The organism is Winogradskyella damuponensis, from assembly GCF_039538385.1.
GTDB classification, from domain to species: domain Bacteria; phylum Bacteroidota; class Bacteroidia; order Flavobacteriales; family Flavobacteriaceae; genus Winogradskyella; species Winogradskyella damuponensis.
Window position 1 is genome coordinate 403,700 of the sequence record NZ_BAABCB010000002.1, and the last position, 115,343, is coordinate 519,042.

The following is a 115,343-nucleotide window of genomic DNA, read 5'->3' on the forward strand; positions in this document are numbered from 1 at the left end:
ATCTTTGTCTTCTCTTTCTGGTTCGTATTCACGAGTTGCTTTCTTTCCAAAGGCTTCTGCTAATCTTACTTGAGCAGCACATTGTACTTTAATTGCTTCGTGAGCAAACTTAATAGCATCTGCCATTTCTTCTTCAGAAATTTCATCCATTTCACCTTCTACCATCATTACAGAATCTGCAGAAGCTCCAATCATCATATCGATGTCAGACTCTTCTAATTGAGCAAATGTTGGGTTAATGATGAATTCTCCATTAACACGACCAACTCTAGCTTCAGAAATTGGGCATTCAAATGGGAAATCTGATAATTGAATAGCTGCCGAAGCTGCTAAACCTGCCATTGCATCTGGCATTACTTCTGGGTCATGAGACATTAATTGAATCATTACCTGAGTTTCAGAATGGTAATCTTTTGGGAATAACGGACGTAAAACACGATCCACTAAACGCATGGTTAATACTTCTCCATCACTAGGTCTTGCTTCTCTTTTAAAGAAACCACCTGGATAACGGCCTGCAGCAGCAAATTTTTCTCTGTAATCTACTGTTAATGGCAAAAAGTTAACATCTTTTTGCTCGTAGTTGGAAACAACTGTACATAATAACATACATTTTCCTGATTGAACAACAACAGAACCATGTGCCTGTTTTGCTAATTTTCCAGTTTCGATAGAAATTTCTCTACCATCACCAAGGTCAATGACCTCTTTAAATACCTTTGGAATCATAAATTTTTTAATTCTAATTCTAACGCATTATTGCTCGTTAGAATAATGTTAAACAATGGTCGTTGTGTTGTTGTGTAGTAGTTGTTGTATGACCAATGAAAAACTGTTAGTCCTGAAGTCGATTCAAGATCTAGCTTCTTCAATTTTGGTTTTTATACTCGTCCAAAACCGAGTTGTTATATAACAAAAAACCACGCTGTTAGGCGTGGTCTTTTTATTGAGATTATTTTCTTAATCCTAATTCTTTTACTATCGCACGATATCTTAAAATATCTTTCTTAGTTAAGTAATCTAATAAAGCACGACGCTTACCTACTAACTTTACTAATGAACGCTCAGTATTAAAATCTTTACGATTGTTTTTTAAGTGCTCAGTTAAGTAATTGATTCTGTAAGTGAATAAAGCAATTTGCCCTTCTGCAGAACCTGTGTCTTTTTCGTTTTTGCCATGTTTTTTAAAAATGGCTTCTTTTTCTTTTGGGTCTAAATACATTCTAATATTATTGTAAATGATTGTTATGTACACGAAAGCTTCTCTTTCGAGCGGCAAATATACTATTTTTTTGTGATTTGGTATTTTTTTCGTAACTTTTTGATGTTGAAATTACGATTAGAAATAATTTAAAGCAACAAACCCTTATTAACTGATAGCTTTCATATGGTTTAATCCTTATTAAATATAATGTATGAAAGTTTCAAATCATCTACAGGATTCTTCTAATGCGCACGATGTTTTAGAGCGTATATTTAATAATACTTATAATGGTATTGCTATCGTAAGCTTAGATGGAAATTGGTTAAAGGTTAACGAGAGTATCTGCGATATTTTTGGATATACAAGATGGGAGCTTTTTAATATGGACATTAGTAATATTGTCTATGCTCAAGATCTTGGTGTACACGAGCATAAATACGAAAAACTTATAAATGGTAAAATTGATAAGTATCGTGTAAAACAACGCTATTTCCATAAAGACGGTTCCATTATTTGGTTGTTAATCTATGTGTCCTTGGTTTATTTTAAGGAAGGACGTGCACACATGATTTGGCAATTTACAGATATTACTAAGAGGCAAAAAAATCAAGATAAGTTAAAATTGATGCTTAGTGTTGCCGAAGAACAAAATGATAGGTTGCGATCTTTTGCTAATATTGTGACTCATAATCTAAGATCGCACTCTGGTAATTTATCTGTTCTTACCGATTTTTTAGAGGAAGATTTTTCTGTTTTAAACCAAAATGAGAATTTTCAATTATTAAAACAAGCTGTTGAGAATTTACAGGAAACCGTTGCTCATTTAACTCAAGTAGCAAAAATTAAAGAAATTGATGCTTCTAAAATGCAGGTTCTTAATTTATATGATTATGCCGAAAAAGCGACTTATAATATTATTGCTTTAGCTCAAAATGCAGAAGCCATAATTTATAACGAAATTGATGAAGATGTTTGTGTAAAAGGCATTCCAGCCTATCTTGATAGTATAATTCTAAACTTTCTTACAAATGCTATTAAGTACAAATCTGAAAAAAGACATCCAATTATAGAATTAAGCTCTCGAATTGAAGCCGATGTTGTGGTATTGGTAATTAAGGATAATGGACTTGGGATAGATTTAAATAAGTTTGGAGATCGGCTTTTTGAGATGTATAAAACGTTTCACAATAATGAAGACGCCATTGGCATTGGTCTTTTTCTTACTAAAAATCATATTGAATCTTTAGGCGGCAAAGTAGAAGTGCAGAGTGAAGTAGATGTGGGAACTGAGTTTTCTATATTTTTTAAGAAAGCTTAATACGGTAACACGTTAGTTATTAAAACAAAAAAAAGAGGTTGATTAAACCTCTTTTTTTTTTTTTATGATCGTATCGGTTGATTTTTTATTAAATCGATATACAAATTCACTTTTGATTTTAAATCTTTACGATGGGTTATAAAATCTAAAAAGCCATGTTCTAATAAAAATTCTGAAGTTTGAAATCCTTCAGGTAATTCTTTACCCGTTGTATCTCTTACAATTCTAGGGCCTGCAAAACCAATTAATGCTCCCGGTTCTGAGATATTAATATCTCCTAACATTGCAAACGAAGCTGTTGTACCTCCAGTTGTAGGATCTGTACATAATGAAATATAAGGGATACCAGCATCTGCGAGCTGAGCAAGTTTAACAGATGTTTTTGCTAACTGCATCAGAGATAAAGCAGCTTCCATCATACGTGCTCCACCAGATTTACTAATAATCATTAAAGGAGTTTTCTTTTTTAAGGCATAATCTGCAGCTCTGGCAATTTTTTCACCTACCACAGACCCCATAGAACCACCAATAAAGCTAAAGTCCATACAAGCAATAACTAAATCATTGCCTTTAGATTTACCAACTGCAGTACGTACAGCGTCCTTTAGGTTTGTTTTAGCTTGAGCCGCTTTTAAACGGTCTGGATATTTCTTAGTGTCTTCAAATTTTAAAGGATCTTTAGAGGTTAAGTTCGCGTCTAATTCCTTGAATTTATTATCATCAAACAAAATTTGAAAATACTCATTACTTCCAATTCTTACGTGGTAGCCATCTTCTGGACTTACATAAAAATTTTGTTCTAGTTCTTTGGTGTCTATTATTTTTCCAGTAGGAGATTTATACCAAAGTCCTTTGGGAGTATCTTTTTTTTCCTCTGTTGAGGTTTGAATGCCTTTATCTTTTCTTTTAAACCAAGCCATATTAAGGTTACAATTTTAATCCTTAGATTATACTAAGGATAGGTTTACGATTTTGATTTTAATAATCAGTAATCGCTACTTTTAATTCGTTATAATTTGCAAATGCAAAGTGTACAAAATTACTATTTTATTAAATATAACTCAAAAATAGGAATAGCTATCTCAAAAAATGAAATTATATATAAATAAAAAACCCGCTAAAACTCTGATTTTAAGTTCTGACGGGTTTTAAAAGTTGTTGAAAAAAAATTATAATGTGTCTACATTATTTAAATCTTCGAATGCTTTTTTAAGTCTTGCAACAAAAGCTTCTTCACCTTTACGAAGCCAAACACGAGGGTCGTAATACTTTTTGTTAGGAAGATCGTCTCCGTCTGGATTACCAATTTGTGTTTGCAAGTAGTCTTTTTTATCTTGAATATAATCTCTTACACCACTCATAAAGGCATATTGCATATCTGTATCGATATTCATTTTTATAACGCCATAGCTAATACCTTCTCTGATTTCTTCAACTGTAGAACCAGATCCGCCATGAAAGACAAAATCGATATGGTTATGACCAACACCGTATTTTTTTGAAATATAATCTTGAGAATTCTTTAAGATTTTTGGAGTTAATTTTACGTTACCAGGTTTGTAAACACCGTGAACATTACCAAAAGCAGCAGCAATAGTAAATTGATCGCTTATTTTACTTAGCTCTTCATATGCGTAAGCTACTTCTTCAGGTTGTGTGTATAGTTTAGAATCATCAACATCTGTATTATCAACACCATCTTCTTCACCGCCTGTAATACCCAATTCAATTTCTAAAGTCATACCCATTTTGCTCATACGCGATAGGTATTGTTTACAAATTTCGATATTTTCTTCAATTGGTTCTTCAGACAAATCAATCATGTGAGAACTGTAAAGTGGTTTTCCTGTTTCTTTAAAATGTTGCTCACTAGCATCTAATAAACCATCAATCCAAGGTAATAATTTTTTAGCGCAATGGTCTGTATGTAAAATTACAGGTACACCATAAGCTTCGGCCATTTGGTGCACATGTTTTGCCCCAGCAATAGAACCTGCAATGGCAGCTTTTTGGTTGTCGTTGCTTAAACCTTTACCAGCATTAAAAACGCCTCCACCATTAGAAAATTGAATAATGACTGGTGCATTTAATGCTTTTGCAGTTTCTAAAACACCATTTATAGAACTAGACCCAATAACATTTACTGCAGGTAAGGCAAAGCCTTTTTCCTTAGCTAGTTTAAAAATATTTTGAACGTCTCTTCCGGTTGCAACTCCAGGTTTAATATTATGACTCATAATTTTATAATTGAAAAAGTTTAGATATCAAAAATACATAATTTTGAGTATTTATTAGACGAGAATTGCCATAAATAACCGAAAACGTTATCGTTTTTAATGCGGTTTAAGTTTTTCTAAAAAAGAATGATTAAATCTTATAATGAAAAACTTCAAAAGGTTTTTTATTAAAATTTAGAAAGGATAGTTAATACCAATGTTGTAAACTGCATTTCTAAAGTTATAGGTTTTAAACCAGCGATTGCCTTCATCATTAGAAGGGTCGTAAGTTTTAAAGCCAATATCAAAACGCAGCACAAAGAAGTCAAAATCGTAACGCAAACCAAAGCCTGAGCCTATTGCAATATTTTTTAAAGAATCGAAACTGGTTAAGGTGGCTGCGTCTTCTTCTACGTTATCTAAAACATTCCAAATATTACCAGCATCTATAAACACAGCACCTCTAAATGCACCAAATAAACTAAAGCGCTGTTCTGCGCTTAAATGAAGTTTAAAGTTGGCTTCGTTAAATTCGTTTGTAGATTTAGATCCTCCAGGTCCTAAATTATAAGCTGTCCATGCTCTATTGTCGTTAGGACCTCCTGCAAAAAAACTTTTTGAAAAAGGAATACTATTAGAATTGCCATAAGGAATAGCAATACCTGCATAACCACGAAAGGCTAATACATTTTTTCTGCCTAAATCTACATATTTTACATAGTCTATATCTGTTTTTATGTATTGCGAAAATGCCACTCCAAAAATTTCGTAATTATCGGCATCGTTTTTAGGTGATCCTAAAATACTAGAAATATTAGATAGTAAATTGCCAGCTAATTCAATTCGCCATTTAAAAACAGAGAAATCGTTATCAAAGATGTTTTTACGCTTGTCTTTTTTATAATTAAAACTTGTAGAAAAAATAAGGTTGTTTTCTGTGAGTCGCTCTTTGCGTTCTTCGATGTTGTTTACGGTTAAATAGTCATCATCATTTGATGTTAAGCTTGTATTGCCAGCTAAAACCTCATTGATGAAGACATCTGCAGGTTCGTACCTGTTTGTTGTTGATGTTTCATCATACAAACTGCTGTCATTACCTATATATCCTATATCTTGAGCAATAGAATTTAAGCGTCCAAAAGAATTTTGGTAGACTCCAAAGTAGTTACTTGTATTTAAGTTTTTTACAAAATTTACATTAAACAATTCTAAGGTATTAGTGACAGTATTAGATGGAGACCAATTGTAACTAAACATACCAGAAAGCGTTTGTTTATCTAAACCTATATTTTGTTGGCTCGTAGCTGAAACATTTATAATGGTACTTGGAGACATATACTTAGGGATGATTTTGTCTGTATTAAAAGGACTAAATAATCGTGGGATTGTTAGACGAATATTACCACCAAATTCATTAATGTCAAAAAAAGCAGCTTCAGGATCATTTCTGTTTTTTGAAGCTCCAATAGCTGCAATTCCAGAGATTTCCAAAGTTTCTGCACCTTTAAAAATATTCCTAATTTTTAAACCTGTGCTAAAAGAGAAGCCTATGGTTTGTATGTTACTTTGATTAATTTCAGGATCAAAACTTAAAGCGTATTTTTTCTTAGGTTCTAAAAAAATATTGGCGGTTAATGTCGTGTCTTCTTCGTTTTCAATATACTCTATGTTTGGGTATCTAAACATTTGTAAATCGTTGAGGTAACGCGACGTTCTACTTCGTGCTAAATCACTATAAATGTCGCCTTTATTAATAAAAACAGCATCAGTTAGTGCCTTGGGTCTAAACCTTAATTTTTCTTTACTGTAGAGGTTAAAGTCTTTGTATGTTGTTGTGTCTACTATAGGTTTAAAGCGGTTATTAAAATTATCATCTGTAAAAATATTAACCTCTTTTATTTTGTAAATTTTAAAAGGTGTTGTGGTTGTAGAATCATCACCTCTAATGGTTCTGTTGGCTATAATTAAATCGGTATGGACTTTATGATTTGTCTTAATTGTATCCATTTCAAAACGGATATAATCTTGTCCAAAATAATAAAAACCAGCATTTCTCAAATAACTGTTAATACGTTCGCGTTCATTCTCATAATTTTGTTCGTCGTATTGTTCTCCTTTTTTTAGTAATGTTGTTTTACTAAATTTATTGTAGAGCGAATCAATGGCAGGACTACTTATAAAAGGTTTCAGCGAATCTAAAATATAAGGCTTATGTTTTGTGACTTTGTAAGTTACTTGGGCAAGTTTATTACTGTCTTTTTCTACCTCGTAAGTTATTTCGTTGTTAAACCATCCTTTACTATAGTAATACTTTCTAAGATTGCTAACAGTTTTAATGGTTTTGTTTTCATCATAAATTACAGGAGCTTCACCCGTGCGTTTTAACCAAGCATTAAAACTGCGTTTAGATTCAATAAGATTATCAAATTGCTTTTTGGAGAGAAGTGCGGTTTTTCGTTTTACTTTAGACGAGTCACTTAAAATATTAGCATTGATTATAGAATCTATGTTAGGTCTGGCGAGATTGTAGATATAGAGTTTTAAAGGAAACCCAAAAAACTTTCGCATACCAGAATTGGTGCGTTGTGTAATGATATTGTTAATGCGTTCACTATTTATTTTATCTCCATCCTCTAAGATGGTATTACTTGTTATAAGATGTTCGTCTGCTTTAACACGTTTTACAACGTTACAAGAGCTTAGTAATATAATACATAGCCAAAGCAACACATTGCGGTGTCGCACATTGTAATTGGTAAATGGTATTAAAGTGAAATCTTGTAAACTCAATTGAGATATCTTAATTTTAAATGACGTATTAATGAAACAAAAATAATACCATTTCTTGTTATGAAATAGCAATCACTTTAATTTAGAAATCAAACAACACTAAAAAAGATTTATTAATTAGTATTATGGGTTTCGTCTAACAAATGTAAAGACATTTTAAAGAACTCATGTTCACTTTTTTTATTTAAACTAAAAATGATGCTTTTGTTTTTAGAAGAATTCTTTTTTATACTTCGTACTAGTGTTACAAAGTCATAAAAAGATGAAATATGAGAGCAAAATGATTATTTTGCAACAAATCAGAAAAAATTACGATGAGTTCAGCGTTATCAAAGAATCAAATAAAGTTAATAAAGGGGTTAAGTCAAAAAAAGAACAGGCAACTAGAACGGTTGTTTATAGTTGAAGGTATAAAAGGGATTTCAGAATTTCTAAAATCTGATTTTAAGTTGAAAAGTTTATTTACGACAAAATCCATTTTTGAGGCTCCGAAAGATTTAGTTTTTGAAATTTCAGAAGTTGAATTAAAAAAAATTTCAGCATTAAAAAATCCTAATACAGCCTTAGCTGTTTTCGAAATTCCAAACCAAGAATCAACACAAGAAAAGGGGTTAATTGTCGCTTTAGATGATGTAAGAGATCCAGGTAATTTAGGAACAATAATTAGGCTTTGCGATTGGTATGGTGTTAAAGACTTGGTCTGTAGTTATAATACTGTAGATTGCTACAATCCTAAAGTTGTACAAGCTACAATGGGCTCTTTAACGCGGGTAAATGTGCAATATGTGAACTTAAACGACTATTTAACATCTTGTAAGACTACTGTTTTTGGTACTTTTTTAGAAGGAGAAAATATCTACACTGCAGATTTACCTACTGAAGGTATAATTGTATTAGGGAATGAGGCCAACGGCATTTCAGAATCCATTGAAGCCGAGGTGTCAAGGAAAGTAACAATTCCTCAATTTGGTCATATTAAAGCAACAGAAAGTTTAAATGTGGCCAATGCCACAGCAATACTGTTAAGCGAATTTAGGAGACGTACTATTGAAACGTAAAATTAATAAAAATGCCTCTAGTTTGCATTTTAGAAATATTACCTGTCCACGGACTGTTGGGATCTACATCTTTAACGATTTCATCATTCATAGCAAAAACACCACGAATTGAAGGGGTGAATTTAAAATAGAGTAGGTAAAGGTCTATACCAAAACCAAGTTCATAGAAAAACGTGTTTTTTGTCATTCTAAATTCTCCAGAACTATTGTCGTTTGGGTTGTCTTGATTACTAGACAGGTTTAAAGCGGTAGAAATCCCTCCAATAATAAAGGGTTTAAAATTGTTAATACGTTTGGTAGATACTTTTAATAATAGTGGAATGTGAACGTAAGTAGATTTGACTTCTCTTAGCAAATCAGAATCATTAAACTCCATGCCTTCAAAATAACTTTCGTCATAACGCAAATTCCTAGTGGTAAAGAAAACACCAGGTTCTAATCTTAAATTTAAATAATCATTAATTCTCATGTCTCCAATAAGTCCTAAATGAAAACCAAAAGACTTATCAACCAGAATATCTTCTAAGTTTTCATTATAATCAAAATTAAAGTCATACTGATTAAAACCAATGAAATATCCCCAAGACAAAAACTTTTGATCAATATTGTCTGGGTTATTAGCCACCTTTTCTTTGGTAAAAAGTTGAGCAGTAACGTTTTGACACGTTAATAAAAATAGTACTAGATATATTATTTTCCTCATATTATGCTTTAGATGCTGAGTAGATTGTCGCTACTCCCATAGTTTGTGGTTTGTGTTCCACATTAATAAACCCAATTTTTGATAAAATATTGTTTAAAGCTTCTCCATAAGGGAAAACAGAGGCCGATTCACTGAGGTAACTATAGGCCACTTTATCTTTAGAAAATAATTTTCCTATAGTTGGCATAATTAGTTTACAATGGAAGTTGTAGCCTGCTTTATAAATAGGGTTAGTAGGTACTGAAGTTTCCAAAATAACGAAAATACCATTGGGTTTTAAGACTCTTAAAATTTCTGCTAGTCCTTTTTCTAAGTGTTCAAAATTACGAACTCCAAATGCTACAGTAATAGCATCAAAAGTGTTGTCTTCAAATGGCAAATCTTCAGAATCTCCAATAACCATCGAGATTACGTTATCTAATTGCTTTGCTTTAATTTTTTTGCGTCCAACTTCTAACATGCCATCGCTAATATCTAATCCAATGATCTCTTTAGCATTTGTTGTTGTTAAACTAATCGCTAAATCGCCTGTTCCTGTAGCAATATCAAGAATGTTTTCAGGATTATTTTTAGCCACTAATTCTACAACTTTGTTTCTCCATTTGACATCAACACCAAAAGAGATGACACGGTTTAAGCCATCGTATTCTTTAGATATTGTATCGAACATTTTAGTAACCTGAACCTTTTTGGTTTGGTCACTGTCCTTATATGGATTTATTTTTTTGGTCATTAAAAATTTTTTGCAAATATACTAAGAAGTTATAACTACTTATAACTTTAAATGCTTTAGCCACTTATTAACCTGCAACTTTTGGTTGCACTTATAACTTCTTAGTATATTTGTACGCTTATTTCAATGAAGTAAAATGAAACGAGCATGTTCAAAAAGAGATCAGCCTAAGGGTATGATTAATTGCGAGCCGCATGTGACTTTTTAAAAACAATAAATGTAAACACATGAAAATAATTATTGCAGGTGCAGGAGAAGTAGGATTTCATTTGGCAAAATTGTTGTCTTACGAGTCGCAAGAAATCACTTTAATTGATACAAAAAAAGAGAGTTTAGGATATGCTGGTGAGCATTTAGATATCAAAACTATTAAAGGCGATGCTACATCTATTGCTATTTTAAGAGATGCGCGAATAGATACTGCAGCTCTTTTTATTGCGGTTACATCTTCTGAAACCACAAATATTACAGCTTGTGTGTTAGCAAAACAACTTGGAGCAAAACGAACGATAGCTCGTATTTCTAATACCGAATTTATAGATAATAAAGAAACGGTTGGGTTTTCAAAATTTGGGATTGATGAATTAATTTCACCAGAATCTTTGGCTGCTTCTGAAATAGGATTACTTTTAAATCAGTATGGTTTTAATGATACCTATGAGTTTGAAAACGGAGCATTAACCATGTTGGGTTTACGTTTGTCTCGAACAGCAACCTTTGTTGATAAAACAGTAAAAGAAGCTGCCGAAATTTATCCGGAATTAAATTTTATCCCTATTGCAATTCAACGATTGGGAACGCAATATACTATAATACCTCGTGGTGATACTATTTTTAAAGAAGGCGATAAAGTTGTTTTTATGACTTCTAAAAGTGGTGATGAGGAATTATTTAAATTATCAGGAAAAGTTAAAGTTACGATTAAAAATGTTATGGTTCTTGGAGGAAGTCAAATAGGCTTTCAAACGGCTAAAGATTTATGTTCGAGTAAGTTTAATGTGAAACTGGTAGAAAGTAGAAGAGGTAAAGCTGAAGAATTAGCAGAAGATATACCAAGTGCTTTAGTTATTTGCGGTGATGGCAGAAATGTGGACATTTTAGATGAAGAAAATATTTCAGATATGGATGCCTTTATTGCTGTTACGGGTAATTCTGAAACCAATATTATGTCGTGCCTTTTAGCAAAGTCTAAAGGTGTAAAGAAAACTATAGCCTTGGTTGAAAATATGGATTACTATCAATTATCGCAATCAATTGGGATTGATACTTTAATTAATAAAAAATTATTAGCTGCAAATAATATCTTTAGATACATTAGAAAAGGAGAGGTTGTAGCCATGACTAAATTAACCAATATGAATGCAGAACTTTTAGAGTTTGTGGTTAAGGAAAAATCTAAAATTACGAATAAGGTTATTAAAGATGTAAAATTTCCAAAATCCGCGATCATTGGTGGTGTAATTAGAGATGGAAAAGGATCAATTCCATTAGGAAGTTTCAAAATTCAACCTGGTGACCGTGTTGTAGTTTGTTGTTTGCCTCGGTCTATTTCTGAAGTAGAACGTTTTTTTTCTTAATAAGAGCATGTCTAGAATAAAACTTAATTATAAGATTATTTTCCATTTCCTAGGGTTGCTATTACTGTTTAATGGTGGTTTTATGCTTATCGCAACGTTGATAAGTTTTATTTATAAAGATGGTGTTACGTTTCAATTGTTTTTAGCAGGTGTTACAACATTTTTAATTGGTGTTTTGGCAATGTTTAGAACAAAAAACCATCGTAAGGAAATGAATAAGCGCGAAGGTTATATCGTCGTTGCCTTCGGTTGGATTGTGATGTCAATAACCGGCGCCTTACCTTATATTGCGACAGAAGCTATTCCTTCGTTCACAGATGCTTTTTTTGAAACCATGTCTGGCTATACAACTACCGGTGCTAGTATTTTAAATGATATTGAAATAGTACCAAAAGGTGTTTTGTTTTGGAGAAGTATGACACATTGGATAGGTGGTATGGGGATTATTGTTTTAGCGATTGCGATATTGCCTTTGCTTGGTGTTGGGGGCATGCAATTATTTACAGCTGAAGCTCCTGGGCCGAGTGCAGATAAATTGCACCCAAGAATAACAGATACGGCTAAACGATTATGGCTTATTTACGTTGGTTATACCGTGGCAGAAACATTACTATTGCAACTTGCAGGTATGTCTTTTTTTGACGCTGTAAATCATGCGTTGAGTACATTATCTACAGGTGGTTTTTCTACTAAAAATGCTAGTGTTGCTTATTGGAATGATAATCCGTTAATACAGTATATTATTATATTCTTTATGTTTTTGGCTGGTACTAATTTTGTATTAAGTTACTATCTTTTTAAAGGTAAAGTTTCTAAAATTTTAAAAGATGAAGAATTTAAACTCTATTTTAAATTTATTATCATTTTTACTCTAATCGCGGCCGTTTTAATCTATTTTAAAGCAGATGTGTCTCAGTCCACCATAACACACCCAATGGTTTTAGGAGAAGCCGAAAGTGCATTAAGACATGCTCTATTTCAGGTGTTGACTGTAATTACAACAACAGGTTTTGTAAGTGCAGATTATACTATGTGGACTCCATTTTTGACAGTATTCTTTTTTGGAATGATGTTTTTAGGTGGTTCTGCGGGAAGTACTTCTGGTGGTGTAAAAGTAATGCGTCAATTAATTTTAATTAAAAATAGTTTTTTAGAATTTAAGCGTGCTTTACATCCCAATGCTATTATTCCTGTACGTTATAATGGTAAATCGGTTTCTAAAGATATTGTATTCAATGTTCTTGGATTCTTTATTCTTTACATGTTGTCATTTATTGTAGGGGCTTTAGTGTTTTCAATGTTTGATATGGATTTTACTTCAGCCATAGGACTTTCGGCCTCTAGTTTAGGAAACGTAGGGCCAGCATTAGGTGAATTTGGACCTGTAAATAATTATGCTGCTTTACCGCCTTTAGGAAAATGGTGGGCTTCTTTTTTAATGCTTATTGGTAGATTAGAATTATTTACAGTTTTGATATTGTTAACTCCTTTTTTCTGGCGTAATCGATAAATTAAATAGGATGGTTGTAAATAAAATTAAATTATTAGCGGCAGTATTTATAATCCTAGGATCGGTTTTGCTTTTTCTAAATGATTTAGAATTTAATCCATTCATCCTACTTCTTAAAATGATAGGTTTAGGACTTTTTATTTATACGTTGGTTAAAGAAAATCAATAATTCTATTCTTTTTTTTTACTATTTTAAAATTGAGCTAGCCTATATTCTCATTAATAATTCTGTGATATTAGAGGGTTTGGTGTTGTAATGCTGTGACCTCTAGACTGTAACATTTTAAATGTTAATACGTCATATTTGTATAACCAAACAAACATCAATCATGGAATTATCATTAAACTCATCATTAGAATTTGTACCAGAACCCATTGCGGTATCTCATTTTACAACACGTGGCTTATTAAATTCAAATTACAAATCTGTAGTGAAACAAAACTTTAAAACTTTAGAGTCAAAATCAGTATTTGCAATTAGACAACGTACAAAGCGTATTCAAAGTCACATGGTAAATTATACAGCTGTTATTTTAAAACTATCTGTCTTTGCCATTGCGCTCATCGCTTTGTTTTAATAAAATAAAGCCTTTGTACAGCTCTTTCTAACTGACCTAATACACTTGTATTTGTGTCTTTTATCTCTACAATCGCATATTACATTAGGTATTGATGCAATTTGTTCTCGCTTATTTTTTAAATTTAAAACCTTACTGCTATGCCATCCAATTCAATGAATGTTATTAATTACAATAGGAATCAGTTGCCTAAGCGAGAGAAGTTCAAAAACTTGCTTGGTGGTTATAAGCGTAGCCGTAAAACGGAATATAATTTACCTAAAGCGTCAACAAAACAATTAAATGAAATTGGCAAGCGCTTAAAAGAAGAACGTAAAGTTAGAATGCTAAAAGTAATATTGTTTACTATTATTTTGTCTGTTTTTCTTTTAATAGGCTTTACATATTTAACAGATGTATTAGTCAATTAAAAAAGTAACATAATTTGTGTTTCTAATTCTTTTAATAAATTTTAAATTGCATTGCCTACTTTGAATTGTTAGATTTTATAGTTGTTTATTGTGATAATGACAGAATTTAGGCTCATTTTTTGAGATTTAATTAATAATTTGTATTTTATCTGAAATATTTAAAACAACAATTATGAGATTAAATAAAACCGAAGATGCAGAAACGAATACGAAGCGTTCTAATAAGTCTCATTTAGCAACAAAAGGCTTATTGAATTCCAGATACAAACGCGTTGTAAAATATAATTTAAAAAAGGCGTGTAATAAATCGATATTTGGTGTTAGGAGGCGTTCTAAATTTCCAAAACTGTGTAAGACAAGCCATACAACTTCAATGGCCTTAAAAATAGCTGTGTTTGCATGTGTAGCTCTTGTGGCTTGTGTATAAAGTGTAGTTTAATACTATAGTTCTTTAAAGCTAAGGTTCTGTATAAAAAAATAAGTTGCAACAGTAACGTTACAACTTATTTATATCTATTATAATATGTTTTATTTAGCTTAAAGCAGACTTAATACGCTTAATAGCTTCTTTGATATTGTCTTGAGAAGCGGCATAAGAAATTCTTATACAATCAGGGTTTCCAAAAGCTTCACCTGTAACAGTTGCCACCAAAGCTTCTTCTAATAAAAATAGAGAGAAGTCAGAAGCGTTGTTTATTGTTTTTCCTTTAATGGTTTTTCCAAAGTATGATGATACATTTGGAAAGACATAAAAGGCGCCTTCTGGTTCATTTGTTTTAAATCCTTCGATTTCACTTAATAAATCAAGTATAAGTTTACGTCTTTCCTTGAATTCATCAACCATATACTTTATACGAGATGGATCTGCTTCTAAAGCTGTAATTACAGCGCGTTGAGCAATACAATTAGCTCCACTAGTAATTTGGCCTTGCATTTTGTTACAAGCTCTAGCAATCCAATCTGGAGCTCCAATATAACCAATTCTCCAGCCTGTCATAGCAAAGGCTTTAGAAACCCCATTTACAGTCACAGTTCTGTCGTACATATCTTCAAATTCAGCCATACTAAAATGACCTCCTTTAAAATTAATATGTTCGTAGATTTCGTCTGAAACGACATAGATATGAGGGTGTTTTTTTAGAACATCTGCTAACGCTCTCAATTCTTCTTTACTATACACAGAACCACTTGGGTTACAAGGTGAGCTGTACCAAATCATTTTGGTTTTCGGAGTAATGGCAGCTTCTAACTGTTCAGCTGTCATTTTAAAATCATTATCAATTGAGGTTTGAACTTCCACAGGAACTCCATCACTCAATTTTACAATATCACTGTAGCTTACCCAATAAGGACAAGGTAAAATAACTTCATCACCAGGATTAATCATTACTGCAGCGACATTTGCAAGTGCTTGTTTTGCTCCAGTAGACACTACAATTTGCGGTAATGAATAGTTGAGGTTATTATCGCGTTTAAATTTGGTAATAATAGCTTCTTTCAATTCTACATAACCATCAACAGGTGTGTAGCTATTATAATTTTGGTTAATAGCTTCAATCGCAGCCTCTTTAATAAAATCGGGTGTGTTAAAGTCGGGTTCTCCCAAACTTAGTCCAATAATGTCTTTTCCTTCTGCACGTAATTCTCTGGCTTTTGCAGCCATAGCTAACGTAGCTGATGTCGCTAGGTTGTTAATTCTATCTGATAGTTGGTTCATCATTGTAATTATTCGTTGTTTTTAATCTGCGAAGTGACTTAAGCCATGCTTGGCTTTTTACCTAATTCTTTTAATTGCTGATAATGCTCCGAAATAGCTGTCCAAATAGAATTGTACTCGTTATAAGGTAAACTAAATTCATGAGCCGTTTCTCTTACTATTTTTGCAATATTTTTGTAATGCACATGGCTAATATTTGAGAATAAATGATGTTCTACTTGTCTGTTTAAGCCACCAGTGTAAAACTCTACAATCCAACTTTTAGGTGAGAAATTAGAGGTAGTGAATAATTGATGAATAGCCCAAGTATTTTTCATATTTCCATCTTGGTCTGGTAAAGGCATTTCTGTATTTGGCATTACATGTGCTAATTGAAAAATAACACTTAGAATAATTCCAGCTGTATAATGCATAATTAGAAATCCAATTAAAACTTGCCACCATGCGTAACCTAAAACTAAAGGTAATACCACCCAAATAGAGTAGTATAATATTTTACCAATAATTAACTTTGTCCATTGTGTTGCAGGATTAGGAAATTCGCCATAAGATAATTTTCTTTTAAGGTATTGGTAGGTTTGTTTAAAATCGGTAGTAATAGCCCAGTTAACTGTTAATAAACCATATAATAAAAAGGCATAATATTTTTGATATTGATGAATTTTTAACCATTTAGAATGTTTAGAAAAACGAATAATTCGTCCTGCATCAATGTCTTCATCGTGCCCTTGAATATTTGTGTAAGTGTGGTGTAAAACGTTGTGTTGTACTTTCCAGTTATAGTCGTTACCAGCTAGTATATGTATGCTGCTTCCCATAAGTTTGTTTACCCATTTTTTACTAGAAAATGAGCCGTGGTTTGCGTCGTGCATAACATTCATGCCTACACCTGCCATTCCAATACCAATAACCATCATGCATATAACCTGTAGCCATGCTGGTAGATCAACTGTCAACAATACGACTAAAGGGCCAAGTAATAAAGCAAACATTATTATTGCTTTTATGTAGAGTTTCCAGTTGCCTGTTTTTTTAATATTATTTTCTTTGAAGTAGTTGTTAACGCGTTTGTTTAGGGTTTTAAAGAACTTAGCAGAGTCTGTTCTAGAGAATTTTACTGTTTGTTGTGCCATTAGAATATAAATTATTTATTGTTATAACGTAAGGGATTTTAATTCATTATAACAATACAAAGATAGTTAATAAATAAAAAGCAACCATTATTGAAGAATGTTAAATTGTAAATCTTAAAAAGAATTACTTTTGCAGAAAGACAACTTATGGAATTGATTCTAAAATATTTCCCCAATTTAACGGAAAACCAAATTCAACAATTTGAAGCTTTAGAGCACTTGTACAAAGAATGGAACAGTAAGATAAACGTAATTTCACGCAAGGATATAGATGAATTGTATCTGAGACATGTGTTACATTCTTTAGGGATTGCAAAGGTCATAAATTTTGCTCCAGGTTCTTCTATTTTAGATGTTGGTACAGGTGGCGGGTTTCCTGGTGTGCCTTTGGCTATTTTATTTCCAGAAAGCCAATTTCATTTGGTAGATAGTATTAATAAAAAATTAAAAGTAATTAATGCTGTTTGCGAAGCAATAGAACTTACCAATGTAAAAACAACGCATAGTAGAGTAGAAGCTATTGATGAACACTTCGATTTTATTGTAAGTAGAGCTGTAACTACAATGCCAGAGTTTACCACTTGGGTTAAGGGTAAAATTGCAAAAAACCAAAAAAATGAATTAAAAAATGGGATCCTATATCTTAAGGGTGGTGATTTAGCGGAAGAATTAAAACAGTACAAAACGGTTAAGGCCTTCTTGTTATCGGACTATTTTAAAGAACCATTTTTTGAAACTAAAAAAGTAATTCATTTACCTTTAAAGTATAAAGTCTAACCAGATTAGTTGTTTTCAGTAATATTAAAACCCCTGAAAACAGTAGGGGTTTAAATCTGTATGTTTCGGAAATTTACAACCTGAAAATAAAAGCGTGTTTACGTTTTTAGAATTTCAGGCTTACCTAATTATTCATTTTAAATTTATACTACAATGATTTTTATAAAAAAGCGCATTAAGACCTACCTAGTGCTGGTTTTTGTCGGAATGTTTTTTCTGCCTTCAAAAATAAATGCACAGCAAGACACTATTTATTACAATATAGCTTGGAAAGAAACGGTAAAAGATAGTGCAGCTTTTTTTCGTCCACCAGTTAAAAAGGAAGGCGGTTTATTTCGGATTAAAGATTACTATGCTTCTGGACAGCTTCAAATGAGTGGCTTGTCTAAAGACTCAGAAAAGTCTATTTGGCATGGAGAAGTCAGTTGGTATAAAGAAAATGGTGAAATTTATCAAATTGCTAATTATGAAAACAATAGATTAGAAGGCGAGTTTGTAACATTTCTAAACCAACAGAAACTAGTGGCAATATACAAGAATGGTTATGTTGTAGAAGGTGCTTTAAATAGAGATCAAGGGAGTTACGGTTATTACATGGAAATTGCGAATGATACCATTAAGGATGTCATTTATGATGGAGATATTAAAGGTGTTCGTTATGAAAATTATAGTGTAGCTAAAGGAGCTCGATTTTTATCTAAATACTATGGTGAAAATGGTAAACTTATAGGTGAGCTTGAAACTCTAGACAATGGTTATACTAAAGGTGTTGAGGTGTTTTATTATTACGAGCCAATGCGAGTGAAACAAATAAGGTACTATCCCTATGAACATTTATTAGGGGAAACCTTTTTTTACGAAAATGGTCAAGTAAGAACACTGTTTGAATTGTCTCCAACATATAAAAGTACATTTTATGCCAAGGATGGAACACAATTAGGAAGCGTAACCTATACTATTAATAACGGTTATCTTAAACCTGAGAATGGTACAGTATATAATTTTTCGTATGGTTATAAGGATACAAAAGCTAATGAGGTAATTTCAGTAAAAACGTATAAGGACGGAAAATTACAGAAAGACGAACAGCGTTATAATGATGGTACAGTTAGAGCCTTAACCACTTATAAAGATGCGGTTAGAGAATTGCAAATCAGTTACAATAAAAAGGGAGAGGAAATTGCTCGTATGGTATATGATAACTATTACCCATTAACAGGTACTGAAATTTCACTAAATAAAGAGGTTACATATCTTGATGGAGAACTTGTTAAAGAGATTCATTTTTATAATGGAACTGATATCGTGTTTAGTGAAAAGACGCAAGACAAAGAAACTTATTACGATAAGCAGGGCAAAATTATGGGTGTTTTAGAAATTGAGTATCAAAATAAATACGCAAAACCTATAAATGGAAAAAGGTATTATGTGGGCTATGATACAGATATTTCTAGTATTGAAACATATGTAAATGGCTTTGTTAAGGAGCGAACAGTGTTTATCTCAAAATTCATGGGAGAAAATGAAAAAGTAGATTTTAAACGAACAGAGTATTTAGAAGATAATGGATATAATAAAATAAGGGAAGTTGTGTATTACAGTAATGGTTCTAGGCAGAGCGATACTGAATTTAAGGGCTATGACAAAGTTCATGGTAAATTTTATAATGATAACAATGAACAGATTGGTACTTATGATTATGTGACTAAAAATGGGACGTTATATGAATTCTTTCCAGAGTCTAATGTTATTCGTCTCATACAAGAAGAAGTTGATGGAAGTATAACAAAGTTAACACGATACGATTATGGACCATATCGAAAATACGGACATATAAACAGAGTTTTAATAGAAGAAATCGATGTTGCGTGTTGTTCAAAATCATATAAAAAAAATGGAGATGTTTTTGCTGAGGCAGTTTATAAAGATGGAAAACCTTGGGAAGGTACTGTGTATGATGCAACACAACGAACCAAAGTCACAATTAAAGCCGGCAAAACAAATGGAGTATATAAGGTATTTGATTATAATCAAGAAGCTGTTTTAGAAGTAGGGCAGGTTGTAAATGATAAAAGAGAGGGTGTTGTTAAAACATATAATTATAGCGGACAATTACAATCTAAAGAGACCTATTTAAATAATAAGTTGCATGGCGAAACTATCTATTATGATAGCGAAGGAAATCAAACTTCAAGTTTAATTTATAAAGATGGTAAGCCTTTCGAGGGAGTCAAAGTAATTGCCTCAGGTTATAACAAAAAACCAACTGAGGAAAGTTATTATAATGGTTTGGTGACTCAGCGTGTTATATATGATGAAAAAGGAAAGCGTGTGTCTCAATACAAAGATGGTAAAGAAGTGCAAACTATAGCTTATCATAAAGATTCAGACAAAAAGCGATTAAGCTATACTGTAGATGGATATTATATCAATGGTGAAGTCATTCGTTATGATATAAATGGAAAAGTAGAACACAAAGCTGTATTTAAAAATAATGAGTTAGAGTCTGGTGTCGTTTATCTCACGTCTCGAGATTTATACGATAAACGTATTGCTTATATTATTTTTAATAAACAACAAGACAAACTAACGGTTACAATGAAGACTAGTGAAGATGAAGTCGTGTTCTTTGCAGAAGAAAGGTTAGAACAGGGGTATACAAGTAAGTATATTAATAAGTTAAATTTATACATTTATAATTTAACACCTGAATCTTTGTATTAGTGGTGTTACCAAAGTGAAAATCATAAAAAAAACCGTCTGAAATATATCTCAAACGGTTTTTTTTATGATTGTAATAGTACGTTATTGCTTAACTATTTTTTTAATGATACTATTGCCTTCTTCGTTAGTAAAACGAATAATGTAAGGCTGTGCAGATAAATCTGAAATATCAATAGTGTTGTCACCAGAAACGATGTTAACTTGTTTAATGTTTTTTCCTAATAAGTCATAAAAATCAGCAGTTAAATTTTCATTAGAGTTTACATTAAGTTCATTCTTCGTATTTGTAGGATAAACATCTAGAGTCGCTAATGAAGATTCGTTAATACTTAAACTTGGGTCAAAATTGTATGTTACGTTTAAAGGTGTTCCAATTGCTGTACCACTAGCATTAAATGCTTGAAATCTAAGCGACCAACTCATAGGCGTTGTTGTTGTAGGTGCATTTTGATTCCAAAAATTATTACCAGCACTATTGGTTGCTCCAGGAGCAATCATAGCTGCTGTATTTGGGTAACCACTATTTAAGGTCACATTATTTAAGCATACACCAGCAAAGCATAACTGAAACAATGAGCCATCGGTTCCTACAAGATTGTCAACAAAAATTCTCATATATATGTTTTCGGTAGAAGTGTTTGTGACTTTAAATTTCCAGTTACAAGGGTCAGAATAACCACAGCCTGCTTCAGAAAAACTGATAGTTTGTCCATCAGTGACAATACTGTCGTCACTTTTGTCTCTAACTTCAAATTGTGCGTTTGCAGAGAATGCGGCTAAAACTAAGCCTAAAAAAAGTAATGTTTTTTTCATAATATTTTGATTTTTAGTATTGAAAATATCTTTTCAAAGATAGGTTTTTTTGTATGTAATAAAAAAGGGAAGTCTTTTTTGAAGAACTTCCCTTAATGTTATAGTAGCATACTGTATTATTTACTTACTACAAATTTTGTACTGTACGAAGCCTTTCCATCATTAATATTCATGATGTAATGTCCAGCGTTTAACTGAGATACTGGTAACTCTATGTTTTGAGTTCCAAATAAACCTTCGTAGTTATTGTTGATAACGGTTCTTCCTAACATATCAGTTACAGTAATGTTGTAATTGCCATTTCCATTTTGGAAAGCAATATTAAGTGTATCTGTTGCAGGATTAGGATACAATTTAATTGAATCTATTCCTGATACTTTTTCAATACTTAATGCTTGCGCTACAGTACTTTGTTTTGCGCTTACAATAGTGCCATCGGTTCCATCAATTAATACTACAACAATATTCATATTGTTAACGTCACTTGTGGCAGGAACAGTATAGTTAAAATCATAGGATACATTTTCACCAGCATTAATAACTGCAGGTACAGAGTTTTCTTGTCCATTAAATCCTCCTAATAATGCTCTACCAACATGGTTGTAAACCATTTGAGTATCAGGAACAGGATCTGCTAAATTTTCATAGCCACCCATTGGTCCTTCTGATCCTCCAGAGTAGTAATTTACTTGGTTGTATCCCCAACCAGTACCACCTGTACCTGTAACACCATCTTCGGTAATGATAACACCTAATCTATAATTAGCAGCACTAAAAGAAGTATAAAATACAGCTTGAGCAGAAATGGTTAAAGTATTCCCAGATTGAATAGCGCTAGATGTTAAATCTACAGGAACAATTTCATTAATCTGAATATCATAACCTTCTTGTAAAGAAGCTTGTCCTGGATCTACACCTACTAATTTTCTATCAAGACCAGAGTTAGGCCATCCAGAACCAATAGTGTTAACTAAGTTAGTGTCATATTCTGCTACCGTCATTGGATCTGCATTATGAACAGCTATTGCAACAACTGTATTTGGATAAGTTGTAGCCATATAATCTAATCCTACAGTACCTCTAGGACACCATCCACACCAAGTACCAGTAGATTCCTCTATAAGTACAGTCTTTGTACCAGATTGAGTCATGGTATTAAATTTAGTGTTTTTTGAATTGACTAAAGGACTAGGGTTGGTAGAATTATTAATTTCTGTTATTGTAACATTAATATCTTTTTCTTCAGCAGTAGGATAGTTAACCATTATTGGGTGGTTTAATGTTGCTGTAGCATTTGCTGCAATGTTTGTATTGATAGTAGAGATATGATCTGTAGTACCATCATTCCAGTTAATTTCTAAAGAAGTAATAGGATTTGTACCTATATTTTTAACATTAACTGATAATTGATTGTCAACAGAAACTAAAGAGTATCTGTTTAAACTTAGAGATTGTAAGAGCACGTCCGTTGGAGTAGGAATGGTTCTAACAGAAACGTCATCAATATTTAATCGGAATTGGTCAGTAGTATTGTGATGTCTAAAAGCTACATATATAGTTTGACCAGCAAAAGAAGATACATCTAAATCTCTCTCAACATACGCTCCTGTAGCTCCAATAATCTCGTTGAAAGTTGTTGTAGATGCGCCTAACGTTGCAATATCTGAAGCTGTTGCTACATAAACTGTATAATTTTCGTTAGCCCAAGCTTGATCTTGTCCATAAGCTTTCCATTGTAATAAAACAGAACCACTTGCTCCTGTTAAATCGATAGCTTTTGAAACCATCCAGTTATCAGGAAATAATGCTTCTCCTAATGGCGGTGTAGGAATCCAAGATGCTGATGTGGCGTGTTCTTCTTGTACTCCGTCATCTAAATCAGCTGAATACCAACCATTGTTGTCTCCATCAGCGTCGGTTAATGTCCAGTTGTCCATATTTCCTGATGAAAAATCATCATAGAAGTAAGTTTGTGCTGTAGTAAATTGCAAGAAAGCAAAACTAAGCAAAGTTAAGAGCGTAATTTTTTTAATCATGTTTTTAAGTATTAGTTAATATTTGAGAATAAAAGAGCTTGAAGATACTTAAATAGCTAATTTTTGCAAAAAATTAACATAAAAAAAACGGTATTTATAAATAAATACCGTCTAAGTACTATTATCTCGGATAAAATTAAAAAGCAACGGTTAAGTTAGCGCTAAGTCCTGTGTTTGAAGGTACAAATCTACATACACCACCAATACATATTAGACCACCACGTTGTCTTCCATAGTTAATGCCTAATCTAGTATTGCCTTTACTGTAACTTCCTCCAACACTATAATAATGTATTTTGTCTACTCCACCGTAATTATAGTTGTCTGCTACATAAAGTGCTAAACGTGTAGAAAAATTATATTCAACAACTCCGGCTGCCCAGTTTTTACGATCGTCTTCGCTCCATAGGTGTTGTACTACAAAACGTGCTGCTTTTCCGTTGTCAAATCGTCTTGTAGCTTCAATAACACCAATATTTGCAAGGATAGATTTTTTTCCAAGTGGACCTCCTTCAACAATAGCTTTGTCTACTATTACATTTTGATAGGTTAAAACAGAACTCCAGTTTTTAGACCATTTCTTTTTAATTTCAAGATTAAAATCTCTGAACAATTGGTGACCTTTGCCAATAAATTTGGCTTTGTACCATCGGTTTTCAATATTATATTCAGCATCTAATCCTCCCCAATAAGAGAAGTTCATCGCTAGCTTTGTTCCGTATTTTCCGCCTAAAGATGTGCCTTTTTTAAAAGAGTAAAATAAATCGAATTGTGTGCCAACTTCTCCAGAGCGTTGGTCAAAAGACTCAATAATTAGTCTTGGCTGCGGATTGTAAACGTATAGATTTGTTAATAAATAATCTTGCTGTTTGGTAAGTCCAGGTACATAGTTTACAACTTGTTGGTTGTAAATATTACCTTCGGCAAAGCGGTCTGAATAAAAGCTAAAGTTTTCTAAACGTCTAAACGTAGCATTTATTCCTAATCCTTTTTTTGCATAGCCTGCGTTAACTTGTAAAGCTGTTCCATCATAAAGTTTGTTGGATGAAATCTGTTCTTCATTTACAATAACATCTGGATCTTTTACAATGGCTTCAACACCAGCATAAAAGTTGTCGATAATAAAATCTAAACGTCCACCATAAGCTCCAACTGTAGTGGGAAGTGCTTCGTTTCCATTAGTATCTTGATACCTGCCAACATAACTAGCGCCTAGTTGTATATCTACAGATTCTATATTTAAAGCTCCGCTTAGACTTAAATCGGCATCTATACCTTGAATAGTACCTGCAGATTCTTCAAAACCATAACGTTGTTTTCCAAAAACAGCTTTAAGGCTTAAATCTTTAGTTGCATTAAATTTTATGTTCAATCCTTTTATAGCATTATTTAGTCCTAATTGTCTGTCTTCCCATGAACGTAATATTAATCCACTACCAAATTGCTCGTAAAAATAGCCTGCGGTAACATCTAAATTTTCGTCTTTATAATTAAAATAATAAGTTGCTATATCGTTTTGATTATCATAGATAGGGCTATAACCAAGTAATCCTGATGGTAAGTACGATTCGTATTGAGCACCAGCAGTAAATTTACCAAGATTGTAATTCATTAAAACGTAATTGTTAGCTCTAAATTGGTCTTCTGGTGCTACAAAATTTAAGCCTTTATCTGTTTGAAGCCATTGTGAATTAGATTCTAATCCACCGTAAAATGAACCATTTTCTTGAGCATTTATAAGGTAGAGATTTGACAATAGTGTAACTAGAATAACTATTTTTTTCATTATAATATGGTTGTTAGCGGTAAGTTAGTCTTGGGTTTTATTATTTAGAAAATTCTTTAATTTTTTCGTACAGTTCTAGTTCTGCACCAGGACTGTAGCCAGAATGTTTATAAACAATCTTATTGTCTTTAACTAAAATTGTAAGCGGAATACTTGAAGCATTTAGTGCACGCTTTAAATCATTATTCGTATCTAGTAAAACGGTGTAATCCCAACCTTTACCATTTACCATTGATTTTACACGCTTTACAGTTCTACTATCATCTACTGATACAGCTAGAAGTTCTACATTGGTTTCTTCTTGCCATTCGTCGTAGATATCATTAATGGCATCCAATTCTTTTAAGCAAGGTACACACCAGGTTGCCCAAAGGGAAATAATGGTAATGCCATCTTTATTAGTGGCATCTTTTAACACTATGGTTTTACCGTCAATAGAGGTTAAGTCTACACTAGGAAGGTCGTTTTGAGCCATAGCGTTTAGACTAAATAGGCTTAAGCAAAAAATAAAAATTAGTTTTTTCATGTATTTATAATTTGTCGTTTTTAACTAGTACATGCTGTTTGTTATAATATATCCCAGAAGGAGGTAATATATTTAACAAGCTTGTATAGTAATAATTTTGAAATTGTGTTTCACAATATTAGTTAAATTATTTTCAAATGTAGTGATGTACTAAAAATTAATTATTTTAGCAAAAAACAATATAATTGCTATGATTTCAAAAAAAATGCCAAAGTTCTTTTTATTACTAATTGTTTTAGTAAGTGTCGCATGTAGTAAAACGGAAGATAATGTACCTTTAAACACTCCAACCACTCAAATTGTTGTAGATAAGTTGGTGCGTAAAGCGTCATTAATTAATCAAGAGATTCCTTTTACAATTACAAGTGATTCTGAGGCGGGAGAAATTACCGACTTGGTGTTTTATGTAAATGGGGAGCCTATTGAAGGGACGTCATTCTCTTCTGATACCATAGGAGATTTTGAAGTGTATGCTGTTTATATGCAGGATGGAGTAGAAGTTACTACTAATACAGAAACATTTAGTGTTATCATACCCAAAAGAAAAGTTGTTGTAGAAGATTACACTGGTACATGGTGTGGCTTTTGTCCGAGAGTTGCGGGTGCAATTTATTCATTAAGTGAAGAAACAAATGATATTACGGTTGTTGCTATACATGAAACAAATAACAATTTTCCTGAACCAATGCATTTTGGACAAATACAACTGTTAAAAGATGCTTTTGGTGTCGATGGTTTACCTGCAGCGAGATTAAATAGAACTGAAGATTGGGCAACACCACACCCAAATAGTGCTGTTACTAGTATGGCTGGTTTAGATACTAATTTAGCAATAGCAATAAACTCTGAGGTTGAAGAAGGCGAGTTACAAGTTCAAGTCAATGTGGTTTATGAGGAAGGCTCAGTTCAAGGAGATAAATTAGTAGTTTATTTGCTAGAAGATGGTATTATAAGTGATCAATTTAATTATTATAATGATGATGCTACAAGTCCTTTTTATAATATGGGAGATATAATCCCAGATTTTGAACATAACGAGGTCTTAAGAAACTCTTTATCCAGTCTTTTGGGAGATGCAATTCCTGTAACAGCTGAATTAACTGAGCATATTTGGTCAAATACAATGACGCTTCCTTCAAATTATGTTGTGGAAAATTTGAGTATTGTTGCTATGGTTGTTGGTGCTGATAACACGGCTAAAAATTCACAGCATGCACATGTTGGAGAAGATAAGTCTTATGAATAATTTCTTTTGCTGAATTTCTATAAGAAAAAACCTGAACACTAATTTTAGCGTTCAGGTTTTTTTTTATTTATACCTAGTATTTAGGGTACTATTTATTTACTATAAATTTTGTAGTAAATATTGAATTGTTTTCGCCAATTATATTGAGAATATAAAATCCAGAAGCTATATCTAAAGGTATTATTGTGCTGTTATCTAATTTTAAATTGGAGTTGTATACAGTCTTTCCTGTTAAATCTGTTATACTAATATTTGCATTAGTACTGCTGTTGGACTTTAATATTAATTCATTTTTTACTGGATTTTTCTCTAATTGAAAAGCAAACAATTCATGGTTAGAAATGTGTAATGGCGGATTTAATATTTCTTCTAAAGCAAAATTTACATTTTCTTGTGTTAGTAAAACATGAGGTTCGCTTTCTTCTGGTAAATATATGTTTGCAAATGGCGACGTTGTTAAGTCTATTGTGGCATGCCAATCAATTTCGTTATTAGGAAATTCTAAAGCTAATGCACTAACTGAAGGAACAAAATTAAACTTATCAATATTAAGTGCGTTTATAAAGTCGCCTCCAATTCCTCCATCAGATCCTAAGGTTCCTGTTATTCCGCCTAAATCAAATAAGCCTCCTGGTGCAGCATCAATACCATCCGAATATGAAAACGCTTCGCTTTCTGCAACAGAATCATCAATTTCAATACTAAATAATTGGATGGAAATACTACTTGCCGTATTTGTAATTCCCGCAGCAGGAGTGAAGTTTATACCTATAATAATATCTGCTGTAAATGTGCCAATAGGCATAGCTATACTTGTGTTTATTACGGAGTAATCATTTGTAACAGTTGGCCCAGAATTCCCTATTGCAAAGTAAGGGGTATTATTACCACTACCATTAATTATAGAAACATTACGAACATCTTCAGGAAATCCAGAAGGAGTTAATGCATTAATTGAAGTTTCAAATATGTCTCTAAACGGGTGAGCCGTTGGTAATTTTAATGCAGGATCAAAGGTTACTAAATCTGTTCCTAATAAATGGGCATCTAAGTGGTCTGTTAGTAATTGTTTGGCTGCAGCCGATTTTAATAAGCCGTTAATTAGCGGTTGTACTTCTGTAGCCGCATTAGTGTTGTTAAAGGCTAAAAAGTTTAATTGGTGCTGTAAGCCAATTGGTACATTTGCTCCATGGTGAGGAGAATCAAAAGAAATGTAAAGTCTTGTATCTGCATTTAGTGAATTTGCCTCCATGTAGTTTAAGGCATAACGTGAAATTATACCTCCCATACTTGGTCCAATAATGACATTTTGATCAGGATTGTTGGCTGCTTTGTCGGTATTAATCATATCTATTAATTCAACCAAAACCATGGCATTACGTTCCATAAAATCAGCTCCTCCATCAATAATTTCGTTATCAGCAGTTCTTGTGTAAGTTGGGAAATTTAGAACTATGACATCAAAACCTTCAGCTCTAACTAAATCTGCTAAATTTTGGGTTCCGGATGTTCCAATAAAGTCTAATGAATTATATAAATCAGTAATGCCTCTTGTGTCTCCTGGGTCAAAACCATCAACAAGAAAAATGGGTTTGTCTAAAATATTATCTGCACTTAAGAATATTTCATATTCACCTTCGCCAGGATAGTTTGTGGTTTCTCCATAAGCAGATAAATTTGGAGTTATACTAGATGTAATTGTGTTTTGTGCTGTTAGAAAAAAAGGTAAAAAGAGCAAGATAAAAAGGTGATTTTTTTTCATGGCTTTAGAGTTATTGTTCCTCAATGTTTAAAAGCTAATCTTACATTTAGTGTTTTTGTGCTCATAAAGTTTTGAGGGTGCTTATGGTATGTTCTAATTAATTGTGTTTGTACAAGATACAAAGTTTAGCTAGGATTCAAGGTTTTTTTTAATCAACTTTCTATAAGACATAAAAAAATCCCTAAAAGCAAAAGCGCTTTTAAGGATTTAGTATTTAAAAGATTGTAAAGCCTTAGCCTAAGAAAGGATATTTGTAATCTACAGGAGTTACAAAAGTTTCTTTTATTAATCTTGGAGACACCCAACGCATTAAGTTTTGTGCGCTACCAGCTTTATCGTTTGTTCCAGATGCTCTTGCGCCACCAAATGGTTGTTGACCAACAACTGCTCCAGTTGGCTTGTCATTAATATAGAAGTTACCAGCTGCATTTTGTAAGGCTTTTGTAGCTTCTTCTATAGCATAACGACAGGTTGCTAAAATAGCCCCAGTTAAGGCGTATTCGCTAGTTTCATCAACTAATTTTAAGGTTTCAGTAAATTGATCTTCTTCATATACGTAAATGGTTATTATTGGGCCAAATAACTCAGTACACATCGTGTCGTATTTTGGGTTAGTGGTAACAATAACCGTAGGTTCTATAAAATAACCTTTAGATTTGTCATATCCTCCACCTACTATTATTTCTGCATCACTAGCAGATTTTGCTTCGTCAATGTATCTTGCTAATTTATCAAAAGAACCTTCGTTAATTACAGCAGTTACAAAATTACTCATGTCTTCAGGAGAACCTTGTTTAAAAGATTTAACGTCTTCTATTACAAACTTCTTAACATCGTCCCATAAATTATTAGGAATGTATGCTCTAGATGCTGCACTACATTTTTGACCTTGAAATTCAAAAGCACCACGAGAAATTGCAGTAGCTACTTGCTTTGCAACAGCAGTTTTGTGAGCTACAATAAAATCTTTACCACCAGTTTCTCCAACAATTCTTGGGTACGTTTTATAGTTTGCAATATTGTTACCGATTTGTTTCCAAAGGTTTTGAAATACTGGAGTAGAGCCTGTGTAATGTAAACCAGAGAAATCTGGACTAGCCATAACGGTATCTGTAATCATTCCTGGATTACCAAAAACGACATTGATAACACCAGCAGGAACACCAGCTTCCTTAAAGACGTCCATAATTACTTTTGCAGAATATATTTGGTTGTTACTTGGTTTCCAAACGACAACATTGCCCATTAAAGCCATACATGCTGGTAAATTACCTGCAATAGCTGTAAAGTTAAATGGAGTTACAGCATAGGTAAAACCTTCAAGAGGTCTGTATTCTACTCTGTTCCAAGCATCGCTTGTGCTTTCTGGTTGTTCCATATAAATGTCAGTCATAAACTGAACATTAAAACGTAAGAAGTCAATCAGCTCACATGCAGCATCAATTTCTGCTTGATGAATGGTTTTAGATTGTGCAATCATAGTTGCAGCATTAATTTTAGCTCTATAAGGACCAGCGATTAATTCTGCAGCTTTTAAGAAAATACCAGCACGTTGTTCCCATGGTAATTGAGACCATGATTTACGTGCTTCTAAGGCTGTTGAAATAGCTTCTTCAACATGTTGTTTTTCTGCTAAATGATATTCGCCTACGATATGTTGATGATCGTGTGGAGGAGACATTGTTCTGGTATTCCCAGTTTTAACGTCTTTTCCATTTATGTACATAGGAACTTCAACCTTTGAGTTATACATAGATTTGTAAGCTTCAGCAACAGCTTTGCGTTCTGCTGAACCAGGTGCGTAAGCCATAACAGGTTCGTTAACTGCTACAGGTACATTAAAGAATCCTTTTCCCATAATATATTTTGTTTTTTTAGTTTGAATTTTTAAAGTGCAAAGGTACAATTTTTATAAGAAATTATTTCGTTGAAACGTTATAGTTGTGTGAAGCTTAGAATTATACTTTCAAAGGGTTAGCTTAAAAAAAATAGCAATATTGTCTTGTGTAAAAACGTAGCGCAAATTGTATTGCGCAATGTGAGACGTGCTGATTCTTAGGTAGCTATAGTTAATAAGCTTTAATCTGAAGCTAAATTAAGGCACTATAAATGTTTAGTAGTGCTTTTGTTTTAAGAGAGGAGTCTAGTTAAGGGCAAATGGAGCACTTAATTTAAAAGAAGGAATATAAACTTTAAACTTATTTGCTTTTGTAAAATTGACCATATTATAATGACCTTGCATGGCGCCAAAGGGTGAGGTTAAAAGGCATCCAGAGTTATATGTGTGGGATTCACCAGGTTTTAGAACGGGTTTTTTTCCAATGACTCCTTCGCCTTCTATAATCTCTTCATTATTTAAAGCATCTAAGATTGACCAATGTCTAGAGTTTAATTGAACAGAATCTTTGCTTTGATTTTCAATAGTTACTTTATAGCCAAATGCAAAGTGCACTTTATAGTTTTTATAAAAAGTGCCTTCAAAATTGGTTTCTACAGAAATTTTAATCCCGCTTGTAACTTGTTGTACCATGTGTATTTAATAATTATTCTATGCTAAAATAACATAATTTTTGAATGAAGCATTATAATTCGGTTGAGTGGTTGTAATTTTTAACAGTTCTATAATATTAACTTGATTCAAATTAGGAAACATCAAATATGACTTAGTATTTTTTGTTTTATGCTATTTTTAATTTGTAATATCTACTGAGCTAGCTTCGCCAAAGCCTATTAGTCTATCGTAACGGGCTCCAAGATCTTTATAGTAAACAAGGACTTTATAATTGTTTTCGGTTTCCCAAAAATTTCCACTAATAGCACCTTCGTCTAATTCTCCAGTTTCTTTATCTACAGCTACAAATTTGTAATTATAAAAACCTTGTTTTAGCAATAATGTAGCTTCGTAGCGTTTGCTTTCAGAATTGTATAGCATTTGAGTTAATGGTTCTATGGTGAAATAATTGAAATTCCCATAAATATGTATGTTTTTATCTTTTAATTCTTCGTGTAATAATGAAAAATGAATCATAACATAATCTGCTTCAACATCAGGGTTATCTCTATCTATAACTGTGACTTGAAAGTTTCCATTAATATCAGGATTGTAGGTGTATGGTCTGTTTTTTCTAGAGATATTAGTATATAAATAGTTGTGATAAATATCTTCTAAGTCTATATATTGAATGCCAACGTTTGCAGCTCTAACATCTTTATTTTCAAAAAATAAATATTCATTTCCACCAAAGAATGCAGATTCGGTGTCGTAGCGATAAATAAGTTCGTTACCTAGTGTGTATTGTGGCTTTAAATCTGAAATGGCTGTATTAAGGTTGTTATTCTGAATGACTAATGTTTTAACGGTTTCTAAAGGGTTATTTAAATTTAGACCATTAGTGGTGATAACCATGTCTACAGATTGTTTTTCGGCAATAACTTTTACGTCTCTAGAACGTTTGACTTTTACGCCAACATTGGCTATACTTTCATAAACCATAAATTTTCTGCTGAACATTAATTCATCGTAATCATCATAGATTGAAATCATATAATTACCACTTTTTAATAACGCACGTGTCTGTGAGTTTGGTATTGCTAAGTTGTAATGAGAGTATATCTGATAGGTGTTAAATGAGTTTTCGTAACTTAAAATCCTTTGGTTGTCTAATCCTCTTAGATATTCTGACTTTACTAATCCAGAAGGAGTCCAGTCAAAATTAAAATGCTCTATAACGTAGTAAAAGTCTTCTTCGTCTCCGGTTAAAGCATCAAATTCTAGTAATAGAGATTCACCGAGTTTTAAAACGGGCAATTGGCCTTGTGTGGTGTTACTTTTAAAAGTAATGGTCTTTATAAAATCAGGTGGATTGAGTTCTTTAGCTACTTGAGAGAGTAGGATTGTAGGAAATAGTATAAGTACAAAAAGGTTAAGAATGTGTTTTTTCATTTTATTTGAAATCTGAGCGTATAAAGATAATCAAAATCTATACCTTAAATCGTATATGTTATTTATAATGATTACAAATAAAAAAGTTGCTTCAAATTGCTCCATAATTAAGCATTAATTCGTAAATTTGCACGGATTTTTAGATAACTAATCTTTAAGAGATATGTCAAAAGACATCAAAATAAAAAAAGGCTTGGACATAAAGCTTATCGGTGAAGCCGAGAAAGCAACAGAAAATGCTATTATTAGTAATTTCTACTCCATTAGACCTGAAGACTTCCATAGTATTATTCCAAAATTAATAGCAAAAGAAGGCACACGTGTAAAAGCTGGTGAGACTTTGTTTTATAATAAGGATGAAGAAGCTATGAAATTCGTTTCACCTGTGTCTGGTGAGATTACAGAGGTACAACGTGGACCAAGACGTCGTATAGACGCTATTAAAATTACAGCAGACAAAGAGCAAACTTATGTTGATCATGGTAAATTTGATCTAGCTTCTGATGCTGAAAAAACTAAAGCTCATTTGTTAGCTTCAGGTTGCTGGGCTTTTATAAAACAACGTCCTTATGATGTTGTTGCAAAAGCAGATAGCACACCAAAAGCTATTTTTATTTCTGGCTATGCAAGTGCACCTTTGGCAGCAGATTTAGATTATACTTTAACAGGGAAAGAGGCTGAATTACAAGCTGCTGTTACTGCATTATCTAAGCTAACAGAGGGGAGTGTTCATATTTCAGTAGGTAAAAATTCAAATTCACCTTTAGCAAATTTACAAAACGTTGTAGTTCATAAAGTTTCTGGGCCGCATCCATCAGGTAATGTAGGTACTTTAATTAATAAGGTAGATCCTATTAATAAAGGAGAAACGGTTTGGACAGTTAATGCGCAAGACTTAGTAATAATAGGAGAACTATTATTAACAGGTAAGTTTAATGCAGAGCGTATTGTTGCTTTAGCAGGTTCTTCAGTTAAAAAACCAAGATATTTTAGAACTAAAATAGGTTCTGAAATTGCGACTATGGTTTATGATAATGGTGTTGAAAGAGATAGTAACGACCGTATAATTTCTGGAAATGTATTAACTGGTAAACAAGTAATGCCAGATGGTAATTTAGATTATTATAGTAATGTAATTACTGTGATACCTGAAGGGAATGATTACGAGTTATTTGGATGGAATAAGCCCGTTTTTAATAAAATTTCTACATCAAGAGCGTTAACTTTTTCGTGGTTAAACCCTAAGAAAAAATACGATTTAAATACCAATACAAACGGTGAGCATAGAGCATTTGTTGTAACAGGATCATACGAAGAAGTATTTCCTTTAGACATTTACCCAATGCAGATTTTAAAGGCTTGTATGTATCAAGATTTAGATGAAATGGAAGCTTTAGGAATGTACGAAGTTGCCCCTGAAGATTTTGCCTTAACAGAATTTGTGTGTGTGTCAAAACAACCACACCAAAAAATTATAAGAGAAGGATTAGACTTAATGCTAAAAGAGATAGGATAATGGGTTTAAAACAAAATTTACATAATTTTAGAGAGAAGAATAAAGATAAAAAATGGTTGCCAGCATTTTCGGCAATACATACATTCTTATTCTTGCCTAATGAGACCACTCATAACGGAACTCATATTAAAGCAGCCGATGATTTAAAAAGAACAATGAACACTGTTATTATGGCAATGGTTCCTTGTTTAATATTTGGTATGTTTAATGCTGGATACCAGCATTACTTAGCTTTTGGGGAAATTCAACAAGCAACAGGTGGTTTTTTAAGTTCAGAGTTTTGGACTTTAGATAACTTCTTAGTTGGTTTTTGGAAAGTAATTCCATTAGTAATTGTTTCTTACGTGGTAGGTTTAGCAATAGAGATTTTATTCGCTATTAAAAATAATCACGAAGTTGAAGAAGGGTATTTGGTTACGGGTATGTTAGTCCCATTAATTGTACCAATTGATACTCCTCTTTGGATGTTAGCTGTAGCAGTTGCCTTTGGTGTTGTTATAGGTAAAGAAGTTTTTGGTGGAACAGGAATGAATATTCTGAATCCTGCATTAACCATTCGTGCATTCTTATTCTTCGCATATCCAACATGGATGTCAGGAGATAAAGTATGGGTACACGGAGCTGTAGAACAAGATCAATTAATTGCAGCTGGACAAAATGTAGATGCTATTTCTGGTGAAACAATCTTAGGTAGTTTAGCACAAGGAAAATCTGTCGCTTATGATGTCATGGACATGTTTTACGGATTAATACCTGGTTCAGTAGGTGAAACATCGACACTATTAATATTATTAGGTGCATTATTCTTAATCTTTACTAAAATTGGAAGTTGGAGAATTATGTTATCATCTGTAATAGGTGCATTAGTAATGGGTTTAATCTTCAACGGAGTTGTAAGCTCAGGTTGGATTACAGAGTCTAGTAAATTCTACGGCTTAATGAGTACAGAATTTTGGCATCACTTACTTATTGGTGGTTTTGCTTTTGGTACTGTATTTATGGCAACCGATCCTGTTACGGCATCACAAACAACAAAAGGAAAATGGATATATGGTTTCTTAGTAGGATTTATTTCTATTATGATACGTGTATTCAACCCAGCATATCCAGAAGGTGTTATGTTAGCAATTCTATTAATGAATGTGTTTGCACCAACAATTGACCACTATGTGGTTCAAGGAAATGTAAAGAAAAGAATGAAACGTTTAAAAGCTAAAGTTGCATAACGATGGAAAATAGAACAGATAAAAATTCATATACTATAATTTTTGCCATAGCAATGGTATTAGTGGTAGGTTCTTTATTAGCATTTACAGCAGCTTCTTTAAAACCTACAATCGCAGAAAATGAACGTATGGAAAAGCAGCAGAATATTCTGTATGCTATGGGAGTTAATGATAATGATGAAGGTAGTGCTAATTTTATTTCAACAGATAAAGTTGCTGGTGAGTTTTCAAAATACATTAAAAAACAATTAGTAATTGAAAATGGAATTGCATCAGAAAATGACCAAGCGTATTTAATTGATGTAAAAAAGGAACAAACCAAAGCAAAATCTGGTGAGGCAAGAAGGTTACCTTTATTTATAGGCGAAAAGGATGGTAAAACATTTTATATCGCACCAATAAGAGGTAAAGGACTTTGGGATGCTATTTGGGCTTATGTCGCAATGGATGAAAACATGGTTGTTCAAGGAGCTTATTTTGATCATAAAGGTGAAACACCTGGTTTAGGAGCAAATATTAAGCAACGTTTCTTTATGGATGACTTTATTGGAGAACATTTATTAGATGCTTCAGGTAATTTTAAAGGAATTACAGTCGCAAAAGGTAATGCCGATCCTAAAAATTTAGATAAAACAGATAACGAGGTTGATGCTATTGCAGGTGCTACAATTACTGGTGATGGTGTTACAGCAATGATCAAAAAAGATTTGAAGCTTTACTGGCCTTATTTTAAAACTTTAAAAAAATAATTTATGGGACTTTTATCAAAAAAAGACGCCAATTTAATATTAGATCCATTAGCAGATAATAACCCAATTACAATCCAAGTACTTGGTATCTGTTCTGCTTTAGCAATTACAGCCGAGCTTAAAGCTTCTATTGTAATGGCCGTTTCTGTATTATTTGTTTTAGGAATAGGAAACGTAGTCATTTCTTTAATGAGAAATATTATTCCTTCAAAAATTAGAATTATTGTACAACTTGTTGTTGTTGCAGCTTTAGTAATTATAGTGGATCAAGTTTTAAAGGCTTATGCTTATGAACTAAGTAAAACACTTTCAGTTTTTGTTGGATTAATTATTACAAACTGTATTATCATGGGACGTTTTGAAGCGTTTGCTTTAGGAAATGGTCCATGGAGGTCATTTTTAGACGGTATAGGTAATGCTGCTGGTTATGGTTTAATACTTATAATCGTAGGATTCTTTAGAGAACTTTTAGGGTCTGGAACCTTATTAGGATTTAAAGTTTTAGGTGATCCAATCGAAAAAACAGGATTGTATGCAATTGGTTATGAAAATAACGGTTTTATGTTATTATCTCCAATGGCATTAATAGTTGTAGGGATTATTATTTGGATACAACGTAGTAGAAACAAAGCATTAATAGAAGACTAAAAATAGTCTGCAGTAAATGTCTAGACTAAGGATTTAAAACTGCAAACTGAAGACTTAAAAATATGGAACATATAGAATTATTTTTCAAATCGATATTTATAGATAACATGGTATTTGCAACATTCTTAGGAATGTGTTCTTACTTAGCTGTATCTAAAAAGGTGTCAACAGCTGTTGGTCTTGGTGCTGCTGTAATATTTGTATTAGCTATTACAGTACCATTAAACTGGTTGTTAGATCAGTATTTATTACAACCTGGTGCATTATCTTGGTTAGGTGAAGAATATGCGAGCTACGATTTAAGCTTCTTATCTTTTATTATGTTTATTGCAACAATTGCTACTATGGTACAATTAGTTGAAATCATAGTAGAAAAATTTTCGCCATCATTATATAACTCGTTAGGTATATTTTTACCTTTAATTGCTGTAAACTGTGCCATTTTAGGTGGTTCATTATTTATGCAATCTAGAGAAATAGCAACCTTAGGCTTAGCCTTAAATTATGGTATTGGTTCTGGTATTGGATGGTTCTTAGCAATTTTAGCAATTGCAGCTATTAGAGAAAAAATTAGATATAGTAATGTACCACCAGCTTTAAGAGGTTTAGGTATTACATTTATTATAACAGGTTTAATGGCCATTGGATTTATGAGTTTTGGTGGTATGTTAACAGGAGGCGATGAAGAAGCACCTGCAGAAGATAAGTCTGCTGCAATTGAAGTAATAAAAGAAGATATTAATAAAGAAGCTCAACTTAAGTCTGACTTAAATGTAGCTGAAAATACAAACGAGTAATTGATTAGTATGATGATATTAGCCGCAAGTACAATCGGAACTATAGTCGCAACAGTAGCTGCCTTTTTATTGGTAACTCTATTGTTAGTAGCACTATTATTATTTGTAAAACAAAAGTTATCACCTTCAGGACCTGTAAAGATTTTGATTAATGGTGAACGTGAAATAGAAGTGAGTTCGGGAGGTACTTTATTAAGTACTTTAGGTGCTGAAAAAATATTTTTACCATCTGCTTGTGGTGGAGGTGGAACTTGTATTCAGTGTGAGTGTCATGTTTTATCTGGTGGTGGTGAAGCATTACCAACAGAAACTCCTCACTTTTCTAGAAAAGAATTAGCTCATGGAGCGCGTTTATCTTGCCAAGTAAAAGTAAAGCAGGATATGGAAATTACGATTCCTGAAGAAGTATTTGGTATCAAGAAATGGGAAGCAACAGTAGTTTCAAACTATAATGTTGCAACATTCATTAAGGAGTTTGTAGTTGAGATTCCTGAGGATATGAATTACAAAGCTGGTGGATATATTCAAATTGAAATCCCTGAATGTGAAGTTAAGTATGCAGATATGGATATTACTGCACACCCAGAAGATCATCCAGGTGAACCAGATAAGTTTAAAGCAGATTGGGAAAAGTTTGGTTTATGGCCTTTAGTAATGAAAAACGAAGAGCTAGTTGAACGTGCTTATTCTATGGCTTCTTACCCTGCAGAAGGAAGAAGAATTATGCTTAACGTTCGTGTTGCAACTCCTCCTTTCGATCGTGCAAAAGGCGGCTGGATGGATGTAAATCCTGGTGTTGCTTCATCTTATATCTTTAATCAAAAAGTTGGTGATAAAGTAACAATCTCTGGACCTTATGGTGAGTTCTTTATCAACGAGTCAGATTCAGAAATGTTATACGTTGGTGGTGGTGCAGGTATGGCACCAATGCGATCACACTTATACCAATTATTTAGAACATTAAAAACAGGTCGTAAAGTAACATATTGGTACGGAGGACGTTCTAAAGCAGAACTATTCTATATCCATTATTTTAGAGCATTAGAAAAAGATTTTCCAAACTTTAAGTTCTATTTAGCATTATCAGAGCCATTAGAAAGTGATAATTGGAAAGTTAAAAAAGATATTAATGACGAAGAAGGTGACGGATTTGTAGGTTTCATTCATAATTGTGTAATAGAAAACTACTTAAATCATCATGAAGCACCAGAAGATATTGAATTATATTTCTGTGGACCACCATTAATGAACCAAGCGGTTCAGAAAATGGGAGAGGATTTTGGAATCCCTGATGAGCATATTAGATTTGATGACTTTGGAGGTTAATCTAAAGTTATTATCATATAAAAAAAGCCAACTCATTTTGAGTTGGCTTTCTTTATTTTTATAATGTTATGTTTATACCAATTCCGTATTGAGCTTATCACTGTTATAATTAAATAACACTGAACAATCCATAACATCATTTATCTTATCTAATCTACATAGTTCGGTAACAACATTGCATAAACCATTAAATAAAATAGTTTCGTTGATGTGACGAGGTCTGTATAAACGCTTTTGCTCAGATAAATTATATCCACATCCCATAAGGAAAGCATTTTCAATTTGTAATAATTCAATAGCTAAATAGCCATTAAATCGTCGACCTAAATTTTGATGCACTAAGCCTACGTAATTCAATTTGGTTGAACCATGGATGTCTGTTAAATGTTTCCAGCTATCTTTTTTATCTAGAATATTACCAACTGCACATTGCTTAAAATCGTCAGGATTTAAAGTCTTATTATGAAATGCTAGATATAATTTATTAATTGCATTGTCAAAACGAACTGAGGTTTTCATAGCGCAATGATTTTTTGTTTTAAAATAAAAAGATACAAAAAAATGAAATGACTTTGAAAACGTAATGATTTCTATTCGTTAGAAGCTTTTATTTATACTCCATTATCAAATAAACAGAGGTTGTTTCTCCAATGTTTAAAACCTCATGTGAGGTTATAGAATCTTTACTGAATGTATAACCAGTTGGAACATTTACTTCTCGAGTCCCTGTATGATCTGTAATTCTAAATTTACCTCCTATTAAGGTATAACCAACATGTGGATTGTGATAGTGTTTTTCATGTCCTACACCGGGTTCAAACGTGCATTTAAGGACTCTAAGTTCTTTATTATCTTCTAACACCTCGCAGACAGCATTGCCTTTCCAACCCGCTTCTAAAGGGTCTGGTAATGGATTTTTGTTTTTACAGCTCGAAAGACCGATTGCAATAAGGAAAGCGAGTTTAAAAACATTTTTGTTTTTCATTTAGTTGATTTGCAAGCAAGATAGGAATTTCATTAGGATTAGCTATTGCTGTTTTCAGCTTATGAGATAGCATATTTGTTATAATATATTCTTTTTAATGTGATTTCAAGTCATCTGAAATTTTTGTTATTTTTTAATGTCATAATCAGTTTGTAATACGTTTATGAGGTCTTGCGATTTTTGTTGTCCTTCTTCTAAAGTTCTGCATTGGATTCTTTCCAATTGTTGAGTTGTAATTCAAAGTTCAACACACCAAAAGTCATAACTTTTGCGTTAGGTTAGGTATGAAGAAAGTTATACTTATCCTTTTTGTATTGGCATCGCTTGCTGTTTTAGCCTTTCAGTTTCAACCTGTAAAAAAAGCGGTTACTATAGTTACATCTAGTATCGAAACTCCAAGCCTTGTTAATAGAGATAGTTTAACCATTGCTTCTCGAGTAAATTTACCCGAAGGCTATAAACGTGTAGCTTATAAAAAAGGAAGTTTTCAAGACTATCTTAGAAACTACAAACTAAAACCGTTTGGAAGTGAAATTATCAACTACGATGATACCCATTATTTTTGGCAAGGAGGTCATATCGGAATTTTAGAAGTTCCCGTACCAAAAAACGGATTGCAACAATGTGCCGATGCTTTAATTAGAATTAGAAGCGAATACCTTTGGGATAACAACAGAAAAGATGAAATAGGTTTCAATTTTACCTCAGGCCATTATTGTTCTTGGACCAAATATGCAGAAGGGTATAGGCCTAAAATTAATGGTAATAAAGTCTCATTTCATAAAACGGCAAGGGTTAATACATCAAAAGACAACTTCTATAAATACTTGAATTTAATTTATATGTATTCAGGAACCTTATCACTTTATAATGAGTTGGAAGCTGTTGCAGCCAAAGATTTAAAAATTGGTGATATGCTTATTAAAGGAGGTTCACCTGGTCATATTGTTATGATTGCAGATGAGGTTATAAATGAAAGTGGTGAAAAGTTATTCTTATTGTTTCAAGGTAATACACCAGCGCAAAGTGTACATTTGGTTAAAAATTTAGAAGATTCAACGCTATCTCCATGGTATCAATTAGAAGATGATACTGTGATTTCGGTTTCAAATTATACATTTGGGAATTCTAAATTTGTACGATTTAAATAGAATTAAGTTTTCCTTTATTTGAAGACTAACACAATATAGGAAAACTTAATTTTTAGACTCAGTTATATTGTAACTGAGAAAGGTCCTGGCTCAATGTTATTTGGGGTATTACTGTCTTCTTCAGAGGATCAGCTGATTAAAAGAAAGGCAAGTAAAAATAAATAGACATAATTTTTCATATACTTTATTTTTATTGATTATTTACTTGTACATCGTTTATTACACAAAATGTCATCATAAAAAAACACTAAAAACAAAATTTGTGTTCCTATCACTATTTAAGGTTGATTCAATTTAATCAGTTGTAAAATATTTGAAAATATGAGCTAAAGTGATATGCCCTTTTCTATTTATTTACGTCTTCTTTTTTTTAAAATTACAGCTATTAGAATGGCTAATGTTAGGGTAATTAGTAACCAAAATATTAAATTAGAACTAGATTTTAAGTCAATAGGACTTGTATCACCAATAAGCACTAGGCCTGCCCAATATTGTGGAGAAATTGTTCTGCCTTTTGCCATTCCTATATAATCTAATTTCGCTTTTTGTAAAGCTTCATCTTTTGGTAGGCCTTTTTTTAGATAACCGTAAAAATTTTCAATAATTATAGCACTAGATTGTTCGTCAATTTTCCAAAGGCTGGTTAAAATGCTTTCGCTACCAGCATAATTAAAGGCATGTGCTAGAGAAATCATACCTTCTCCTGCTTGATAGGTTGGTTTTCCTGTTTCGCAAGCTGTTAGTATCGCTAAATTAGAAGCTAGATTTTGATTGTAAATTTCATAAGTATATAGCGAATTATCTTCATCTGTAACGTTTTTAGCAAAGATAAGTCGCGATAGTTCTGGTGATACATTATTAGACTCGGCATGAGTTCCAATATGAATTATTTTATGCTCTTTTGCCTGTTTAGTGAATATTTGCTTTGAGGCATTTTCATTTAAAAAAGAAGTGCCATTAAATAATTTTGAATGTTTTTTTGCTATTTCAGCAGTAAAAGGTTGTGATAAAAGTGTTAGATAAGTCTTGTCAAAAGCTATTGAATCTGTTATTTTAATTCTATAGGCTTCTTTCATTTCATCATTAAACTCTGGAGCAAAGGCTATGAAATCATTAGTGTAATCTATTGTGTTTCTCTGTTTGTCTAATAGTAAGAGGCTATAATTGTACGATATGCTGTGTTTTGCTAGTAAGCAATTTGTAGCTAAGTCTTTAAAAGAATTAATCTTGTTTGGAGTTAGCATTTCAAAGCTAAGGTTGAAAAGTTCTCCATCGGGAATGATAATCACATTTTTACTTTTTATGAGATCTTCTAAAGGCTTCCATAGTGCATTGTATAATTGGTAAAGGGTAGTGTCTATTTCTGAGAGTTGTTGCGTTGTTTTGCTATTTAAAGACGTAATCTGTGTTGATATATTTTTACTCTCTAATTTTGTTAAGTGGATTTCCGTTTCAGAGGCAACAAATGCATGTAGCATATTATTAATCTTTAAATAGCGGACGACTGTAGTTTGCTTTGGTATTTTAGATTGTAGATTATCAAGATCTGCTTCAATTTTAGCATAACGCATTTGATAATATTCTGGATAGGTTGTTTTGAGTGTGTCCAAAAATATTTCCCAAGATTTTTCAGCTTTAAAAAAGGAATCAATTTTTGCATTGTTTTCTGATAGACTTTCAGATAATGATGTTTTTAATTTCTTCTCACGTTTAAAAATAGATTGAGGGATATTGGCAAAATTAACGTCGTGTTTTAAATTTAAACGTGTTCTAATATTGTTATAAATATTAGCTTCATGTAATTCTATAATATTGTTGAGGTATTTAGGTTTTTTGGTTAATTCGTAAAGCTCTAAATAAAGTTTTTTGGAGAAATTTGAAATGATTTTACTTTCAGATAGTAATGCGTAAATATCTTCGGAACTAAAAATAGTAGCTTTTCGTTTTTCTAAAATAGTAATAGCCTGGTTAAGCGTATTGGTTAATTGAAGAAGGAATTTTTCATTCTTTTCTTCTGATAAATGATAAATAGATTTGGCTTCTAGTAGTAATATTGAAGGTTTTTTGAATTCGATTTGAAGCGAATCCATAGCAGATGATGCTGTTTTGATTTTATTTTTAAGATAAGTGTTTCCTTTTTCTGCCCATTCGTATGCCATTTTATAATCGCCGACATCAAAATATACGTTTGATAGTGTAACAATTTCCTTTAGTAATGGAAAGTTGTTATCGCCACCATTTTTAAAAGTATAATTGTATGATTTAAGCGCCATTGCAATAGCTTTTTCTTTTTGATTATTTGCCGCTAGAAATAAGGCATAATCTCGTAATAGTATAAGGTATGCTCTACTGTATTCAGTAGGATAAGCTTTATTGTAAAGCGCTTCACTTTCTTCGTATATTTTAGTTGCGGTTATAGCATCTCCTTTTTCGGCATAAGCTCTCGCTTTTAATTGTAAGAGTTCTGCTTCTACAGCATGATAGTCGCTAGAAAAGCTTTTGAGTTTTTTTAATCCTTTGTTAACGGTTTCTATGCCTTTGTCTAAATCTCTGAGTTCAATTTCGGCAGTAGCTATTTGACTTATATTGGTAACCAATCTAGGATTAGTAGGTTCATATACCAATTGCTTTTTTTCATAAGCATATTTAAGCATGTCGTAAGCTTTAGTAATAAAACCTATATCATTATAAAAAGCGGCCAAATTTGAAAAAGCAGAGGCCAGTAGTTGTTCTGCTTTTGTAACTAATTCTTCATCCTTAGAATTAGTAATGATCATTTGAAAGTCTTTAATAATCGCTTTTTTTGTTTTAATAGCATCACTAACATTTCCTGAATCATCTTGTACTAGTGCAAGGTTAAATTTAAAAGCACTTACGTAATACAATTTATCATAGTCTTTAAGGTCGCTTTCTTCGGCTGTTTTTATAGCTTTATTAAAATATATTTCGGCACTATCTAATTTATTCAAGGTCCACATGGAAACTGCAATGCCATTATAAGAATCTGATAGTTTATATTTTTTAACGTCTTTAGATTTTTCGTAAGCCAAAGCCGATTCTTTAAAATACACTGAAGCATTACTCAAATCGTACAAAGCATAATAATTACTACCAATGATATAGTTTATTTCACCTAATTCTTTTTGTTTGATGTCTGTAACGGATTTTGCGTATTCCAAAGCTTTTTTAGACGCTTCTAAACATTTAGCATCATTAGCTAAATGCAGGTAAAGTTGATCCATGCTTAAGTAAGCTTTGAATAATGTTCTTTTATTTGAGGTTAGTGTAGCTAAATGATCAACAAATTTTTGAGCTTTTTTTGCTGCTTCTATAGCGTCTTGTTTTGCAAAAGCTAACTGTCCTATGTAAAGAGGGTAGTGGTAAAGTGAATCGTATTGTTTTGTGTTTTTTAAATAGTTTATTTGAGCATTTAAAGTAACATGGGCCTTTTTATAGTCTTTTATTGATAGTAGCGAATCAATTAGTTTTGTATTTATTGAAGTGTTTTTTTGCGCAAAACCAATTTGCATTACACCTAATAGGGAACTAAAGAGCATAACTTGTCTAGCACAATTGTAAAATCGTTTCATAATCAATAAGTTAAAAAAAAATAGGTTAATCGTTTAGCTCAGATAAAAGGGCTTTACTATTATCAATAGTTGAGTTTTGTAAACTAGCTTTTGCTTTTTTTATGTTTTCGGCTTTTAAATAAGCCAATCCCAAATAATAATAAGCATCATTTACTAGTGCAAATTCAGGGTTTTTTGAAACCTTTTCTAATAAAGGAATTGCAATTTTCTCATTCTTATTTGCCAAATATGCCACTCCAATAAAGTAACTTAGAGTATCATTGTTTGGCTTTGTTTTTTGCAATGTTTCCCATTTAGTAATGGCAGTTTTATAATCACCTTGTTTGTAATTTACCATAGCATCATAAAATGCGTAGTTATCAGTGCTACTCATCATTGTTGGTAATCCTGGGTCTGGTGAAAAATACTTGGCATACAAATGCTCATTAGAATTGTCTTTTAAAATCCAAATGCTACCAGCAGCAATAATAAGAGCAGCTGCCACTAAAAGGCGTTTCCAATTTATAGTATGTACTTTGGTGTTTTTGGCTTGAGTATTGCTTGGAGTTTTTGCAATCTCATCATGAAAAACATTTAATTGTTCTTTTAAGGCTTGTGTTTCAATACCCTGTAAAACGGTTTTTATATCGTCTACTTTAGTTTTAAAATCGGTATCTGTTTTTAAAGATTTTTCAAATGCAACCAATTCGGCACTCGAGAGTTGATTGTTAAGATAGGCTTCAATCTTTTCAAATTCTTCTTGTGTTATATGACTTAGGTCCATTGCTATTAATTATTTTTTTTTAGGGCTATTTCTTTTAGTTTTTGCATGCATCTATATTTTTTATTTCGAGTTGAAGCTGAGTCTAATGCTAACTCTTCAGCGATTAATTTCATTGATTTTTTTTCGAAATAAAACTTACGAAGTAAGCTTTTGCATGCTTCACCTAAATTCTTAAATGCTAGCATTACATCTTCTAATCGTTTCTCTTTTAAAATGTCATCATCATTTTTAGAACAATTTGTATCTGCAGCTTCAAAATGATTCATTTTTGAAGCGACTATGGTTTTCTTATGATGTTTAGAACGTAAATAGTCTAACCATTTGTTTTTAGAAATAGTATACAAATAGCCATGTATGGAGCTGTCGTTTTGCGCTTTAAATTTATCATCCTTTAAATTCTTCCAAACAGTTATAAAAGCATCTTGAAAAATATCTTTAGCCTGATCTTTGGTCCCACTATTTTTTAAAATATAAGCCTCAATTTTTGGGTAATTTAAGGTGTACAAGGATTTTAAAGCCAATTGGTCGTTCGCTTTTAAAGCTTCAACAAGTGGCAGTTTGAGTGATTTTTGGTTGGTTGTTAAATCGACTTTTTGCATATACAATATAAATATATATGAAAGATGTGATGATTACAACCATTTTGGTTAAAGTTCTCATTTATAGTGGTTAGTCGTCGCTTTTGTTTAAGTTTTGTAATCGTTCCCAGTTTTGGCTATTGGTATCGGTATTAATGTTTGGATTGTGATTAGGATTGTCATCTCCAATATATTCGTTGTTGCCATTTATCCAAACATTGTTGTTGTAACCATCAATTTTATAAATGTTTCCTGACTCATCAGTCATATTTCTACGTTCCCAAATGCCATCTATAGTAGCTGCGTGTCCTCGATCGGACATTGCACTTCTTCTTTTCCAACTTTCATGACTACTGTCTGCCATATCGCTATATGCTTTTGCATTTTGTCTAATTGCTCTACCAGTAGCTTCAATAGCAGCCATCCTTGCTCGGTGTCCAGCATTACTTCGCTCTGACATTTTAGAATAGTATTCATTGTTTGTTTTTACCCACTGCGGATTAATTTGTAAGTTAACCAGAGCATATATAACATCTTGCTTTGCTTTATGATAAACGTTTTGAGGTGCTTCCATTGTATTAATTGTATAACCCCAATCTATACCTCCAATACTTGTATACTGTGTTACAAAATAACGTATAATACCAATAGATAAATTCCCTTTATCATCTTTCCATTCTGTGACCATACATTGGTATTGTTTGTTTTCGGGTGTTGCTTTAAACATATAGCTATCAATACGCTTATCAGATTGTGCTAATTGTGGTAAAGGATATTGTTTAACCAAAGTAATGCCTTTCTTTTTTAAATTTGGTATAAAGTCTTCGTTTATAAGACGCTCTAAAGGTTTTAAAGGCTGAACCTTAGATCCATTTTGCTGAGCGAATTGATTTTTCTGTGGATCATTATAATATCTAAATGATATATATTGTTCATTATATACTTTTACACCATTGGCACTTTCAAAAAGTATGTTTTCTGGGTTTTGATCTTTTTTATTCCAAGACTGAGGAATAGGTATAATACCAAATGGCATTCCAAATTGCGGACTCATAATTTTATGAGGTTTTAGTCTGTTGCTAATAGATTTTTGTTGTTGATTGTTGTTCTCAGAATAATTTTCAGATTTAAAATTAAATTCTGCATTTTCATTTGTTTGTTTTCTATCACAAGAGAAGAAAAGTACAGCAGTTACTAAGATGTAAAAAAGGTATGACGCTTTCATAATATGTGTGTTTAAATAGATTAGTTTTTTGTGGTATACTTCTATATCGATATTATTGAAAAATGTCATCATGAATTTTTTCTTTAGTGAAAGATATTATGGTTTTATAAGCAACTTTGTATCTTTGTTGTTATGAGTAAACCTTTAACACCTCAAGAAGTTCATAATCTTGCCATGAATCATGTAGGCAAAGATTTAGAAGCGCGTGGTTTTGAATTTATTGCGATTAATAGCAAGTTAAAACGCCATCCGCAATTTGTTTGTATGGATAAAAACAAACAATATTATTTTGTGGTTGTACGTGCTGTGATTTTACCAGAAAACCCCAACAATTATGATGTCGTTTGGATGGAGACTTTTAAAAAGCATGCCTACGAGAAAGATGCTAAAGTCTTGTATGCAGGAGTTGGTTTGGGGAATCCTGATGGAGAAGATTTGCCTATTTATTTAAATCAAGAATACCTTATTGAGTATAATGGGATTCAAGTTATTGAAATGAATTTGAATTAATACAGTCTCAATTTTATCAGGCATTGCTGTCTAAGTCAATTTACATGTTTATGAAAAAAATAGTTTACCTATTTCTAATTGTCATTCTTTCTTCTTGTAATCAAGAGCCTAAAAGCACTAAAATTAGCGGACCTGTGTTTGGTACAGCCTATAATATTCAATATTATACAACAGATAATTCAAATTATAAAACGCAGTTTGATAGCCTTTTTGCTGTAATTAATGAGTCGATGTCTACCTATATTCCAGATTCAAAAATATCTCGAATTAATAAAGGAGAAATCATTGAAGTAGATGAACATTTTACGCGTGTTTTTAACAATGCAAAGAAAATTTACAGAGCAACCGAAGGTGCTTTTGATCCTACAATTGGAGCTGTGGTTAATGCTTGGGATTTTGGACCAGAAGGTAAAATAATTAATATAGATAGCACGACTATAGATAGTTTAATGAAGTCTGTTGGTTATAATAGAGTGGGATTAAAAAACAATAAACTAATAAAAAACTCTAATTCATTTATAGATTTTAATGCTATTGCAAAAGGGTATGGAGTCGATGTTATTGGAGAATTTTTAGAAAGTAAGAATGTTACCGACTATCTGGTTGAAATTGGAGGAGAAATACGCGTAAGAGGTCTTAACCTTGATAAAAAATCACCTTGGAGAGTAGGTGTTGATGATCCTAATTTTAATGAAGAACAAACCTATTCAAAAATCATTGCTTTAGAAGAAGAAGCCATGGCAACTTCGGGAACGTATCGTAAGTTTAAAATAGATGAAAACGGTAATCGCTATGCACATATCATAGATACAAAAACAGGATATCCTTCTAAAACTAATATTTTAAGCGTCTCTGTATTAGCCGAAGATTGTATGACTGCCGATGCTTATGCTACCGCATTTCAGGCCATGGGAATTGATAAAGTAAAGGCATTTACAGAGCGACACCCAGAATTAAAAGTGTTTATTATTTTTGAGAATGAAGCTAAAGAGTTTGAGACTTTATCGTTAAATGACTTTCCACAATAGAAGCTTGATTTTACGTATAACAATTATGCTTAAGTTCAACATTCTGTTCTGAAAATCTCAAAGAAAAAGAATGCTATAATAGTACTGAAGATTATAAATGATGTATTGGGCTGTTAACAGATAGAAGTATAGTATATAGCAGAAATTATTTTAATACAATTGTTCTGTAGTTATAAGGTATTTACCAATACCAACAACCAGCCCGCAACTAAAAGTAAACCACCTATTGGAGTCATAGGTCCTAAAAATCGAAGTTTTTTGCCTTTAGCATCAGATAAAACCAAACCGTAAATACTAAAAGAGAATAATATAATACCGATTGTAAAACACCAATATGTTGCTGAGGTTAAGTTGGTAGCGCTAAGTCCTAAAGCTAATAATACGATGGCGTGATACATTTGATATTTAACACCAACTTCAAAGCTATGCAATTGCTCTGTAGATAAAATTTTCTTTAAAGCATGTGCTCCAAAAGCACCAAAGATTACGGCGAGCATGCCAAATAAAGCTCCAGTTGCAATTATAATGTATTGTGTCATTTTAGTACGTTGTTTTATTTGTAAACTACAGGGATAATTTCACCTTTCGCTAGGCAGTATTTTTCAATATCCTCATCAGAAAGTGAAGCTGTATAATCGACTTCTTCAACTTTAAAACCTATAGAACGTAGCTTATCAAAATAATCACGACCATAAACACGTACATGATCGTATTGTCCAAATATTTTAGCGCGTTCAGCCTTATCTGTTATCGTATCATCTTCAAAAGTTTTAGCCCGATTTAAATCTTGAGGAATTTGAAAAATACCATAACCACCAGGTTTCATCACTCTATATAATTCTTGCATCGCCTTTGTGTCGTCAGGAATATGTTCTAATACATGATTACATAAAATCACATCATAACTGTTATCTTCAAAAGGAAGGTCGCAAATATCGGCTTTGACATCTGCGATAGGTGATAGTAAATCTGTTGTGGTATATTTTAAGTTTTTAAGACTTCTAAAACGTTTTAAAAAACATTGTTCTGGTGCAAAGTGGAGAACGCTTAATGCAGAATTTGATTCAGTATCTCGTGAAAAGAAATCCGTTTCATTATTAAGATACAACCATAATAAGCGGTGACGTTCTAAGCTTAAAGTTGAAGGCGAAAGTACATTGTTGCGTTGGTTTCCGTAGCCATAAGGTAAAAAGGTTTTGAAACTTTTACCATCAATAGGATCTGTATAGGTGTTGCCTTTTAAAAAGAAAGCTAAAATAGGCCGTGCTACATAGCTTAACCTTATGAGTAAAGGTCTTGGGATGGTGTTTAATATTATTTTGAAGAGTTTTTTCATTGTTACGCAGAGATTCACGGAGAGACACAGAGGTTCACGGAGTGCTTACTCAGATGTGTTTATGAATCGTTTTATACCGTTTTTTAAAAGTTTAGTATTGAAATTGAATAATAGTCCAATAGGATAATCTCCTAATTTCATGTAAGTCAGTATTTGAGCTGTATGAACATCTGTGAATTTTTCAACTGTTTTGAGCTCAATAACTATTTTGTTTTCTAATAATATATCAATTCTATAACCGTGGTCTAAAATGATATCTTTATAAATGATAGGTCTTGAAACTTCTTTTTGAACAGAATATCCTAAGGCTTTTAATTCATAAAATAAGCATTCTTGATACGCGGATTCTAGTAATCCAGGACCAAGTGTTTTGTGCACCTCAATAGCTGCTCCAATAATATTTTCCGTAATTTTATCGTATACCATAATATCAAAATTATACTCAAAACGCTCCGTGAATCTCTGTGAAAACTCTAAGTATCTCTGAGAAATAACTATTTGGTGATAATAAGAAACAATACCGTTACTTAATTCAGAAAATAAAAATAATATTTACGCTTCTATCTGACTAGAAATTAAATTATAAATACCATCCCAAAGTGCAATTCTATGTTGTAAAGCTTCTTTTGCAACTTCTAAAACATCATTCCATTTTTGTTGATCATTACCACATAACTCTTCAATCATTTTTAATGACAAAGGACCATGCTCATCACCATCTAATTCAATATGACGTTTTAAATAGTAAGTTAATTTACTATAGGTATTGTCACTGGTTTTAGACTGATTTATAATTTGAAAAAACATATCAGGAATAACATCTTCACGCCCAAAAGTAAATGCCGAAGCTATTTTATGAGGTTCGTCTGTTGCAATCACTTGGAACGTATAGTCAATGAAATTTAAAGTTTCTGTATTTAATTCAACTTTATTAACGGTGTTTTTTATAGAAAAACCATTTTGAATATGACATACAAAATTCTCGATTTGTGTGGTGCTTGCATTAATTTGGTGCATCGCATCCAAATACATTTCATAATGACTTTTAGGTTCACCTAATTCGTTGATATCACTTTCTTCTCCAAGTACTATTTCATTTATAAAACGCGCTGTCGATGGATTTTGAATAGGACTCCAAGGAACTGATGTGTTTGTTAGATGATTTTGAAGCGCTTTTAGTAAAGACATAAAATCCCAAACGGCAAACACGTGTTGCCCCATAAAAATTTTTACATCTTCGATAGAAGTTAAAGCACTATATAGTTTATGATTATTGAGTTCTGCTCTTAAACCGATTAATTCTTTTTCTATGTGTTCAATACTCATAATAATTATTATTTAAAGCTCTAAAGCCTTCTGTCTAAAAGCATCCTCTTCATCAGAAGTAATTCCTAAAGCTTCATGGACATATCCAAAAGTTGAAAGTATTTCTGGTTTCCCATCTACAATAGCAACATCGTGTTCAAAATGCACACTTGGTTTTCCATCTTGAGTCACAATCGTCCAACCATCACTCAATTGTTTGACTTTATGCGTACCTAAATTTATCATTGGTTCAATGGCAACAACCATACCTTCAATAAACTTTTTACCACGACCACGTTTTCCGTAGTTTGGCATTTCAGGATCTTCATGCATTTTTCTGCCTAAACCATGTCCAACTAATTCTCTAACCACACCATAACCTTCTGCTTCCGTAAATTGTTGAATTGCAAAACCTACATCACCAACGCGATTGCCAATTTTTAATTGTTCGATACCTTTATAAAGTGATTCTTTGGTAATTTGAATGAGTTTTTTAGTCTCTTCAGCAACATCGCCAACTTCAAAAGTATAAGCATGGTCTCCATAAAAACCATTCATAAAAGAGCCACAATCTATAGATACAATATCTCCATCTTTTAGTGGTATATCTGTTGGTAAACCATGAACTACAGCTTCGTTAACACTACATAATAATGTAGAAGGGCAGTCGTAAAGGCCTTTAAAGCCAGGCAAAGCACCATGGTCTCTAATAAACTCTTCTGCAATTGCATCTAAGTGGTTGGTGGTAACCCCTTCTTTAACTTCTTTAGCCAACATACCTAAAGTTTTAGATACGATGAGCGCACTTTGACGCATTAATTCAATTTCTTCTGCCGTTTTTACTATAATCATGATTCAAAATATTGAGCGGCAAAGATAGGTAATTATAACAATTTTAAAATATTTTTAAAACATGATAAATGACAGTTTCTAAATAAACTTTCTATTATATGTTTGCAATATAAAATTGAACAGCCATGTATAAAACCGTTACCGCAGAAGAAGCTTTAAAAGTTGTAAAATCTAATGATCGTGTATATATTCAGGCAGCTGCAGCAGCTCCTCAGGCACTTGTGAAAGCATTGTCTGCAAGGCATGAAGAGTTACGAAATGTAGAAGTATGTCATTTGCATACCGAAGGAGAGGCACCTTATGCAGATCCTAAGTTAAAAGACAGCTTTCACGTTAACTCTTTTTTTATTGGAAAAAATGTAAGACATACTTTAAAAGCTGGTAATGGTTCTTACACTCCTGTTTTTTTAAGTGAACTGCCAAGACTTTTTCAACAACACATTTTAGATTTAGATGTCGTTTTAATTCAAGTTTCTGTTCCAGATCGTCATGGATATTGCTCATTGGGTGTTTCTGTTGAAGCCTCTTTAGCAGCAATAGATAATGCAAAATGTGTTATTGCACAAGTAAATCCACAAATGCCTAGAACACATGGAGCAGGAATTATTCATATGACTGAAATTGATTATTTTGTTGAGTCAGATGAAGCACTTCCTGTGCATCATATGGCAGAACCTAACGCTATTGAAAGTAAGATTGGAGATTATGTGGCTGGCTTAGTTGAAGATAGAAGTACATTACAAATGGGTATTGGTTCTATTCCAAACGCCGTATTAACACGTTTAACAAATCATAAAGATTTAGGCTTACATACCGAAATGTTTTCAGATGGAGTCATTGATTTAATCTTAAATGATGTTATAAACGGGAATTATAAAAAGATTAATCGTGGACGTTCATTAGCAACGTTTTTAATAGGCTCTAAACGCTTATATGATTATGTAGATGATAATCCGTTTGTAGAAATGCGTGCATCAAATTATACTAACAATGCAGCATATATTAAACAAAATCCAAAAATGGTTGCTATAAATTCTGCTATAGAAGTAGATGTTACAGGTCAAGTTTGTGCAGATTCTATAGGCGCGAGTATGTATTCTGGTGTTGGAGGACAAATGGATTTTATACGAGGTGCTTCGTTAAGTCAAGGAGGTAAGGCTATTATTGCGCTGCCATCAGTGACTAAAAACGGAATAAGCAGAATTGTACCAGTATTAAAACCAGGAGCAGGAGTGGTAACAACAAGAGCACATGTACATTATGTAGTAACAGAATATGGTATTGCCAATTTATTTGGTAAAACGATTAAAAATAGAGTAAAAGCTTTAGTAGATATTGCTCACCCTGATCATAGAGAAGCAATAGATAGAGCTTATTTTGAGATAATAAAATAAGAAGTAAGCTTTAAAATTTCCACCATTTTTTTGAGGGTGCAGGAATTTTTGGTTCTTCGTTGGTAATAAGTTGATACACTTCTCCCCAACCAAGAATACCACCAATGTTTCTATCGTCAATAAATAGGTCTGCGTGAATTTTACGGCTTCTGCTGTAATCGTATTTTTCTTCAGGAAAGCTAGCGTTTACAGCATAGAACTCAATGCCATTTTCTTTGCAGAACTCAACAGCTTCATCAAGTTTAGCACCACATCTGTAAGTCCAAAGAATTAATCGATGCCCATCTTCTTGGAGTCGTTTTAAGGTTTCAAAAGCAAAAATGCGCGTTTTTCCTATTTTAGGATAAGCATCTTCCACTATGGTACCATCAAAATCAACGGCTATAATTAATCTATTTTGAAAATTCATGCTACTTAATCAAATGAAAGGCAAAGTTACAATAATAAGCGTTTTAAACAAGACTTTCTTGTGTCATCGCTGTGGGTTGAGGTAAGCCTATAAGCTTTAAAATAGTGGGTGCCACGTCTCCTAAAATACCGTCTTTTATGGTTTTTAAATCTTTGTCTATTAAAATAATAGGGACAGGGTTTGTGGTGTGAGCTGTATTTGGTGTGCCGTCAGGATTTATCATTGTCTCGCAATTGCCATGATCTGCAATTAATATAGTGGTATAATCGTTTTCTAACGCTGTGTTTACCACATTTTTAACGCATTCGTCAACCGCTTCACATGCTTTTATGGCTGCTTCCATAACTCCTGTATGACCAACCATATCTCCATTGGCAAAGTTTAAACACACAAAGTCAACATCTCCTTTTTTGAGTTCAGGAATTAACGCATCGGTTAGTTCATAAGCACTCATTTCTGGTTTTAAATCGTAAGTAGCTACTTTAGGTGAGTTTCTTAAAATTCTAGTTTCTCCTTCAAATGGTTGTTCTTGTCCTCCTGAAAAGAAAAATGTAACATGAGGGTATTTTTCAGTTTCAGCAATTCTGATTTGTTTTTTATTGTGCTTTTCTAATACTTCACCTAATGTTTCAGAGAGGTTATCTTTATTAAAAACTACTTTTATGCCTTCAAAACTATCGTCGTAGTTTGTCATGGTAACATAATATAGATTCAATTTGTGCATGTTATACTCATGAAAATCCTTTTGAGATAAGGCTTCTGTTAATTGACGTCCACGATCTGTTCTAAAATTAAAAAAGATAACGACATCATCGTCTTTAATAGTTGTTACAGGTTGGTTGTTTTTATCTGTTACAATTAAAGGTTTTATAAATTCGTCTGTAATATCGTTTTCATAATTACTTTGAATAGATTTTAAAACATTTTGAGTTTTTGTGCCTTCTCCATTAACTAAGCCATCATAAGCCAGTTTTACACGTTCCCATCGTTTGTCTCTATCCATGGCGTAATAGCGGCCTGTAACGGTTGCTAATTTTCCTGAGGTTTTATGGAGGTGCTCTTCTAATTCTGTAATAAAGCCATAACCCGATTTTGGGTCCACATCTCTACCATCAGTAAAAGCATGAACAAAGACATTTTCTAGGCCATAATCGTTAGTGGCATCAAGTAGTCCAAATAGGTGATTGATGTGAGAATGCACTCCTCCGTCACTTACTAAACCTAATAAATGAACATTTTTATTATTAGTTTTCGCATATTCGAAAGCCGATTTTAAAACAGGTTCTTCACGAAGTGTTTTATTTTTAACCGCTAAATTAATTTTTACTAAGTCCTGATATACAATTCGTCCTGCACCTAAATTCATGTGCCCAACTTCACTATTTCCCATTTGCCCTTCAGGTAAACCAACATGAAGTCCATCAGTTCTTAAACTTGCACTAGGATACTTGGTATAAAGTGAATCTATAAATGGTGTTTGTGCATTGTCTATAGCTGAAACTTTAGGATCGGGTGATTTTCCCCAACCATCTAAAATCATTAAAATAACTTTTTTGTTCATGTGTAACTGTTTTGAGTATCAAAGATAATACATACAGCACTACAACATATCCGTAGTTTAAAAAAAATTAAGATGTTAACCTTATTTTAAGTTTTTATAATGAGTAGGTAAGGGAGTGTTTGTGTTTTGTGATGATGTTAACATATTTATTTCCAAAGCGTTAAAAATATGTTATAAAATGTTTTTTAGTGTAACAGTTTGGGTAATCTGTCGTCTCTTTAGTATAATCAAAAACAAATCAATTAAATTTAAAATCTTTCATCATGAAAAAATCAGTAGTAGTTTTGGCCTTAGCATTAGGCTTTTCAGTTAGTAATTTAAATGCAACAAACAATGTTTTAGCTTCAGACACAAATGAAGTTATTGTAAAACCCGTTGAAGTTAGTCCGTTATGTAAGGCTGTTGTCACAGGCAATATCGAAGAAGTAAAACGATTATTAAATAATGGAGTTGATGTTAATGCCAAATCTAATGGGATGATGCCAATTCATTATGCGGCAAAATACAATCGAGTAGAAATTATAAAGACTTTAATTACTGCAGGTTCTGAAATTCACAAACCGTGCGATAAAGGTTATACTGCCTTAAGACATGCACAAAAAACAAAGGCCGTTGATGCAGAACTATTTTTAAAGCGTTTTAAAAACAAAAATGTCTAGGAGTAGACAATTATTTGAGTTAGTTAGTTGAAAATAGCGTCTTTAAGACGCTATTTTGTATTTATAACAATAGCTACTGGTTTTATAATTAAGTATTTCTAAAAGTCAGCCAAAGTTGTTAGCGCGACCAAAGTTTGATGCAAAAATTATTTAAAAATCATAGGTTTTATTTAAATAGATATAATTTTGAGTGCCAGATTAAGGATTAATAACCGTTTAAAAAAGATATACTTTTAGGTATACAATAAGAAGGTATGAAATATGAGTTTAAAATAATTTCAAATAAAAAGATAGACCAAATAATTCCTTTAGTTTATGAGCTTAACAATGCTAAAATAAGTATGGATGTGCTTAAATCTCGATTTAATGAAATAAAACAACAAAATTACCAATGTGCAGGCGTATTTGTTGAAAACGAATTAATTGCTATCACAGGTTTGTGGTTTAGTACGCGTCATTATATTGGAAAATCTGTAGAGTTAGATCATGTTTATATAAAACCGGAGTACAGAAATAATGGTTTAGGGAAACAATTTATGGGGTGGATTAATAACTATGTTAGAGAACAAGGGTGTAATTCTATGGAGTTAAACACTTATGTTCAAAATTATGCATCGCATAAGTTTTATTACAACGAAGGCTATGAAATTTTAGGTTATCATTTTTTGAAAAAAATCTAACTTATTTTAAAAAATCTAAGTTTGAATTTGTTTCTATTTCATACGGAGCTTTTCCATATTCAAAAATTCTAGCATTTAAGGGGCCTTTTAAAGTGAGTTTGTTTGCTTCTACAGAAATCCAACTGCCTTCTCGTAAGCCAATAACAGGTTGTGTGTTAAAAGCATGAAATTCTTTAATTCGAGTTTCCCTAGTTTCTCCCATATGAGTACTACCTTCAATAGGGTCTAAATAATGCGGATTAATATTAAAAGGAACTAAGCCTAGAGTTTTAAAACTTGGTGGATACATAATAGGCATATCATTAGTGGTATGCATTGTTAAACCACAAATATTACTTCCGGCACTGGTGCCCAAATAAGGGGTGCCTTTATTAATGGCATTCTGTATCGCTAATAAAATGTTGTTTTTATAAAGTTGCGATACCAAAACAAAGGTATTACCACCTCCAACAAAAATACCTTGAGCATTTTGTATGGCTTCTTGTGTGTTTTCAAATTCATGCAATCCTTTTATGGTTTTACCTATCGTTTTAAAAGCTTTAGAAGCTATTTCGGTATAGTCATCATGAGAAATACCTCCTGGTCGTGCATAAGGAATGAATAGGATTTCATTTGCAGATTTGAAATGAATTTTTAGTTCGTCTAATAAATATTCTAAATAACCACTACCATGAATGGTAGATGTGCTAGCAATTATAATTGATTTCAAAATTTAATTCTTTTTGTGTTAAAATATGGATTCTTTACGTGAATGAAAAATTATAATATTAAATTAATAGGTATAAAATCATTTAACAAAAGTTTGACCTCCTTTTTTATGCTATTACAATTATTAAACCGAACTTTATTAATCTTAAATTAAAGGATATGAAAAAAATTGTACTTATAATATTTAGCTTCTTTACTATAACGGTATTTAGTCAAGATGTAAAAAGAATACCTATAAATGGTAAGATCATTGTCGCTTCTGAAGATAAGGAAGGAGTAACAGTTTTTAATTCCTCCTCTAATAAAGGTACTGTTACAGATAAAGACGGTTATTTTCAAATTAATGTAGCTTTAAATGACGTTATTCAATTTGGGGCATTGCAGTTTAAGGATTTTACGGTTTCAATTACAGATAAAGTTATTAGCTCTAAACGTTTAACAGTTATCCTTGTAGAAGAGGTTAATAAATTAGATGAAGTGGTAATTCTACCTTTTGATCTTACTGGAAATTTAAATGCCGATTTAGAAAATGTAAGAACATATAATGTAAGCTTAGACGATGTGTATTTTGGTTTAGATAATATTGAAGATTTTGAATTTTCAGCCGATTATAAAACTAAAGCTGATAACCTAGCCTTTAACGAGTACAATCCGCAAATGGTGAATATGGTGAATTTAGTTAATGTCGCAGGGTTTTTAATTAAACAAGTGGTTAATTTTGATACCGTTAAATTTAAATCAGAAAAAGAAAAGCAATTAGTTAAAAAAACGCCTTTTAAACAAGCATTAGATACATATAGTATTAATTATATACATACCAATTTTAATATCCCATTAGATCAAATTGAAGCATTTACAGATTATGTAGAAAAAGAAGGTGTTGACGAAAATTTATTTGAAAAAGATAAGGAGTTACAATTGTTAGAGCGTATTTCTCAACTGAGTAAGTCGTTCCTAAAAGATATCAGTGAAAAGGAGTAAAACATTTTTTTTTATTGCTGTATTTTTTATCCTAAGCGTTGTAAATGCTCAGCGAAAAGATATAAAAGGACAACTCATAGCAGCAGATGAAGTTGAAGGTCTTCATATACTCAATAAAACAGCAGCAAAATATACCATATCTAATGACGATGGAAGCTTTCTAATACCAGCAAAAGTTTTAGATACATTAATAGTTTCAGGAGTAAAGTATCAAAATCAAGAGGTTGTTATTAGCACTTCGATTATGGAATTAGGGCAGTTAAATGTAAGACTTATTGAAAAAATAAACGAACTAAATGAAGTTGTTGTAGGTAAGATTTTAACAGGCAGCTTAGAATCTGATATAGAAAACTCAGATGCAGAACCTGATATTAATTTTTACGATTTGGGTATTCCAGGGTTTGTAGGTAAGCCACTCACGCAAAATGAACGAAAATTGTTTGATGCAGATGGAGGTGATATGGTAGGATTAGTAGGTGGTATTTATGGAGGAGGTCCAAGTGTAAATCTCAATAAATTATTAAACACCATTAGTGGCAGAACTAAAAAACTAAAAGCTATTGTAGAATTAGATACTAGAGATGCTTGTTTACAGCGTTTAAAAAGTAGTTATGAATCTTTTCTTTTTAAAAACGATAGTTTAGCCAAAAATTTAAGAGTAGAGTATTTTCAGTTTTGTCAAGAAGACGATGAGTTTTTATTATTATGCAATAAAAACGATGATTTAAAACTGCTTGATTTTTTACAAGAAAAACTAAAAGCTTACAAGAAAAATAGAGAATCCGTTACTAAAGATTAACTTTGGAATACGTTTTGGGTTCATCAAAAAAAAAACAGCATCCATATAAACATGAAATTAATCCCTTTTATACGCGCTTTAGTACTATTCTCATTATTTATTTCTAGTAGTAAAAATCACGACTATTACGTTAGTGTTACAGAAATTAAATATGTTAAAGAGCAAAAATCGCTTCAAATTATAAGTCAGATTTTTATTGATGATTTTGAAACATTGCTACGAAAACGATACGATGAAAACATTGTCTTAGCACCAGATAACGATATTAAAAATATCGAAAAATACATGCAACGGTATATTGAGGATAAATTAAAAATTAAGATTAATGGTAATGCTGTAAATTTCAATTTTATTGGAAAAGAATATAAAGAAGATATTACGTATTGTTATCTCGAAATAGAAAATATTTCAGATATAAAATCAATAGAAGTTACTAATTCTCTTTTGTTTGATGTATTACCAGATCAACAAAATATTGTTAGGCTTAAACTTTTTAATGAAAATAAAAGCTTTCTCTTGCTTCCAGATAATGATAAATGCGTGTTAAACTTTAATTAAAAATCTGTTAAAATCATCTTAAAATAGGTATTTTGGGCATTACTAATTAACAACATTAACAATTTAATATGAAACGAGCATGCTAGTAAGTTTTGTCATTTATTAGAATGATTATAAGCGAACGGCATGTGACATAAAAACAACAACAAAAAAAACATATGAAAATTTTCAAGTATTTCTTATGCGCAATGCTTTTTACATCTTTTAGTATCTATGCTCAAGATGAAATTAAATCAGAGCGTCAACAAGGTCACACCAATCAAAATAAATTCAAACAATTGTATGATGAATTTGCTACGCCCAATATGTTTAGGACAGGTTCTGGTGCTCCAGGTCCAGCATATTACCAGCAACAAGCAGATTATAAAATGGACATTGAAATAGATGATGTAAATGCTAAATTGTATGGTGACGAGATTATTACATACACTAATAATTCGCCAGATGAGTTATCATACCTTTGGGTGCAATTGGACCAAAATATGCGAGCAAAAGATTCTAAAACTCCACTAATTAATAGTTCTGGAATTGGCCCAGCAACCACATCGTCTAGAGCTGTTAAATCGTACTTAAAAGATAGTTTTGATGGAGGTTTCAATATAGAACATGTAAAAGATACTAAAGGAAAAGATTTACCATACATGATTAATCGTACAATGATGCGTGTAGAACTTCCAAAAGCAATGAAAACGGGAGAGCAATTTTCATTTAATATAAAATGGTGGTACAATATTAACGATCATGTTAAAGATGGCGGACGTTCTGGTTACGAGTATTTCGAAGAAAACGACAACCGTATTTATGTTATGGCTCAGTTTTATCCACGTATGGCTGTTTATAATGATGTAGAAGGATGGCAAAATTCACAATTTTGGGGACGTGATGAGTTTGCATTACCATTTGGAAATTTTGATGTAAATATTACAGTGCCAGCAGATCATATTTTAGATGGTACAGGGTATTTAGTAAATAGAGAAGAGGTATTTACTAAAGCTATGATGAAGCGCTATAAAAAAGCAAAAAAATCTTATGATAAACCTGTAATGATTGTAACACAAGCTGAAGCGGAAGTAACAGAAAAATCTAAAAGTAAAGATAAAAAGACTTGGAAATTGTCTGCTCAGATGGTTCGTGATTTTGGTTTTGCAACATCAAGAAAATTTTTATGGGATATGATGGCTGTTAAATTAGATACTAAAGATGTTATGGCTGTATCTCTATATTCTAAAGAAGGTAATCCTTTGTGGGAACAGTGGTCTACAAAATCTGTAGCAAGTACATTAAAAACATATTCTCGTATGACTTTTGATTATCCATATCATAAAGCTATTTCTGTACATGCACCAATGGGAATGGAATATCCAATGATATGTTACAACTTTGGTCGTCCAGATAAAGATGGTAATTATTCTGATAGAACCAAATACGGAATGATTAGCGTTATTATACATGAAGTAGGACATAACTTTTTTCCAATGATTGTAAACAGTGATGAGCGTCAATGGACATGGATGGATGAAGGTTTAAATACATTTAGTCAGTATGTAGCAGAACAAGATTTTGCAGAATGGTATCCTGATGCATTATCTCCAAACGATAAAACCTACCCTTCTAGACGTGGACCTGCTAAAAATATCGTAAGATATATGGGAGGTAATCAAGATTATATTGCACCAATTATGACTAAAGGTTTAAATACCTATCAATTTGGAAATAACGCTTATGGAAAACCAGCAACAGCATTAAATATATTACGTGAAACTGTTATGGGACGTGAATTATTTGATTATTCTTTTAAAGAATATGCAAACCGTTGGAAATTTAAGCACCCAACTCCAGAAGATTTTTTCCGTACCATGGAAGATGCTTCGGCAGTAGATTTAGATTGGTTTTGGAGAGGTTGGTTTTATACAACAGATTACACAGACATTGGAATTAAAGAGGTTAAGAAGTTCGCCGTTACTAATAATCCAAATGAGAATGGTAAAAAGCTAGCAGAACGTTATAATATGAATCCAAACAGTTTAGTATATTTTATAGAAGAAGGTGCTGAAGGTTATGATGATGCAATGAAAGCTAAAACATCTATCGAAGATTTACCTACGGTAAAAGAGTATATCATGGATAATTTTACACCTGAAGAGCAAAAGGCATTAAAAAAGGCACCTAAATATTTCTACCAAGTTACTTTTGATAAGCCAGGCGGATTGGTAATGCCACTTATTGTAGAGTACACATATGGTGATGGTACTAAAGAAAGAATAACCTATCCTGCACAAGTATGGAGACTCAATGATAAAGAAGTGAGTAAAGCCATTGCTAGTGAAAAGGAAATAGTTTCTATAGTTGTAGATCCCGACTTAGAAACAGCAGATGTAGATACCTCTAATAATTCTTGGCCAAAAGAAGTTAAGGCAAGTGATTTTGATAAATTTAAGAATAAATCAAAGGATTAAATCCAATATTTTAAAAACGAAAAGCCGACTTTTTATTAAGTCGGCTTTTTTATTTTCAATTTGAAGTATAATATTTGATAAACTCAGTTTATATTTGCAGTGTGATACAACAATTAACATTATTATTCATAGGAGGTACCGAAATAGTCTTTGTACTATTTATTGTGGTATTAGTATTTGGTGCAGATAAATTACCAGAAATTGCTAGAGGCCTAGGTAAAGGTATGCGCCAACTTAAAGATGCTACTAATGATATTAAGCAAGAGGTAGCTAAAAGTGCTAAAGAGAATAATATTATTGATTCTGATACTACAAAAGAGATTCAAGAAGAAATAAATAAAGTAAAAGATGATCTGAAAGACTTCACTGGATCATTAAAACGCGATCGTTAATTTTTGAGACCATCGTTTACTTTGTAATTATTTAAATGCCATTAAAAAAGTTTATAACCTAAAATAACACTTAAGGCACTATGATCTGCAGTTGTGTGTAATTTCTTAGAAATAATTTCTCTAGGAAAAGCAAATCGTCCTTCAATACTATATTTATCATTAGAGATAAAACCTATACCTAGAGCTAAAGAAGCCCCTGAATTTATATCAAAATTAGGGTGGTCCTCATAGGTAATAGTGCCTGAAAATGGGATGTCAACTAATGCAGATAGGTTAAAAAATAAAGCCGAGTTATCGTTAATAAAGCTATAATGCCTTATTCCAAAAGGAATTTCTAAAGAAGAGTAATCTATACTTACTTTATCTTCTCGTAATATAGAAGATGTCGTATTTAATTGAATAGTTTTTGAGCTGCTAAAACTTCTGTACGAAGGTTCTACAATCAAAGACCATTTGTCGTTATTAAAAGGTAAAACATATTCAAAGGCGATACCAAATCTAAATTCTAGTTTTCTGTCAAACTCAACGTTAAGATTATTATTTATACTCGTGTCACTATGATCTATTTTTGCAGTGGCAAAATCTAAACCTGGACGTAAGCTCATGTGGAAAACCTTGGTTCTTTTTGGCTTCTTAAAAGTGTATGAGAGATCATTTACACAAGTGTTATAAGTTGTGAAGAATTTTATCAAATCAGATTCTTCATAATCGATGTTTTTAAAACTATTCAATTCAATAGAGTCACACTTTAGGTTACTCCATAATTGACTTTTATAATTCTGATTTTTATCAACTTTACCCTCTTTGTTTATATATTCTTTGTATTCTAGAATATTAATATCCCCATTCTCATTAGAGTAATAATAACGCTTTAAGTTTCCATCTTTGTATGCATAAAGGTTAGATTTACCTTCAACTAATAACTTTAAAAAAAGAGTACTAGTTGTAAGACTAAGTTCTTTAGTGTCATCTAATTTATTTATTCTACTAGTATTGACATCTACTGCTACCTTGGCCCTAATATAGGTTAGGTGATCGTAGATTTCAAATTTACTTACATTATCAATTGTTACTGTTATGGGGTCACTATCGTTTGAGGTTTTATAGGTGAATTGTGTAGGATTGTTTTTCCAATCTACATTTTTAATTAAACACTCTGTTTTTGTTTGGTTATTATCTATAAAATAACCTTTGTCATAAGATGTTTGTGCTTCAGTTATGAAAGTAAAAAGTAAGAATAATGTGATTAAGATTAATTTGTGGTTTTTTGTAACTGACATAGATTTTAATTTTAATAGAAGTCGCAATTATTATAAATTGTACTTACTTGTTTTACGAGTTAAATTTGTGTTAAACATATGTATATTTTAACACAAAATCAAATAGTTACAATTTTTTTCTTCTACTAATAGTTAAACCATCTCTAATGGGAAGTAAAACTGTTTCTATGCGATTATCATTTTTAAGAAGGGTATTATAATCTAAAACAGCTTTAGTGGATTTATCCTTTTCATTTAACGGTTCTACAACTTTTCCATGCCATAATACATTGTCTGAGAGAATAATACCTCCTGGATTCAATTTGTCTATAATTAAATGGAAATAATTTGAATAGTTTGGCTTATCAGCATCAATAAAAATAAGGTCAAACGTTTGATCTAAACTTGGAATAATGTCCAAAGCATTTCCAGTGTGTTGAATAATTTGTTTTCCAAAATCAGATTGGTCAAAATATTTTCGCTGAAAATCAACTAATTCTTCGTTAACATCTATAGTGTGAAGCTCCCCATTTTTATCCAAACCTTCAGCTAAGCACAATGTAGAATACCCTGTAAACGTACCTAATTCTAAAATAGATTTAGGCCCAATGAGCTTAGAGATCATACTTAGTACTCTGCCTTGGTAAGGTCCGCTAAGCATAATGGGTTGTAATACTTTTTGATACGTTTCTCTAGTCAGTTGTTGTAGTAGTTTAGGTTCTTGTTCAGAATGATCAACTACATATTTGTCTAAGTTTTCAGGCAAGAAATGCATACATGATAATTTTAATTATAGGAATAAGGTCTAGGAAACTGCTAGGATAAAATTCTATTAACTAATTTCTGTTTTGCGGCTTCATCATCTCCACATAACCACTGAATCACATTGTCTTCCCAAATGGCATCACCTTCGGTCTCTGTAATTATCTCACGCTCTATAGCTAAATCTATGATTTTTCCAGGGTAAGAAGACTGCTTTTCACTTTCCATTTCTCCAAGTGGATAAGGATCATCTAATCCCATTAAGACTTGTTTAGAGCCTTGATTTCTAATTAATAGTTCTAGGCCACCAGTATCGTGTACCAATGTATCAAAGAATATGTTTTTATGACCAACGGCTTTTCTAGGGTGGCTTTTACCTTCAAATAAATCTGGACGACCATCAAAACCTTGAATTCGTCTTCCTAAGTTAATTTGTGCCAATTGTCCTCCATGTGCAAAGCAAGTTCGCATATTAGGATATTTGTCTTGGTACCCATTTAAAGTTAAGAAATGATACGCATCAGCACATTGTGCTAACATCCAAATTAAGTGAAATCTCCAAGAGGTATTTTCTAGTTTAATAAATTTTTCACCATCGTAAGGATGAATTTCTACGGCAAGATTATATTTATTTGCTAACTCAAAAATAGGCTCGTTCTCCTCATCAAAAATACAACGCCAGGTTCCAATCGTATCCATATAATGGGTTGGTAAACATAAAAGCTGAAGGCCTAAAACTTCAACACAACGTTCAATTTCCCAACAGGCACCACGTACAAACCCAGGATGAACAACAAATCCACAGGTGAACTTACTTGGATGATTATGTTGGATTTTAGCATTAAAATCATTCTGAAAACGTAAGGCTTGTTTCATCTCCTCAACACGAAGCCCATTTCCATAAAGTTGCGATAGGTTTAATACAACAGCATGGTCAATATTAAAACGTTCCATCCATGCTAATTTTTCATTTAAGAAAAAACTAGAATCTGTAATTGGACGGTTCCAATCTTTTTGAAGCATGAATTTTCGGTCTTTATCTACCCAAAAAATACCTTTGTCTTGCATAAATTGAGGTATTTCCTCTGGGTAAGGAAGTAAATGTGAGTGGCCGTTTATTCTAAGTTTTCGTTTAGTCATATTTAGTTGTCATGCTGAGCGCAGTCGAAGCAACTCGTTTAGTCATTCCTGCGAAAGCAGGAATCTTATTAATTGGAATTCAACTTATTATTGAATCCTTTAGTTAGTTATATTTTATGAATTTAGAGTTTTTTCTTTTCGGAAAATCAACCGAACTTTAATTATCGATCTTCACCTTTTCTGGTGGTTCCATAATCTCACCGCAGTTTGGACAACAGCGTTTGTCTTTGTCACTATAATAGTTATCAAAAATTTTAGGCATATCTGTCTCAATATTTTCTACCGTAAAATCTTCTTCATATAGTTTTGTGGTACAATTTTCACAGAACCAAAGTAAAGCATCTTGAACACCTTTTTCTCTTGGGTATTCTATAACCAAACCAACTGTATTCGCTCCACGTTGCGGAGAATGAGGAACTTTTGGTGGTAAAAGAAAAATTTCACCTTCTCTAATATGAATGTCTTTAGGTTCACCATTTTCAATGATTTTAAGCACCATGTCTCCTTCAATTTGATGGAAAAACTCTGGTGTTTCATTATAATGGTAGTCCTTTCTGCTGTTAGGTCCACCAACAACCATCACAATAAAATCACCATCTTTCCATACCACTTTGTTACCAACAGGTGGTTTTAGTAAATGACGATTTTCATCTATCCATGCTTTGAAATTAATGGGAGGATATATTTTACTCATGATTTTTGTTTTTTTTTATTCTCTATAAAGTTACAAAGATTTTGTTCTTCCGCCATCAACTGGAAGATTAATTCCGTTAATATAAGCAGCGCGTTCACTTGCTAAAAAGGTAATAGCATCAGCCAATTCTTCGGGTTTTGCGAAACGTTTGGCTGGTACAGCACTTTTCATAGCATTGGCCGCTTCTTCTTCTGTATTTCCCGTTTTTGCTGATTTGTTTTTTATGATTTCAGCTAAACGTTCTGTTCCTGTAGCTCCAGGTAAAACGTTATTCACAGTAATCCCAAATTGCCCTAATTCATTGGCTAAGGTTTTACTCCAGTTAGCCACTGCACCACGAATGGTGTTACTAACACCTAAACCATCTAAAGGTTGTTTTACAGAGGTTGAAATCACATTGATGATACGACCATAACCTTCACTTTTCATAAACGGAACAACCGTTTGAACTAAGACATGATTACATTTTAAATGTTGTGTAAAAGCAGATTCAAATTCGTCTACCTCTGCTGAAAAAACAGGACCACCTTTTGGTCCACCTGTATTATTGACTAAAACATGAAAACCATGATGTTTAGAAATATAGTCTGATACCTTGGCTTTCAATTCCGTAGGATTTGAAAAATCAGCTACTATATAATCGTGTGGTCTTTGTTGCGGTAACTCAGCTAGTGTAGCTTTTAACTTGTCTTCGTTTCTGGCAATTAGGGTTACTTGAACACCTTCTGCCGCTAAAGCTAGTGCTGTTGCTTTTCCTATTCCTGCTGTGCTACCGCAAACTAGTGCGTATTTGTTGTTTAATTGTAAATCCATAATATTTCCTGCAAAGGCAGGAATCTTTTTATTGTAATACTAAAATATGATCAGTACTATCTATAATTAATAATTTCGTTTCAATTTATGAGATTCCCACTTTCGTGGGAACTAGTATTTTATACAAACATTCTTAGCTTCCGTAAAAAATCGTAAGGCTTCAAATCCACCTTCGCGTCCAACTCCAGAAGCTTTTACTCCTCCAAAAGGGGTTCTTAAATCGCGCATCATCCAAGTGTTTACCCAAACAATTCCTGCTTGCAGTTGATTACTTAATTTCATGGTGCGTTTTAAATCATTGGTCCATAATGTCGCTGAAAGTCCGTATTTAACTTTGTTGGCCATTTCTAAAACCTCGTCTTCAGTATTAAATGGCATAATGGTGACGACAGGTCCAAAAATTTCTTCTTGGTTCACTCTGCAGTCGTCATTAGGAACTTCAATAACTGTTGGTTCTAAATAATAACCGTTTTCATAACCTTTAACAGTAACTTCATTACCACCACATAACAATTTTCCATTTTCTTCTTTAGCGATTTCAATATAGTCTTTTACTTTCTCTAAATGAGGTTTAGATACTAATGCTCCAATATTGGTGTCTTCATTCGAAGGATGTCCAACTTTTAATGCTTTTACTTTAGCTACAAAATCAGTTTTAAATTTTTCATAAATAGAAGCTTCTACAAAAATGCGACTGCCACATAAACAAATTTGCCCTTGATTAGCAAATGATGAGCGAACCGTTGTATTCAGCATGTCTTCATAATCACAATCTGCAAAAATGATATTTGGATTTTTCCCTCCTAATTCTAAAGATAATTTTTTGAACATTGGTGCAGCTATTTTGGCAATGTGCGCTCCAGTTGCTGTGCCTCCTGTAAATGAAATGGCTTTAATATCTTGATGTTCAATTATGGCTTGTCCTGTTGAGGTTCCTAGTCCGTGAACAATATTTAACACGCCTTTTGGCAAGCCAGCTTCATTACAAATTTCGCCTAATAAATAAGCGGTCATTGGTGTGACTTCACTTGGTTTGGCAACCACACAATTTCCTGCGGCAAGCGCTGGTGCAATTTTCCAAGTAAACAAGTAGAGTGGAAGGTTCCAAGGTGAAATACAGCCTACAACACCAATGGGTTGGCGTAAGGTGTAATTTATGGCTTGTTGCCCTACGGATTCATGACTTTCACTTGCAAATTGTGTAATCGCATTTCCAAAGAATCTAAAGTTACTTGCAGCTCTTGGAATATCAACCGCTTTTGCTAAACTGACAGGTTTTCCGTTGTCTTTACTTTCTGCTTCTGCAAAACGCTGTAAGTTAGCTTCTAGTAATTCTGAAATTTTAATTAAGATTCTGCTTCGTTCTTCTAGCGTCGTTTTACTCCAAGTTGGAAAAGCAGATTTTGCTGAGATATAGGCATTTTCAACATCTTCTTTTGATGAGTTAGGTATTTGGCCGTAAACTTCCCCATTAGATGGATTGTAGTTGTCTATCCAATTGTCTTGAACTGGATTTTGGAAATTGCCGTTTATGTAGTTTTGAATGTTCACTCTAAATAGTTTTCTATGTCTTCTTTTAGTTTTTCTGCTTCAAGGTTGACTTCAGTTAAGATTTCCAAATAAGAAATATTTACACCTAAAAAAACTTTTAATGATTGTATATATTCTTTGTCTTTTTTTAGCGTTTCAAAATCATTAGGGATTAATCTCTCGAGAGAATTTTCATCAAAAACAGATGTATATTTTTTTCTGTAATTATCTATCATGTAACTATAAAAATCTAAATGTACTTCTTCAAAACGACCTTTGGTTTCTTTAATTGACGAGGTGTGAAATTCTCCTATTGAAGATCGTAATTTAGGATCTTCAACAAGGTCTGTTCCTATGGATACTAAAGATTGATAACCACTAGTTTTAAAATGAATATCATCGTAAGCGTTTATAGATCTAAAAGTATAAGCTAATGAATCGTGATAGGGTTTATTAGTTTCTAGGATATCAATTACTGTATGAATTGAATTAATAGTTCTTTTTAAATTATTGGTTCTTGTATTGATAACTCTATCTAAATCTTGAAGTGTAAATTCTAAATCTGATATAATTTCTGTTAAGACTTGTTGTTCTTTTTCTCTTGTTTTTTTAGCCTCATTCCAATTGTTAAATTGTAATGCCATAGCAATACCAATAAATACTAAAATAATTTCTCCAACGGCATAGATTAAGTACTTCTTGAATTTGTTTTCAGAAAGTAATGACTGTCTAATATGTCTGAAGAATTTAATCATTTATTGAGGCTTATAAGCCATAACCTTAATTTCAACCACCAAATCAGGATGTGGTAACTGATGCACAGCAACGGTTGTTCTCGTTGGTCCTGTTTCTTTTTCAAAGAATTCTGCGTAAGCTTTGTTGTAATCTGCAAAGTCATTCATATTGACTAAAAACGAGGTGACATCAACTACATCTTTTAAGCTTGCTCCAACTTTAGCTAAGTTCTTGTTTATGTTTTTTAAGACTTCTTGAGTCTGTGTATAGGCATTTAAGCGTTTTGTTCCCATCTCGTCAATGATATCTACGCCTGCGATGCTGTTGTCTGGTCGACGAGAACTTGTGCCTGAAACGAAAATAAAATCGCCAACTTGTTTTACGTGTGGATAGGCTCCTCTTGGTGTTACTCCTGTCCCTGCAGAAGCAGGACTCTTATCATTTGTTTTACTCATGTTTTCTTTTTTACTTGTTCATTTTGTCTTGATACAACTGCGAAGCACATCATGAGCTCCATAAAATAAGCATCTGCGAATAAACGAACCAAAAATTCAAAACGATTTATTATGAAATTGCTAAAGCACCACTCGCTTTCGAAGCTACATGCTTGAAGCTTCGCTCTTTATTTCTGAAAATCGTTGCTTCCGATAATATCGGAATATGGGACATTAACTTTTGTTGATTTTTGTTTTCTTCCCGAGTTATATTTTAATCTTTGCTAACTGCTAACTGCTAACTGCTAACTGCTAACTGCTAACTGCTAACTGCTAACTGCTAACTGCTAACTGCTAACTGCTAATGCAATTCCGCAATCCGATCGTCTTCTAAAATCGCTTCAGTTTCTGCTTTTACTTTATCTAAAATGTCTTTTAAATCATCTTCAGTTGATATAATTTTATCAGTTAACATATTCAAAATAGCCTTGTCTTGTGCTCGTCCTTTTAACATGGCTTCTCTATAACCAATGTCTTCGTTAAAGGTAACCAAACTATATTTTGATGAATAGGCACTAGGGAATTCTTTTTCTAAAGCCATTTCAATTTTTCGTTTTTCTTGAAATATTGGATTCGCAACATGACCTTTCATTTCATGGAAATTGTCAATGGCTAAATCGGCAATGGCATCCGTGTCTTTCTTTCTGTTTTTCTCGTAAGCTTCAAACGTAGCTTCCCAATTATCTAGATTTTGATCTAGTACTTTATCAAATTCAACCACATCTTCAAATGAGGCATTCATACCTTGACCATAAAAAGGCACAATGGCATGTGCAGAATCTCCCATTAATAAGGTGTTGCCTTTATAATGCCAAGGGGAACATTTTACGGTTCCTAAAGCTGCTGTTGGGTTTTCGAAAAAGTCATCTACCAAATTCGGCATGATTTCTAAAGCATCTGGGAATTCTTTTTGGAAGAATTCTGTGACGATTTCTGGTGTCGTTAAATTATTAAAATTGTATTCTCCCTCGTTGTAACTTAAAAATAAAGTGACTGTAAAACTACCGTCTAAATTTGGTAAAGCGATAAGCATAAAACTACTTCTTGGCCAAATGTGTAACGCATTTTTATAGGTTTTGTAACCACCATCTTCTTTTGGTAAAAAGGTTAATTCCTTATAACCGTGACTTAAATACTCTTGTGAAAAACTGAATAGGAATTTATGACTTAAATAATAGCTTTTTCGTAATGCGGATCCAGCTCCATCTGTGGCGATAATACAATCTGCATCTTCAATAAACTCTTCTTTAGAATTGTAATCTTGGAATAAGGCTGTGGTTTTTTCGAAATCTACAGAATTACATTTCTTGTTGAAATGAATGGTGACATTATCATGCTTTTCGGCTTCAGTTAAAAGTAAACCGTTGAGTTCACCTCTAGAAATGGAATTGATATATTCATAATCTCTTCCGCTGTAATTAGATAAAAACGTGTTGCCTTCTTTGTCGTGAATCATTCTGCCGTTCATAGGAATGCACAATGCTTTCACTTTATCTTCAATACCAACGAGTTTCATGGCTTTGTTTCCACGGTCCGAAAATGCTAAATTTATAGAACGACCTGCAGAAATATCTGTGGTTCTTAGGTCTGGACGCATTTCGTAAACAGTGACGTTGTAGCCTCTTTGCCCTAGTCTTAATGCTAATAGGCTTCCGCAAAGTCCTGCGCCTATGATTAATATGTTTTGTTGTTTCTTCATAGTGTTCTGTCTGGTCGAGCGCAGTCGAGACCTAATTTGACCTCTCGACTGCGCTCGAGGTGACATTTAGTTTTTATTCAAAATAACTTTCATTTTTTCAACCATCAAATAAACATCTTCAAATGAATTATATAACGGTACAGGTGCACATCTTATAACATCTGGTTCTCTCCAATCGCTAATGACTCCGGCTTCGGTTAATTTATCGTGTAATGATTTATCAGCGTTTAAAACTTGAATAGACAACTGACAACCACGTTCATCAGGATTTTCTGGTGTGATAATTCTTATGGTATCTTCTCCTAAGCCTTTCAGTAAATACTCGAAATAACCCGTTAGTTTTTTCGATTTTTCAATCAATTTTTCAATACCAACTTCATTAAACATATCTAAAGACGCTTTAATGGCGGCCATTGATAAAATAGGTGGATTACTTAATTGCCAGCCTTCGGCTCCAGGTAATACGTCAAACTCATGGCGCATATTAAAACGTGTGTCTTTGTTGTGGCTCCACCAACCTGTAAATCGGTTGAGGTCTTTGTCGTAAGCGTGTCGCTCATGGACAAAACAACCCGACAAACTTCCTGGTCCAGAATTCATGTATTTATAAGTACACCATACGGCGAAATCGGCACCAGAATTATGTAAATCTAAATTAACGTTTCCGGCACCATGTGCACAATCAAAACCGACTTTACAACCATAACTGTGTCCTAAGTCTGTAATACGCTTAAAGTCGAAAAACTGCCCTGTGTAATAATTGACACCACCAATCATTATTAATGCAATCTCGTTACCGTGTGTTTTTAAAATAGCTTCTAAGTCGTCATAATTTAGTAATTCTTCACCCTCTCTTGGTTGCCAGAGAATTAAACCTTCTTTATCATCGTAACCATGATGTCTTAATTGCGATTCTACAGCATATTTATCTGAAGGAAAGGCATCACTTTCGATTAGAATTTTATAACGTTCTTTAGTTGGTTTGTAAAAAGACGCCATCATAAAATGCAAATTTGCCGTTAAAGAGTTCATAGTAACCACTTCAATAGGTTTTGCGCCAACTAATTTTGCTGTGGCTTCTGTTAGGAATTCATGATATGGTAACCAAGGGTTTTTGGCATCTGTATGACCTTCTACACCTAGATTTGCCCAATCTTCTAGTTCTTGATTGATATAAGACTTTGTAGATTTGGGTTGAAGTCCCAAAGAGTTGCCACAAAGGTAAATAAGTTCATTTCCGTGTTTGTCTTTTGGAATATGAAATTGAGTTCTATAATGAGATAATTCGTCTAATTTGTCTTGCGCCTTAGCATAATCAAGACTGGGGTTGTAGTTGGACAATTTGAAAGGTTTTTCGGTTTGTAACAAAAATAGCATAATTATATTAAATTTCCGTTAATCGATTAATTCAGAAAGTGTCATAAGAATTAAAAAGAATTAAATAGTTTTACGCACATTTTTTCGGCTAAATAAATAGCGAATAATAATTTTGTATATGCTAAAAAAACTTTGGTTGTCCTATCGCCAATGGTATATTGAGTATAGTGGTTTTTCTAATCAAAAAGAAAAAGAAGACTTAACCTATTTTAGAGACAAACTGTTTGTCTCTATTTTAATATTAACCCTTGCCTTAAGTTTAATATCTTATATTCCTAGTGCAGGAATGGCTATTGCATTAGATAAAGACTTTGTTTTTGTAATAGATACTGTAGCTGTTTTAGTTATGCTGTTTTTGCTTTTTAATAAACGAATGCATCTAACAACAAAGAAAACTCTTTTTTCCATCAATTTGTTTTTGTTGTCTTTTGCTTTAATTATAGATCTAGGGCTTAATGGTAATGGAACTATTTTGCTTTTTATGCTTAGCATTTTAATAACACTTTATAGTGGAAAAAAAGCAGGTGTTAATTCTGTTGTAGTATCTGCAGTGTTTTATGCTATTGTATTGATTGTTGATTATGTTAAGTGGGTAGATATTCGGTTTTTTTCAGAGTCACCAATAGAAATATTATTTGTTGTCTTTATTAATAATGTACTTTTTGGACTGCTTACAGTTCTTTCAGTTTCGTTTTTAGTAGATCGTTTGCACAATGCATTATTAAAAGAAAATCAATTACAAGAAGAACTTCTTGAAAAGCATAAAAATGTAATTATTGCAAAAGAGCGTGCAGAAGAGTCCGATCAGTTAAAATCAGCATTTTTGACCAATATGAGTCACGAAATTAGAACACCAATGTATGGTATTTTGGGTAGTGCTGAACTTTTAAAAGCTTATCACAAGCAAGATGAAGAATACCAAGAATATGTTAAGGTGATAGAAGGGAGTGGTAATGAGTTATTAGATGTAATTACAGATATTTTGAATATATCTAAGATTGAAACAGGTCTAATGACTGTTAGAAAATCGTTGTTTAGTGTGAACGAGAGTATTCGGTCAATTTATGAGTTGTTCTTGCCAGAAGCAGAAATGAAAAATGTTGCGTTTACATTAAATAATTTTATTCCTGAAAGTGAGAGTCTAATAAATTCAGATAATGATAAGCTTACAGCAGTATTAAAGCATTTAATAGAGAATGCTATAAAGTACACTTCTAAAGGAGATAGAATTTATGTTAGTTGTAGTTTGGATAGTTCTGCGTCTCAATTAGAATTTTTTATAAAAGATACAGGTGTTGGTATTCCTGAAGATAAAAAAGAGACTATTTTTAATCCTTTTTATCAGGTTGATGTCGGTAATAAAAATGCTCTTCATGGCTCTGGTATTGGCTTATCTATATCTAAAGCTTATATAGAAATGTTAGGAGGAAACTTAATTTTAGAAAGTGAAACAGGAGTAGGAACCTCTTTTAGATTTAATGTCGCTATTGATTTGCAAAGCGTTTAAGTCTGTTTCTTCTTAGATGTCTCAAGAAAAAAGCACTTCAATATAAAAAATTGAAGTGCTTTTAATATATATAGACGCCCTAAGGCGGAAAATGTAAGCTATGTATTTTAAGTTAAAACTTAGAACACGAATCTTACATTATAGATTGCAAAAATACAGCCTTATTTCTGATCATCCAAAGTGATACTGACATCTGTAAAATACAAATTCCAGTTGCCACCTTCTTGCTTGTGATCTGTCGCTATTTTAATGCCATTGTAATCTTTGTAATTTTCAAAAGTTGTAGTTAGTGAAGGTTCTGCTGAATTACCTTTTCTGTAAACCCACTCTCTTATTATAAATTGTTCATCATAAAAAATATCATAAGCATCGCCTGGTGTGTAACCGCCTTCGTTAGAATAGGTAAGGGTTATCCTATTTAATTCGATTTTGCTAATTGGAGCTTGTGCTTTTGTGGGTTCAGAAATTGTAGCAGAAGTATCCCATACCAATTGAAAAGGAACCAAAAGCCAGAATTTATCATTAATAAAGCCTCTATCATTGGCTATTAGTGTACTGTCCATATGCTTTCTGGAATATCGTTGTTCTCCATGTAAAGATTCAAAAAGTACTTCATCGCTTTTAGGATACCAAGACCAAGACCGTCCTTTTCCATTTCTAGTATCGGTATCTACTTGAAAGGTGAATTTTATTTCAGAGACATTCTTCCAATGTTCAAAACCATGGGCGTTTGCAATTTTTTTAGCTATGGATAATTCTTGAGTGTCGGTTTTTAAGCTTGTTTGTTGTGGATCAGATTTACAGTTCAAAACAAGTAGTAAACAGATGAGACCTAGATTTAATGACTTCATATTAAAAAAGATATAGTAAATTACACGCTAAATTAATCAACCATGAAAGACGACACTAATTATTTTGAAGTAAATAAGGCTACTTGGAATAAAAAAGTAGCCATACATGCTCAAAGTGAAATGTATAATATGGACGCTTTTAAAGCGGGAAAAACATCATTAATGCCTTATGAGTTAAAGGCGTTGGGTGATGTAAACGGGAAGTCGTTATTGCATTTGCAGTGTCATTTTGGTCAAGATACATTGAGTTGGAGTCGGATGGGAGCAAAGTGTACTGGTGTAGATTTGAGTAATGAAGGTGTGAAATTAGCGAAGGAATTAAATACCGAATTACAACTCGATGCAGAATTTGTATGCTGCAATGTTTTAGAGACTTCTAAACATATTTCTGAAACTTTTGATATTGTATTTACCAGTTACGGAACTATTGGTTGGTTGCCAGATTTAAAGCCTTGGGCTAAAATGATTGCAGAACGCTTAAACGTTGGAGGAACATTTTACATTGTAGAATTTCATCCTATTGCATGGATGTTTGATTATGTGGATGGGCAACCAAAAATGATATATCATTACAGTCAAGATGAAGTGATTTATGACGAATATGAAGGGACTTATGCTAATCAGGATTCAAAAATGGTAAGTAAAGAGTATGGTTGGAATCATGGCTTAAGCGAAGTTGTTAACGCGCTTATTGAAGCTGGTTTGCAAATTGACTATCTTAATGAATATGACGAAAGTCCTTATGATGTATTTCCAGATTTAATAAAAACGGAATCCGGAATGTATAAGATGAAGCATCAATTGTTCCCTATGATTTTTGAGTTGAAGGCCACAAAAATTTTATGACGCAACGCCACGGAAATTGAGTGTTAACTCGTTTTTAAGCTAAATGTAAACACTCACTTACCGATTAATAAATTTTAATTTGAATACAATAAAACGTCTAATCTTTCTACTTAGTATCAATTTTTGTGCAGCTCAAAGCATTAATGGAGTTGTAAAAGATTCTTTAACAGGTAAAGCTATAGCGTATGCAAATATTCTTTTAAAGAACGGGAAAGGAACCTACTCAGATGAATTAGGAAGCTTTAAGTTGAAGGTGAAAAATGTTCATACAGATACTTTAAAGGTTTCAACAATAGGCTATCAATCGAAATTGATACCAGTTAATGTATTTAAGAATAACTTGACGTATGAAGTTCTACTAGCACCTAAAACTGAAGGTTTAGATGAGGTTCTTATTTCTAGTAAAAAGCTAAAATATGGTAAAAAGGAAATTTTAGGTGAACAGCGTGACGGCAATCAGAGTGTAACGTCTTTAATTGGATATGAAACCGCGGTTTTAATTGAGAATCTTAAAAATAAAACAGGAAAAGTAAAAAGGGTTTACATCAACCTAAAAAATCGAAAAGATGCTGAATATATAGCCACTTTTAATGTGAAATTTTATCAGTTTGATTCTATTGCAAATGCACCAGGAGAATTATTGTATAATGAAAATATATACGTTCATCCTAAAAATAAAAAATATAAATTATGGGTTAATGTTGAAGATTTAGGCATTCCCTTTCCTGAAAATGGAATGTGTGTAGGTGTAGAAATGGTTAATACACATGGTAAAGTAAAAAAGTACGCTTATTTTGGTCCCATGTATAGGTATACATTTACAGAGGATAAGACGTTGCAGACTTGGTCTAATTACCATAACTCAGGCTGGAGGCGAGGCGCTATTGATTATAAAAATCCGAAACGCACTAAAGTGGGATTTTTAAATCCCATGATAGGGGTTGAAGTGGAGTATCTTTTAGAATAAGTTTTTTTATAATTGTTTAAGACCTGTGGTCTTATTATTTAATGGTTTTTATTCTCCTTCAATAACTCAGGGAATTTAGCTTTGAATTTATTTAATCTCGGAATAGAAACATTTCTTATATAGCCTTGATTAGGATGTAAGCGTTCATAGTTTTGGTGGTAATCTTCGGCAATCCAAAATTTTTGGAAAGGATAAACTTCAGCGGCTATAGTGGTATCTAATTCTTTGGCTAATGCTGCTTTTTTATCTTCTATGATTTGCTTTTGTTCATCGTTTTGATAAAAGATAATAGAGCGGTATTGCGAGCCATGATCTGGTCCTTGGCCATTAACTTGAGTAGGATTCTGAGAACCAAAATACACATCTACCAAAGTTGCAAAACTTACGACTTCAGGATCATAAATAATTTCTACAGCTTCTGCGTGGCCGGTTCTACCCGTATTGCTTGCTTCATAAGTTGGGTTTTCAGTATATCCACCAGCATATCCTGAAATAGATTCTTCAACGCCTTTTACACTCTCAAAAATTGCTTCTACACACCAAAAGCAACCACTTGCAAAATAAGCTTTTGCTTTACCGTCTTTTAACGGCACCACTACGGGTTCTGCGTCGATTACAGCTTGTTGCTTTGGGTTTGTTTGTGCTTGGTTGTGACAACTGAACACTAAGGTTATAGTTAAAATACTTAGTAATTTTTTCATGCTTTAATTTTCTTTAATTAAGTAGTCGTAGAAAATTGTAAATCCTTATTTTAAATTATTATAAAATTATATTAAATAAAAAAAGCCTTTGCGTTGGCAAAGGCTTAGATATATGATGTGTTGAATGTTTATTTACTAAGTTTAGCAAATAATTTATTCATTTTTACTTTTTCTTCTTCAGCTAGTGCAGCATCAACTAAGATACGTCCACTATGCTCGTCAGTAATTACTTTCTTACGAGAAGCAATTTCTACTTGCACTTGTGGTGGAATAGTAAAGAAAGAACCTCCAGATGCTCCACGCTCAATAGCAACAACAGCTAAACCATTTTTAACGTTGTTTCTAATTCTAAGGTATGCTTTAACAAGACGCTCATCAATTTTCTTTTGAAAATCTAATGATTTGTTGATAAGTGCTTCTTCTTCTTTTTCTGTTTCTTTTAAAATTTCGTTTAGTTCACCTTTTTTGTGTTTAAGGTGAGCATTACGATCTTTTAAACGGTCTTTAGTTTCAGAAATGACTACTTTTTTCTGCTCTATCTGAGCTTTAAATTCTTTGATGTGCTTTTCAGCTAATTGAATTTCTAATTCTTGAAATTCAACCTCTTTTGTCAATGAGTTGTATTCTCTGTTATTTCTAACATTTTTTTGTTGCTCACTGTATTTTGTGATTAAAGATTTTGCTTCTTCAATTAAGTTTTTCTTTCCTTTAATCTCATCGTCAATAATAGCAAGACTATCATTTAACTTTTCCAATCTTAAGTTAAGCCCTTCAACTTCGTCTTCTAAATCTCTAACTTCTAAAGGAAGCTCACCTCTGACATTTCTTATTTCGTCTACTCTAGAGTCAATTAATTGTAAATCATATAGTGCTCTTAATCGCTCTTCAACAGAAACTTCAGCTTTTTTTGCCATAATTATAAATACTTTATCGGATTTGTATTTTTCTTTGATAAAATGATTGCAAAATTAGTGATTTTTTTCGAGAGATAGTCTACTAAAAACGATTTTGTGAACTGTTCGCTTTCATAATGTCCAATATCTGCTAAAACTATAGCGTTTTCTGCACTAAAAAAGTCGTGATATTTTAGGTCTGCTGTAATCAAAAGGTCAGCGTTTGCAGCTTTTGCAGCGCTTATGGCAAAACTTCCGGAACCTCCTAAAACGGCGATTCGTTTAATAGGTTTATTTAGCGATTTTGAATGTCTAATACACTCTGTTTGCATTCTAGTTTTAATAAAATTGAGGCATTCTTCGGTTTTCATGGCGTTTTCGAGCTCGCCAATCATGCCTATTCCAATATGCTGATTGTTGTTTTCTAAGGTTGAAATCTCGTAAGCCACTTCTTCATATGGATGCGTTTCAAATAAAGTCTTTAAAATTTTAGATTCTAAATGCTTTTTGAACGTCACGGAAATTGCAGTTTCTTTTTCGGTATGTAATTTTCCTTTTTCACCAATTACCGGATTAGAATCTTCATTTCCTAAATAAGTTCCTTCACCTTCCATATTAAAACTACAAGATTCATAATTACCAATGTTTCCGGCACCAGCTTTAAATAACGCAGTTCTTAGAGATTCTGCATTTGCCTTTGGAACATAAGTTTGTAGTTTTTTTATTGTACCAGATTGTGGAATTAATATTTTTTTGTTTTTTAAACCTAATTGATCACAAATAATAGAATTAACACCTTCAATTGCATTATCTAAAGCTGTATGAATTGAAAAAATTGCAATTTTATGCTGAATGGCTTTAATAACAACACGCTCTACATATGTTTTGCCTGTTAATTTTTTTAAACCTGAAAATATGATAGGATGGAAGCTTACAATAAGATTGCAATTGTTTTCAATAGCTTCATCTACAACAGTTTCTAGTGTGTCTAATGTGACTAAGATGCCAGAAACAGTTTTATTTTTATCACCTACTAAAAGTCCAACATTATCAAAATCTTCAGCATAAGCTAAAGGTGCTAAATCGTGCAAGTGATTAATTACGTCTTGTATAATCATAAGTGTATATTTGTTTCAAAAATAATATAATTTAGTACTCGTGAAACATCAATTCTCTATTTTGCCTTTAAAACACTATGGTTATTGTGATGTTCCATGTGACAAAAATATGCTATAAATAAAAACACATGAAGATTATCCGTATCATATTATTTCCTATTGTACCCATTTATTATGTCATTACTTGGTTGCGTAATTGGCTGTACGATTCTGGATTTAAAACCTCTAAATCGTATGATTTCCCTGTGATTTGTGTTGGTAATCTTAGTACAGGTGGAACAGGGAAAACACCAATGATAGAATATTTAATTAGACTACTAAAGGACAATAAAGAGCTTGCTACATTAAGTAGAGGTTATAAACGTAAAACAGACGGTTTTGTTTTAGCAGATAAATATGCGAGTGCAGATACTATTGGAGATGAGCCTTTTCAGTTTTATAGAAAGTTTAGTAATGTAACCGTTGCTGTTGACGCTGACCGACAAAATGGAATTGCAGAACTTAGAACTTTAAATTCGTTACCAGAAGTTATTTTGTTAGATGATGCTTTTCAGCATAGAAAAGTAAAAGCGGGATGTAATATTCTACTAACGGCTTATAATAATCTTTATTATAAAGATATTGTTTTGCCTACAGGAAACTTGCGTGAGCCAAGATCTGGAGCAAAAAGGGCCGATTTAATTGTTGTTACAAAATGTAAGAAGGATCTTTCTGAAGCTGAAAAACAGAAGATTACTTCTAAGTTGAAATTAAAAAACCATCAAAAACTATTTTTCAGTTATGTGGATTATGCGACCGATGTGATTTCAGAATATGAAGTGTTAGAGTTAGTAAAGCTTCCAAAATTTACCTTAGTTACAGGTATTGCTAATGCAAAACCATTGGTAGATTTTTTAGTTGAAAAAGGGTTAGAGTTTGATCACATGGAATTTAGCGATCACTATAGTTTTAAAGTTTCAGATATTGAAACTTTAGCTTCAAAATCGTTAATTATTACAACGGAAAAGGACTATGTACGTTTGTCCGGTTATGAAGAGTTAAAAAGTAAATTGTATTATTTGCCTATTCAAATAAAAATAGATAATTCAGAACAGTTTGATGCTGCGGTTAGTGCGTTTGTTAGTTAAAAAAACTAGATATAATTTTTTCACCGGAAAGAGCAGCATGTAATTTGTCTTCAAAATCCTCTTGTTTAAAAGGTTTAGAAATAATATCATCAAAACCAGCTTCGCCAAATTCGTGCATTTTGTCTTCTAACGTTACTGCTGTTAGGGCAAAAATGGTGAGTTCTTTATCAAAAGTTCTAATGATTTTTGTGGCTTCTAATCCACTAATTCCAGGCATATGAATGTCCATTAAAACAACATCGTATGCTACTTCTTTTACTTGCTCTACTGCAGCTTCACCATTATCAACCACATCACAGTACAGATTCATCTTGTTGAGAATCTTTTTAGTAATCATTTGATTAATCTTGTTGTCTTCTACAATTAGAATTTTAACGTTACTTAAATCCAAACTTTCCATCTTATTAACTTTTTTAACTTCTTCTACTTGAGGTTTTTCGGCGTTTTTATCATACTCTAAAGGAATCTCAAAGACGAATGTAGAACCTTTACCAAGTTCACTCTTTAAGTAAATTTTTCCTTTTAGAATTTGAATTAGTCCTTTTACAATAGATAAACCTAGACCAGTACCTCCGTACTTTCTGTTAATTTGTACAGAGCCTTGAGAGAAGCTGTCAAACATTTGGTCTTGTTTTTCTTTTGTAATACCAATACCATTATCTTCAATTTCAAAGCGAAGATTGTACACGTTGTCTTTGACATCAGTTTTGTACGTTCTCACCCAGATGTCTCCATCTTTTGTGAATTTAATAGCATTACCAAGTAGGTTAATTAAGATTTGGGAAATCTTTAGTTGGTCACCAATAAATGATTCTGGTAGCCCTTCTTCATAGTCAAAATGTATTGTTGTATCTTGATCGTTAGCCGAATTGCTAAGAGCAGATATAACGTTTTCTAATTTATTTTTAAGATTAAAATTTTCAGGATCTAACTCTACTTTATTGGCTTCAATTTTATTAATTTGAAGAATATCGTTGATAAAGGTTAGTAGGTAATCTCCAGAGAATTTTAAAGATTTTAAATGTGGTATTTGGTGCTCTTTAGGGTCTTCGTCCAATAGCATATTCGTAAGTCCTGTAACGGCATATAACGGAGTACGTAACTCATGAGTTACAGTAGATAAGAAGTTAGCTTTTGTTTTAGAAGCTAATTCTGCTTTCTCTTTGGCAACAATAAGCTCATCATTCTTTTTATGAAGCATAGTGTTGGTATTGAGTCTTATATTGTTGTTTTTATACAGAGATAACGTTAATAGCGACAAAATGGTTATTAAGGCAATACTTAAAATTGTTGTGATTTTAGAAAAGGCAGTTTCGGCACTAACTTCGTCTATTTGTGCTTTTAATTGTGCGTTTTCAGCATCTTTATAATTATTAATGTATTGGCTAGATATTCCTGGTGCTAAGTTTGCTCGTTTTACATTTAATATAGAATCGGATAGTTGAATATGTTTTTTGATATAACTATGCGAATTTTTATAATCTCCATTTTTTTCATGAATAGCACTCAGAGTAAGGAAAGCCTCATTTACATTTTCTATGATTTTTTGTGATTGGGCAATGGCTAAACCTTCTTCGGTTTGAGATAATGCCATCTTGAGATTATTTAGCTCACTATATATTTTTCCACTCTGAATTAAAGCGCTGCTAAGGCGACGTTTTTGATCGTGTTTCTTGGCTATAAGTATGGTTTTCTCTAATTCTGATTTTGCTTCTTCGTACCGTTTTTGAGCAATATAGATTTTTGCTTCATTGAGTGTGACCTCTGAAATATAAGCTTCTAAGCCTTCTTGTTCAAATAGGTTTTTTGCAGAATTGTAATATTCTAAAGCTTTTTTGTATTCTTCTTGTGTGCTGTGAATTACACCTTTTATATTATAAGTAACAGCAAGGTTGCCATAATCATTATTTTCACGTTGAATTTGAATGGCTTTGTTAAGTGAAATTTTAGCTTGTGATTCCTCATTAACTAAAAATTGAACTTTTGCAATTTTGGTATGAATTGTACCTAGGTTAGACTTATCGTCAATTTTTTCTGCAATTACAAGTGCCTTGTTTAGATTATCTTTGGCATTGTAATAGTCGCCACGATTACTCTCAAGTTTAGCTTGCTCTAAGTGGTTCTGAAGCTTTAGTGCTAGCATGTCTTTATCTTCATCGCTATCTTGTTGCGCGAAAATAAGACTACAAAAACATGCTAGAAATACAAATATGTAATATTTGATTTGGGACATTCAGCTCACTTTAATTCAAGCAAATATAATTATTTATTCGATAAAAGTGGCTATTTGTCGGTTAAATTGCAAATTAAATCTAAAATTCTTGAACTATATCCTGTTTCATTATCGTACCAGCCTACTATTTTTACCATGTTACCGATTACTGAAGTCATTTGCGAATCGAAGATGCAAGAGTGTGGATTTCCAACAATATCAATAGATACAATTGGGTCTTCAGTATATTCAAGGATGCCTTTTAGCTGATAATCAGCTGCATTTTTAAATATTTCGTTAACTTTTGAGATAGATGTTGGTTTTTCAACATTTATAGTAATATCTGTTAACGAGCCATTTGCAACTGGTACTCTAATACCACATCCACCAATGACATCAGACAAGTCTGGGAAAATTTTTGTTAGTGCTTTAGCAGCTCCAGTTGTGGTTGGTACTATAGATTGTCCTGCTGCTCTAGCTCGTCTTAGATCTTTGTGCGGTTGATCGTGTAAACTTTGGTCTGTAGTATATGAGTGAATTGTAGTAATATAAGCTTGCTTTATACCAAGATGTTCTTTTATTAGAGCAATCATTGGAGCGGCATTATTTGTAGTACAGGATGCGTTTGATATAATTGTTTCAGAGCCTGTTAATGTGTTATCATTAACACCTAAAACAATTGTTTTAATATCATCTTCTAATGCCGGAACTGATAGAATAACTCTTTTTGCGCCATTTTGTATATGGTGCTCTAGTTCTGTTTTTGTTTTGAATTTCCCTGTAGATTCAATAACAAAATCTGGTTGAACTTTAGACCAATCTAATGTTTTAGGATGCGATTCTCTATATAAAGGGATTGAAATATTATTTACAATAATATGGTGTTCATCAAAAGAAATCGTGTCTTTTAATACTCCATGAATACTATCGTACTTTAATAAGTGACTTAAGGTTTTAGAATCGGATAAATCATTAATAGCAACAATTTGTATTTCTGGATGCTCTAAGGCTAATCTAAATACGCGACGGCCAATTCTACCAAAGCCGTTAATGGCTATCGTAATCATTAATTAATATGTTTTTGAGCTTTGTATGAAGATCTTACTAAAGCACTACTTTCTACATGTCTAAAGCCTAAATCTAACCCAATAGCTTTATATTCATCAAACTGATCTGGATTGATAAACTGCTTTACAGGCAAATGTTTTTTACTTGGTTGGAGGTATTGACCAATAGTAACAACATCTACATCGTTAGCTCTTAAATCGTGAAGGGTTTGTATCACTTCTTCACGTTCTTCACCTAGGCCTAACATAATTCCAGATTTGGTTCTACGTTGCCCTTGGGCTTTTAAATATTTTAAAACTCCTAAACTTCTGTCGTATTGCGCTTGTATTCTTACATCACGAGTTAGGCGTCTTACAGTTTCAATATTATGAGACACAACTTCTGGTGCTACATCTATGATACGATCGATATGTTTTTCAATACCTTGAAAATCTGGAATTAATGTTTCTAATGTTGTTTCAGGATTCATGCGTCTAACTGCTTTTACAGTTTCTGCCCACATAATACTTCCCATATCTTTAAGGTCATCCCTGTCTACACTTGTTAAAACGGCATGTTTAATTTGCATTAACTTTATAGAACGTGCTACTTTTTCTGGTTCGTCCCAATCAACCGTTTCTGGTCGGCCTGTTTTTACACCACAAAAACCACAAGAACGTGTACATACATTTCCTAAAATCATAAATGTAGCTGTACCCTCTCCCCAACATTCGCCCATGTTTGGGCAACTTCCAGACGTACAAATGGTATTTAATTTGTACTTATCTACTAAGGTTCTTAATTCTGTGTATTTTTTGCCAGTTGGTAATTTAACTCTAAGCCATTTTGGTTTACGTTCAGGTAAAATGTTTGAAGCAATTTTGGTTTCCATGCAATTCTCAATTTCAAGACGCAAAGATACGAAGTAAATAATAAAAAAGTTTAGAGTAATGAAGCGGACTTAATACGGTGTAAAAATTATTTGTTGTTTAAACCCTGAAGGCATTCAATCTTTTAAAGGAAGGCAATATTAAGATTTTGTAATAATTGCAGCCAATAGTTTTTTTGCACGCAGCAGTTTAACTTTTACATTATTTATAGGATCATTTAGTTCTTCAGAAATTTCTTTGTAACTCAGTTCTTGAAAGTACCTTAAGTTAATGACTTCTTGGTAATGTGGTTTTAGTTTCTTAATGTCCTTTAGAAGGTTTGCAAGATTCTGTTCTGTAATAATTTTATCTTCAGGTGTTGGTGAATCATCAACAATATCAAAATATTGGTTATCGTCATCTTTAGATGTATTTCTAATTGATTGCTTTTGTTTTCTAATTAAATCGATATGAATATTTTTCGAGATAGTGAGAAGCCAAGTCTTAAATTTATAGTCCTCATTATAGGTACTAATCTTGTCAAAAGCCTTAGAGAATGTCTGTATGGTTATGTCTTCTGCATCATTTTCGTTCATGGTGCGTTTAAGTTGAAAAGCATAGACATCATTCCAATACGAGTCTAGGAGAAAATTAAATGCAATTTGATTATTATTTTTTGCTTTGTTTATAGCTTCTTTTACTTCCAATGTTTAGGCTTAGATATCAGATTAGTTATAAAGATACTTAATTGTGTAGTAATAAGAAATAATTCTAAAAAAGGAGCAAGGATAATAAGGTCTGTTTCTTCAAATTTTTTAGCTGTAAATCCAAAACTTAACCACTGTACTACAAGTCGTAAGCTAATTAAAGCAATAATCCATTGCCAAGAAAAGCCTAAAATTATAAGTGAAATTCCTAGAGTCCAGAATAATAATTGAGTAATATAAAATACACCTAATAATAATTGATGCTTCAATTTGTAAAAATTTGCGGTGCTAATATGTCTTCTTTTTTGAAGAATCCACGCCTTTAATGTTGTCTTAGGTTCAGAAATTGTAAAACTTTCTTTACTGAAACAGATGGCTGTATTCGTGGTGTTTGCGACTTCGTTTATAAATAAATCGTCATCACCAGATTTAATAGACATGTGACTGTTAAACCCACAATTGTTAAAGAATAAATCTTTTCTATACGCCATGTTGCGGCCCACTCCCATATAAGGTAAGCCCATTTCGGCATAAGAAAAGTATTGTAAAGCAGTCATTACGGTTTCAAAACGGATAAGTTTATTTAAAAAAGAAAATTTCTTTTTAGCATAAGCACCATAACCTAATACAATAGATTTTTGGTTAGAAAAACCACTGCTCATATGTGCTAGCCAATGTTTAGAATTTGGTATGCAATCCGCATCAGTAAAAACTAAAAAATCATGTTTAGAGGCTTTTATACCTAAGGTGAGTGCGTATTTTTTATTTCCCCAGAATGCTTCATTTATTTTTACATCAACAAGTTTAATATTGTTGTTTTTGGCTTCAAAATCTTTCATAATTTCTAATGAATTGTCAAACGAACTATCGTTAACTAAGACAATTTCGAAATCTGAATAGGCTTGGTTTAATATTAAGGGAATATTTTTCTTTAAATTTTCGGCTTCGTTTTTAGCACATATTATTACAGATATTGGAATGTGCTTTTTTAGTCGTGTTTCAGCATGCTTAACACCAAAAGTGAAAAGAAAACTAAGATAATATATAATTTGAATACTAACAACTGCAATAAATGCATAAAATAGTATTGAGGGAAGTGTCATTAAGGCTTAAGAATGTTGAGGTTCGTTACAGTCTTTGTATTCGTCTGCTGTTTTCCCACAAAAACCACAAGCTTCCCCGTTTTTGTTAAGCATGGGGTTTTGGCTAGCGCAAGTACCCGCAAATTTACCGTCTTTTTTTGCCCATATTTTTATAGCGATTCCTGCTACTGCTAAAGCTAATAATCCTAATGTAATTAGTAATAGTTTCATTTGTCTTTTATTGTATTTAGATGGTCAGATTATCAATCCATAATTTAATTTCAGTGAATAATGGCGTTTTTAACTACGGATGCTGCACCTAATTGCTTAAATTTAATGCAAAGATAATGCTTTTACATTTATTTTTTACTCAATTCTTTTGTGACTTAACTTATTGATGCTGTGTCTTATTACTAATAAAACAATTATTACTAACTAAATTAATTTAAGAATTATGAAAAAATTATTCGCAGAGTTCTTCGGAACATTTTGGCTTGTATTTGGTGGTTGTGGTAGTGCAATTTTTGCTGCTGGATTTCCTGAATTAGGAATTGGATTTGTAGGTGTTGCCTTAGCATTTGGTCTTACTGTATTAACTATGGCTTACGCTGTTGGACACATTTCGGGAGGTCATTTTAATCCTGCTGTTTCTATTGGACTTTGGGCTGGTGGAAAATTTGAAGCTAAAGATTTATTAGGTTATATTGTTGCTCAAGTAGTTGGTGCTGTAGTAGCAGCCAGTGTATTGTATCTTATTGTTTCTGGCAAAGCAGGTTTTGATGGAGTAGGAGGTTTTGCTGCTAATGGATATGATGCGTTATCACCTGATGGCTATAGTATGATGTCTGCTTTAATTGCAGAAGTTGTGCTAACGGCTTTTTTCTTAATTGTCATTTTAGGGAGTACAAATTTTAGAGCACCAAAAGGGTTTGCTCCTATTGCTATTGGTTTAGCTTTAACTTTAATTCACTTAATTAGTATTCCTATTACAAATACATCGGTAAACCCAGCAAGGTCTTTAAGTCAAGCTATATTTGCTGACGGGGCTTATTTATCTCAAGTTTGGTTGTTTTGGGTAGCTCCAATAGTAGGCGCTATTATTGGTGGGATTATTCACAAAACAGTTTTCGAAAAGGAGTAGGTTATTTTTAATAAAACAAAAAGAGGCGCAATTTTTATTGCGCCTCTTTTAATTTATATAAAGTTGTTCTGCTTATTTATCTTTTAAAGAAATCTCAGCAACTTCAGTGTCGTTTTCGTTGGCATTATTGCCTTTAGTACCAATTTTAATACTAAGTGCTAAGGCATCTTCCATATATGGAATCTGTTTTAATCTGCGATCAGATTCATCTAAAATACCTAGGTTAACCATTCGGTCTTGTAATTCCGCCCAAATTTGATATTGTTGTTCTTCTGGTAATTGAGGAAGAGTAATCACATCAATCATAGAGGTTTTTTCAACCGGATTAATATAGGCTACAGTTTTTAAGTTTTTAGCACGTTCGTTACCATTAATAACATACTTCCTAGCGTCAGGATTGTTTAGTTTTAGTAACTCTCTAGATAATTGGTCTAATTTAGAATTGTTACTTTCTATATCACTTCGTAAATCAAAAATTTCTTCAACTACAATATTGTTTTCCTGATTTAATTGTATGTTTTTTTGATACAGTATAAATGATGTTACAGCGAATAAAATGGCGGCGGCACTAGCAGCAATGCTGTACCAAGGTGTTCTTCTATTTTGTGCCAAGTGAATCACTTTAGTATCATTAGTGTCTTCTATAGTATCTAATAGGTTTGATAGTATGTGATTAGGTGCTTCTACAGCGCCAGCTTTTGCTACAATCTCTAAATTATCTTGAAGTTCTTCGTAAGCTTGGGCTGCTTCAGGATAATTTGAAATAAAGTGTTCAACGTCTTTAGATTCTTCTATAGACGTGTCTCCAACCAAATACTTATTAAGCAGGTTAGAATTTAAAAAGTTATGTAATTTTGTTTCCATGATCAAATAATTTATGGATTATAAACTTTCTTCAGTTCACGCAATCCTATTTTTAATCTAGATTTAATAGTGCCAAGTGGAATATCTAATTCGTCACTAGCTTCTTGTTGTGTCATTCCTTGAAAAAACAAAGCATCTAACACAATTTGATATTTTTCTTCTAGTCTACCAACATGTTCTTTAATGTCCATGACATCTTGATTAAAATTTGTTGTTGGTAGAATATATACGTTTGAAGTTTCAATTTGGACTTCTTTATGAAAACGATTATTAAAACTTCTTAGTTTATCTATGGCTGTATTTCTTGCAATTCGGAATAACCAAGTAAAGAGTTTTGCTTTAGATGCATCATATTTTGAAGCGTTTTTCCAAACCTTTACGAAGGTTTCTTGTAAGGCATCTTGTGCTACCTCTTCGTTAATTGTAATTTTTAAAATCACACCATACAGACTGTTCGAATAGTTTTCGTAAAGTAAGTTTAAAGCGCGTTTATCCCCTTTTTGAAGATAATCTATTATTTTTTGCTCTGTAGGTGTTATGCTCAAAATGTTAAAATATTGATTTTCTGAATTTTAAAAGATCTAAATTTAAATTATAAACGTAAATATAATTAAATACACCTTATAGAGGTGCTCACAATATAGTATTAGAATAATTTTACCTCCTTAAAGGGTTGATTAATAGCATTTTTTTAAATTATTCTAAATTCAAAAGTCTTAATTCTTAATTGGGGCTTTTGTCTTATATGATATTGACTTCTGTTTCTATACTAATATTAAATAATCGTTGTATTGTACTCTGTATTAATTGAGCTAACTCTAATATATCTTTCCCTGCGGCGTTGCCATAATTAACTAATACCAAAGCTTGTTTATTGTGTACACCATAATCTTTAAAACGTTTGCCTTTAAAGCCTGCTTTTTCAATAAGCCATCCAGCGGGTACTTTTACAGCTGTATCTGATATTTTGTATGATGGTATGTCTGGGAAATTCTGTTCTAATTTAATAAAATCTTCTGTTGAGATTATTGGGTTTTTAAAGAAACTACCACTATTACCAATTTCTTTTGGATCTGGCAATTTGCTTTGCCTAATGGCTATTACGGCATTTGAAATGTCCTGAATTGTTGGGGCTTTAATACCGTTAGCTTCTAATTCGTTTCTAATGACGCCATAATCTGTGTGTAATTGATGATTTGTTTTAGTAAGCTCTAAATTAACGCTGGTAATAATATATTGCCCTTTTAAGTCTTGCTTAAATATAGACTCTCTATATCCAAAATTACAATCGGATTTGTTGAATGTTTTTAATGACTGATCCTTTATATTCATAGCTTCACAACTCAAAAAAACATCTTTTAATTCAACTCCGTAGGCACCAATATTCTGAATTGGAGCAGTGCCAATATTTCCAGGAATTAATGACAAATTTTCAATTCCTCCGTAATTGTGTTGTAAGCACCAGAGTACAAAATTATGCCAATTTTCGCCAGCCATTGCTTTAACAATAACGGTGTTTTCTGTTTCACTTACAACTTCAATACCTTTTAAATTAATGTGAAGCACCAAGGCTTCAATGTCTTTTGTTAGCAACATATTACTGCCTCCACCTAAAATAAATAAGGGGTTAGAGTGGTGTTCTTTTAAAACAATACTAAGGTCTTTAATAGAATTTATATTGCAAAAAGATTGTGCTTTAGCTTCAATGCCAAAAGTGTTAAACGGTTTTAATGAAGTATTGTTAATGATAGTCATTAGTCTTTATATACTTTTAAGGCTTCTTCTAAAATTTTTACAGAGATTCTTAAACTATCTTCATTTAAAACATAAGCAATACGAATTTGGTTTAATCCAACGCCAGGTGTAGAGTAAAAGCCTGCAGCAGGAGCAACCATAACTGTATTGTTATTGTAATCAAAAGATTCTAATAACCATTTAGCAAAATCATCTGAGTTTTTTACAGGCAACTCAGCAATGCAGTAAAATGCGCCGTTTGGTTTAGCAACTTTAACACCTTCTATTTTTTCTAATTCACCAATTAGTATATCTCTACGTTTTACGTATTCTTCTTTTACATCATCAAAATAACTTTGTGGTGTATCTAATGCCGCTTCACTAGCTATTTGTGCTAAAGTTGGTGGACTTAACCTTGCTTGAGCAAATTTTAAAGCAGTTCTTATAAATTCTTTGTTTTTGGAAACTAAGTAGCCAATACGTGCACCACACATACTATAACGTTTAGAAACAGAATCAATAATAATAGCATGCTCTTCTAAACCAGGTTCTTGTAAAATAGAATAATGTTCAATGCCATCGTAAACAAATTCTCTATAAACTTCATCGGCAATTAAAAATAAATCGTGCTTCTTTACAATAGTTGCAAGTTGTTTTATTTCTTCTTTAGAATATAAGTAACCGGTTGGATTTCCTGGGTTACAAATTAAAATGGCTTTAGTTTTAGGTGTAATTAACTTCTCAAATTCTTCTATAGGAGGTAAGGCAAAATTGTTTTCAATTTTAGAAATTACAGGGACAACATTAACACCTGAAGCTGTAGAGAAACCATTGTAATTAGCATAAAAAGGTTCAGGGATTATAATCTCATCATCAACGTCCATAATACTACCAAAAGCAAATAAAAGTGCTTCACTTCCTCCTGTGGTAACGATAATGTCGTTATGACTAACATGTATATCATTTCTTTTGTAGTATTCAGCAATTTTCATTCTATAGTTTTCAGAACCTTCAGAACGCGAATAAGCTAAAATATCTAATGAATGCGTTTTTACAGCATCTAATGCTATTGTAGGCGTTTTTATATCTGGCTGACCTATGTTAAGATAATAGACAGTTTTTCCTTGTTTATGAGCAGCTTCTGCATACGGTACCAATTTTCTAATTGGCGATTCTGGCATGTTGATGCCTTTATTCGAAATTGTTGGCATTTTGATATTGGTTTTAAATTGCTAAGTTCTGAAAAATATTAGTGTTAATATGTAAAAAAAACATAAAAAAAATGAGCTCTCAATTTGAGAACTCATTGTAAATTTTATTATGATTGGAGCTTATTGCTCAATCATACTCTTGCTTTTCTTTTCTAATACGCTAGTTTTGTTAGAATCAACAACTAGACCTTTAATTTTTAAGGCTACTGTTGGAGTTTCAGCATTAGAAAAAACAGTTATAGTTTTTCTAATTGGATTAACTCTTTTAGTATCGTATTTTACTTCTATTTCGCCCGTTTCACCTGGCATAATAGGTCCTTTAGGTTTTTTAGGCACTGTACAACCGCAAGTAGATTTCACATTAGAAATTACCAAAGGTGCGTTACCTGTATTTGTAAATTCAAAAACTCTTACTCCATCAGCTCCTTTTTCAATGGTACCATAATCGATTACAGTCGATTTAAATTCGATTTTTGCTACCTTTTCTTGAGCGAAAGAACCAAAGCTCATTAGTCCTACAAATAAAATTGCTATTAAATTTTTCATCATTTTAATTTTAAAATTGATTAGTCAAAGCTAGTTACTTTTTAATTCCTAGCAAAATTTATTAGACGTAATACATTTCATTTAACAGAAATTATGGTTTCTAATGCCATATTATTACACTAATAATTTTTCGAAAAAGGAATTATAAGTACTTTTGTCTGTTATATTACAAAAACAATACCAAACATGGAAATTCCTTCTAAATATAATGCGTCGTCAGTAGAAAATAAATGGTACGATTACTGGATGCAACACAATTACTTTCATTCTAAACCAGACGAAAGAGAACCTTATACCATAGTTATTCCTCCGCCTAATGTCACAGGAGTGTTACACATGGGACATATGTTGAATAATACCATTCAAGATGTCTTAATTCGTCGTGCACGTTTATTGGGTAAAAATGCCTGTTGGGTACCTGGTACAGATCATGCCTCAATAGCCACTGAAGCTAAAGTTGTAGCTAAACTTAAAGAGCAAGGTATAGATAAAAATGATTTAACTAGAGAAGAGTTTTTAGTACATGCTTGGGAATGGACCGAAGAGTATGGAGGTGTTATTTTAGACCAACTGAAGAAACTGGGATGTTCTTGTGATTGGGATCGTACAAAATTTACTATGGATGACGATATGTCGGAAGCTGTAATTAAGGTGTTTGTTGACTTATACAACAAGGGGCTAATTTATAGAGGATACCGTATGGTGAATTGGGATCCGGAAGCAAAAACAACCTTGTCTGATGAAGAAGTTATTCATGTTGAAAAACAAGGTTTACTTTATTACTTAGAATATAAAGTTGAAGGTAGTGATGAAAAATTAACCATAGCAACCACACGACCAGAAACGATTTTTGGTGATACGGCTATTTGTATTAACCCAAATGATGAGCGTTTTACACATTTAAAAGGTAAGAAAGCGATTGTTCCTATTTGTGGACGTGTTATTCCTATTATAGAAGATGAGTATGTGGATGTTGAATTTGGTACAGGATGTTTAAAAGTAACTCCTGCTCATGATGAAAATGATAAAGTATTAGGTGATAAGCATCAATTAGAAGTTATCGATATTTTTAATGCAGACGCTAGTTTAAATAGCTTTGGGATGCATTACGAAGGTCAAGATCGTTTTGTTGTAAGAAAAGCCATTACAAAAGAATTGGAAGAGGCTGGTGTTTTAGTGAAAACTGAAAATCATATAAATAAAGTAGGAACATCAGAACGTACAAAAGCAGTTATAGAGCCAAGGTTGAGTGATCAATGGTTTTTAAAGATGGAAGATTTAGCACAACCTGCTATTGATGCCGTTTTAAAAACAGGAGAAGTGAAATTGTTTCCAAAGAAATTTGAAAACACGTATCGCCATTGGATGGAGAATATTCGCGATTGGAACATTTCGCGTCAATTACTTTGGGGACAACAAATTCCTGCCTATTTCTACGGAGATGGAAAAGAGGATTTTGTGGTTGCAGAATCTATAGAAGAAGCTGTAGAGCTAGCGAGAGTAAAAACTTCAAACGCTGCGCTTCAAGCTTCAGATTTAACACAAGATACAGATGCTTTAGATACTTGGTTTAGTTCTTGGCTTTGGCCAATGAGTGTGTTTGATGGGATTAGAAATCCTGAAAACGAAGAAATAAAATATTATTACCCAACAAACGATTTGGTAACTGGGCCAGATATTCTATTTTTCTGGGTAGCCCGTATGATTATTGCTGGTTATGAATATAAAGATGAAAAACCTTTTGAGAATGTTTATCTAACAGGATTAGTAAGAGATAAGCAAAGACGTAAAATGTCGAAGTCGCTTGGGAATTCTCCAGATGCTTTAAAACTTATTGAAGAATACACTGCCGATGGAGTTAGAGTAGGATTACTGTTAAGTTCTGCAGCAGGAAACGATTTAATGTTTGATGAAACCTTATGTCAGCAAGGAAAAGGTTTTGGAAATAAAATATGGAATGCATTTCAATTAACCAATCTATGGGAAGTTGCAGATATAGCACAACCTAACTCTAGTAAAATAGCTTTAGAATGGTATGAAGCTAAATTTCAATCTGTATTAGTAGAGATAGAAGATCACTTTAGTAAATACAGATTAAGTGATGCTTTAATGTCTATTTATAAATTGATTTATGATGATTTTTGTGGATGGATGTTAGAGATGGTAAAACCAGCATATCAGCAGCCAATAGATAGAACGACCTATGAAAAAGTGATGTCTATTTTTGAAGATAACTTAAAAATAGTTCATCCATTTATGCCGTTTTTAACTGAGGATATCTGGCATTATATTAAAGAACGTTCACCAGAAGAAGCTTTAATCATTTCAAAGTGGCCAGAAGCAAAGCCAATTAATGAAGCTTTGATTTCTGAATTTGAATTTGCATCTGAAGTGATTTCTGGATTAAGAAACATCAGAAAACAAAAGAATATTGCGTTTAAAGATGCCATTGGTTTTTCTGTCGTTAATAATGAAAATGTAAAACCTACGTTTGATGAAGTAATCTCAAAATTAGGAAACCTTGAAAGCTTTGAATATGTAACAGAAGCTGTTGAAGGAGCATTAACATACAGAGTAAAATCTAATGAGTACTTTATTCCTATGGAAGGAAGTATAGATGTTGAAGCTGAAATTAAAAAGTTAACCGAAGAATTAAACTATACAGAAGGCTTCCTTAAATCTGTTCAAAAGAAATTATCTAATGAGCGATTTGTTGCTGGAGCGCCAGAACAGGTGGTAGCTTCTGAGAAAAAGAAAGAAGCTGATGCTTTAGCTAAGATAGAAACGATAAAAGCGAGTTTAGCGAGTTTAAAATAGAGCTTATCACATTAAGATATTGTAAAAAAAAGACTGCTGATAAAGCGGTCTTTTTTTATTTACCACTCATTAATTTTATTACTATCTAACTTTATAAAAATAAACAGTAAAATAGTAAAGCCCCAAAGTCCTGAACCTCCATAACTAAAAAAGGGTAGGGGAATACCAACGGTTGGTATTAAGCCCATTACCATACCTATATTAATGGTGAAATGTACAAATAGAATAGAAGCAACACCATAGCCATACACGCGGCTGAATTGTGATTTTTGGCCTTCAGCTAAATACAAAATTCTAATAATAAGGAGTACAAATATGAGGACAACAAAACTTGTTCCTAAAAAGCCCCATTCTTCACCTACAGTACTAAAAATATAATCGGTATGTTGTTCTGGTACAAATTTACCTGTAGTTCTGGTGCCTTGTAAGAAGCCTTTACCTGAAATGCCACCTGAACTTATCGCTTGTTCAGATTGAATAAGATTATAGGCTTCGGCTTTTTTCATGCGTTCTAATTTCGCTGGATCTTTTTCTAATCGTAACCAAAGACTAATTCTATTTTGTTGGTGAACTTTTAATCCATGCTGATAGAACAGTTTTACTCCATAAGAAAAACTAATACAGACCAGAAGTGCAATAATATATTGCAATATAGAACCGCGTTTTTTCTTGCTAAAAAAGTAAATGCTAGCAATAACCAATGTGGTTACAATTGCAGTTATTAAAATGCCAAACTTTAGGGATAAAACAGCAAGTAGTATTAGAGATAAAGCGATAATTAAATAGACTTGTTGTAGGCCTTCCCGATAAAAAACAAAGAAAAAAGCTAAATAAACGATAGTACTACCAGCGTCATTTTGAAGTAAAATTAGTAATGCTGGAATAAAAATAATGGCCGTAACCCTTAATTGATCTTTTAGGGTCTGCATGTTTGTTTGCAGGTCACTAATATACTTAGCAACAGCGAGCGCAGTGGCGAATTTAGCAAATTCACTAGGTTGTATGGTCATACTACCAATACCATACCAAGAACGTGCACCATTAACGTCTTTACCAAAAATAAACAAACCTATTAGAGCTAATATGGCGACCAGATATATGAGACTGGCAAACTGTTCATAGAATTTGGCTTCAAATGAAAGAATTAATACAATAAGAAGGAATGTTAAACCAATAAAAACGAGGTGTTTACCGTAAAGTTGACTCGTGTCAAAATAACTTGTAATTTCTCCTTCATGAGATGCAGATAAAATATTAAGATACCCAAAACCTAGTAATAATAAAAATAGGATAATCGTAATCCAATCAAATTTAAAACGTCTTTGGTTTTCTCTCAGCATGCGTTATTATAATTTTACGTTGCTTTGATTTGGATTTTCAATAGCATAGTTGTCAATGACTTGGAGGGTGGTCTCTCCATTTATTTTAAATGGTTCTCCAGAATATGGTTTTTTATATTCATTTTCTAAACTATGGGTTAAAATCCATTTTTCCAAGTCGGTTCGTGTAATATGACCTTTAATATATTTTTCTATCATTAAACTTGCCATTCGTCCGGCAAAACGACCTCCCCAATATCCGTTTTCAACAAAAACAGCAATCGCAATCTTTGGATTGTCTTTAGGTGCAAACGCGACAAAAATAGAGTGGTCGGTAAGTTGTGTTTTGACTCCATCTATTCTTATGAAATTTTCAGCAGTACCTGTTTTTCCACAAATATCAATACCAGGAACTCTTATGTGTTTTGCTGTACCCTCGTTATAAACATCAAACATCCCTTGAACTATAGGTTCAAAATGTTCTTTATCAATAGTGGTGTATTTTGGAGTTCTATATTTAATATCTATGGTGTCGCCTTCAATGTCTTTTATAATATGTGGAGTGTAGTAATATCCACGATTACCAATAGCTGCAGCCATATTAGCCAACTGAATTGGAGTGGCTTCAACTTCTCCCTGACCAATGGCGTTAGAAACGATATAGGTTGAACCCCAACGATTATCACCATAAGCCTTGTCATAATAATCTCCATCAGGAATTCTACCAGGTTGGCCTACGGATAAATCGTTATTTAAAAAGTTACCTAGCCCAAAACTCTTTGCGTGTTTTGCCCAAATATTCATCCCATCTCCAGCGTCATCATATTTATCTACGATACGACGATACACATTCACAAAATAAGCATTACAAGATTGTGCAATACCAGAGTTCATAGAAACTGGACTTTTGTGATGGTGGCAACCTGTTAAACGTCGATTGCCATAATAGTAACCCATTCGACAAGGAAATGTTTCATTAACGGAAACCACACCTTCTTGTAGCCCTATAAGAGCGTTGATTACTTTAAACGGCGAACCGGGAGCATATTGAGCCTGTAAACCCCTATCAAAAGTGGGCATGTTAATCGTGTCTCTAAATAATCGACTAAAATTTTTATTACGTTCTCTTCCTACAAGCAAATTAGGATTGTAACTTGGACCTGTAACCATAGCTAATATTTCACCGCTTTGAGGATCTATAGCGACTATACCACCACGTTTGTTTTTCATTAATAACTCGCCATAAGCTTGTAGTTCTGAGTCTATGGTTATTGTAATATCCTTTCCGGGTTGAGGTAAAGTGTCTAATGCTCCTTCTTTAAAAGGACCAATATTTTTATTAAAACGATCTTTTTGAATAAACTTTATACCTTTTACTCCTCGTAGTACTTCTTCGTACGTTTTTTCAACACCTTGCTTACCAATAAGGTCACCCAATACGTAATAAGGTTGATTTTTTATGGTTTGACGATTTACTTCACCTAGATCGCCTAATACATTAGCACCAATATTGGTTTGATATGAACGGAGTGATCGTTTTTGAATATAAAAGCCTTCAAATTTTCGCATTTTTTCTTGAAGTACAGCGTAATCTTTCTTTGATAGTTGTTGTACAAAAGGTGAAGATAATCTTGGCGAGTAATTAGTGGCCCTTTTTAGCTTTTTATCGTATTCTTCTCGTGTTATTTTTAATAATTCGCAGAATTCATTTAGTTCTAATGAGTCTAAAGGCTTAACTTCTCTAGGAATCACCATTACATCGTAAGAAGGTTGATTGGCAACTAAAAGTTTTCCGTTTCTGTCATAGACATAACCACGTTTAGGGTAATTGTATTCTTTTCTAATGGCAGTGTCTTCAAAAATATTGTAAGCAGAACTATTGTAAACTTGAAGGTAAAACAAGCGCGCAATAAAAACAAGACCAACAAGAATTACAGTGGTTAGTAATAATAATTTTCTCATTTTTTGTTTCGGCTAAATAAAATTATAATCAATACGCTTAGTATTATAGTGAAAATACTAGAAAATAACGTTTTTTGTAAGATTAAAAGTATGTTGGAAATGTTAAAAATTTCTAATGAGAACAATATTAAATGGTGAATTAGAGTACCTAATGAAATATAGGATATTAAGCTGCCCATGTCTGTGTTGCTAAACTTTATACTTTGGTGTTCGTATAACATACCAAACGCACTTTTTAAAAGTATAGGTCTTACATAGGCTAAACTTACAGCAGCAGCTGCATGTACTCCACCAGAATCTGAAAACATGTCTACAAACATACCTAGTAAAAAACTCACTAGTAAAAGAACAAGACGTTCTTCCCTTATTGGAAATAGGAAGATGAAAATAATATAGATATATGGGTTAATATACCCCAAAAAGTTAATTTGATTACATATCACAACCTGAGTTAATAATAGTAAAATAAACCTAGCGATATTTATGCCTGTAACATTATTCATCACTACTATTTTATAAATTTAAGATTTCGTTACGGTCTAAGTTTTCTAAAATATAAACGGTGCCAATATTGGTCATGTCGTTAAACAATTTTACTTGTATTGTGTAGGTATCACCACTAATATCACTTTCAAAACTAGAAATGGTACCAATACCAATACCTTTTGGGAAGATTGAAGATTGTCCACCTGTTTGAATTGTATCTCCAATTTTTACAGGTGCAAATTGAGAAACGTCTTCTAGTTGAGCATAGATAGGAGATTCTCCATTCCATGTTAAAGAACCAATATGGTTTGTAGATTTTAACTTCGCATTAATTCTACTTCTTGTATTTAGAATAGATAAAGCTCTTGAGTAATTATTTGATGTATTATCAATAATACCAATGATTCCTTTAGAGGTAATTACGCCAAAATCTTCTTTAATACTATCATTTCTTCCTTTGTTTAATGTGAGGTAATTATTGGTAGAGGAATAACTGTTTTTATACACATCTGCAATAGTGACTCTGTATATTGATTTAGAATATGTTGTGTCAATAAATGAAGAGTCGGTTGTTGTATTTCTATTAAATAGTTGTTCTCTTAAGCGTTTGTTTTCTTCCGAAAGAATATCATTTTCAGTTTTTAAGTTGAAATATTTGTCAACAGAATTGATGGTGCTATAAACTCCTCCTGTTAATCCATTGGCTGAGTTTATGAATTTACTCCTATGATAAGAATGCGATTGAATGGTTAAAGCTAAGGCAATACTAAAAAGTAATAAAAACAACAGAAAGGTTTTGTTTCTTATAACAAAATTTAAAATTTGCTGCATTATTTACTTTTTATTTAATCAATACGCTTTTGTATTTAGGTAAGTTTTTAAGCACAATACCTGTACCTCTTACTACAGCTCTTAAAGGGTCTTCTGCAATATAAACAGGTAAATCTGTTTTTTGCGACAAACGTTTATCGAGACCTCTTAACATAGATCCTCCACCTGCTAAATAAATTCCAGTATTGTAAATATCTGCAGCTAATTCTGGAGGTGTTTGAGATAAGGTTTCCATGACAGAGTCTTCAATACGTAAAATAGATTTATCTAAAGCTTTTGCAATTTCACGAAATGAAATCTGAACTTGTTTCGGTTTCCCTGTTAACAAATCACGACCTTGTACACTCATATCTTCTGGCGGCAACTCTAAATCTTCAGTAGCTGCACCAATTTGAATTTTAATTTTTTCGGCCGTTCTATCTCCAACATATAAGTTATGTTGCGTTCTCATGTAATAAATAATGTCGTTTGTAAATACATCACCTGCAACTTTTACAGATTTATCACAAACAATACCGCCAAGAGCAATAACTGCGATTTCAGTGGTACCTCCACCTATATCAACAATCATATTTCCTTTAGGTTGCATAATATCTACACCAATACCAATGGCAGCGGCCATTGGTTCATGTATTAAATAAACTTCTTTTCCATTAACACGCTCACATGACTCTTTTACAGCTCGCATTTCTACTTCGGTAATACCAGAAGGAATACAAACTACCATACGTAATGCTGGGTTAAAAAACTTTTTCTTTAATGCAGGAATATTTTTAATAAACAAACTTATCATTTGTTCTGAAGCGTCAAAATCGGCAATTACACCATCTTTCAATGGACGAATTGTTTTGATATTTTCATGCGTTTTTCCTTGCATCATGTTGGCTTCCTTACCAACTGCTATTATTTTTCCGCTTATGCGGTCTCTTGCTACTATAGATGGATTGTCAACAACAACTTTGTCATTGTGGATTATCAATGTATTTGCGGTTCCTAAATCTATGGCTATTTCTTCCGTTAGGAAATCAAAAAATCCCATGTGCTATTCTTAATTATTTGGGTTATTTGTATCTTATTCTTAAGACTATCTGTAAAAGTAGTAAAATATACGTTATTTATATGTTTAAAGATGTTTATTGCTAAACTTTTTTTATTTTTTCTTTTACTTTACCAATAAAACAAATTAGAAGAGCGCTTTGATAAAAAAAAAGAACCCAAAATTAAGATGGTTTGTATCTTTATTTTGGGTTCTTTAAATGACGTTTTTTAATGTTTAAAATGACGTGTACCTGTCATTACCATAGCAACATTGTTTTCATTACAATAGTCAATACTTAATTGGTCTTTTATAGAGCCACCTGGTTGAATTACAGCGGTAATGCCAGCATTGTTTGCAATTTCTACGCAATCTGGGAATGGGAAAAAGGCATCACTTGCCATTACGGCTCCTTTTAAATCAAAATTAAAAGATTGTGCTTTGTGAATGGCTTGGTTTAAGGCGTCAACACGACTTGTTTGTCCGGTGCCACTAGCGCATAGTTGTTTGTTTTTGGCCAAAACAATTGTGTTAGATTTAGTGTGCTTACAAATTTTTGAAGCAAATATTAAATCGTCTAATTCATTTGAAGTCGCCGTTGTTTTTGTAACTGGTTTTAAACCTTCAAGTGTATCTGTTATATTATTTCTATCTTGAACTAAGATACCATTTAAACAACTTCTTACATTGGTTTGTGGCATCTCTATATCTTTCAAGATTAAAAGGATTCTATTTTTCTTACCTTTTAGAATTTCTAAAGCTTCATCAGAAAACGATGGTGCAATGACAACTTCGCAAAATAATTTGTGAATTTCTTCAGCAGTAGCAACATCAATTTCAGTATTACTAATTAATACACCGCCAAAAGCAGAAACAGGATCACCAGCTAAGGCATCTAAATAAGCTTGGTGTAAGGTGTCGCGTTGTGCTAAACCGCAAGCATTATTGTGTTTTAAAACGGCAAAGGTTGGTGCATCGTTTTTAAATTCTAACATTAAATTTACAGCTGCATCAACATCTAAAAGATTGTTATAGCTTAATTCTTTACCATGTAGTTTTGTGAAAATTTCATCAAAATCGCCAAAGAAGAACCCTTTTTGGTGTGGATTCTCTCCATATCGTAAAACTTTTCCTTTATTTTCTGAAATTTTTAAAGATGGAATTTCATGATTTTGGTTGAAGTAATTAAAAATAGCTGAATCGTAATGAGAAGACACATTAAATGCTTTTGCAGCAAATTGTTTTCTGTCTTCCTCAGATGTTTCTCCATTTTTAGTTTCTAATAAGTCTAAAAATTCTGCATAATCGTCTACTGAAGACACGCAAGTAACATCAGCGTAATTTTTAGCAGCAGCTCTAATTAAAGAAATACCTCCAATATCAATTTTTTCAATAATATCTTGATTGCTTGCTCCAGAAGCAACTGTTTTTTCAAAAGGATATAAATCTACGATGACAACGTCGATTTGTGGAATATCAAATTCTTTTAATTCGGCAACATCTCCGTCGTGGTTTTGGCGATTTAAAATACCTCCAAAAACTTTAGGGTGTAAAGTTTTTACACGTCCGCCAAGAATTGAAGGGTAAGATGTTACATCTTCTACTGGTACAACGTCAATTCCTAAATCTTTAATGAATTTTTCTGTGCCTCCTGTAGAGTAAATGGTTACGTTTAAATCGTTTAGTTTTTTAACGATTGGTTCTAATCCATCTTTACTAAATACAGAAATTAGTGCCGATGAAATGGTTTTGTTGTTCATAATGTTGTGTTGTGTTTTAGATGCGGCAAAAATACGTATATTCACAAATAAAAGCTTGATGCAAAATGTAGTTTCTTTAAGTTTTTTGTAACAATAAATTGTTGAAAACGTCCTATCTTTAAAATATTGAATTTATTGTCCTTTTTTAGCTTTGGTTAAAATGCTAAAAATCACTTAAATTTTTTATAAAACAACCCTTGCATGCTGGTCTATTTACGTTTACTAAAAGAGAGTTTTTCATTTGCGCTAAATGCGCTTCGCACAAATAAACTCAGAACATTTTTGTCACTTTTAGGTGTTACGGTTGGTATTTTTTCTATCATCGCTGTTTTGGCAGCGGTTGATTCTTTAGATAAAACTATTCAAGGTCAATTAAGTTCTTTAGATAGTAATACCATGTATTTGGCTAATATGCCTTTTGGTCCAACAGATGTACCGCGTTGGCAAAGAGAAACTTTTGATGAGGTGTCTTATAATGAATACAAAAGCATAAAATCTTCTGTAGCTGATGCAGAACATGTGGCTTTGCAACTCTTTGTAAAACGCGAAAATATTAGATACGAATCGGAATTGGTAAGTAGTGTGAATACTGTTGTTGTATCTCATGAGTTTATTGATATTCAGGTTATGGAATTTGAAAAAGGACGTTTTTTTAGTGAGTCTGAATCTAATTCTGGACGACCAGTTGTGGTTATCGGATCTGAAATTGCAAAATCACTTTTTGGTGAACTCGAACCAATTGGTAAAAAAGTACGCCTTTATGGTCAGAAATTTACGGTTATTGGAGTCGTTAAAAAAGAAGGCTCAGGTCTGTTTGGCGACAGTAATGATGTTTCAATATTTCTTCCAACGAATTATGTGAGAAATCGATACGGAGATAATAATCCGTTTATGAAGTATATTGTTGTAATTAAGCCTAAAAAAGATGCAGATATCGAAGGTTTAAAAGCAGAAGTTGTTCAGTTGATGCGAAATAAAAGAGGTTTAAAGCCAGATGAAATAGATACCTTTTTTATTAGTGTTATTTCTGGACTGCAAGATGTTATTGATACTATAATAGGCAGTTTAAATTTAATAGGTTGGGTAATTAGTGGGTTTTCGCTTTTAGTTGGCGGTTTTGGTATTGCAAATATTATGTTTGTGAGTGTTAAAGAACGTACTAATCTTATTGGAATACAGAAATCGTTAGGAGCTAAGAACAAATTTATATTGTTTCAGTTTTTATTTGAAGCTGTGATTTTGGCTGTAGTAGGTGGGTTAGTAGGTCTTTTTTTAGTATGGATAGGAACTCTAATTGGAAGTTATTACGCTGAAGATTTTGAATTTGTACTTTCTCCTCAAAATATGGCTCTTGGATTTTTTATATCTTCAATAATTGGTTTAATTTCAGGAGTGGTTCCTGCACTAACAGCATCAAGGTTAGATCCAGTGGAAGCTATACGTACAGGAATGTAGAATTTAGTTTTTATTTTAATAAAGAAGCCACCTCTTTACAAACAAATTCTAAAAACCGTTCATCGGCTTCTGTAAAAGGGTCTGGAGTATTAGAGTCAATATCTATTTGTCCAATATTTTCTCCATTTATAAAAATAGGAATAACTATCTCAGCCTTAACGGTTATGCTACAGGCAATGTAATTATCTTGAGCTGTTACATCTGGTACCACAAAATTCTGATTGCTAATAGCAACTTGTCCGCAAATACCTTTACCAAATGGAATAATGGTATGGTCCGTTGGTGCACCAACGTATGGTCCTAGTTTTAATTCGTCTTTATCTCCATTTTTAAAGTAGAAACCAACCCAGTTATAATAACTTATATTTGCTTCAAGAGTTTCGCAAATTTTAAGTAAACGTTGGTCAATAGTGCAATCGTCTTGTGTAACAATTGATTTTATTTTAGGTTTTAAGTCTTGTAAATTCATAGCTGTGAAAAACTTTTGCCAAAAGTATTTAAAATGCGCTATTTTGAATTACTGTTTTCATAAATTTAACATCAAACTAATATACTTAACATTTGAGGACACTTTTAGTGAAATATAAACTTGTTATACGCTTTATAATCACGTTTTTAGCTGTTTATGGAGTTTTGACTGTTGGCTATAATTTATATTTAAATGTATCTGATGGTTCAAAGTTTTACCCAGATTATTTAACTCATTTGGTAGCTGAGCAAACAAATGCGCTGTTAAATGGCTTAGGTTATGAGTCTAATATTATGCCTCACCCCAATGAGTCGTCAGTAAAAATCATCATTAACGGAACATATGTAGCGCGTGTCATAGAAGGTTGCAATGCTGTTAGTATTATCATTTTGTTTTTGTCTTTTATAGTAGCTTTTGCAAGTAAATTTAAAACCACACTTATTTATTGCTTTGCAGGAAGTATTATTATTTATGCTTTTAATTTAATTAGAATTGTAATCCTTTCAATAGGCCTTTATCATTATCCTTGGCGAAGAGAAATTTTACACACTGTTATTTTTCCTATGTTAATTTACGGCACCGTTTTTTTGCTTTGGATGGTTTGGGTAAACCGATTTTCTAAAAATATAAAGACCAATGCATAAAATTGTCACTTATTTTTTAATTGGATTACTACTAATGTTGTTAGTCTTAATAAGGGCTTATGAAAACGTACTATTTTACGACCCCTATTTAACCTTTTTTAAAAATGACTATTTGTATATAGATAGTCCAAGACGAGAAATTGTAAAATTGGTTTTAAATACAACGTTTCGGTTTGTGTTAAATACACTTATTTCTTTAGGGATTTTATATCTTATATTCAAAGACAGGAGTATTATTAAGTTTTCTGCGTTAATCTATTTTGTAGCTTATGTATTATTGCTTATTCCGTTTTTGTATTTTGTAGTAAATCCTAAACAAGAAGATTATTATCTCTTTTTTAATATTAGGAGGTTTTTAATACAGCCAATAATTTTAATTTTACTCTTTCCAGCCTTTTATTACTATAAGCTAAATCGTTAATAGTTTTATAATTCTACTTTATCAATTCAATAATTTTGTAGCTTTGCATTGTGAAATTTTCATATACACATAAAGCCTTTTCTATAGCGTTATCAGTATTGGTTTTGTTTTCTACATTATCATTAACTATTGATAAACACTTTTGTGGAGATGTTTTAGTCGACGTAGCCATTTTTTCTGAAAGTGAAAAATGTGGAATGGACATTTCTAAAATGGAAGCAACAGATATGGTTAAAAAAAGCTGTTGTAAAAATGAAATTGACGTCATTGAAGGCCTTTCTGATTTAACGTTCAATTCATTTGAAGATTTTGATGTAATTAAACAGCAAGTATTATTTGCTTACAGCTATTCTTACATCAATCTTTTCGAAGGTTTGCCCAACTTGGTCATTCCTCATAGTAATTACTTACCGCCAACATTAGTTAAAGACATTCATCTCTTAGATGAAGTTTACCTCATTTGATTCCGTTATAGCCCTTCGTTAAAAAGGAAGCACATAATTGTGTGCTATTGTTATACCCGAAATTCAAACAAATGAAAAAATATTTATTTATAAAATTCATGTTCTTGTCGCTTATGCTTTCTGCGCAAGAGCAATTAAAAGGAGTTGTTTTAGAAACAAGCAGCGGAAAAGAAATGCCATTACCAGGCGCCAATGTGTATTGGTTAAGCTCATCAGTTGGAGCAATTACAAATGAAGATGGTACGTTTACGTTACCTTATAAATTTTCTTATAATAAATTGGTTGTTAGTTATGTTGGCTTTAAATCTGACACTATAACCATAAGTGAAAATAAGTATATAAGACATATACTTCAAGCGAGTGACGAGTTAGATGCTGTAGAAATTACATCTCGTAAACAAGCTACTCGAAAATCCTATTTACAAGCAGCAAATACCTTTACAGTTACAAGTGCAGAATTGTTAAAAGCAGCCTGTTGTAACTTAGCAGAAAGCTTTGAAACCAATCCCTCAATAGATGTGAATTTTGCCGATGCTATTTCAGGTTCAAAACAAATTAAAATGTTGGGTTTAAACTCACCTTATATTTTAATTGCAACAGAAAATATTCCTGCTATAAGAGGCGCATCTCAAGCTTATGGTTTAAGTTTTATTCCAGGTACTTGGGTAGAAAGTATTCAGATAACTAAAGGTACAGGTAGTGTGGTTAATGGGTTTGAAAGTATTGCTGGTCAAATTAATGCCGAAATGGTAAAACCTACAACTGATGATAAATTATTTGTAAACCTTTATGGAGCTTCAAGTGAGCGTTTAGAACTAAATACGCATATAAATACTAAAGTTTCAGATAAGTGGAGTACAGGTTTGTATGTGCATGGAAATACACATCAGGAAAAGCATGATGTTAATGACGATGGCTTTTTAGATATGCCAATGTACAATCAGATTAACGTTATGAACCGTTGGCAATACACCAATCCAGAAAAAGGCGTGGTTAGCTTTATTAATCTGAGATATCTTAATGACGAAAAGCAAGCAGGACAAGTAGACTTTGACCCGCAACGTGATAAGGGTACAACTAATTATTGGGGAAGTGAGATTGATACTGAACGCTTTGAGATTACTACGAAATTAGGCTATGTAAACCCAGAAATTCCGTATCAAAGTCTCGGATTTCAAACAGCATTTAGTCACCATCAACAAGATTCTTATTTTGGGTTAAACCAGTATGATATTAAACATAATAGTTTTTATTCTAACTTGGTTTATAATTCTATTATTTCAGACTCCAGACACAAAATTAAAACAGGAGTAAGTTTTACTTACGATCATTATAATGAGCTTGTAAACAATCATAATAACGCGCTTCTAAATAATACAACCTATAAACGAACAGAGAATTCTGTGGGTGGCTTTTTTGAATATGCTTTTGATAACTTAGATAAATTATCATTAACAGCAGGAATGCGTGTAGACCAACATAATAAACTTGGTTTTTTTGTGACACCGCGTTTGCATGTGCGATATACACCTTGGGAGAAATCAGCATTGCGTGCATCTATAGGAAGAGGAAAACGAAGTGCTAATATTTTTGCAGAAAACCAAAATATATTTTCAAGTTCAAGACAGATTAATATTTTAAATTCAGAAGGGAAAATTTACGGATTAGATCCGGAAATTGCTTGGAATTATGGTATTAGCTATTTGCAAGGCTTCAACTTATTTGATAGAAAAGCCGATGTAACTTTCGATTTTTATAGAACCGATTTTCAAAATCAAGTCGTTGTAGATTGGGAGAATCCTTATGAAGTCAATTTTTATAATTTAGAAGGAGATAGCTATGCAAATAGTTTTCAATTTGAATTTAACTATAATGCTTTTGAACATTTTGATGTTAGAATGGCTTATAAGTATTATGATATACAAACAGATTATATCTCTGGTAAATTAGAAAAGCCATTAGTGCCAAAACACCGTTTGTTTGCTAATGCATCGTACGAAACAGAAATAAAGAATAATGGACAATGGAAATTTGATGCGACATACAATTGGTTAAGCGGTCAGCGTTTTCCGAGTACGGATTTAAGTGCATTACAGTTTCAGTTAGCAGATGAAACACCAACAGTTGGAACTTTAAATCTGCAAGTTACAAAAGTGTTTTCTCCAAAATTTGAAGTATATTTAGGTGGAGAAAACGTGACTAATGTACGTCAAGATAATCCCGTAGTTAGTGCAGATAATCCGTTTGGTTCAAATTTTGATAGTAATTTTGTATATGGCCCAATTTACGGAAGCATGTATTACGCCGGATTGCGATTTCGTATAAAATAATTAGTTCTTGTAAAAGCAAGAATTCATAAATAGAAATTAAATTAAAACAAATAAGTTTCTGCTTTTTGCAGGAATAACTAAAAACAAATCAAGATGAAAAAAGTAATTTTAATGTTTACATTATTAGTAACAACCATAGCTTTTGCACAAGACAAAAACAAAAAAGCAAGCATTGAAGTTGATGGTGTTTGTGGTATGTGCAAAGAACGCATAGAAAAAGCAGCAATTAGAACCAAAGGTGTAAAATCTGCCGTTTGGAGTGTAGATACACATGAGTTAAAACTGATTTTTGATGAGCGCAAAACAGATTTAAAAACGATTTCTAAAAAGGTTGCTTCAGTAGGTCATGATACTAAAGAAATTAAAGCTACTGAAGAAGAATATAACTCGATACATCCATGTTGTAAATATAGAGATGAAGAGGTTAGAAAAGATCATGAACCAAAGGAAGAGGAGAAGAACAATTAATTTGGTTTCCAGAATAAAAAAAGACATAATATGTTTTAGCCTGAATTTATATTCAGGCTTTTTTTATGGTTTTGTGATACAGAACTTAATTATAGTTTAATATTAATTTGACGCTTTAAAAGTTTTAAGCGAACTTCGTTAAGATCTAGTATTCGTTTTAAAACAAATTTAATATCAGTAAGTTGGGATTGGGTTTTAAAATAAGCAGTAAGAAAATACCAGTATTTTTAGTCTTTTAAATATGAAAAAATGTGTCTTTCCAATCTTAATGGTTGTTTTATTATTCGCTTTAAATAGTTGTAATAAAAATGATGAAACTACAGAGCCAATATTAACAGATATTTCTATAACATCATCTGAAAGTTTAATTGCTTGGGCAGACAATGATGATTTGATGCAAAAACTAGACAATGCATTATATTATAATTACGGAAATGCGCTTGAGAGTGAAACTGAAAAACAACAAATTTTTAATGCAGATACAACTCAGGTAATTGCAACAATAGATTTTAAAATAGGATTTCAAAATACTTATAACGACTTAAATCCAAATAATAATTTAGTAACAATTCAACTGATAAAGAATGTTGAAAACCCAAGTCCGCAAGGAGTAGAACTAAAAGCTGACGGACCCGGAAATACCTACGATTTAATTACTTCAATATTAGCACCTGGTTATAATCCAATAGAAGTGCCAGATTGTAATCATCCAGAATTTGGAGACCATATTGATGAGCTTTTTGATAGTGAGTTAAACACAAATGTTTTTCGGTTTTATATACATGCTTCTCCAGACAACGACCGTTGTATCAATTTTGACAGACAACGAAATGAGATAAAAACGTATGACCAATCTCCAGATAATTTATTAGGAGTAGACAACGAAAAAGTTGTTTACAAATGGAAATTCAAATTAAAATCAGGATTCCAAACGTCTCCAAATTTTACGCATTTACACCAGCTAAAATCTGTAGGAGGATCTTTGGCTAGCATGCCAATGTATACTTTAACAGCGCGAAAAGGGAATCCGGATAAATTAGAATTGCGCTATGCCGAAACAGATGACCAAAATACCCTTACAGAAACAGATTTAGCTCCTTTTGTAGATACTTGGTTAGAGGTTACCGAAATCATAAAATATGGCACATCAGGAACCTATGAAATTGAAATAAAAAAAGTGAGTGATAATACAACTTTGTTTGCCTATTCAAATTTTTCAATTATAAATTGGAGAGCTGGAGCAACTTTTGTACGACCAAAATGGGGCATCTACAGGAGTTTATTAAATGCGCAGGATCTTAGAGATGAAGAGGTGTTATTTGCCGATTTTAGTATTACAGAAATAGACGAGTAATTTTGATGGTTTTGTGAGAGTAACAAGAGCTTAAAGACCTCGTAGTATGTGTTTGTTTCTTTAGTTTAGGTTGGCTTCAATTTCTGCAATAAGAATATCACAACTTTCAATACCAAGTTTTGTGGCTGCTTTCTTATCGTTAAAAGTGGTTAATAACGCTCTTACAATATTTTTTAGTTTAATTTCATCTAAAAATGGACCTTTCCCTTGTGGTATAAGATCATAATCTGAATAGTTAACTAAGTAGTTGCCTAAATAATCCTTTATTAAGCTTGTATGTCTTACATAAACATCTGCCATTTCATCGTAGTTGGAGTAGTGCTGTTGAATTGTTGTTTTTAGCTTAAAATTTTCAATTAATTTTAAATCTCCTGAATTGATTAAGGTTTTATAAGTAATACTTTTTGGACTGAAATTCTCATATTTTACAATGTCAAAAATATTATACATTAATTGCATGTCTTGATCTTTTTCAGAATTTAAAACAGGAATAATTTTAGAGCAAGTCATTAATTTTTTATCAATGGCTTCAATATTTTTTTGAAGTTGAATTTTATCTGCTTCAACATCACTTTTAAGATTGGTAAGGTACTGCGTTTTAAGTTTATTATCTTTTACGTTTTCAGCACATTTATTCATGCTAAAAGCAATAGAGATTCCTATAATAACAATAATAATTTCTCTTAAAGTATACTTCCAAGTTGATTTTGCCATTGGTTTGATGGATTAGATTTTTAAATCTAATGAATTTATTCCAAAATAAAAGCCTTTGATATAAATCAAAGGCTTTTAAATTTATAACTGTAGTTTAACTTTGTTCACTAACAGTTTTATACATTAGGTATCGATGTTTTTTATTACATCATTCCTGGCATTCCGCCTCCACCCATTGGTGGCATAGCAGGTGCGTCTTCTTTAATATCTACTAAAGCACACTCAGTAGTTAAGATCATACCAGCTACAGAAGCTGCATTTTCTAAAGCGATACGTGTAACTTTCTTAGGATCGATGATACCAGCTTTAAGCATGTCTACGTAAGTTTCAGTTTTAGCATCGTAACCAAAATCCTTCTTACCTTCTAATACTTTATTGATAACAACAGAACCTTCGCCACCTGCATTTTCGACAATAGTACGTAAAGGTGCTTCAATAGCTTTATTTACGATTTGTACACCTGTTGTTTCGTCTAGGTTATCTGTTGTGATTTTCTCTAAAGTTTTCTTAGCTCTTACTAAAGCAACTCCACCACCAGCAACGATACCTTCTTCAACAGCAGCTCTTGTTGCGTGTAAAGCATCATCAACGCGGTCTTTCTTTTCTTTCATTTCTACTTCAGAAGCAGCACCAACATAAAGTACAGCAACACCACCAGCTAACTTAGCTAAACGTTCTTGAAGTTTTTCTTTATCGTAATCAGACGTTGTTGTTTCTATTTGAGCTTTTATTTGGTTGACACGTGCTTTAATATCAGCCGCTTTACCTTCACCATTAACAATTGTTGTGTTGTCTTTATCAATCGTTACTGTTTCAGCAGTACCAAGCATAGAAAGATCTGCATTCTCTAAAGAGAAACCTCTTTCTTCAGAAATAACAACACCACCTGTTAAGATTGCGATGTCTTCTAACATGGCTTTACGTCTGTCTCCAAAACCAGGTGCTTTTACAGCAGCAATCTTCAATCCACCACGTAGTTTGTTTACAACTAAAGTTGCTAATGCTTGTCCTTCAACATCTTCTGCGATGATTAATAATGGACGACCAGATTGTGCAACGGGTTCTAATATTGGAAGAATTTCTTGTAAGTTAGAAATTTTCTTATCAAATAATAAAATGTATGGATTTTCTAAATCGGCAATCATTTTATCAGCATCTGTAACGAAGTAAGGTGATAAATAACCTCTGTCAAACTGCATACCTTCAACAACGTCAACGTAAGTTTCCATTCCTTTGGCTTCTTCAACAGTAATAACCCCTTCTTTACCAACTTTTCCGAAAGCTTTAGCGATTAAATCACCAATAGTGTCATCGTTGTTAGCAGAAATTGCAGCGACTTGCTTAATCTTGTCAGAATCGCTACCTACTTTTTTAGATTGCTTATCTAAATCTTTAACGAGTGCTTCAACAGCTTTGTCTATACCTCGTTTTAAATCCATTGGATTTGCACCTGCGGCAACGTTTTTAAGCCCTTCTTTTACGATAGCTTGAGCCAATACAGTTGCTGTAGTTGTTCCATCACCAGCTAAATCGTTAGTTTTAGAAGCTACTTCTTTTACCATTTGAGCTCCCATGTTTTCAAGCTCATCTTCAAGCTCAATCTCTTTTGCTACAGAAACACCATCTTTAGTTACTTGTGGTGCACCAAATGATTTTCCAATAATGACATTACGGCCTTTTGGTCCTAATGTTACTTTAACTGCATTTGCTAGAGCATCTACACCGCGTTTTAATCCGTCGCGTGCTTCAATATCAAATTTAATATGTTTTGCCATTTTTTTTTGTTTTTGCTTTTAACTGTTAGTTGTTGGCTACCAGCTAAATTGTTAATTTACAACTGTTTTATTTGTTAATACGCTAAAGGCTAAATACGCCAAAAGCCAAATACTTTTTAGATTATTGCTAAGATGTCGCTTTCACGCATCATTAAGTAATCTTTACCTTCTAGTTTAAGTTCAGTTCCACCGTATTTTCCATAAAGTACAGTATCACCAACCTTAACTGTTAGTGGTTCGTCTTTTTTTCCATTTCCAACGGCTACAACTGTTCCTTTTTGTGGTTTTTCTTTTGCGTTATCTGGAATAATAATTCCTGAAGCTGTTTTAGTTTCAGCTTCCTTAGGTTCAATTAGAACACGGTCTGCTAAAGGTTTAATGTTTAAACTCATTTTGTTGTATATTTTTTAGTTGTTTAATTAATAAATTACGCTTTAGCGTAGTTCGAAAATTATGCCAAGACAGAAAGTCTGACAAAGTTTCAGATATAAAAAAAGCCAGCTGAATGAGCTGGCTTAGTGTTATTTTATAATGAGAGTTTAGTTAACCTCCTATTGAATCGTTTGTTGTAGCTGAATTGTTAGTTGGAGCTGGTGTTGAAATTGGCATTTCTGTTGATTCATTAGTATCTAAAGCTTTAGATTCTGTACTTCCGCCAGAACCAATTGTAAGATTAGATGCTAAGATTAAAACAATTAATGCTGTTGCTAAAAACCAAGTACTCTTATCTAAAAAATCACCAGTTTTTTGAACTCCTCCCATTTGCTGTGTGCCACCACCACCAAAAGATGATGATAATCCACCTCCTTTAGGGTTTTGTACCATAATGACTACGACAAGTAGAAACGCAACGATTACTATTAGTATTAAAAATATTGTAAATGCACTCATTTTATATTGTATTATTATCTTTTAATTCTTTTACCAATTTTATTTGGTGTGCAAAGAAACTACTTTTTTCTGGATATTTCAAACTTAAAATCTTGTAAGATTGAATTGCCTTATCGTAGTTTTTTTGTTCTAAATAAATTCGTGCCAAAGTTTCAGTCATTAAACTGTCTGAAATAGGATTGTCATTGTTGACTAGCTTTGGTTTTGGAGCATTGCTAGAAACAGGTTTAATCTTTGGGTTTTCACTAATAAATTTATCTATAATAGCAAGTTTGTCTTGCAATGGTGTAGCTGGTTCTTGCTCTAAATCGTCCTTTTTAGATTCTGTTTTAGGTTCAATTTTTGTTTCAGTTTCATCTCGTACAATTGGTTTGAAACTTGTGATTTTTAACCATTCTGTAAATGAATGGTTTTCAGATTTATCAAAATCTAAAGGTTTACCAATATTAAGTTGCTCTTCGGCTGTAATGTTTTTTACATCTACCGAGATAATAGAGTCTTCTAATTTTAAAGATTGCGGTTCTGTTTTAGGTTCGGGCATAGGTTTTGCCTCGAATAAACCTGGATCTAAAACTCCTTCAGTTGCTTTAATATGTTCTTTTAAAGCGTCGTCTATAGTTACACTTTTGTTAACAGAGATGTCATCTATTTCATTAACTTCTATAGATTTTAGATGCTCTATGTTTTGTTTAATATGTTCAGATATTTCATTCTGATTAAAAACCTCAGAAGTAATATAGTCAAATAATACACTACGATCTGTAGTGTGTGCGGCCGTAACTTTTAACGCATTATTGTATTTGTAGCTTTCCTTTTGTTTTAAACCTTTAAGGTAAAGTGCTTTTAAGGGCTGAAAATAAGGATATTGCTTAATGGCAGAAGCTAATACTTCGGTTTGAGATGCTGTTATGGCTTCTGGGTGTTGTAATAAATATGTGAGTTCTTGAAGCTGCATGTTTTACCAATCTGCTAATGAGGCGTTAAGAATATCTTGCGTGAGACGTTCTAAAATCTCTTCGTGTGCTGTATCTTTTATGCTTCCTGTAAGTTGATCGTTGGCTGGGTAATCGTAAAAGAAAGAAAAGCGTTTTTCAAAATCCTTTTCTTCATTCTTTGTGTTGATGTAACGTACATTTACACTTATAGTTAATCTGTTTTGCGCAGCTGTATTTTCTGCAGTTGCTGTCATTGGCGAAATACGGTATTCTGTAATTTCCCCTTCATAAATAACTTCGCCTCCTGTAGTTACTAAATTGGCACTTGTTTGGTTAACGATGAGGTCTTCGAGCGTGTTTTTAAATAATTGATCTAAACCTGGTTCTACTAAATCGGCATTATTTTGAAAGAAATTTACCTGAAATGTTTCAGGTGTTTCTGTAATACCAGTAAATGAATAGTTGACTTTACATCCAAAAGTTGTAAGACAAATCGTTAATATAAAAATGTATTTTAAAATTTTCAATTAATAAATATTTGGTT

The 115,343-nt window shown here is 32.5% G+C and carries 109 protein-coding genes (1 of these 109 cut by a window edge); 40 read left to right on the forward strand and 69 right to left on the reverse strand.

The window, feature by feature from the left end; genetic code table 11:
• Together ABD730_RS01875 and rpsO are read right to left on the reverse strand one after the other, a co-directional pair.
• Nucleotides 1–729 carry the beginning of a polyribonucleotide nucleotidyltransferase gene (locus ABD730_RS01875; RefSeq protein WP_334467623.1) on the reverse strand. It extends 1,527 nt beyond the left edge of the window, so only the first 729 of its 2,256 coding nucleotides appear in the window; the start codon lies at nucleotides 727–729; its stop codon lies off the left edge, out of view.
• Between the two features lie 223 nt (nucleotides 730–952).
• A complete protein-coding gene (gene rpsO, locus ABD730_RS01880; protein ID WP_215928972.1) occupies nucleotides 953–1,222 on the reverse strand; it encodes a 30S ribosomal protein S15 in 270 nt (89 codons plus the stop codon).
• Between the two features lie 193 nt (nucleotides 1,223–1,415).
• Between rpsO and ABD730_RS01885 the strand changes: the two genes are divergently transcribed.
• Nucleotides 1,416–2,522 carry a sensor histidine kinase gene (locus ABD730_RS01885; protein ID WP_344712165.1) on the forward strand — a complete coding sequence of 369 codons (1,107 nt, stop codon included), beginning with the start codon at nucleotides 1,416–1,418 and terminating at the stop codon, nucleotides 2,520–2,522.
• Nucleotides 2,523–2,584: 62 nt separating this feature from the next.
• Here ABD730_RS01885 and accD read toward each other — a convergent pair whose 3' ends face one another.
• The 3 genes from accD to tamL form a co-directional block, all read right to left on the reverse strand.
• Nucleotides 2,585–3,442 (reverse strand): acetyl-CoA carboxylase, carboxyltransferase subunit beta, encoded by an 858-nt coding sequence (accD, locus tag ABD730_RS01890; protein WP_215928570.1) that lies wholly within the window; start codon nucleotides 3,440–3,442, stop codon nucleotides 2,585–2,587.
• Nucleotides 3,443–3,691: 249 nt separating this feature from the next.
• Entirely contained in the window at nucleotides 3,692–4,759 is a 1,068-nt protein-coding gene (gene fbaA, locus ABD730_RS01895) for a class II fructose-bisphosphate aldolase (RefSeq protein ID WP_334467616.1), read from the reverse strand.
• A 174-nt stretch (nucleotides 4,760–4,933) separates the two neighbouring features.
• On the reverse strand, nucleotides 4,934–7,528 hold the full coding sequence (gene tamL / locus ABD730_RS01900; RefSeq protein ID WP_344712167.1) for a translocation and assembly module lipoprotein TamL: 2,595 nt from the start codon (nucleotides 7,526–7,528) through the stop codon (nucleotides 4,934–4,936).
• Between the two features lie 314 nt (nucleotides 7,529–7,842).
• Between tamL and ABD730_RS01905 the strand changes: the two genes are divergently transcribed.
• On the forward strand, nucleotides 7,843–8,586 hold the full coding sequence (locus tag ABD730_RS01905) for a TrmH family RNA methyltransferase (protein ID WP_344712169.1): 744 nt from the start codon (nucleotides 7,843–7,845) through the stop codon (nucleotides 8,584–8,586).
• Here the strand turns inward: ABD730_RS01905 and porT are convergent.
• Nucleotides 8,573–9,289, reverse strand: a complete 717-nt coding sequence (porT, locus tag ABD730_RS01910) for a type IX secretion/gliding motility protein PorT/SprT (protein WP_215928575.1) — start codon at nucleotides 9,287–9,289, stop codon at nucleotides 8,573–8,575. The genes ABD730_RS01905 and porT overlap by 14 nt on opposite strands.
• A gap of 1 nt (nucleotide 9,290) precedes the next feature.
• Complete coding sequence (gene ubiE, locus ABD730_RS01915; protein ID WP_215928577.1) at nucleotides 9,291–10,022, reverse strand: bifunctional demethylmenaquinone methyltransferase/2-methoxy-6-polyprenyl-1,4-benzoquinol methylase UbiE; 732 nt, start codon at nucleotides 10,020–10,022, stop codon at nucleotides 9,291–9,293.
• 227 nt (nucleotides 10,023–10,249) lie between these two features.
• On the opposite strand from ubiE, the gene trkA reads away from it, so the two are divergent.
• The 5 genes from trkA to ABD730_RS01940 all read left to right on the forward strand — a co-directional run bounded on the left by trkA (nucleotide 10,250) and on the right by ABD730_RS01940 (nucleotide 14,524).
• A complete protein-coding gene (trkA, locus tag ABD730_RS01920) occupies nucleotides 10,250–11,599 on the forward strand; it encodes a Trk system potassium transporter TrkA (protein ID WP_334467608.1) in 1,350 nt (449 codons plus the stop codon).
• Between the two features lie 7 nt (nucleotides 11,600–11,606).
• Nucleotides 11,607–13,109, forward strand: a complete 1,503-nt coding sequence (locus ABD730_RS01925; protein ID WP_334467606.1) for a TrkH family potassium uptake protein — start codon at nucleotides 11,607–11,609, stop codon at nucleotides 13,107–13,109.
• A 329-nt stretch (nucleotides 13,110–13,438) separates the two neighbouring features.
• Complete coding sequence (locus ABD730_RS01930) at nucleotides 13,439–13,687, forward strand: hypothetical protein (protein WP_215928583.1); 249 nt, start codon at nucleotides 13,439–13,441, stop codon at nucleotides 13,685–13,687.
• A 140-nt stretch (nucleotides 13,688–13,827) separates the two neighbouring features.
• Entirely contained in the window at nucleotides 13,828–14,097 is a 270-nt protein-coding gene (locus tag ABD730_RS01935; protein ID WP_344712173.1) for a hypothetical protein, read from the forward strand.
• Nucleotides 14,098–14,269: 172 nt separating this feature from the next.
• Complete coding sequence (locus ABD730_RS01940; RefSeq protein ID WP_344712175.1) at nucleotides 14,270–14,524, forward strand: hypothetical protein; 255 nt, start codon at nucleotides 14,270–14,272, stop codon at nucleotides 14,522–14,524.
• A 105-nt stretch (nucleotides 14,525–14,629) separates the two neighbouring features.
• On the opposite strand, the gene ABD730_RS01945 is transcribed toward ABD730_RS01940, so the two are convergent.
• Both ABD730_RS01945 and ABD730_RS01950 read right to left on the reverse strand, forming a co-directional pair.
• Nucleotides 14,630–15,814: a pyridoxal phosphate-dependent aminotransferase gene (locus ABD730_RS01945; RefSeq protein WP_334467918.1), complete on the reverse strand. Its 1,185-nt coding sequence runs from the start codon at nucleotides 15,812–15,814 to the stop codon at nucleotides 14,630–14,632.
• Between the two features lie 38 nt (nucleotides 15,815–15,852).
• Nucleotides 15,853–16,947 carry a fatty acid desaturase family protein gene (locus tag ABD730_RS01950; protein ID WP_334467599.1) on the reverse strand — a complete coding sequence of 365 codons (1,095 nt, stop codon included), beginning with the start codon at nucleotides 16,945–16,947 and terminating at the stop codon, nucleotides 15,853–15,855.
• A gap of 147 nt (nucleotides 16,948–17,094) precedes the next feature.
• Between ABD730_RS01950 and rsmG the strand changes: the two genes are divergently transcribed.
• Both rsmG and ABD730_RS01960 read left to right on the forward strand, forming a co-directional pair.
• Nucleotides 17,095–17,724 carry a 16S rRNA (guanine(527)-N(7))-methyltransferase RsmG gene (rsmG, locus tag ABD730_RS01955; RefSeq protein WP_344712177.1) on the forward strand — a complete coding sequence of 210 codons (630 nt, stop codon included), beginning with the start codon at nucleotides 17,095–17,097 and terminating at the stop codon, nucleotides 17,722–17,724.
• Nucleotides 17,725–17,877: 153 nt separating this feature from the next.
• Complete coding sequence (locus tag ABD730_RS01960) at nucleotides 17,878–20,448, forward strand: toxin-antitoxin system YwqK family antitoxin (RefSeq protein ID WP_344712179.1); 2,571 nt, start codon at nucleotides 17,878–17,880, stop codon at nucleotides 20,446–20,448.
• Between the two features lie 81 nt (nucleotides 20,449–20,529).
• Here the strand turns inward: ABD730_RS01960 and ABD730_RS01965 are convergent, their stop codons facing one another.
• The 4 genes from ABD730_RS01965 to ABD730_RS01980 form a co-directional block, all read right to left on the reverse strand.
• A complete protein-coding gene (locus ABD730_RS01965) occupies nucleotides 20,530–21,261 on the reverse strand; it encodes a T9SS type A sorting domain-containing protein (protein ID WP_334467593.1) in 732 nt (243 codons plus the stop codon).
• A gap of 116 nt (nucleotides 21,262–21,377) precedes the next feature.
• Nucleotides 21,378–23,297 (reverse strand): T9SS-dependent choice-of-anchor J family protein, encoded by a 1,920-nt coding sequence (locus ABD730_RS01970; protein ID WP_344712182.1) that lies wholly within the window; start codon nucleotides 23,295–23,297, stop codon nucleotides 21,378–21,380.
• A gap of 136 nt (nucleotides 23,298–23,433) precedes the next feature.
• Nucleotides 23,434–25,083 (reverse strand): DUF6029 family protein, encoded by a 1,650-nt coding sequence (locus ABD730_RS01975; RefSeq protein ID WP_334467589.1) that lies wholly within the window; start codon nucleotides 25,081–25,083, stop codon nucleotides 23,434–23,436.
• A gap of 40 nt (nucleotides 25,084–25,123) precedes the next feature.
• A complete protein-coding gene (locus ABD730_RS01980) occupies nucleotides 25,124–25,609 on the reverse strand; it encodes a TlpA family protein disulfide reductase (RefSeq protein WP_215928602.1) in 486 nt (161 codons plus the stop codon).
• A 190-nt stretch (nucleotides 25,610–25,799) separates the two neighbouring features.
• Here ABD730_RS01980 and ABD730_RS01985 point away from each other — a divergent pair, with 190 nt between their 5' ends.
• Entirely contained in the window at nucleotides 25,800–26,855 is a 1,056-nt protein-coding gene (locus ABD730_RS01985) for an Omp28-related outer membrane protein (RefSeq protein WP_344712186.1), read from the forward strand.
• 88 nt (nucleotides 26,856–26,943) lie between these two features.
• Here ABD730_RS01985 and ABD730_RS01990 read toward each other — a convergent pair whose 3' ends face one another.
• From ABD730_RS01990 to ABD730_RS02005, 4 genes are all read right to left on the reverse strand, one after another.
• A complete protein-coding gene (locus tag ABD730_RS01990; RefSeq protein WP_344712188.1) occupies nucleotides 26,944–28,617 on the reverse strand; it encodes a T9SS type A sorting domain-containing protein in 1,674 nt (557 codons plus the stop codon).
• 232 nt (nucleotides 28,618–28,849) lie between these two features.
• Nucleotides 28,850–30,475 carry an L-glutamate gamma-semialdehyde dehydrogenase gene (pruA, locus tag ABD730_RS01995; protein WP_334467583.1) on the reverse strand — a complete coding sequence of 542 codons (1,626 nt, stop codon included), beginning with the start codon at nucleotides 30,473–30,475 and terminating at the stop codon, nucleotides 28,850–28,852.
• A 285-nt stretch (nucleotides 30,476–30,760) separates the two neighbouring features.
• Entirely contained in the window at nucleotides 30,761–31,147 is a 387-nt protein-coding gene (apaG, locus tag ABD730_RS02000) for a Co2+/Mg2+ efflux protein ApaG (RefSeq protein ID WP_215928609.1), read from the reverse strand.
• Between the two features lie 159 nt (nucleotides 31,148–31,306).
• Nucleotides 31,307–32,560 (reverse strand): type IX secretion system plug protein, encoded by a 1,254-nt coding sequence (locus ABD730_RS02005; protein ID WP_344712190.1) that lies wholly within the window; start codon nucleotides 32,558–32,560, stop codon nucleotides 31,307–31,309.
• A 163-nt stretch (nucleotides 32,561–32,723) separates the two neighbouring features.
• On the opposite strand from ABD730_RS02005, the gene ABD730_RS02010 reads away from it, so the two are divergent.
• The 6 genes from ABD730_RS02010 to nqrF all read left to right on the forward strand — a co-directional run bounded on the left by ABD730_RS02010 (nucleotide 32,724) and on the right by nqrF (nucleotide 38,822).
• Nucleotides 32,724–34,076 carry a Na(+)-translocating NADH-quinone reductase subunit A gene (locus ABD730_RS02010; RefSeq protein WP_334467578.1) on the forward strand — a complete coding sequence of 451 codons (1,353 nt, stop codon included), beginning with the start codon at nucleotides 32,724–32,726 and terminating at the stop codon, nucleotides 34,074–34,076.
• Nucleotides 34,076–35,302, forward strand: a complete 1,227-nt coding sequence (locus tag ABD730_RS02015; protein WP_215928621.1) for an NADH:ubiquinone reductase (Na(+)-transporting) subunit B — start codon at nucleotides 34,076–34,078, stop codon at nucleotides 35,300–35,302. Before ABD730_RS02010 ends, ABD730_RS02015 begins: the two co-directional genes overlap by 1 nt.
• Nucleotides 35,303–35,304: 2 nt before the next feature.
• Nucleotides 35,305–36,051, forward strand: a complete 747-nt coding sequence (locus tag ABD730_RS02020) for a Na(+)-translocating NADH-quinone reductase subunit C (protein ID WP_334467576.1) — start codon at nucleotides 35,305–35,307, stop codon at nucleotides 36,049–36,051.
• A gap of 3 nt (nucleotides 36,052–36,054) precedes the next feature.
• Nucleotides 36,055–36,699 carry an NADH:ubiquinone reductase (Na(+)-transporting) subunit D gene (locus tag ABD730_RS02025; protein WP_157362827.1) on the forward strand — a complete coding sequence of 215 codons (645 nt, stop codon included), beginning with the start codon at nucleotides 36,055–36,057 and terminating at the stop codon, nucleotides 36,697–36,699.
• 62 nt (nucleotides 36,700–36,761) lie between these two features.
• Nucleotides 36,762–37,496, forward strand: coding sequence for an NADH:ubiquinone reductase (Na(+)-transporting) subunit E (nqrE, locus tag ABD730_RS02030; protein ID WP_215928625.1), 735 nt, complete (start codon nucleotides 36,762–36,764; stop codon nucleotides 37,494–37,496).
• A 12-nt stretch (nucleotides 37,497–37,508) separates the two neighbouring features.
• Nucleotides 37,509–38,822, forward strand: coding sequence for an NADH:ubiquinone reductase (Na(+)-transporting) subunit F (gene nqrF / locus ABD730_RS02035; protein WP_334467916.1), 1,314 nt, complete (start codon nucleotides 37,509–37,511; stop codon nucleotides 38,820–38,822).
• A gap of 72 nt (nucleotides 38,823–38,894) precedes the next feature.
• On the opposite strand, the gene ABD730_RS02040 is transcribed toward nqrF, so the two are convergent.
• Together ABD730_RS02040 and ABD730_RS02045 are read right to left on the reverse strand one after the other, a co-directional pair.
• Nucleotides 38,895–39,341, reverse strand: a complete 447-nt coding sequence (locus ABD730_RS02040; RefSeq protein WP_344712195.1) for a Na(+)-translocating NADH-quinone reductase subunit F — start codon at nucleotides 39,339–39,341, stop codon at nucleotides 38,895–38,897.
• Between the two features lie 88 nt (nucleotides 39,342–39,429).
• The gene (locus ABD730_RS02045) at nucleotides 39,430–39,807 is read right to left on the reverse strand and encodes a cupin domain-containing protein (RefSeq protein WP_334467571.1); all 378 of its coding nucleotides are present in this window, start codon (nucleotides 39,805–39,807) and stop codon (nucleotides 39,430–39,432) included.
• Nucleotides 39,808–40,091: 284 nt separating this feature from the next.
• Between ABD730_RS02045 and ABD730_RS02050 the strand changes: the two genes are divergently transcribed.
• Nucleotides 40,092–40,958, forward strand: coding sequence for a DUF4846 domain-containing protein (locus tag ABD730_RS02050; protein ID WP_344712197.1), 867 nt, complete (start codon nucleotides 40,092–40,094; stop codon nucleotides 40,956–40,958).
• Nucleotides 40,959–41,308: 350 nt separating this feature from the next.
• On the opposite strand, the gene ABD730_RS02055 is transcribed toward ABD730_RS02050, so the two are convergent.
• From ABD730_RS02055 to ABD730_RS02070, 4 genes are all read right to left on the reverse strand, one after another.
• Nucleotides 41,309–44,548: a CHAT domain-containing protein gene (locus ABD730_RS02055; RefSeq protein ID WP_344712199.1), complete on the reverse strand. Its 3,240-nt coding sequence runs from the start codon at nucleotides 44,546–44,548 to the stop codon at nucleotides 41,309–41,311.
• 25 nt (nucleotides 44,549–44,573) lie between these two features.
• Nucleotides 44,574–45,311 carry a tetratricopeptide repeat protein gene (locus ABD730_RS02060; RefSeq protein WP_344712201.1) on the reverse strand — a complete coding sequence of 246 codons (738 nt, stop codon included), beginning with the start codon at nucleotides 45,309–45,311 and terminating at the stop codon, nucleotides 44,574–44,576.
• Nucleotides 45,312–45,316: 5 nt separating this feature from the next.
• Entirely contained in the window at nucleotides 45,317–45,910 is a 594-nt protein-coding gene (locus tag ABD730_RS02065; RefSeq protein ID WP_344712203.1) for an RNA polymerase sigma factor, read from the reverse strand.
• Nucleotides 45,911–45,980: 70 nt separating this feature from the next.
• Nucleotides 45,981–47,114, reverse strand: coding sequence for a hypothetical protein (locus tag ABD730_RS02070; protein WP_344712205.1), 1,134 nt, complete (start codon nucleotides 47,112–47,114; stop codon nucleotides 45,981–45,983).
• Nucleotides 47,115–47,246: 132 nt separating this feature from the next.
• On the opposite strand from ABD730_RS02070, the gene ABD730_RS02075 reads away from it, so the two are divergent.
• Nucleotides 47,247–47,624: a Na(+)-translocating NADH-quinone reductase subunit F gene (locus tag ABD730_RS02075; RefSeq protein ID WP_334467560.1), complete on the forward strand. Its 378-nt coding sequence runs from the start codon at nucleotides 47,247–47,249 to the stop codon at nucleotides 47,622–47,624.
• Between the two features lie 50 nt (nucleotides 47,625–47,674).
• Nucleotides 47,675–48,652, forward strand: a complete 978-nt coding sequence (locus ABD730_RS02080) for an FAD:protein FMN transferase (protein WP_344712207.1) — start codon at nucleotides 47,675–47,677, stop codon at nucleotides 48,650–48,652.
• 170 nt (nucleotides 48,653–48,822) lie between these two features.
• Here ABD730_RS02080 and ABD730_RS02085 read toward each other — a convergent pair whose 3' ends face one another.
• The 5 genes from ABD730_RS02085 to map all read right to left on the reverse strand — a co-directional run bounded on the left by ABD730_RS02085 (nucleotide 48,823) and on the right by map (nucleotide 52,145).
• On the reverse strand, nucleotides 48,823–49,191 hold the full coding sequence (locus tag ABD730_RS02085) for a DUF423 domain-containing protein (protein WP_344712209.1): 369 nt from the start codon (nucleotides 49,189–49,191) through the stop codon (nucleotides 48,823–48,825).
• A gap of 14 nt (nucleotides 49,192–49,205) precedes the next feature.
• Nucleotides 49,206–49,988, reverse strand: coding sequence for a class I SAM-dependent methyltransferase (locus ABD730_RS02090; RefSeq protein WP_344712211.1), 783 nt, complete (start codon nucleotides 49,986–49,988; stop codon nucleotides 49,206–49,208).
• A 45-nt stretch (nucleotides 49,989–50,033) separates the two neighbouring features.
• Nucleotides 50,034–50,414, reverse strand: coding sequence for a GxxExxY protein (locus ABD730_RS02095; RefSeq protein ID WP_334467555.1), 381 nt, complete (start codon nucleotides 50,412–50,414; stop codon nucleotides 50,034–50,036).
• Between the two features lie 126 nt (nucleotides 50,415–50,540).
• The gene (locus ABD730_RS02100; protein WP_334467553.1) at nucleotides 50,541–51,314 is read right to left on the reverse strand and encodes a DUF3050 domain-containing protein; all 774 of its coding nucleotides are present in this window, start codon (nucleotides 51,312–51,314) and stop codon (nucleotides 50,541–50,543) included.
• A gap of 12 nt (nucleotides 51,315–51,326) precedes the next feature.
• A complete protein-coding gene (gene map, locus ABD730_RS02105; protein WP_334467552.1) occupies nucleotides 51,327–52,145 on the reverse strand; it encodes a type I methionyl aminopeptidase in 819 nt (272 codons plus the stop codon).
• 125 nt (nucleotides 52,146–52,270) lie between these two features.
• On the opposite strand from map, the gene ABD730_RS02110 reads away from it, so the two are divergent.
• Nucleotides 52,271–53,539 carry an acetyl-CoA hydrolase/transferase family protein gene (locus tag ABD730_RS02110; protein ID WP_344712214.1) on the forward strand — a complete coding sequence of 423 codons (1,269 nt, stop codon included), beginning with the start codon at nucleotides 52,271–52,273 and terminating at the stop codon, nucleotides 53,537–53,539.
• Between the two features lie 10 nt (nucleotides 53,540–53,549).
• On the opposite strand, the gene ABD730_RS02115 is transcribed toward ABD730_RS02110, so the two are convergent.
• Nucleotides 53,550–53,948 (reverse strand): BT0820 family HAD-type phosphatase, encoded by a 399-nt coding sequence (locus ABD730_RS02115; protein ID WP_334467550.1) that lies wholly within the window; start codon nucleotides 53,946–53,948, stop codon nucleotides 53,550–53,552.
• 43 nt (nucleotides 53,949–53,991) lie between these two features.
• Nucleotides 53,992–55,509, reverse strand: coding sequence for a 2,3-bisphosphoglycerate-independent phosphoglycerate mutase (gene gpmI / locus ABD730_RS02120; RefSeq protein ID WP_334467548.1), 1,518 nt, complete (start codon nucleotides 55,507–55,509; stop codon nucleotides 53,992–53,994).
• A 263-nt stretch (nucleotides 55,510–55,772) separates the two neighbouring features.
• Here gpmI and ABD730_RS02125 point away from each other — a divergent pair, with 263 nt between their 5' ends.
• Together ABD730_RS02125 and ABD730_RS02130 are read left to right on the forward strand one after the other, a co-directional pair.
• Nucleotides 55,773–56,168 carry an ankyrin repeat domain-containing protein gene (locus tag ABD730_RS02125; RefSeq protein ID WP_334467546.1) on the forward strand — a complete coding sequence of 132 codons (396 nt, stop codon included), beginning with the start codon at nucleotides 55,773–55,775 and terminating at the stop codon, nucleotides 56,166–56,168.
• A 254-nt stretch (nucleotides 56,169–56,422) separates the two neighbouring features.
• On the forward strand, nucleotides 56,423–56,848 hold the full coding sequence (locus ABD730_RS02130) for a GNAT family N-acetyltransferase (protein WP_334467544.1): 426 nt from the start codon (nucleotides 56,423–56,425) through the stop codon (nucleotides 56,846–56,848).
• A gap of 1 nt (nucleotide 56,849) precedes the next feature.
• Here ABD730_RS02130 and pepE read toward each other — a convergent pair whose 3' ends face one another.
• Nucleotides 56,850–57,557, reverse strand: a complete 708-nt coding sequence (pepE, locus tag ABD730_RS02135; RefSeq protein ID WP_334467542.1) for a dipeptidase PepE — start codon at nucleotides 57,555–57,557, stop codon at nucleotides 56,850–56,852.
• Between the two features lie 158 nt (nucleotides 57,558–57,715).
• Between pepE and ABD730_RS02140 the strand changes: the two genes are divergently transcribed.
• The 5 genes from ABD730_RS02140 (at nucleotide 57,716) to ABD730_RS02160 (ending at nucleotide 62,742) form a co-directional block, all read left to right on the forward strand.
• Complete coding sequence (locus ABD730_RS02140) at nucleotides 57,716–58,537, forward strand: carboxypeptidase-like regulatory domain-containing protein (RefSeq protein ID WP_344712217.1); 822 nt, start codon at nucleotides 57,716–57,718, stop codon at nucleotides 58,535–58,537.
• Nucleotides 58,524–59,336: a peptidase associated/transthyretin-like domain-containing protein gene (locus ABD730_RS02145; RefSeq protein WP_334467538.1), complete on the forward strand. Its 813-nt coding sequence runs from the start codon at nucleotides 58,524–58,526 to the stop codon at nucleotides 59,334–59,336. The genes ABD730_RS02140 and ABD730_RS02145 overlap by 14 nt, the downstream gene beginning before the upstream one ends.
• A gap of 51 nt (nucleotides 59,337–59,387) precedes the next feature.
• A complete protein-coding gene (locus ABD730_RS02150) occupies nucleotides 59,388–59,894 on the forward strand; it encodes a DUF6702 family protein (RefSeq protein WP_334467537.1) in 507 nt (168 codons plus the stop codon).
• Between the two features lie 158 nt (nucleotides 59,895–60,052).
• Nucleotides 60,053–62,350, forward strand: coding sequence for a M1 family metallopeptidase (locus ABD730_RS02155; RefSeq protein ID WP_334467535.1), 2,298 nt, complete (start codon nucleotides 60,053–60,055; stop codon nucleotides 62,348–62,350).
• A 101-nt stretch (nucleotides 62,351–62,451) separates the two neighbouring features.
• The gene (locus ABD730_RS02160; protein WP_215928688.1) at nucleotides 62,452–62,742 is read left to right on the forward strand and encodes a Sec-independent protein translocase subunit TatA/TatB; all 291 of its coding nucleotides are present in this window, start codon (nucleotides 62,452–62,454) and stop codon (nucleotides 62,740–62,742) included.
• A gap of 41 nt (nucleotides 62,743–62,783) precedes the next feature.
• Here ABD730_RS02160 and ABD730_RS02165 read toward each other — a convergent pair whose 3' ends face one another.
• From ABD730_RS02165 to kynU, 10 genes are all read right to left on the reverse strand, one after another.
• Complete coding sequence (locus tag ABD730_RS02165; RefSeq protein WP_334467532.1) at nucleotides 62,784–64,022, reverse strand: porin family protein; 1,239 nt, start codon at nucleotides 64,020–64,022, stop codon at nucleotides 62,784–62,786.
• 106 nt (nucleotides 64,023–64,128) lie between these two features.
• On the reverse strand, nucleotides 64,129–64,776 hold the full coding sequence (locus ABD730_RS02170) for an O-methyltransferase (protein ID WP_334467530.1): 648 nt from the start codon (nucleotides 64,774–64,776) through the stop codon (nucleotides 64,129–64,131).
• 41 nt (nucleotides 64,777–64,817) lie between these two features.
• Entirely contained in the window at nucleotides 64,818–65,903 is a 1,086-nt protein-coding gene (locus ABD730_RS02175) for an amidohydrolase family protein (RefSeq protein ID WP_334467529.1), read from the reverse strand.
• Nucleotides 65,904–66,060: 157 nt separating this feature from the next.
• Nucleotides 66,061–66,597, reverse strand: coding sequence for a 3-hydroxyanthranilate 3,4-dioxygenase (locus tag ABD730_RS02180; protein ID WP_344712222.1), 537 nt, complete (start codon nucleotides 66,595–66,597; stop codon nucleotides 66,061–66,063).
• Between the two features lie 30 nt (nucleotides 66,598–66,627).
• On the reverse strand, nucleotides 66,628–67,410 hold the full coding sequence (locus tag ABD730_RS02185) for an SDR family oxidoreductase (RefSeq protein ID WP_344712224.1): 783 nt from the start codon (nucleotides 67,408–67,410) through the stop codon (nucleotides 66,628–66,630).
• A gap of 111 nt (nucleotides 67,411–67,521) precedes the next feature.
• Nucleotides 67,522–68,961 carry an aldehyde dehydrogenase gene (locus tag ABD730_RS02190; protein ID WP_344712226.1) on the reverse strand — a complete coding sequence of 480 codons (1,440 nt, stop codon included), beginning with the start codon at nucleotides 68,959–68,961 and terminating at the stop codon, nucleotides 67,522–67,524.
• Nucleotides 68,958–69,695, reverse strand: coding sequence for a DUF6090 family protein (locus ABD730_RS02195; RefSeq protein WP_344712228.1), 738 nt, complete (start codon nucleotides 69,693–69,695; stop codon nucleotides 68,958–68,960). Before ABD730_RS02195 ends, ABD730_RS02190 begins: the two co-directional genes overlap by 4 nt.
• Nucleotides 69,696–70,130, reverse strand: coding sequence for a RidA family protein (locus tag ABD730_RS02200; protein WP_334467522.1), 435 nt, complete (start codon nucleotides 70,128–70,130; stop codon nucleotides 69,696–69,698).
• A 340-nt stretch (nucleotides 70,131–70,470) separates the two neighbouring features.
• Nucleotides 70,471–71,868 carry an FAD-dependent oxidoreductase gene (locus tag ABD730_RS02205; protein ID WP_344712230.1) on the reverse strand — a complete coding sequence of 466 codons (1,398 nt, stop codon included), beginning with the start codon at nucleotides 71,866–71,868 and terminating at the stop codon, nucleotides 70,471–70,473.
• 66 nt (nucleotides 71,869–71,934) lie between these two features.
• Nucleotides 71,935–73,245, reverse strand: coding sequence for a kynureninase (kynU, locus tag ABD730_RS02210; RefSeq protein ID WP_344712232.1), 1,311 nt, complete (start codon nucleotides 73,243–73,245; stop codon nucleotides 71,935–71,937).
• A gap of 118 nt (nucleotides 73,246–73,363) precedes the next feature.
• Here kynU and ABD730_RS02215 point away from each other — a divergent pair, with 118 nt between their 5' ends.
• Entirely contained in the window at nucleotides 73,364–74,752 is a 1,389-nt protein-coding gene (locus ABD730_RS02215) for a sensor histidine kinase (protein WP_334467518.1), read from the forward strand.
• 161 nt (nucleotides 74,753–74,913) lie between these two features.
• On the opposite strand, the gene ABD730_RS02220 is transcribed toward ABD730_RS02215, so the two are convergent.
• Nucleotides 74,914–75,603, reverse strand: coding sequence for a hypothetical protein (locus ABD730_RS02220; RefSeq protein WP_344712235.1), 690 nt, complete (start codon nucleotides 75,601–75,603; stop codon nucleotides 74,914–74,916).
• A gap of 42 nt (nucleotides 75,604–75,645) precedes the next feature.
• On the opposite strand from ABD730_RS02220, the gene ABD730_RS02225 reads away from it, so the two are divergent.
• On the forward strand, nucleotides 75,646–76,449 hold the full coding sequence (locus ABD730_RS02225) for a class I SAM-dependent methyltransferase (RefSeq protein WP_344712237.1): 804 nt from the start codon (nucleotides 75,646–75,648) through the stop codon (nucleotides 76,447–76,449).
• Nucleotides 76,450–76,528: 79 nt separating this feature from the next.
• Nucleotides 76,529–77,416, forward strand: coding sequence for a carboxypeptidase-like regulatory domain-containing protein (locus ABD730_RS02230; protein WP_344712239.1), 888 nt, complete (start codon nucleotides 76,529–76,531; stop codon nucleotides 77,414–77,416).
• Nucleotides 77,417–77,454: 38 nt separating this feature from the next.
• Here ABD730_RS02230 and msrA read toward each other — a convergent pair whose 3' ends face one another.
• The 3 genes from msrA to ABD730_RS02245 form a co-directional block, all read right to left on the reverse strand.
• Nucleotides 77,455–78,117: a peptide-methionine (S)-S-oxide reductase MsrA gene (gene msrA / locus ABD730_RS02235; RefSeq protein WP_344712241.1), complete on the reverse strand. Its 663-nt coding sequence runs from the start codon at nucleotides 78,115–78,117 to the stop codon at nucleotides 77,455–77,457.
• 128 nt (nucleotides 78,118–78,245) lie between these two features.
• Complete coding sequence (locus ABD730_RS02240; protein WP_215928714.1) at nucleotides 78,246–79,031, reverse strand: zinc ribbon domain-containing protein; 786 nt, start codon at nucleotides 79,029–79,031, stop codon at nucleotides 78,246–78,248.
• 2 nt (nucleotides 79,032–79,033) lie between these two features.
• Entirely contained in the window at nucleotides 79,034–80,128 is a 1,095-nt protein-coding gene (locus ABD730_RS02245; protein WP_344712243.1) for a Nif3-like dinuclear metal center hexameric protein, read from the reverse strand.
• Nucleotides 80,129–80,256: 128 nt separating this feature from the next.
• Between ABD730_RS02245 and lpxK the strand changes: the two genes are divergently transcribed.
• On the forward strand, nucleotides 80,257–81,255 hold the full coding sequence (gene lpxK, locus ABD730_RS02250) for a tetraacyldisaccharide 4'-kinase (RefSeq protein ID WP_344712245.1): 999 nt from the start codon (nucleotides 80,257–80,259) through the stop codon (nucleotides 81,253–81,255).
• Here lpxK and ABD730_RS02255 read toward each other — a convergent pair.
• The 6 genes from ABD730_RS02255 to ABD730_RS02280 all read right to left on the reverse strand — a co-directional run bounded on the left by ABD730_RS02255 (nucleotide 81,248) and on the right by ABD730_RS02280 (nucleotide 87,403).
• Nucleotides 81,248–83,488, reverse strand: coding sequence for a tetratricopeptide repeat-containing hybrid sensor histidine kinase/response regulator (locus ABD730_RS02255; protein ID WP_344712247.1), 2,241 nt, complete (start codon nucleotides 83,486–83,488; stop codon nucleotides 81,248–81,250). The genes lpxK and ABD730_RS02255 overlap by 8 nt on opposite strands.
• 50 nt (nucleotides 83,489–83,538) lie before the next feature.
• Nucleotides 83,539–84,534 carry a type I glyceraldehyde-3-phosphate dehydrogenase gene (gap, locus tag ABD730_RS02260; protein WP_344712249.1) on the reverse strand — a complete coding sequence of 332 codons (996 nt, stop codon included), beginning with the start codon at nucleotides 84,532–84,534 and terminating at the stop codon, nucleotides 83,539–83,541.
• On the reverse strand, nucleotides 84,534–85,406 hold the full coding sequence (gene lipA / locus ABD730_RS02265) for a lipoyl synthase (RefSeq protein WP_215928723.1): 873 nt from the start codon (nucleotides 85,404–85,406) through the stop codon (nucleotides 84,534–84,536). Before lipA ends, gap begins: the two co-directional genes overlap by 1 nt.
• A gap of 138 nt (nucleotides 85,407–85,544) precedes the next feature.
• The gene (locus tag ABD730_RS02270) at nucleotides 85,545–86,090 is read right to left on the reverse strand and encodes an RNA polymerase sigma factor (protein WP_334467500.1); all 546 of its coding nucleotides are present in this window, start codon (nucleotides 86,088–86,090) and stop codon (nucleotides 85,545–85,547) included.
• A complete protein-coding gene (locus tag ABD730_RS02275; RefSeq protein ID WP_334467498.1) occupies nucleotides 86,081–87,193 on the reverse strand; it encodes a glycosyltransferase in 1,113 nt (370 codons plus the stop codon). The genes ABD730_RS02270 and ABD730_RS02275 overlap by 10 nt, the downstream gene beginning before the upstream one ends.
• A 6-nt stretch (nucleotides 87,194–87,199) precedes the next feature.
• Complete coding sequence (locus ABD730_RS02280; protein ID WP_334467496.1) at nucleotides 87,200–87,403, reverse strand: membrane or secreted protein; 204 nt, start codon at nucleotides 87,401–87,403, stop codon at nucleotides 87,200–87,202.
• Nucleotides 87,404–87,626: 223 nt separating this feature from the next.
• On the opposite strand from ABD730_RS02280, the gene aqpZ reads away from it, so the two are divergent.
• Nucleotides 87,627–88,313 carry an aquaporin Z gene (aqpZ, locus tag ABD730_RS02285; RefSeq protein ID WP_344712253.1) on the forward strand — a complete coding sequence of 229 codons (687 nt, stop codon included), beginning with the start codon at nucleotides 87,627–87,629 and terminating at the stop codon, nucleotides 88,311–88,313.
• Nucleotides 88,314–88,385: 72 nt separating this feature from the next.
• Here aqpZ and ABD730_RS02290 read toward each other — a convergent pair whose 3' ends face one another.
• The 5 genes from ABD730_RS02290 to ABD730_RS02310 all read right to left on the reverse strand — a co-directional run bounded on the left by ABD730_RS02290 (nucleotide 88,386) and on the right by ABD730_RS02310 (nucleotide 92,668).
• Nucleotides 88,386–89,177, reverse strand: coding sequence for an anti-sigma factor (locus tag ABD730_RS02290; RefSeq protein ID WP_215928741.1), 792 nt, complete (start codon nucleotides 89,175–89,177; stop codon nucleotides 88,386–88,388).
• Between the two features lie 11 nt (nucleotides 89,178–89,188).
• A complete protein-coding gene (locus ABD730_RS02295; RefSeq protein WP_215928743.1) occupies nucleotides 89,189–89,722 on the reverse strand; it encodes an RNA polymerase sigma factor in 534 nt (177 codons plus the stop codon).
• Between the two features lie 196 nt (nucleotides 89,723–89,918).
• Complete coding sequence (murB, locus tag ABD730_RS02300; protein ID WP_334467490.1) at nucleotides 89,919–90,932, reverse strand: UDP-N-acetylmuramate dehydrogenase; 1,014 nt, start codon at nucleotides 90,930–90,932, stop codon at nucleotides 89,919–89,921.
• A complete protein-coding gene (locus ABD730_RS02305) occupies nucleotides 90,932–92,122 on the reverse strand; it encodes a pyridoxal phosphate-dependent aminotransferase (protein ID WP_215928747.1) in 1,191 nt (396 codons plus the stop codon). Before ABD730_RS02305 ends, murB begins: the two co-directional genes overlap by 1 nt.
• Nucleotides 92,123–92,242: 120 nt before the next feature.
• Nucleotides 92,243–92,668, reverse strand: a complete 426-nt coding sequence (locus ABD730_RS02310) for a DUF1573 domain-containing protein (protein ID WP_215928978.1) — start codon at nucleotides 92,666–92,668, stop codon at nucleotides 92,243–92,245.
• Nucleotides 92,669–92,854: 186 nt separating this feature from the next.
• Here ABD730_RS02310 and ABD730_RS02315 point away from each other — a divergent pair, with 186 nt between their 5' ends.
• Nucleotides 92,855–95,485: a valine--tRNA ligase gene (locus ABD730_RS02315; protein ID WP_215928751.1), complete on the forward strand. Its 2,631-nt coding sequence runs from the start codon at nucleotides 92,855–92,857 to the stop codon at nucleotides 95,483–95,485.
• A gap of 59 nt (nucleotides 95,486–95,544) precedes the next feature.
• On the opposite strand, the gene rodA is transcribed toward ABD730_RS02315, so the two are convergent.
• The 6 genes from rodA to purH all read right to left on the reverse strand — a co-directional run bounded on the left by rodA (nucleotide 95,545) and on the right by purH (nucleotide 102,879).
• A complete protein-coding gene (rodA, locus tag ABD730_RS02320; protein ID WP_344712259.1) occupies nucleotides 95,545–96,825 on the reverse strand; it encodes a rod shape-determining protein RodA in 1,281 nt (426 codons plus the stop codon).
• A 6-nt stretch (nucleotides 96,826–96,831) separates the two neighbouring features.
• Nucleotides 96,832–98,766 (reverse strand): penicillin-binding protein 2, encoded by a 1,935-nt coding sequence (gene mrdA, locus ABD730_RS02325; protein WP_334467484.1) that lies wholly within the window; start codon nucleotides 98,764–98,766, stop codon nucleotides 96,832–96,834.
• A complete protein-coding gene (locus tag ABD730_RS02330; protein WP_344712261.1) occupies nucleotides 98,763–99,104 on the reverse strand; it encodes a hypothetical protein in 342 nt (113 codons plus the stop codon). Before ABD730_RS02330 ends, mrdA begins: the two co-directional genes overlap by 4 nt.
• 175 nt (nucleotides 99,105–99,279) lie before the next feature.
• On the reverse strand, nucleotides 99,280–100,083 hold the full coding sequence (gene mreC / locus ABD730_RS02335; protein WP_344712263.1) for a rod shape-determining protein MreC: 804 nt from the start codon (nucleotides 100,081–100,083) through the stop codon (nucleotides 99,280–99,282).
• A 10-nt stretch (nucleotides 100,084–100,093) separates the two neighbouring features.
• On the reverse strand, nucleotides 100,094–101,122 hold the full coding sequence (locus ABD730_RS02340; RefSeq protein WP_215928758.1) for a rod shape-determining protein: 1,029 nt from the start codon (nucleotides 101,120–101,122) through the stop codon (nucleotides 100,094–100,096).
• Nucleotides 101,123–101,349: 227 nt separating this feature from the next.
• On the reverse strand, nucleotides 101,350–102,879 hold the full coding sequence (purH, locus tag ABD730_RS02345) for a bifunctional phosphoribosylaminoimidazolecarboxamide formyltransferase/IMP cyclohydrolase (protein WP_344712266.1): 1,530 nt from the start codon (nucleotides 102,877–102,879) through the stop codon (nucleotides 101,350–101,352).
• A 201-nt stretch (nucleotides 102,880–103,080) separates the two neighbouring features.
• Between purH and ABD730_RS02350 the strand changes: the two genes are divergently transcribed.
• On the forward strand, nucleotides 103,081–104,334 hold the full coding sequence (locus ABD730_RS02350) for an ABC transporter permease (RefSeq protein ID WP_215928762.1): 1,254 nt from the start codon (nucleotides 103,081–103,083) through the stop codon (nucleotides 104,332–104,334).
• Between the two features lie 10 nt (nucleotides 104,335–104,344).
• Here the strand turns inward: ABD730_RS02350 and ABD730_RS02355 are convergent, their stop codons facing one another.
• Nucleotides 104,345–104,803: a GAF domain-containing protein gene (locus tag ABD730_RS02355; protein WP_215928764.1), complete on the reverse strand. Its 459-nt coding sequence runs from the start codon at nucleotides 104,801–104,803 to the stop codon at nucleotides 104,345–104,347.
• A 92-nt stretch (nucleotides 104,804–104,895) separates the two neighbouring features.
• Here ABD730_RS02355 and xrtF point away from each other — a divergent pair, with 92 nt between their 5' ends.
• The 6 genes from xrtF (at nucleotide 104,896) to ABD730_RS02385 (ending at nucleotide 110,484) form a co-directional block, all read left to right on the forward strand.
• Nucleotides 104,896–105,447, forward strand: a complete 552-nt coding sequence (gene xrtF, locus ABD730_RS02360) for an exosortase family protein XrtF (protein WP_425583496.1) — start codon at nucleotides 104,896–104,898, stop codon at nucleotides 105,445–105,447.
• A complete protein-coding gene (locus ABD730_RS02365; protein ID WP_344712269.1) occupies nucleotides 105,440–105,868 on the forward strand; it encodes an exosortase F system-associated membrane protein in 429 nt (142 codons plus the stop codon). The genes xrtF and ABD730_RS02365 overlap by 8 nt, the downstream gene beginning before the upstream one ends.
• 50 nt (nucleotides 105,869–105,918) lie before the next feature.
• Nucleotides 105,919–106,332, forward strand: coding sequence for an HYC_CC_PP family protein (locus ABD730_RS02370; protein ID WP_215928769.1), 414 nt, complete (start codon nucleotides 105,919–105,921; stop codon nucleotides 106,330–106,332).
• A 71-nt stretch (nucleotides 106,333–106,403) separates the two neighbouring features.
• Entirely contained in the window at nucleotides 106,404–108,662 is a 2,259-nt protein-coding gene (locus ABD730_RS02375) for a TonB-dependent receptor (protein ID WP_344712271.1), read from the forward strand.
• Between the two features lie 93 nt (nucleotides 108,663–108,755).
• On the forward strand, nucleotides 108,756–109,130 hold the full coding sequence (locus tag ABD730_RS02380; RefSeq protein ID WP_215928771.1) for a heavy-metal-associated domain-containing protein: 375 nt from the start codon (nucleotides 108,756–108,758) through the stop codon (nucleotides 109,128–109,130).
• 241 nt (nucleotides 109,131–109,371) lie between these two features.
• Entirely contained in the window at nucleotides 109,372–110,484 is a 1,113-nt protein-coding gene (locus tag ABD730_RS02385) for a polysaccharide lyase family protein (RefSeq protein ID WP_344712273.1), read from the forward strand.
• Between the two features lie 60 nt (nucleotides 110,485–110,544).
• On the opposite strand, the gene ABD730_RS02390 is transcribed toward ABD730_RS02385, so the two are convergent.
• The 6 genes from ABD730_RS02390 to ABD730_RS02415 form a co-directional block, all read right to left on the reverse strand.
• Nucleotides 110,545–111,198, reverse strand: a complete 654-nt coding sequence (locus ABD730_RS02390; protein ID WP_334467467.1) for a DUF6090 family protein — start codon at nucleotides 111,196–111,198, stop codon at nucleotides 110,545–110,547.
• A gap of 143 nt (nucleotides 111,199–111,341) precedes the next feature.
• Nucleotides 111,342–112,973, reverse strand: coding sequence for a chaperonin GroEL (gene groL, locus ABD730_RS02395; protein ID WP_334467465.1), 1,632 nt, complete (start codon nucleotides 112,971–112,973; stop codon nucleotides 111,342–111,344).
• A gap of 116 nt (nucleotides 112,974–113,089) precedes the next feature.
• On the reverse strand, nucleotides 113,090–113,365 hold the full coding sequence (locus tag ABD730_RS02400) for a co-chaperone GroES (protein WP_215928773.1): 276 nt from the start codon (nucleotides 113,363–113,365) through the stop codon (nucleotides 113,090–113,092).
• 151 nt (nucleotides 113,366–113,516) lie between these two features.
• A complete protein-coding gene (gene secG / locus ABD730_RS02405; protein WP_215928774.1) occupies nucleotides 113,517–113,864 on the reverse strand; it encodes a preprotein translocase subunit SecG in 348 nt (115 codons plus the stop codon).
• 1 nt (nucleotide 113,865) lies between these two features.
• Nucleotides 113,866–114,819: a hypothetical protein gene (locus ABD730_RS02410; RefSeq protein WP_344712278.1), complete on the reverse strand. Its 954-nt coding sequence runs from the start codon at nucleotides 114,817–114,819 to the stop codon at nucleotides 113,866–113,868.
• A gap of 3 nt (nucleotides 114,820–114,822) precedes the next feature.
• Entirely contained in the window at nucleotides 114,823–115,326 is a 504-nt protein-coding gene (locus ABD730_RS02415) for an LptE family protein (protein WP_334467460.1), read from the reverse strand.
• Nucleotides 115,327–115,343: the final 17 nt, after the last annotated feature.

Bases quoted from the DNA above. Each gene is read 5' to 3' on its own strand.
- ABD730_RS02275 (WP_334467498.1), bottom strand. From the start codon at position 87,193: ATGACACTTCCCTCAATACTATTTTATGCATTTATTGCAGTTGTTAGT.
- ABD730_RS01990 (WP_344712188.1), bottom strand. From the start codon at position 28,617: ATGAAAAAAAATCACCTTTTTATCTTGCTCTTTTTACCTTTTTTTCTA.
- aqpZ (WP_344712253.1), top strand. From the start codon at position 87,627: ATGAAAAAATTATTCGCAGAGTTCTTCGGAACATTTTGGCTTGTATTT.
- ABD730_RS02140 (WP_344712217.1), top strand. From the start codon at position 57,716: ATGAAAAAAATTGTACTTATAATATTTAGCTTCTTTACTATAACGGTA.
- murB (WP_334467490.1), bottom strand. From the start codon at position 90,932: ATGACTATCATTAACAATACTTCATTAAAACCGTTTAACACTTTTGGC.
- ABD730_RS02005 (WP_344712190.1), bottom strand. From the start codon at position 32,560: ATGAAAAAACACATTCTTAACCTTTTTGTACTTATACTATTTCCTACA.
- ABD730_RS01905 (WP_344712169.1), top strand. From the start codon at position 7,843: ATGAGTTCAGCGTTATCAAAGAATCAAATAAAGTTAATAAAGGGGTTA.
- ABD730_RS02310 (WP_215928978.1), bottom strand. From the start codon at position 92,668: ATGAAAAATTTAATAGCAATTTTATTTGTAGGACTAATGAGCTTTGGT.
- ABD730_RS01885 (WP_344712165.1), top strand. From the start codon at position 1,416: ATGAAAGTTTCAAATCATCTACAGGATTCTTCTAATGCGCACGATGTT.
- kynU (WP_344712232.1), bottom strand. From the start codon at position 73,245: ATGCTATTTTTGTTACAAACCGAAAAACCTTTCAAATTGTCCAACTAC.
- ABD730_RS02165 (WP_334467532.1), bottom strand. From the start codon at position 64,022: ATGTCAGTTACAAAAAACCACAAATTAATCTTAATCACATTATTCTTA.
- ABD730_RS02375 (WP_344712271.1), top strand. From the start codon at position 106,404: ATGAAAAAATATTTATTTATAAAATTCATGTTCTTGTCGCTTATGCTT.
- lpxK (WP_344712245.1), top strand. From the start codon at position 80,257: ATGAAGATTATCCGTATCATATTATTTCCTATTGTACCCATTTATTAT.
- ABD730_RS02380 (WP_215928771.1), top strand. From the start codon at position 108,756: ATGAAAAAAGTAATTTTAATGTTTACATTATTAGTAACAACCATAGCT.
- ABD730_RS02245 (WP_344712243.1), bottom strand. From the start codon at position 80,128: ATGATTATACAAGACGTAATTAATCACTTGCACGATTTAGCACCTTTA.
- ABD730_RS01935 (WP_344712173.1), top strand. From the start codon at position 13,828: ATGCCATCCAATTCAATGAATGTTATTAATTACAATAGGAATCAGTTG.
- ABD730_RS02055 (WP_344712199.1), bottom strand. From the start codon at position 44,548: ATGAAACGATTTTACAATTGTGCTAGACAAGTTATGCTCTTTAGTTCC.
- ABD730_RS01960 (WP_344712179.1), top strand. From the start codon at position 17,878: ATGATTTTTATAAAAAAGCGCATTAAGACCTACCTAGTGCTGGTTTTT.
- ABD730_RS02340 (WP_215928758.1), bottom strand. From the start codon at position 101,122: ATGGGATTTTTTGATTTCCTAACGGAAGAAATAGCCATAGATTTAGGA.
- ABD730_RS02050 (WP_344712197.1), top strand. From the start codon at position 40,092: ATGAAGAAAGTTATACTTATCCTTTTTGTATTGGCATCGCTTGCTGTT.
- ABD730_RS02150 (WP_334467537.1), top strand. From the start codon at position 59,388: ATGAAATTAATCCCTTTTATACGCGCTTTAGTACTATTCTCATTATTT.
- ABD730_RS02200 (WP_334467522.1), bottom strand. From the start codon at position 70,130: ATGAGTAAAACAAATGATAAGAGTCCTGCTTCTGCAGGGACAGGAGTA.
- lipA (WP_215928723.1), bottom strand. From the start codon at position 85,406: ATGGAAACCAAAATTGCTTCAAACATTTTACCTGAACGTAAACCAAAA.
- ABD730_RS02040 (WP_344712195.1), bottom strand. From the start codon at position 39,341: ATGAAAACCTCAGTTCGTTTTGACAATGCAATTAATAAATTATATCTA.
- pruA (WP_334467583.1), bottom strand. From the start codon at position 30,475: ATGGGAAAAGGATTCTTTAATGTACCTGTAGCAGTTAACGAACCTGTT.
- porT (WP_215928575.1), bottom strand. From the start codon at position 9,289: ATGAGGAAAATAATATATCTAGTACTATTTTTATTAACGTGTCAAAAC.
- ABD730_RS02110 (WP_344712214.1), top strand. From the start codon at position 52,271: ATGTATAAAACCGTTACCGCAGAAGAAGCTTTAAAAGTTGTAAAATCT.
- ABD730_RS02355 (WP_215928764.1), bottom strand. From the start codon at position 104,803: ATGAATTTACAAGACTTAAAACCTAAAATAAAATCAATTGTTACACAA.
- ABD730_RS02125 (WP_334467546.1), top strand. From the start codon at position 55,773: ATGAAAAAATCAGTAGTAGTTTTGGCCTTAGCATTAGGCTTTTCAGTT.
- groL (WP_334467465.1), bottom strand. From the start codon at position 112,973: ATGGCAAAACATATTAAATTTGATATTGAAGCACGCGACGGATTAAAA.
- mreC (WP_344712263.1), bottom strand. From the start codon at position 100,083: ATGCAGCAAATTTTAAATTTTGTTATAAGAAACAAAACCTTTCTGTTG.
- ABD730_RS02315 (WP_215928751.1), top strand. From the start codon at position 92,855: ATGGAAATTCCTTCTAAATATAATGCGTCGTCAGTAGAAAATAAATGG.
- ABD730_RS01965 (WP_334467593.1), bottom strand. From the start codon at position 21,261: ATGAAAAAAACATTACTTTTTTTAGGCTTAGTTTTAGCCGCATTCTCT.
- ABD730_RS02085 (WP_344712209.1), bottom strand. From the start codon at position 49,191: ATGACACAATACATTATAATTGCAACTGGAGCTTTATTTGGCATGCTC.
- ABD730_RS02400 (WP_215928773.1), bottom strand. From the start codon at position 113,365: ATGAGTTTAAACATTAAACCTTTAGCAGACCGTGTTCTAATTGAACCT.
- ABD730_RS02080 (WP_344712207.1), top strand. From the start codon at position 47,675: ATGAAAAAAATAGTTTACCTATTTCTAATTGTCATTCTTTCTTCTTGT.
- ABD730_RS02305 (WP_215928747.1), bottom strand. From the start codon at position 92,122: ATGCCAACAATTTCGAATAAAGGCATCAACATGCCAGAATCGCCAATT.
- purH (WP_344712266.1), bottom strand. From the start codon at position 102,879: ATGAACAACAAAACCATTTCATCGGCACTAATTTCTGTATTTAGTAAA.
- ABD730_RS02240 (WP_215928714.1), bottom strand. From the start codon at position 79,031: ATGGCAAAAAAAGCTGAAGTTTCTGTTGAAGAGCGATTAAGAGCACTA.
- ABD730_RS02290 (WP_215928741.1), bottom strand. From the start codon at position 89,177: ATGGAAACAAAATTACATAACTTTTTAAATTCTAACCTGCTTAATAAG.
- ABD730_RS01975 (WP_334467589.1), bottom strand. From the start codon at position 25,083: ATGAAAAAAATAGTTATTCTAGTTACACTATTGTCAAATCTCTACCTT.
- apaG (WP_215928609.1), bottom strand. From the start codon at position 31,147: ATGGTACAACAAGTTACAAGCGGGATTAAAATTTCTGTAGAAACCAAT.
- ABD730_RS02090 (WP_344712211.1), bottom strand. From the start codon at position 49,988: ATGAAAAAACTCTTCAAAATAATATTAAACACCATCCCAAGACCTTTA.
- mrdA (WP_334467484.1), bottom strand. From the start codon at position 98,766: ATGAGAAAATTATTATTACTAACCACTGTAATTCTTGTTGGTCTTGTT.
- ABD730_RS02185 (WP_344712224.1), bottom strand. From the start codon at position 67,410: ATGGATTTACAATTAAACAACAAATACGCACTAGTTTGCGGTAGCACA.
- ABD730_RS02180 (WP_344712222.1), bottom strand. From the start codon at position 66,597: ATGAGTAAAATATATCCTCCCATTAATTTCAAAGCATGGATAGATGAA.
- ABD730_RS02350 (WP_215928762.1), top strand. From the start codon at position 103,081: ATGCTGGTCTATTTACGTTTACTAAAAGAGAGTTTTTCATTTGCGCTA.
- rsmG (WP_344712177.1), top strand. From the start codon at position 17,095: ATGGAATTGATTCTAAAATATTTCCCCAATTTAACGGAAAACCAAATT.
- ABD730_RS01950 (WP_334467599.1), bottom strand. From the start codon at position 16,947: ATGGCACAACAAACAGTAAAATTCTCTAGAACAGACTCTGCTAAGTTC.
- ABD730_RS02225 (WP_344712237.1), top strand. From the start codon at position 75,646: ATGAAAGACGACACTAATTATTTTGAAGTAAATAAGGCTACTTGGAAT.
- ABD730_RS01980 (WP_215928602.1), bottom strand. From the start codon at position 25,609: ATGAAAAAACTAATTTTTATTTTTTGCTTAAGCCTATTTAGTCTAAAC.
- ABD730_RS02065 (WP_344712203.1), bottom strand. From the start codon at position 45,910: ATGCAAAAAGTCGATTTAACAACCAACCAAAAATCACTCAAACTGCCA.
- ABD730_RS02195 (WP_344712228.1), bottom strand. From the start codon at position 69,695: ATGATTAAATTCTTCAGACATATTAGACAGTCATTACTTTCTGAAAAC.
- ABD730_RS02070 (WP_344712205.1), bottom strand. From the start codon at position 47,114: ATGAAAGCGTCATACCTTTTTTACATCTTAGTAACTGCTGTACTTTTC.
- ABD730_RS02390 (WP_334467467.1), bottom strand. From the start codon at position 111,198: ATGGCAAAATCAACTTGGAAGTATACTTTAAGAGAAATTATTATTGTT.
- ubiE (WP_215928577.1), bottom strand. From the start codon at position 10,022: ATGACCAAAAAAATAAATCCATATAAGGACAGTGACCAAACCAAAAAG.
- ABD730_RS02155 (WP_334467535.1), top strand. From the start codon at position 60,053: ATGAAAATTTTCAAGTATTTCTTATGCGCAATGCTTTTTACATCTTTT.
- ABD730_RS02075 (WP_334467560.1), top strand. From the start codon at position 47,247: ATGAGTAAACCTTTAACACCTCAAGAAGTTCATAATCTTGCCATGAAT.
- ABD730_RS02095 (WP_334467555.1), bottom strand. From the start codon at position 50,414: ATGGTATACGATAAAATTACGGAAAATATTATTGGAGCAGCTATTGAG.
- ABD730_RS02115 (WP_334467550.1), bottom strand. From the start codon at position 53,948: ATGAATTTTCAAAATAGATTAATTATAGCCGTTGATTTTGATGGTACC.
- ABD730_RS02015 (WP_215928621.1), top strand. From the start codon at position 34,076: ATGGGTTTAAAACAAAATTTACATAATTTTAGAGAGAAGAATAAAGAT.
- ABD730_RS02025 (WP_157362827.1), top strand. From the start codon at position 36,055: ATGGGACTTTTATCAAAAAAAGACGCCAATTTAATATTAGATCCATTA.
- gpmI (WP_334467548.1), bottom strand. From the start codon at position 55,509: ATGAACAAAAAAGTTATTTTAATGATTTTAGATGGTTGGGGAAAATCA.
- ABD730_RS01945 (WP_334467918.1), bottom strand. From the start codon at position 15,814: ATGAACCAACTATCAGATAGAATTAACAACCTAGCGACATCAGCTACG.
- secG (WP_215928774.1), bottom strand. From the start codon at position 113,864: ATGAGTGCATTTACAATATTTTTAATACTAATAGTAATCGTTGCGTTT.
- ABD730_RS02385 (WP_344712273.1), top strand. From the start codon at position 109,372: ATGAAAAAATGTGTCTTTCCAATCTTAATGGTTGTTTTATTATTCGCT.
- nqrF (WP_334467916.1), top strand. From the start codon at position 37,509: ATGATATTAGCCGCAAGTACAATCGGAACTATAGTCGCAACAGTAGCT.
- ABD730_RS02130 (WP_334467544.1), top strand. From the start codon at position 56,423: ATGAAATATGAGTTTAAAATAATTTCAAATAAAAAGATAGACCAAATA.
- ABD730_RS02220 (WP_344712235.1), bottom strand. From the start codon at position 75,603: ATGAAGTCATTAAATCTAGGTCTCATCTGTTTACTACTTGTTTTGAAC.
- ABD730_RS02100 (WP_334467553.1), bottom strand. From the start codon at position 51,314: ATGAGTATTGAACACATAGAAAAAGAATTAATCGGTTTAAGAGCAGAA.
- msrA (WP_344712241.1), bottom strand. From the start codon at position 78,117: ATGAAAAAATTACTAAGTATTTTAACTATAACCTTAGTGTTCAGTTGT.
- ABD730_RS02255 (WP_344712247.1), bottom strand. From the start codon at position 83,488: ATGTCCCAAATCAAATATTACATATTTGTATTTCTAGCATGTTTTTGT.
- nqrE (WP_215928625.1), top strand. From the start codon at position 36,762: ATGGAACATATAGAATTATTTTTCAAATCGATATTTATAGATAACATG.
- rodA (WP_344712259.1), bottom strand. From the start codon at position 96,825: ATGCTGAGAGAAAACCAAAGACGTTTTAAATTTGATTGGATTACGATT.
- map (WP_334467552.1), bottom strand. From the start codon at position 52,145: ATGATTATAGTAAAAACGGCAGAAGAAATTGAATTAATGCGTCAAAGT.
- accD (WP_215928570.1), bottom strand. From the start codon at position 3,442: ATGGCTTGGTTTAAAAGAAAAGATAAAGGCATTCAAACCTCAACAGAG.
- ABD730_RS01940 (WP_344712175.1), top strand. From the start codon at position 14,270: ATGAGATTAAATAAAACCGAAGATGCAGAAACGAATACGAAGCGTTCT.
- ABD730_RS01985 (WP_344712186.1), top strand. From the start codon at position 25,800: ATGATTTCAAAAAAAATGCCAAAGTTCTTTTTATTACTAATTGTTTTA.
- ABD730_RS02365 (WP_344712269.1), top strand. From the start codon at position 105,440: ATGCATAAAATTGTCACTTATTTTTTAATTGGATTACTACTAATGTTG.
- fbaA (WP_334467616.1), bottom strand. From the start codon at position 4,759: ATGAGTCATAATATTAAACCTGGAGTTGCAACCGGAAGAGACGTTCAA.
- ABD730_RS02170 (WP_334467530.1), bottom strand. From the start codon at position 64,776: ATGCATTTCTTGCCTGAAAACTTAGACAAATATGTAGTTGATCATTCT.
- ABD730_RS02060 (WP_344712201.1), bottom strand. From the start codon at position 45,311: ATGGACCTAAGTCATATAACACAAGAAGAATTTGAAAAGATTGAAGCC.
- ABD730_RS02175 (WP_334467529.1), bottom strand. From the start codon at position 65,903: ATGACTAAACGAAAACTTAGAATAAACGGCCACTCACATTTACTTCCT.
- ABD730_RS02280 (WP_334467496.1), bottom strand. From the start codon at position 87,403: ATGAAACTATTACTAATTACATTAGGATTATTAGCTTTAGCAGTAGCA.
- ABD730_RS01925 (WP_334467606.1), top strand. From the start codon at position 11,607: ATGTCTAGAATAAAACTTAATTATAAGATTATTTTCCATTTCCTAGGG.
- gap (WP_344712249.1), bottom strand. From the start codon at position 84,534: ATGATTACGATAGCCATTAACGGCTTTGGTAGAATTGGCCGTCGCGTA.
- ABD730_RS02045 (WP_334467571.1), bottom strand. From the start codon at position 39,807: ATGAAAAACAAAAATGTTTTTAAACTCGCTTTCCTTATTGCAATCGGT.
- ABD730_RS02020 (WP_334467576.1), top strand. From the start codon at position 35,305: ATGGAAAATAGAACAGATAAAAATTCATATACTATAATTTTTGCCATA.
- ABD730_RS02410 (WP_344712278.1), bottom strand. From the start codon at position 114,819: ATGCAGCTTCAAGAACTCACATATTTATTACAACACCCAGAAGCCATA.
- ABD730_RS02205 (WP_344712230.1), bottom strand. From the start codon at position 71,868: ATGAAGAAACAACAAAACATATTAATCATAGGCGCAGGACTTTGCGGA.
- ABD730_RS01930 (WP_215928583.1), top strand. From the start codon at position 13,439: ATGGAATTATCATTAAACTCATCATTAGAATTTGTACCAGAACCCATT.
- ABD730_RS02215 (WP_334467518.1), top strand. From the start codon at position 73,364: ATGCTAAAAAAACTTTGGTTGTCCTATCGCCAATGGTATATTGAGTAT.
- ABD730_RS02010 (WP_334467578.1), top strand. From the start codon at position 32,724: ATGTCAAAAGACATCAAAATAAAAAAAGGCTTGGACATAAAGCTTATC.
- ABD730_RS01970 (WP_344712182.1), bottom strand. From the start codon at position 23,297: ATGATTAAAAAAATTACGCTCTTAACTTTGCTTAGTTTTGCTTTCTTG.
- trkA (WP_334467608.1), top strand. From the start codon at position 10,250: ATGAAAATAATTATTGCAGGTGCAGGAGAAGTAGGATTTCATTTGGCA.
- rpsO (WP_215928972.1), bottom strand. From the start codon at position 1,222: ATGTATTTAGACCCAAAAGAAAAAGAAGCCATTTTTAAAAAACATGGC.